The sequence below is a fragment of the Nodularia harveyana UHCC-0300 genome, from assembly GCF_034931085.1.
Taxonomy (GTDB): Bacteria; Cyanobacteriota; Cyanobacteriia; order Cyanobacteriales; family Nostocaceae; genus Nodularia; species Nodularia harveyana.
This window is the reverse complement of the sequence record NZ_JAYGHG010000001.1, coordinates 1-115,343: the sequence shown is the minus strand read 5'-3', so window position 1 is coordinate 115,343 and position 115,343 is coordinate 1. Positions and strand designations below refer to the sequence as shown.

At 40.3% G+C, this 115,343-nt stretch carries 103 protein-coding genes, 1 tRNA gene and 1 pseudogene (1 of these 105 running past the window's edge); 56 read left to right on the top strand and 49 right to left on the bottom strand.

Going from position 1 to position 115,343, the window contains the following annotated elements:
* On the bottom strand, positions 1 to 325 hold the 5' portion of the coding sequence (locus VB620_RS00525) for a hypothetical protein (RefSeq protein WP_323194167.1). The gene continues 311 nt to the left of window position 1, outside the view; the window shows 325 of its 636 coding nt (coding positions 1-325); the start codon lies at positions 323 to 325; the stop codon falls past the left edge of the window.
* Positions 326 to 589: 264 nt separating this feature from the next.
* Between VB620_RS00525 and VB620_RS00520 the strand changes: the two genes are divergently transcribed.
* Positions 590 to 1,531 carry an N-acetylmuramoyl-L-alanine amidase gene (locus VB620_RS00520; RefSeq protein ID WP_323194166.1) on the top strand — a complete coding sequence of 314 codons (942 nt, stop codon included), beginning with the start codon at positions 590 to 592 and terminating at the stop codon, positions 1,529 to 1,531.
* 53 nt (positions 1,532 to 1,584) lie between these two features.
* Positions 1,585 to 1,770 (top strand): hypothetical protein, encoded by a 186-nt coding sequence (locus VB620_RS00515; RefSeq protein WP_323194165.1) that lies wholly within the window; start codon positions 1,585 to 1,587, stop codon positions 1,768 to 1,770.
* Here VB620_RS00515 and VB620_RS00510 read toward each other — a convergent pair.
* The 4 genes from VB620_RS00510 to VB620_RS00495 form a co-directional block, all read right to left on the bottom strand.
* Positions 1,739 to 2,704, bottom strand: a complete 966-nt coding sequence (locus tag VB620_RS00510) for a CHAD domain-containing protein (RefSeq protein WP_323194164.1) — start codon at positions 2,702 to 2,704, stop codon at positions 1,739 to 1,741. The two genes, VB620_RS00515 and VB620_RS00510, sit on opposite strands and share 32 nt — an antisense overlap.
* Before the next feature lie 653 nt (positions 2,705 to 3,357).
* Positions 3,358 to 3,630 carry a hypothetical protein gene (locus VB620_RS00505; RefSeq protein ID WP_323194380.1) on the bottom strand — a complete coding sequence of 91 codons (273 nt, stop codon included), beginning with the start codon at positions 3,628 to 3,630 and terminating at the stop codon, positions 3,358 to 3,360.
* Positions 3,631 to 3,963: 333 nt separating this feature from the next.
* Positions 3,964 to 4,428 (bottom strand): hypothetical protein, encoded by a 465-nt coding sequence (locus VB620_RS00500; protein ID WP_323194163.1) that lies wholly within the window; start codon positions 4,426 to 4,428, stop codon positions 3,964 to 3,966.
* 128 nt (positions 4,429 to 4,556) lie between these two features.
* Positions 4,557 to 4,796, bottom strand: a complete 240-nt coding sequence (locus VB620_RS00495; protein ID WP_323194162.1) for a phospholipase D-like domain-containing protein — start codon at positions 4,794 to 4,796, stop codon at positions 4,557 to 4,559.
* 264 nt (positions 4,797 to 5,060) lie between these two features.
* Between VB620_RS00495 and VB620_RS00490 the strand changes: the two genes are divergently transcribed.
* Both VB620_RS00490 and argJ read left to right on the top strand, forming a co-directional pair.
* Entirely contained in the window at positions 5,061 to 5,801 is a 741-nt protein-coding gene (locus VB620_RS00490) for a dienelactone hydrolase family protein (RefSeq protein WP_323194161.1), read from the top strand.
* A 300-nt stretch (positions 5,802 to 6,101) separates the two neighbouring features.
* Entirely contained in the window at positions 6,102 to 7,379 is a 1,278-nt protein-coding gene (gene argJ, locus VB620_RS00485) for a bifunctional ornithine acetyltransferase/N-acetylglutamate synthase (RefSeq protein ID WP_323194160.1), read from the top strand.
* Positions 7,380 to 7,537: 158 nt separating this feature from the next.
* Here argJ and VB620_RS00480 read toward each other — a convergent pair whose 3' ends face one another.
* Positions 7,538 to 8,857, bottom strand: a complete 1,320-nt coding sequence (locus VB620_RS00480; RefSeq protein WP_323194159.1) for a proton extrusion protein PcxA — start codon at positions 8,855 to 8,857, stop codon at positions 7,538 to 7,540.
* Between the two features lie 87 nt (positions 8,858 to 8,944).
* On the opposite strand from VB620_RS00480, the gene VB620_RS00475 reads away from it, so the two are divergent.
* The gene (locus VB620_RS00475) at positions 8,945 to 11,098 is read left to right on the top strand and encodes a recombinase family protein (RefSeq protein ID WP_323194158.1); all 2,154 of its coding nucleotides are present in this window, start codon (positions 8,945 to 8,947) and stop codon (positions 11,096 to 11,098) included.
* A 119-nt stretch (positions 11,099 to 11,217) separates the two neighbouring features.
* Entirely contained in the window at positions 11,218 to 11,886 is a 669-nt protein-coding gene (gene msrA / locus VB620_RS00470; protein ID WP_323194157.1) for a peptide-methionine (S)-S-oxide reductase MsrA, read from the top strand.
* 285 nt (positions 11,887 to 12,171) lie between these two features.
* On the opposite strand, the gene VB620_RS00465 is transcribed toward msrA, so the two are convergent.
* The 3 genes from VB620_RS00465 to VB620_RS00455 all read right to left on the bottom strand — a co-directional run bounded on the left by VB620_RS00465 (position 12,172) and on the right by VB620_RS00455 (position 14,536).
* Positions 12,172 to 12,792 carry a 4Fe-4S single cluster domain-containing protein gene (locus VB620_RS00465; RefSeq protein WP_323194156.1) on the bottom strand — a complete coding sequence of 207 codons (621 nt, stop codon included), beginning with the start codon at positions 12,790 to 12,792 and terminating at the stop codon, positions 12,172 to 12,174.
* Between the two features lie 144 nt (positions 12,793 to 12,936).
* Complete coding sequence (locus VB620_RS00460) at positions 12,937 to 13,392, bottom strand: cupin domain-containing protein (protein ID WP_323194155.1); 456 nt, start codon at positions 13,390 to 13,392, stop codon at positions 12,937 to 12,939.
* 361 nt (positions 13,393 to 13,753) lie between these two features.
* Complete coding sequence (locus VB620_RS00455; protein ID WP_323194154.1) at positions 13,754 to 14,536, bottom strand: cysteine hydrolase family protein; 783 nt, start codon at positions 14,534 to 14,536, stop codon at positions 13,754 to 13,756.
* A gap of 206 nt (positions 14,537 to 14,742) precedes the next feature.
* Between VB620_RS00455 and VB620_RS00450 the strand changes: the two genes are divergently transcribed.
* Positions 14,743 to 16,140 (top strand): amidohydrolase, encoded by a 1,398-nt coding sequence (locus VB620_RS00450; RefSeq protein WP_323194153.1) that lies wholly within the window; start codon positions 14,743 to 14,745, stop codon positions 16,138 to 16,140.
* 39 nt (positions 16,141 to 16,179) lie between these two features.
* On the opposite strand, the gene VB620_RS00445 is transcribed toward VB620_RS00450, so the two are convergent.
* Entirely contained in the window at positions 16,180 to 16,629 is a 450-nt protein-coding gene (locus VB620_RS00445; RefSeq protein ID WP_323194152.1) for a hypothetical protein, read from the bottom strand.
* Positions 16,630 to 16,801: 172 nt separating this feature from the next.
* Here VB620_RS00445 and VB620_RS00440 point away from each other — a divergent pair, with 172 nt between their 5' ends.
* Positions 16,802 to 18,835: a glycoside hydrolase family 10 protein gene (locus tag VB620_RS00440; RefSeq protein ID WP_323194151.1), complete on the top strand. Its 2,034-nt coding sequence runs from the start codon at positions 16,802 to 16,804 to the stop codon at positions 18,833 to 18,835.
* Here VB620_RS00440 and glsA read toward each other — a convergent pair.
* Positions 18,832 to 19,812 carry a glutaminase A gene (gene glsA / locus VB620_RS00435; RefSeq protein ID WP_323194150.1) on the bottom strand — a complete coding sequence of 327 codons (981 nt, stop codon included), beginning with the start codon at positions 19,810 to 19,812 and terminating at the stop codon, positions 18,832 to 18,834. The two genes, VB620_RS00440 and glsA, sit on opposite strands and share 4 nt — an antisense overlap.
* Before the next feature lie 798 nt (positions 19,813 to 20,610).
* Between glsA and VB620_RS00430 the strand changes: the two genes are divergently transcribed.
* The 5 genes from VB620_RS00430 to purM all read left to right on the top strand — a co-directional run bounded on the left by VB620_RS00430 (position 20,611) and on the right by purM (position 26,063).
* Positions 20,611 to 21,726 carry a septal ring lytic transglycosylase RlpA family protein gene (locus tag VB620_RS00430; RefSeq protein WP_323194379.1) on the top strand — a complete coding sequence of 372 codons (1,116 nt, stop codon included), beginning with the start codon at positions 20,611 to 20,613 and terminating at the stop codon, positions 21,724 to 21,726.
* Positions 21,727 to 21,933: 207 nt separating this feature from the next.
* Positions 21,934 to 23,538, top strand: a complete 1,605-nt coding sequence (locus VB620_RS00425) for a bifunctional pantoate--beta-alanine ligase/(d)CMP kinase (protein ID WP_323194149.1) — start codon at positions 21,934 to 21,936, stop codon at positions 23,536 to 23,538.
* A 325-nt stretch (positions 23,539 to 23,863) separates the two neighbouring features.
* A complete protein-coding gene (sodB, locus tag VB620_RS00420; RefSeq protein ID WP_323194148.1) occupies positions 23,864 to 24,466 on the top strand; it encodes a superoxide dismutase [Fe] in 603 nt (200 codons plus the stop codon).
* A 295-nt stretch (positions 24,467 to 24,761) separates the two neighbouring features.
* On the top strand, positions 24,762 to 24,968 hold the full coding sequence (locus VB620_RS00415) for a hypothetical protein (RefSeq protein WP_323194147.1): 207 nt from the start codon (positions 24,762 to 24,764) through the stop codon (positions 24,966 to 24,968).
* A gap of 66 nt (positions 24,969 to 25,034) precedes the next feature.
* The gene (gene purM / locus VB620_RS00410; RefSeq protein WP_323194146.1) at positions 25,035 to 26,063 is read left to right on the top strand and encodes a phosphoribosylformylglycinamidine cyclo-ligase; all 1,029 of its coding nucleotides are present in this window, start codon (positions 25,035 to 25,037) and stop codon (positions 26,061 to 26,063) included.
* A 201-nt stretch (positions 26,064 to 26,264) separates the two neighbouring features.
* Here purM and VB620_RS00405 read toward each other — a convergent pair whose 3' ends face one another.
* A complete protein-coding gene (locus VB620_RS00405) occupies positions 26,265 to 26,435 on the bottom strand; it encodes a hypothetical protein (protein ID WP_323194145.1) in 171 nt (56 codons plus the stop codon).
* Positions 26,436 to 26,447: 12 nt separating this feature from the next.
* Here VB620_RS00405 and VB620_RS00400 point away from each other — a divergent pair, with 12 nt between their 5' ends.
* Positions 26,448 to 27,131 (top strand): PHP domain-containing protein, encoded by a 684-nt coding sequence (locus tag VB620_RS00400; protein WP_323194144.1) that lies wholly within the window; start codon positions 26,448 to 26,450, stop codon positions 27,129 to 27,131.
* A gap of 183 nt (positions 27,132 to 27,314) precedes the next feature.
* On the top strand, positions 27,315 to 28,178 hold the full coding sequence (locus tag VB620_RS00395) for a DUF5895 domain-containing protein (RefSeq protein ID WP_323194143.1): 864 nt from the start codon (positions 27,315 to 27,317) through the stop codon (positions 28,176 to 28,178).
* Here VB620_RS00395 and VB620_RS00390 read toward each other — a convergent pair.
* The 6 genes from VB620_RS00390 to VB620_RS00365 form a co-directional block, all read right to left on the bottom strand.
* Positions 28,175 to 28,348, bottom strand: a complete 174-nt coding sequence (locus VB620_RS00390; protein ID WP_323194142.1) for a hypothetical protein — start codon at positions 28,346 to 28,348, stop codon at positions 28,175 to 28,177. The genes VB620_RS00395 and VB620_RS00390 overlap by 4 nt on opposite strands.
* Positions 28,349 to 28,350: 2 nt before the next feature.
* Complete coding sequence (gene mltA, locus VB620_RS00385) at positions 28,351 to 29,838, bottom strand: murein transglycosylase A (RefSeq protein WP_407674174.1); 1,488 nt, start codon at positions 29,836 to 29,838, stop codon at positions 28,351 to 28,353.
* 307 nt (positions 29,839 to 30,145) lie between these two features.
* Positions 30,146 to 30,400: a hypothetical protein gene (locus VB620_RS00380; protein ID WP_323194140.1), complete on the bottom strand. Its 255-nt coding sequence runs from the start codon at positions 30,398 to 30,400 to the stop codon at positions 30,146 to 30,148.
* A 202-nt stretch (positions 30,401 to 30,602) separates the two neighbouring features.
* On the bottom strand, positions 30,603 to 30,782 hold the full coding sequence (locus tag VB620_RS00375; RefSeq protein ID WP_323194139.1) for a hypothetical protein: 180 nt from the start codon (positions 30,780 to 30,782) through the stop codon (positions 30,603 to 30,605).
* Positions 30,783 to 31,241: 459 nt separating this feature from the next.
* A complete protein-coding gene (locus VB620_RS00370; protein WP_323194138.1) occupies positions 31,242 to 32,954 on the bottom strand; it encodes a diflavin flavoprotein in 1,713 nt (570 codons plus the stop codon).
* 106 nt (positions 32,955 to 33,060) lie between these two features.
* Positions 33,061 to 34,779 carry a diflavin flavoprotein gene (locus VB620_RS00365; RefSeq protein ID WP_323194137.1) on the bottom strand — a complete coding sequence of 573 codons (1,719 nt, stop codon included), beginning with the start codon at positions 34,777 to 34,779 and terminating at the stop codon, positions 33,061 to 33,063.
* Positions 34,780 to 35,382: 603 nt separating this feature from the next.
* Between VB620_RS00365 and cobA the strand changes: the two genes are divergently transcribed.
* The 8 genes from cobA to VB620_RS00325 all read left to right on the top strand — a co-directional run bounded on the left by cobA (position 35,383) and on the right by VB620_RS00325 (position 48,607).
* Positions 35,383 to 36,966, top strand: coding sequence for a uroporphyrinogen-III C-methyltransferase (gene cobA / locus VB620_RS00360; protein ID WP_323194136.1), 1,584 nt, complete (start codon positions 35,383 to 35,385; stop codon positions 36,964 to 36,966).
* On the top strand, positions 36,959 to 37,549 hold the full coding sequence (gene coaE, locus VB620_RS00355; RefSeq protein WP_323194135.1) for a dephospho-CoA kinase: 591 nt from the start codon (positions 36,959 to 36,961) through the stop codon (positions 37,547 to 37,549). The genes cobA and coaE overlap by 8 nt, the downstream gene beginning before the upstream one ends.
* A gap of 185 nt (positions 37,550 to 37,734) precedes the next feature.
* Positions 37,735 to 38,247 (top strand): universal stress protein, encoded by a 513-nt coding sequence (locus tag VB620_RS00350; RefSeq protein WP_323194134.1) that lies wholly within the window; start codon positions 37,735 to 37,737, stop codon positions 38,245 to 38,247.
* 820 nt (positions 38,248 to 39,067) lie between these two features.
* A complete protein-coding gene (locus VB620_RS00345; protein ID WP_323194133.1) occupies positions 39,068 to 40,291 on the top strand; it encodes a response regulator in 1,224 nt (407 codons plus the stop codon).
* A gap of 274 nt (positions 40,292 to 40,565) precedes the next feature.
* Positions 40,566 to 40,928 (top strand): response regulator transcription factor, encoded by a 363-nt coding sequence (locus VB620_RS00340; RefSeq protein WP_323194132.1) that lies wholly within the window; start codon positions 40,566 to 40,568, stop codon positions 40,926 to 40,928.
* Positions 40,929 to 40,987: 59 nt separating this feature from the next.
* A complete protein-coding gene (locus VB620_RS00335) occupies positions 40,988 to 41,461 on the top strand; it encodes a chemotaxis protein CheW (protein WP_323194131.1) in 474 nt (157 codons plus the stop codon).
* Positions 41,462 to 41,508: 47 nt separating this feature from the next.
* Positions 41,509 to 44,823, top strand: a complete 3,315-nt coding sequence (locus VB620_RS00330) for a GAF domain-containing protein (RefSeq protein ID WP_323194130.1) — start codon at positions 41,509 to 41,511, stop codon at positions 44,821 to 44,823.
* A gap of 238 nt (positions 44,824 to 45,061) precedes the next feature.
* Positions 45,062 to 48,607 carry a hybrid sensor histidine kinase/response regulator gene (locus tag VB620_RS00325; protein WP_323194129.1) on the top strand — a complete coding sequence of 1,182 codons (3,546 nt, stop codon included), beginning with the start codon at positions 45,062 to 45,064 and terminating at the stop codon, positions 48,605 to 48,607.
* Positions 48,608 to 48,661: 54 nt separating this feature from the next.
* Here the strand turns inward: VB620_RS00325 and VB620_RS00320 are convergent, their stop codons facing one another.
* The 5 genes from VB620_RS00320 to VB620_RS00300 all read right to left on the bottom strand — a co-directional run bounded on the left by VB620_RS00320 (position 48,662) and on the right by VB620_RS00300 (position 55,231).
* Positions 48,662 to 50,740 (bottom strand): sensor histidine kinase, encoded by a 2,079-nt coding sequence (locus VB620_RS00320; protein ID WP_323194128.1) that lies wholly within the window; start codon positions 50,738 to 50,740, stop codon positions 48,662 to 48,664.
* 20 nt (positions 50,741 to 50,760) lie between these two features.
* Entirely contained in the window at positions 50,761 to 52,017 is a 1,257-nt protein-coding gene (urtA, locus tag VB620_RS00315; protein WP_323194127.1) for an urea ABC transporter substrate-binding protein, read from the bottom strand.
* A gap of 57 nt (positions 52,018 to 52,074) precedes the next feature.
* The gene (locus tag VB620_RS00310; RefSeq protein WP_323194378.1) at positions 52,075 to 52,914 is read right to left on the bottom strand and encodes an ABC transporter permease; all 840 of its coding nucleotides are present in this window, start codon (positions 52,912 to 52,914) and stop codon (positions 52,075 to 52,077) included.
* Between the two features lie 99 nt (positions 52,915 to 53,013).
* Positions 53,014 to 54,096 carry a polyamine ABC transporter substrate-binding protein gene (locus VB620_RS00305; RefSeq protein ID WP_323194126.1) on the bottom strand — a complete coding sequence of 361 codons (1,083 nt, stop codon included), beginning with the start codon at positions 54,094 to 54,096 and terminating at the stop codon, positions 53,014 to 53,016.
* A 4-nt stretch (positions 54,097 to 54,100) separates the two neighbouring features.
* Complete coding sequence (locus tag VB620_RS00300) at positions 54,101 to 55,231, bottom strand: ABC transporter ATP-binding protein (RefSeq protein WP_323194125.1); 1,131 nt, start codon at positions 55,229 to 55,231, stop codon at positions 54,101 to 54,103.
* A 176-nt stretch (positions 55,232 to 55,407) separates the two neighbouring features.
* Between VB620_RS00300 and mrdA the strand changes: the two genes are divergently transcribed.
* Positions 55,408 to 57,216, top strand: coding sequence for a penicillin-binding protein 2 (gene mrdA / locus VB620_RS00295; protein ID WP_323194124.1), 1,809 nt, complete (start codon positions 55,408 to 55,410; stop codon positions 57,214 to 57,216).
* A 176-nt stretch (positions 57,217 to 57,392) separates the two neighbouring features.
* Here the strand turns inward: mrdA and VB620_RS00290 are convergent, their stop codons facing one another.
* The 10 genes from VB620_RS00290 to VB620_RS00245 all read right to left on the bottom strand — a co-directional run bounded on the left by VB620_RS00290 (position 57,393) and on the right by VB620_RS00245 (position 66,038).
* Entirely contained in the window at positions 57,393 to 58,796 is a 1,404-nt protein-coding gene (locus tag VB620_RS00290) for an HlyD family efflux transporter periplasmic adaptor subunit (protein WP_323194123.1), read from the bottom strand.
* 26 nt (positions 58,797 to 58,822) lie between these two features.
* The gene (locus tag VB620_RS00285) at positions 58,823 to 60,973 is read right to left on the bottom strand and encodes a peptidase domain-containing ABC transporter (protein ID WP_323194122.1); all 2,151 of its coding nucleotides are present in this window, start codon (positions 60,971 to 60,973) and stop codon (positions 58,823 to 58,825) included.
* 557 nt (positions 60,974 to 61,530) lie between these two features.
* Positions 61,531 to 61,830, bottom strand: coding sequence for a CTB family bacteriocin (locus VB620_RS00280; RefSeq protein WP_323194121.1), 300 nt, complete (start codon positions 61,828 to 61,830; stop codon positions 61,531 to 61,533).
* A 284-nt stretch (positions 61,831 to 62,114) separates the two neighbouring features.
* On the bottom strand, positions 62,115 to 62,387 hold the full coding sequence (locus VB620_RS00275; protein WP_323194120.1) for a CTB family bacteriocin: 273 nt from the start codon (positions 62,385 to 62,387) through the stop codon (positions 62,115 to 62,117).
* 57 nt (positions 62,388 to 62,444) lie between these two features.
* Positions 62,445 to 62,714 (bottom strand): CTB family bacteriocin, encoded by a 270-nt coding sequence (locus tag VB620_RS00270; protein ID WP_323194119.1) that lies wholly within the window; start codon positions 62,712 to 62,714, stop codon positions 62,445 to 62,447.
* Between the two features lie 28 nt (positions 62,715 to 62,742).
* A complete protein-coding gene (locus tag VB620_RS00265; RefSeq protein ID WP_323194118.1) occupies positions 62,743 to 62,997 on the bottom strand; it encodes a CTB family bacteriocin in 255 nt (84 codons plus the stop codon).
* A 100-nt stretch (positions 62,998 to 63,097) separates the two neighbouring features.
* Positions 63,098 to 63,337: a CTB family bacteriocin gene (locus VB620_RS00260; protein WP_323194117.1), complete on the bottom strand. Its 240-nt coding sequence runs from the start codon at positions 63,335 to 63,337 to the stop codon at positions 63,098 to 63,100.
* Positions 63,338 to 63,615: 278 nt separating this feature from the next.
* The gene (locus VB620_RS00255; RefSeq protein WP_323194116.1) at positions 63,616 to 64,020 is read right to left on the bottom strand and encodes an ExbD/TolR family protein; all 405 of its coding nucleotides are present in this window, start codon (positions 64,018 to 64,020) and stop codon (positions 63,616 to 63,618) included.
* Complete coding sequence (locus VB620_RS00250; RefSeq protein WP_323194115.1) at positions 64,004 to 64,657, bottom strand: MotA/TolQ/ExbB proton channel family protein; 654 nt, start codon at positions 64,655 to 64,657, stop codon at positions 64,004 to 64,006. Before VB620_RS00250 ends, VB620_RS00255 begins: the two co-directional genes overlap by 17 nt.
* Before the next feature lie 568 nt (positions 64,658 to 65,225).
* Positions 65,226 to 66,038, bottom strand: coding sequence for a M15 family metallopeptidase (locus tag VB620_RS00245; protein WP_323194114.1), 813 nt, complete (start codon positions 66,036 to 66,038; stop codon positions 65,226 to 65,228).
* A gap of 98 nt (positions 66,039 to 66,136) precedes the next feature.
* Between VB620_RS00245 and VB620_RS00240 the strand changes: the two genes are divergently transcribed.
* Positions 66,137 to 67,054, top strand: a complete 918-nt coding sequence (locus VB620_RS00240; RefSeq protein WP_323194113.1) for an AEC family transporter — start codon at positions 66,137 to 66,139, stop codon at positions 67,052 to 67,054.
* 35 nt (positions 67,055 to 67,089) lie between these two features.
* Here the strand turns inward: VB620_RS00240 and VB620_RS00235 are convergent, their stop codons facing one another.
* The gene (locus VB620_RS00235) at positions 67,090 to 67,950 is read right to left on the bottom strand and encodes a hypothetical protein (protein WP_323194112.1); all 861 of its coding nucleotides are present in this window, start codon (positions 67,948 to 67,950) and stop codon (positions 67,090 to 67,092) included.
* A gap of 428 nt (positions 67,951 to 68,378) precedes the next feature.
* Here VB620_RS00235 and chrA point away from each other — a divergent pair, with 428 nt between their 5' ends.
* A complete protein-coding gene (gene chrA / locus VB620_RS00230) occupies positions 68,379 to 69,614 on the top strand; it encodes a chromate efflux transporter (RefSeq protein WP_323194111.1) in 1,236 nt (411 codons plus the stop codon).
* 45 nt (positions 69,615 to 69,659) lie between these two features.
* On the opposite strand, the gene VB620_RS00225 is transcribed toward chrA, so the two are convergent.
* Positions 69,660 to 70,154 (bottom strand): phosphoribosyltransferase, encoded by a 495-nt coding sequence (locus VB620_RS00225; RefSeq protein ID WP_323194110.1) that lies wholly within the window; start codon positions 70,152 to 70,154, stop codon positions 69,660 to 69,662.
* Between the two features lie 55 nt (positions 70,155 to 70,209).
* Here VB620_RS00225 and VB620_RS00220 point away from each other — a divergent pair, with 55 nt between their 5' ends.
* From VB620_RS00220 to VB620_RS00205, 4 genes are all read left to right on the top strand, one after another.
* Positions 70,210 to 71,664, top strand: a complete 1,455-nt coding sequence (locus tag VB620_RS00220; protein WP_323194109.1) for an MFS transporter — start codon at positions 70,210 to 70,212, stop codon at positions 71,662 to 71,664.
* 184 nt (positions 71,665 to 71,848) lie between these two features.
* Positions 71,849 to 72,226, top strand: coding sequence for a hypothetical protein (locus VB620_RS00215; protein ID WP_323194108.1), 378 nt, complete (start codon positions 71,849 to 71,851; stop codon positions 72,224 to 72,226).
* Positions 72,227 to 72,417: 191 nt separating this feature from the next.
* Positions 72,418 to 72,924, top strand: coding sequence for a hypothetical protein (locus VB620_RS00210; protein WP_323194107.1), 507 nt, complete (start codon positions 72,418 to 72,420; stop codon positions 72,922 to 72,924).
* 130 nt (positions 72,925 to 73,054) lie between these two features.
* Positions 73,055 to 73,834, top strand: a complete 780-nt coding sequence (locus VB620_RS00205) for a photosystem II S4 domain protein (protein ID WP_323194106.1) — start codon at positions 73,055 to 73,057, stop codon at positions 73,832 to 73,834.
* 41 nt (positions 73,835 to 73,875) lie between these two features.
* On the opposite strand, the gene VB620_RS00200 is transcribed toward VB620_RS00205, so the two are convergent.
* Complete coding sequence (locus VB620_RS00200; RefSeq protein ID WP_323194105.1) at positions 73,876 to 74,163, bottom strand: sll1863 family stress response protein; 288 nt, start codon at positions 74,161 to 74,163, stop codon at positions 73,876 to 73,878.
* 206 nt (positions 74,164 to 74,369) lie between these two features.
* Here VB620_RS00200 and VB620_RS00195 point away from each other — a divergent pair, with 206 nt between their 5' ends.
* The 10 genes from VB620_RS00195 (at position 74,370) to VB620_RS00150 (ending at position 82,981) form a co-directional block, all read left to right on the top strand.
* Entirely contained in the window at positions 74,370 to 75,497 is a 1,128-nt protein-coding gene (locus VB620_RS00195) for a saccharopine dehydrogenase family protein (protein WP_323194104.1), read from the top strand.
* Between the two features lie 24 nt (positions 75,498 to 75,521).
* Positions 75,522 to 75,878, top strand: a complete 357-nt coding sequence (locus VB620_RS00190) for a hypothetical protein (protein ID WP_323194103.1) — start codon at positions 75,522 to 75,524, stop codon at positions 75,876 to 75,878.
* 184 nt (positions 75,879 to 76,062) lie between these two features.
* Positions 76,063 to 76,326, top strand: coding sequence for a TIGR02450 family Trp-rich protein (locus VB620_RS00185; protein WP_323194377.1), 264 nt, complete (start codon positions 76,063 to 76,065; stop codon positions 76,324 to 76,326).
* Between the two features lie 517 nt (positions 76,327 to 76,843).
* Positions 76,844 to 77,710, top strand: a complete 867-nt coding sequence (gene bchL / locus VB620_RS00180) for a ferredoxin:protochlorophyllide reductase (ATP-dependent) iron-sulfur ATP-binding protein (RefSeq protein WP_323194102.1) — start codon at positions 76,844 to 76,846, stop codon at positions 77,708 to 77,710.
* Positions 77,711 to 77,739: 29 nt separating this feature from the next.
* Positions 77,740 to 78,477, top strand: a complete 738-nt coding sequence (locus VB620_RS00175) for a DUF5331 domain-containing protein (RefSeq protein ID WP_323194101.1) — start codon at positions 77,740 to 77,742, stop codon at positions 78,475 to 78,477.
* A 139-nt stretch (positions 78,478 to 78,616) separates the two neighbouring features.
* The gene (locus VB620_RS00170) at positions 78,617 to 80,026 is read left to right on the top strand and encodes a ferredoxin:protochlorophyllide reductase (ATP-dependent) subunit N (protein ID WP_323194100.1); all 1,410 of its coding nucleotides are present in this window, start codon (positions 78,617 to 78,619) and stop codon (positions 80,024 to 80,026) included.
* Positions 80,027 to 80,169: 143 nt separating this feature from the next.
* Positions 80,170 to 80,433, top strand: coding sequence for a hypothetical protein (locus VB620_RS00165; RefSeq protein ID WP_323194099.1), 264 nt, complete (start codon positions 80,170 to 80,172; stop codon positions 80,431 to 80,433).
* Between the two features lie 90 nt (positions 80,434 to 80,523).
* Positions 80,524 to 82,194, top strand: coding sequence for a DNA methyltransferase (locus tag VB620_RS00160; protein ID WP_323194098.1), 1,671 nt, complete (start codon positions 80,524 to 80,526; stop codon positions 82,192 to 82,194).
* 185 nt (positions 82,195 to 82,379) lie between these two features.
* Positions 82,380 to 82,601 (top strand): hypothetical protein, encoded by a 222-nt coding sequence (locus tag VB620_RS00155; RefSeq protein WP_323194097.1) that lies wholly within the window; start codon positions 82,380 to 82,382, stop codon positions 82,599 to 82,601.
* On the top strand, positions 82,598 to 82,981 hold the full coding sequence (locus VB620_RS00150; RefSeq protein ID WP_323194096.1) for a type II toxin-antitoxin system VapC family toxin: 384 nt from the start codon (positions 82,598 to 82,600) through the stop codon (positions 82,979 to 82,981). The genes VB620_RS00155 and VB620_RS00150 overlap by 4 nt, the downstream gene beginning before the upstream one ends.
* Before the next feature lie 172 nt (positions 82,982 to 83,153).
* Here VB620_RS00150 and VB620_RS00145 read toward each other — a convergent pair whose 3' ends face one another.
* Entirely contained in the window at positions 83,154 to 84,203 is a 1,050-nt protein-coding gene (locus VB620_RS00145; protein ID WP_323194095.1) for an anti-sigma factor antagonist, read from the bottom strand.
* Positions 84,204 to 84,411: 208 nt separating this feature from the next.
* Between VB620_RS00145 and VB620_RS00140 the strand changes: the two genes are divergently transcribed.
* A complete protein-coding gene (locus VB620_RS00140) occupies positions 84,412 to 85,209 on the top strand; it encodes a 7-carboxy-7-deazaguanine synthase QueE (protein ID WP_323194094.1) in 798 nt (265 codons plus the stop codon).
* A 292-nt stretch (positions 85,210 to 85,501) separates the two neighbouring features.
* On the opposite strand, the gene VB620_RS00135 is transcribed toward VB620_RS00140, so the two are convergent.
* Positions 85,502 to 86,146: a DUF3318 domain-containing protein gene (locus tag VB620_RS00135; RefSeq protein ID WP_323194093.1), complete on the bottom strand. Its 645-nt coding sequence runs from the start codon at positions 86,144 to 86,146 to the stop codon at positions 85,502 to 85,504.
* 45 nt (positions 86,147 to 86,191) lie between these two features.
* On the opposite strand from VB620_RS00135, the gene VB620_RS00130 reads away from it, so the two are divergent.
* The 8 genes from VB620_RS00130 (at position 86,192) to VB620_RS00095 (ending at position 93,896) form a co-directional block, all read left to right on the top strand.
* Positions 86,192 to 86,380 carry a hypothetical protein gene (locus tag VB620_RS00130; RefSeq protein ID WP_323194092.1) on the top strand — a complete coding sequence of 63 codons (189 nt, stop codon included), beginning with the start codon at positions 86,192 to 86,194 and terminating at the stop codon, positions 86,378 to 86,380.
* Between the two features lie 538 nt (positions 86,381 to 86,918).
* Positions 86,919 to 88,190: a WcaI family glycosyltransferase gene (locus tag VB620_RS00125; RefSeq protein ID WP_323194091.1), complete on the top strand. Its 1,272-nt coding sequence runs from the start codon at positions 86,919 to 86,921 to the stop codon at positions 88,188 to 88,190.
* Between the two features lie 598 nt (positions 88,191 to 88,788).
* Positions 88,789 to 89,250 (top strand): ribosome silencing factor, encoded by a 462-nt coding sequence (rsfS, locus tag VB620_RS00120; RefSeq protein ID WP_323194090.1) that lies wholly within the window; start codon positions 88,789 to 88,791, stop codon positions 89,248 to 89,250.
* On the top strand, positions 89,247 to 89,747 hold the full coding sequence (locus VB620_RS00115) for a CGLD27 family protein (protein ID WP_323194089.1): 501 nt from the start codon (positions 89,247 to 89,249) through the stop codon (positions 89,745 to 89,747). The genes rsfS and VB620_RS00115 overlap by 4 nt, the downstream gene beginning before the upstream one ends.
* A 153-nt stretch (positions 89,748 to 89,900) precedes the next feature.
* Positions 89,901 to 90,854, top strand: a complete 954-nt coding sequence (locus VB620_RS00110; RefSeq protein WP_323194088.1) for an asparaginase — start codon at positions 89,901 to 89,903, stop codon at positions 90,852 to 90,854.
* 48 nt (positions 90,855 to 90,902) lie between these two features.
* A tRNA-Met gene (locus tag VB620_RS00105) sits at positions 90,903 to 90,979 on the top strand.
* A gap of 223 nt (positions 90,980 to 91,202) precedes the next feature.
* Entirely contained in the window at positions 91,203 to 92,642 is a 1,440-nt protein-coding gene (locus tag VB620_RS00100) for a YcjF family protein (protein ID WP_323194087.1), read from the top strand.
* Between the two features lie 108 nt (positions 92,643 to 92,750).
* Entirely contained in the window at positions 92,751 to 93,896 is a 1,146-nt protein-coding gene (locus VB620_RS00095) for a DNA cytosine methyltransferase (protein ID WP_323194086.1), read from the top strand.
* 53 nt (positions 93,897 to 93,949) lie between these two features.
* Here the strand turns inward: VB620_RS00095 and VB620_RS00090 are convergent, their stop codons facing one another.
* The 4 genes from VB620_RS00090 to VB620_RS00075 all read right to left on the bottom strand — a co-directional run bounded on the left by VB620_RS00090 (position 93,950) and on the right by VB620_RS00075 (position 98,603).
* Positions 93,950 to 96,019, bottom strand: a complete 2,070-nt coding sequence (locus VB620_RS00090; RefSeq protein WP_323194085.1) for a hypothetical protein — start codon at positions 96,017 to 96,019, stop codon at positions 93,950 to 93,952.
* Between the two features lie 160 nt (positions 96,020 to 96,179).
* The gene (locus VB620_RS00085) at positions 96,180 to 97,346 is read right to left on the bottom strand and encodes a 5'-methylthioadenosine/S-adenosylhomocysteine nucleosidase family protein (protein WP_323194084.1); all 1,167 of its coding nucleotides are present in this window, start codon (positions 97,344 to 97,346) and stop codon (positions 96,180 to 96,182) included.
* A gap of 3 nt (positions 97,347 to 97,349) precedes the next feature.
* Positions 97,350 to 97,829, bottom strand: coding sequence for a hypothetical protein (locus tag VB620_RS00080; RefSeq protein WP_323194083.1), 480 nt, complete (start codon positions 97,827 to 97,829; stop codon positions 97,350 to 97,352).
* Positions 97,830 to 97,943: 114 nt separating this feature from the next.
* On the bottom strand, positions 97,944 to 98,603 hold the full coding sequence (locus tag VB620_RS00075) for an EcsC family protein (protein WP_323194082.1): 660 nt from the start codon (positions 98,601 to 98,603) through the stop codon (positions 97,944 to 97,946).
* A 421-nt stretch (positions 98,604 to 99,024) separates the two neighbouring features.
* Here VB620_RS00075 and deoC point away from each other — a divergent pair, with 421 nt between their 5' ends.
* From deoC to VB620_RS00045, 6 genes are all read left to right on the top strand, one after another.
* A complete protein-coding gene (deoC, locus tag VB620_RS00070; protein WP_323194081.1) occupies positions 99,025 to 99,702 on the top strand; it encodes a deoxyribose-phosphate aldolase in 678 nt (225 codons plus the stop codon).
* Between the two features lie 66 nt (positions 99,703 to 99,768).
* A complete protein-coding gene (gene recO / locus VB620_RS00065; protein ID WP_323194080.1) occupies positions 99,769 to 100,653 on the top strand; it encodes a DNA repair protein RecO in 885 nt (294 codons plus the stop codon).
* On the top strand, positions 100,640 to 102,235 hold the full coding sequence (locus tag VB620_RS00060; RefSeq protein WP_323194376.1) for an MFS transporter: 1,596 nt from the start codon (positions 100,640 to 100,642) through the stop codon (positions 102,233 to 102,235). The genes recO and VB620_RS00060 overlap by 14 nt, the downstream gene beginning before the upstream one ends.
* A gap of 387 nt (positions 102,236 to 102,622) precedes the next feature.
* Positions 102,623 to 103,768, top strand: a complete 1,146-nt coding sequence (locus VB620_RS00055) for a glycosyltransferase family 4 protein (RefSeq protein WP_323194079.1) — start codon at positions 102,623 to 102,625, stop codon at positions 103,766 to 103,768.
* 289 nt (positions 103,769 to 104,057) lie between these two features.
* Positions 104,058 to 105,026, top strand: a complete 969-nt coding sequence (locus VB620_RS00050) for an orange carotenoid protein N-terminal domain-containing protein (protein WP_323194078.1) — start codon at positions 104,058 to 104,060, stop codon at positions 105,024 to 105,026.
* Between the two features lie 260 nt (positions 105,027 to 105,286).
* Positions 105,287 to 105,886 carry a hypothetical protein gene (locus VB620_RS00045; protein ID WP_323194077.1) on the top strand — a complete coding sequence of 200 codons (600 nt, stop codon included), beginning with the start codon at positions 105,287 to 105,289 and terminating at the stop codon, positions 105,884 to 105,886.
* Between the two features lie 7 nt (positions 105,887 to 105,893).
* Here VB620_RS00045 and VB620_RS00040 read toward each other — a convergent pair whose 3' ends face one another.
* Positions 105,894 to 106,592 (bottom strand): peptidase, encoded by a 699-nt coding sequence (locus VB620_RS00040; RefSeq protein WP_323194076.1) that lies wholly within the window; start codon positions 106,590 to 106,592, stop codon positions 105,894 to 105,896.
* 4 nt (positions 106,593 to 106,596) lie between these two features.
* Positions 106,597 to 107,826 carry an RNA-guided endonuclease InsQ/TnpB family protein gene (locus VB620_RS00035; protein ID WP_323194075.1) on the bottom strand — a complete coding sequence of 410 codons (1,230 nt, stop codon included), beginning with the start codon at positions 107,824 to 107,826 and terminating at the stop codon, positions 106,597 to 106,599.
* A gap of 62 nt (positions 107,827 to 107,888) precedes the next feature.
* Between VB620_RS00035 and VB620_RS00030 the strand changes: the two genes are divergently transcribed.
* The gene (locus VB620_RS00030; protein WP_323194074.1) at positions 107,889 to 108,092 is read left to right on the top strand and encodes a hypothetical protein; all 204 of its coding nucleotides are present in this window, start codon (positions 107,889 to 107,891) and stop codon (positions 108,090 to 108,092) included.
* A 171-nt stretch (positions 108,093 to 108,263) separates the two neighbouring features.
* Here VB620_RS00030 and secG read toward each other — a convergent pair whose 3' ends face one another.
* The 5 genes and pseudogenes from secG to VB620_RS00005 all read right to left on the bottom strand — a co-directional run.
* On the bottom strand, positions 108,264 to 108,494 hold the full coding sequence (gene secG / locus VB620_RS00025) for a preprotein translocase subunit SecG (RefSeq protein ID WP_323194073.1): 231 nt from the start codon (positions 108,492 to 108,494) through the stop codon (positions 108,264 to 108,266).
* Positions 108,495 to 108,574: 80 nt separating this feature from the next.
* Positions 108,575 to 110,173, bottom strand: coding sequence for a 2,3-bisphosphoglycerate-independent phosphoglycerate mutase (gene gpmI, locus VB620_RS00020; RefSeq protein ID WP_323194072.1), 1,599 nt, complete (start codon positions 110,171 to 110,173; stop codon positions 108,575 to 108,577).
* Between the two features lie 159 nt (positions 110,174 to 110,332).
* The gene (locus tag VB620_RS00015) at positions 110,333 to 112,027 is read right to left on the bottom strand and encodes an ABC-F family ATP-binding cassette domain-containing protein (protein WP_323194071.1); all 1,695 of its coding nucleotides are present in this window, start codon (positions 112,025 to 112,027) and stop codon (positions 110,333 to 110,335) included.
* 167 nt (positions 112,028 to 112,194) lie between these two features.
* Positions 112,195 to 112,992, bottom strand: coding sequence for an Rpn family recombination-promoting nuclease/putative transposase (locus VB620_RS00010; RefSeq protein WP_323194070.1), 798 nt, complete (start codon positions 112,990 to 112,992; stop codon positions 112,195 to 112,197).
* A 121-nt stretch (positions 112,993 to 113,113) separates the two neighbouring features.
* A pseudogene (locus tag VB620_RS00005) lies at positions 113,114 to 115,177 on the bottom strand (class I SAM-dependent DNA methyltransferase); the annotation flags it as partial.
* Between the last annotated feature and the right edge of the window lie 166 nt (positions 115,178 to 115,343).

Below are 115,343 nucleotides of genomic sequence, written 5' to 3'. Positions count from 1 at the left end.
GACAAGAAGAAAGAGCATTTACCGCACTAATTTCAGTTTGCTGACTAATTTTTACCACACAAGTAGATAACTCTCTCGGACGCAATGCTTTCGCACATCCTTGTGATACCGCTTGTTCAGTTATGTCTAAATTCAATAGTTGCGCGGTACAGACTCGGTAATCATTAGCGTAAGAGGCAGTCACAGCCATACTTGGAGCCACCATCGCTAACCATCCAGCCATAGTCAAAACTGGTGTTGTCAGCCGCACAGTTTTACTCTTAAATATTTTCACAGCTAAACTGCCTTGTTGCTTCCCTACTTTACTCAAGTTTTTTTTGCTCATCGCCTTTCTCCAAACACCCAAGGTTATGCTAACTCAACTGTACGGTAACTCTTCTAGAAACCAGGAAATTTAGCTAAATCCAGCAGAAACCTCACCCTTGACATTGCTGATTATAAACTTGATAGGTGATATTTGATCACAGAGAATATGTTTATCACGGTTCCTGGAATAGTCATAAATCTTATTTTCTATTCAGAACCTGATAAATGGCCTGGTGCAGCCATAGAACATCGTAATTTATAAGTATAAGTTGAGGCTGAACAAATGAAATTTGGCATTGATATCGGGCATAATTCCCCTCCAGACATAGGCGGTGTGGGCATCAAATTTGAGGATGCTTTAAACATAGATGTAGGTAACAGAGTTATCTCCAAGTTACGGGCTTTAGGACATGAAGTCATACCATGTCAGCCAGAAAGTTCTACTTCTGTAACTGATTCACTATTTCAAAGAATCAATACAGCGAATACTAACAAAGTGGATATTTTTGTCTCCATACATTTTAACTCTTTGAATGGTCAAGCTAATGGTACAGAAGTATTTGCAGCCAGTGATGCTGGGAGAAAAATTGCTCAACTAGTATTAAATGAAATTGTCAGCTTAGGATTTTTTAATCGTGGAGTTAAAAGTGGTTCTCATTTGTATGTGCTGAGAAATACTAGAATGCCTGCGATTCACTTGGAATGCTGCTTCATCGATTCACCGCGAGATATGAATATCTTTGAACCGGAAGCAATGGCTAATGCGATTGTTAAAGGCTTGACCAGTCAAGTCCCTAGCACTCCTGTTAATCCCGTCCCAGATGAAGAGTTGAACACAGATACGACAGTCATTAGACTGCAAAAGTCCTTCAATAAATTAAAAATCAACGATATTAATCGAAAGTCTTTAGTAGAAGATAACCTGATAGGGGCGGCTACAAGGTCTGCAACCGTACATTTTCAGAATATTGTGGGACTAGCACCAACTGGAATTGCAGACACAAATACCTGGGATGCAATTAATCTGATTTTAGCTAAACGTATACTCAGACCTAACCATGCTGGTGGTACAGTTGTGAGATACATACAATACCGTGTAGGTACTAGTGTTGATGGTATATGTGGTCCCCTGACCGGAACAGTTATTAGGGCATATCAAAGGGCTAATGATTTACTGGCTGATGGTATTGTCGGTCCGATGACTTGGCAAAAATTAATTAGTTAGTTGGACTAGTCATTTCACGGCTGAAAGCCCCTAAATTTCGTCGGGGCTAGCCGTTGAGGAATTTATTAGCCGGAAAAGGTGTTTTGTTGCGCCAGACGAATATTGTGGGTTTTCTGACTGGCTTAGGTTCGGCAGAAAATATCCGTGTTGTGCAGATTCCTCAAAGTACTGTTTATGTATTATCTCTTGAGTCTCCAATTAGCTTATTTACTCGTCGCTACAATTGGGCTGGGGGTTGAGTATTGTTAAATGAAAATTGTGTCGGTGTTCAGGTTGGAAATAGAGTTCTTGCACAGGTTGCCATTGCTGCCACAATTGATAACGATTTTCTTTTAGTAAGGTCGCTAGTGTGGGCAAATTAGTATCAATTTCTGACTTGAATACATCCGCAAGCCATTCACTCATAACTACACTATCTTGGATATTTCCTAAGATGTCTTGAATGTTTTTCATTTCCGTAATATAAGCGGCATAATATTCACTATATAATTCACTGAATAACTCCATTTGATAACGGACACGTTTCGCTTGTTTTCTTAAGTTATGAATGATTTCTCCTTGGTTTTTCAATTCTGTTTCTAGGTTTTCTGGTTCCCAGTCTGGGCAAATTTTTACTTCTGAATCTGTAATATTAGTACCTACTAGCCAACCAGGGTGTAGTAAAAAACTACTGACTTCAGGTAAGAGTAAATTTGGGATGACTTGTTGAATTGAGAGAGATGCTAAAGGATGATAGATGGGTTTTTCTAACCAATCTACTAATGCTTTTTTGAGAGCTTTATAAGTTTCACTTTGTAATGTTGTCTGGGTCTGAGACAATGCTTTTATACGTTGTTTATCTAAAGTATTGAAAGCTGTTTGCAGAAGTTTTTGTTCTGTGGGTGGTAAATGTGGTTGATAATCGGTTTCTAAGGTGTCTTTGAGTACATCTATGTCTCTAAGTTTACCAAGTTTACGAGCGATTTTAGCAATTTTTTTCTGACTGGCTGACTGGGGTAAATTCAGTAATAAATCAAATCTACTGATCGCAGTGCGGAGGCGACGCATACCGACACGCATTTGATGTAATGCTTCTGGGTGTTCATCTTTCTTGACTGCTTTTTCCCACTTTAAGGTTTTTTTGACGTGTTGTTCAATTGCGTGATAAGCATATTTATTGAGAGTTTTTATCATAATTTTTTACCAATGTCATACTGAAAAAGTAAATGTGAGTTTATCGAATTTATACTAGCATTAGTCAAAAAAACTGATGCTTTAGGGATGTTTACTATTGAATAATATTTGTATCGAGGATAAATAAAGGGTATCACTCCTCATGGCAAAAATGTTATGATATGTTATATATATGCACCCTGATGATCTGGAGAGTTACAAATTTGGCTCTCCAGATTTTTTGTTGGACTGATATAGCAATGGCCAAGGATCTAATAAATAAAGGTGCGCTGCTGTCCTGGAAGTCTCAGGTTTTTAAGTATCAGCAGCAAGTGAGGGAAAGTCAGCTACCAGAGCAGGTGAGTTTATTTGACTTTCCTCATCTACTGAAGTACAAGAACCCCACCCCCAACCCCCTCCCCGCAAGCGAGGAGAGGGCTATGATATACCTCATGTGATTAAGAAAGGCTATATTTGACCTTCCACCAAAGCGTTATGACCCAGATAGGATTGATTTGTGGCCGTCGCTCTCGTTCTGGAGGATGTCTACTGATAGCCCAGGTGATGCGTGTTTCTATTTTATGACTCGGCTGCTGATTTGATTTTCTACGTGGGGGAAACTGGCCGCAGTAACAAGCGTTGGAATATCACAACTCTTTCTACGTTAATGTAAGCTACAGAATTTTCGAGCCGATGATACCAATAAATACAGCAAGACCTAGCGCTCTGCGAAAATAATTAACGCCTTGAAATAATTCCATCCACGCCCAAGTAAATAAGGAACCATTTGCTAGGACATCTAATACTGTATTAATTTTGCCACTTGTAAAAACCAGTGTAAGTAAACTAGCTACTATCCACAGAATAAGCGGTGGGTTTGGCATCTGAGCTAAAACAATTTCGCCATTGCGATCGCGGAAGGTTTTATCGACTAATGTATTTTCCATCATTTTTAATTGCAATTCTTTAATATATTGAAACATTCAGGTGAATCTCTTTTCCAGCACCTAATTACTGAGATTAGAGCCATAAATTATATTCATATATGAGTATATTCAACTGAATAGACCAATATATCTATTATGGTATGAATGCAATTGAAATCTCCTCACCTTTTTCTTCTATCTTTAGATAGAGGATTACCTAAACAGGTAGATTTATCCTTAGCTTATTTCTGATTTTTTTGGTTGAGTCCCCTCGTAACGGTGACATAAGCCCAAATACCTTGCTGTTTTTTAAGTAAAACATGATCTATCGCATAATTTCCTCTAAGAATCTAATCATCGTGGTTTAGGTACGCCCAAAGCAGCGCGAATTTCCAAGTCTATTTTGTCGGTAGGCAAATAAGCAACGTGCAGAATAGATTCCCAATTCCCGTATTGATAATTAGTTGGTTTGCATTGACTAAATATTTTTTTCATAAAGCTTAAATCTGAGGCTGAAATAGGAATTTTTACGTCACTACCACCAGACATTTCTCCTATAATTTTGCCATCTACCTTGACATCTAATGCGCCAACTAGCTCACAGATTTCGGTAGTCATAATATTAAAACAATATCCTGAATTGCATTGGTTTAAATTTTCAAATATTTGTTTGAGTTGACCTTTTACTTGTGCTACAGACTGTATGGAATCTACTAACTTTTGTCCTTCTGTTTGTTGACCTAACACTTGCTTTGGTAAACTTAAAAACAATACTGTGCTAATTGCTAAGGCTGTCATCTGTAATAATACGGTTTTCATTGTTTTACCTTTTACTAATGTGAATGTGGTTTGGTAATTTCCTTTCAGAATACGCGATGGCGAAACTCCGTGCCGAAGGCGATCGCCTAACTGCGGTTTCTCATTTGGTGCGATCGCCAACTCATCCCCTAAGAATCCCGGATTAAGTCAATGCGATCGCTCTTTGCTGGTCTAATGGTGGGGTCACGTCCCAGGAGTAAATGAAAGTCGGTGAGTTGGTTCATGGCAGCTTCTAATCTTACCCATGCCTCAATACGGAAGAAGCCAGTAGCGATGTCAAGGGTAAGCTGTCTTTCATCCTTAATGATTGTTTTAAGGACGGCTTGTAGGATGTGGGTTCGGTTGTCTATGTAGTCTGGTAGGGGCATTAATATATTTTTTGTGTAATTGTTAATTTTTTAACTAAGCAGATTTGTTAGGTACACTATTCACCCATTTTAATAAGTGCAAATACTCTGGAGATTCTTTATATTAATGCAAGTAAGGGAAAGATTACAGCTGATTGAAAATAAGGAGTTTCCACAGTAGGCGATCGCCTTTATACAATTCCAGAGAAGAAAAAAGGATAAATTAGCTATTCCCTGGCTTAATTTCAACTAATCGCCCAGCAAGCATGACACGGAGAATAAAAAGTGCAAATTACTAAGCGCAATATCGAGTTAAGAGTAGATGATAGTTTAATGCGCGTTTATGTAGCGGCTCCCAAAGCACCCGGAGTTTACCCAGGTATTATATTTTATAGTGATATTTATCAGTTAGGTAGCCCCATCATTCGTCTAGCTAACTACTTAGCAGGATACGGTTATGTGGTAGCAGCGCCAGAAATTTTTCATCGCATAGAGCCAGTTGGTTCGGTAATTGAGCCTGATGATTTGGGGCGGATGCGGGGTAATGATGATGCTCGGCGCACGAAAATCATTGATTATGATGCGGATTGCCTTGCAGTCATGGAATTCCTCAAAAAAGAAAGTGCAGTTTCTCCTGAGAAAATAGGCACTCTCGGCTTTTGTATTGGTGGACATTTAGCTTTCCGAGCCGCCTTTCAAAATGAAATTAAAGCTGCTGTCTGCTGCTACCCTACGGGGATTCCTAGTGGAAAGTTGGGTCAAGGAATAGCTGATACTATCCATCGCGTGAGAGAAATCAACGGCGAGATGCTATTGGTCTTCGGTACTCAAGATCCTCATATCCCAGAGCATGACCGTCAAACTTTAATTAAAGCTCTAGAGAATGCTAATGTCCCTCACCAAGTTTTCTTGTATGAAGCCGAACATACTTTTATGCGAGACGACGGTTATCGCTACGATTCAGCTGCGACTACTTCTGCTTGGTCTGAAATTGTCACTTTTTTAGACCGCATATTTGCAAACTGAAAAACGGCGTTGCTGAATTGAGATATGAATTAGTGTCACGCATCAGCGAAGCGAAGCACGAAGTGCGTTAGGCGCAAAGCCGCAAAGGTAGGAAGAAAATAAAGGTGATTTTGGCATTTCATACTTTGATTCAGCAACGCGGAAAAAATACTAGGGGTATTTTATGCGATCGCCGCCACAAATTCTGAGAGTTAGCCTGAATATCTTGCAAGTAAACCCGTTTACTGAGGAAATAAGATAATGAGTCAAGACTTGGTATAATCGCCAGTCAAGCAGCTAACAGTTGTGGGGAAAAGAAAAATGGCAGATTGGCAAGAGATTAGTGGTGGTGTGACAGCGCCAAGAGGCTATCAGGCGGCGGGAATTACGGCTGGGTTGAAGCCTTCGGGATTACCTGATTTAGCTTTGATATGCTCAGATGTAGAGGCGATCGCAGCTGGTGTATTTACCACTAGCCAAGTAAAAGCCGCCTGTGTAGATTATTGTCGTCAACGGTTGCAAGCGAAACATAGCGCCCGTGCAATTCTCTGTAATGCTGGTCAAGCTAACGCCTCTACAGGAATCCAAGGTGTGCATGATGCTGAAGAAAGCGCCGAAATATTAGCGCGGGAATTAAAGATTTCCCCGGAATCAATTTTGCTCGCTTCCACTGGCGTAATTGGTCAACGGATGAGGATGGATGCCTTACGCAGTGGGATTCCCCAGGTAGTAGCGGCACTTTCCCCGACGGGTTCAGATGCAGCATCCGGGGCAATTATTACTACAGACTTAGTGACCAAATCCATTGCTTTAGAAACAACTATAGGCGATCGCCCCGTCCGCATTGGTGGAATTGCTAAAGGTTCCGGGATGATTCATCCCAATATGGCGACTATGTTGGCATTTGTCACCTGTGATGCGGCGGTTTCATCTCAGTTATGGCAACAAATGTTAACTAGGGCTGCTGATCAAAGTTTTAATGCTATTACCGTAGATGGTGATACCAGCACTAACGACAGCTTAATCGCCTTGGCTAATGGTCAATCTCGCACCCCAGCAATTACCGAAATGGGTCCAGAAGCCGAGAAATTAGAGGCCATGTTAACAGCAGTATGTCAGCATTTGGCTAAGGCGATCGCCCGTGACGGTGAAGGTGCAACCTGCTTAATTGAAGTACAAGTCACTGGCGCTTATGACCAAGTTTCCGCCCGTCAAATCGCTAAAACCATTGCCGGGTCATCTCTAGTTAAATCTGCCATTTTTGGACGCGACCCCAACTGGGGACGTATCGCCGCCGCCGCAGGGCGTGCAGGTGTAAACTTTGAACAGGACAACCTGCAAATAAAATTAGGCAATTTCTTATTATTAGAAAATGGTCAACCAGTACCATTTGATCGTGCAGCAGCCAGTGCATATTTAAAACAAACTGCGGCTGATTCTTCTTTACCTCAAATCAACAAGACCACTGCGCCAGGTCAACGAGTCGATAATCCTGTGATTATTGCCGTTAATGTTGGTAATGGTCATGGTTCTGGTAAAGCCTGGGGTTGTGATTTGAGTTATGACTATGTGAAAATTAACGCGGAATATACTACTTAAAGAATATCGAACCACAGAGGCGCAGAGAACACAGAGAAAATATCAAGTTAGGGAATATCTGTAGTTGGTAAAGTTGGTGCTGGGAAGACGAATTTAGCAGGTCAAATTTCCCAGCATCTTTCCATTTTAATTACGAATTACGAATTACGAATTACGAACTATTCATTCATATTCCGATAGGTTGCAACTGCGGAAGGTGATATACGGTTTAAATAACGGAAAATCCAATATTTAAAGATAGTATCTAAAATCACGGGAAAGGTGGCAATAAATAAGAAGATAAAATCTCTATTAGCTGGTAAACCCCAATGACGTGATATACCTTCTAAAACTACTTCCCAGCCGTGTGGAGAGTGAAAACCAACAAATACATCAGTAAACAAAATAATTATAAATGCCTTAGCGCTGTCACTCAGACCATAGATAACATGATCAATAAAGTCTTTTAGCACTGCAATAGAAGATTTGCTAATCATCAATAAATAAACAAAGGCAAAAACTGAGAAAATATCGGAAAAAACATTTTTCAGAGCATTAACACTTTGACGACGAAATTGTTCAGCAATTTCACGAGCTTTATCCTCTATCTGGATTTCCATCTCTTCCGCAGATAGTTGTGGAGCGCTACCAATTAGATTTTTAAATTTAATTTTTTCCTCAAATCTATGCAGTTCTGATAATGCTTCCTCTTCCATTTCAAAGTTGAGAAAGATTTCGGTTGTTTCAGGCTTTCTAAGATGGTTGATTACCGGACCGACTATTAATACCTTTGATATTTGATGCGTTAACAACGGTACTATAATTAATAGTAAAATAAATCTAATAGATATTATCGTTCTTTTTTGGGTCTGACGAAAGTTCTGAACAACATCTTCTTCAGCATTAGGATCTAATTCTACTTGCAGACGACCAATAGTACTTAAAAGTGACCTGGGTATTATCCCTATTGTATCAGCTTTACCGCGCTGTTTTTTCTTTGGTTCTTGGTTTTTATTTAATATTTTTTGTGGTGATGTTTCAGAGGTAGGTGCATCAACTTTCACAATTTGGGCTTGATTTCCTACAGTGGGGAAAATTATCTCTGTTTCCAAGTTATTATATTTAGATATAACTTGATCAATGAAATTTAATTTCTCTAAAATTAAGGCAGAAGTAGGATATTCTATTCCTGTTTTCTGAGATGCTTTTTGATGAGATTCATTAGAAAATAAACGACTGGCTCGAAATTCTGTGAGTCGCATCTGGACAATTTTTAATTGTCGCTTTAACTCTGATTCAAAATAATCCATTACACTGTTGCTGTACATGGATGAGTTGATATCTATTTTATTACCATTGAAATGCTCTTCTTCTATTGATTTAATCTCTAATGCGGCTTTATAAGCTAAATCTAATGACCGTTCTGGGGTGAGTAAGTACCATCTATAAGTAGATAATAAAAAAGGGTAAATTTTTTGGCTGAAAATCGGTATTCTCATTGTCAGTAACTATTTAAAATTGATTGGTGATGATGAAAATTAAGTTAACGCAGGAAGTATATTACCAAATCGACAAGGGGAGGATTTGTGATTTCTCATTCTATTTGGATTGTTGGCTCTAGTCGTAGCGGTAAAACGACTCGTTTGATAGAAAATTTTGGTGATTGGTTGCAAAGTGACAATCATATTGTTGAATCATTTTATACTAAAAATCTAGAGAAGCCAAAGGGTGAGGGGATACAAATAGTCTCTCATCTCCAAAAAACAGCGCCGGGAGTTTTAGTTTTAGCTGCCAATAGTGAAAATCGCCGGGAATTGGCTGATAAAATTGTGACAGCAACTGAAGGCAAATATCCAGTTCGGACCAAGACGGTGCTGGGTTTTTTTCAAGATGAAGTTATTTTATTTTGGCCTTTATTGGTCAATTCGTTAAATCTCAAGGCACAATTTCCCCTAAGATTGCGGCCGGAAACTGAACAGGAATTAGCAACGAAACTATGGCATTCTCGATTAGATACAGCCAGTTTTCGCCGTGGGGGAGTGAATGAGTCTCGTTTGGTACGTCGCATTCTGGATGTGTTGCAATTGGCTGTTTACAGTGGTACACGCTGTGAGGATATCGCCCAGATTTTGGCTACAGGCTGGGAAGAAAATAGCATAGATTTAGAGCCGGAGTTTGTGGCATCTTTGTTACTAGAGTGGCGGGAGTGGTGTTTAGAAAGGGGGTTGCTTACTTATGGGATTATTACTGAAATTTATACTCAGAAGTTATTAAGCGATCGCCATTATCAACAGCAGTTAATCCAACGCTATCAAGCCGTACTTGCAGATGATGTTGATGATTATCCAGCCGTAGCACGTCAGCTATTTGATTTTCTCTTAGATCAAGGTGCAGTGGGGGCTTTCAGCTATAACCCTGATGGTGCAGTGCGTCTAGGTTTGGGAGCCGATCCTCAATATATGGAGGGTTTAGCAGAGCGTTGTCAAATTGAGACATTAACAACATCACCCTCACCAGGTCTAGCAGAGCAACTTTTCACGCCTATGGTGGAGTTAGTTACAGAATCAATGATGTTGTCGAGTTTACCAGACTCAGTACAGTTAATTCAAACCACCTCCCGCGCCCAATTATTACGGGAAACAGCAGAGGAAATTAGTCAAGCCGTCACATCAGGACAAGTACAACCAGAAGATATAGTAATTATTGCACCGGGTTTAGATGCGATCGCCCGTTACACCTTAATAGAAATTCTCCATAAGCAAAACATCCCCGTCGAATCACTCCAAGACCAAACCCCCTTAATTAGTTCCCCAGTAATTCGAGCATTACTCACCATGCTCACACTAGTCTATCCCGGCTTAGGTCGCCTCGTAGATCGAGAAGCCGTAGCAGAGATGTTAGTTATCTTTAGTAGAAATCCCCACTCCCCAACTTGCACTGAGCGTAGCCGAAGTGTCCCCACTCCCATCGACCCAGTACGCGCCGGATTAATCGCAGACTACTGTTTTATACCTCATCCCCACCATCCCCACTTACTACCAGTTTCAGCATTCCAGCGCTGGGATCGCATCGGTCATGCAGCCAGCACAGCTTATGGTCAAATTTTACAGTGGTTAGAAAAACAGCGCACTCCAGCAGCAGAGAAATTAATTCCCAGTCCAACTTCATTGTTATATCAGGCAATTCAGGACTTTTGTTGTCAAAATTCCCATCTTCCCTACGACCAAATGGCAGTATTGCGAGAATTACTGGAAACCGCCCAGCATTATTGGGAAATTGACACTCGTTTACAACAAACCTCCCCACACACAGCAACAGAACTTAGTACAACAGTAGGCGAATTTATCCAATTATTGCGACGGGGGACAATCACCGCCAACCCTTACCCCTTGCGTCCCATCAGCACAGATAGAAAAGCCATCACCCTAGCAACTATTTTTCAATATCGCGCTAGTAGAAGATTTCACCCTTGGCATTTCTGGTTAGATGCTGGTTCCCCTCTCTGGGCGAAAGGTGGTGCAGCCACATTATTTGCAGCCCCCTTATTCTTACGAGACAGACTAGGGGAACCTTGGACAGCAGCAGATGAAAATTTACTAGAAGAAGCCAGACTAAAGCGGATTTTGGCAGATTTACTCGCTCGTGTCGGTGAAAAAGTGTATTTATGTCACAGCGACTTAGCCGTAAATGGTCAAGAACAATTAGGTAGACTATTACCTTTAGTACATACCTTTGTCTAGAAACAGAGGCGCAGTCCCCAGCTATAAATCAATTATTTTCAGAACACCCCAATCTGTACTAGATTCTTTAGAATATTAAGTAACGTAAACAAATTTAAGAGAAATCAGAGTTAAAACCTATGGGACTATTTGGATTTGGTAAAAAGCTGGCTATCCCCACTCCTGAAGAAGCCTTACCAGGAAGAGCAAAATCAATGCCAGTACCTAACGAACACCACGTCAATCAAAATCCTTTAAAAGCGCCTTTTCCCGCAGGAATGGAGACAGCAGTATTTGGCTTAGGCTGCTTTTGGGGAGCAGAACGCAAATTTTGGCAACTTCCAGGAGTATACACAACTGCCGTCGGTTATGCGGCGGGTTTTACTCCCAACCCCACTTATGAAGAAGTATGTAGTGGCATGACTGGTCATAATGAAGTTGTTTTGGTAGTCTTTGACCCCAAAGTAATTAGTTACTCTCAAATACTCAAAGTTTTTTGGGAAAGCCATAACCCCACCCAAGGAATGCGCCAAGGTAACGATGCGGGTACGCAATACCGTTCAGGAATTTATGTTTATTCCCCAGAACAAAAGCAACTAGCAGAAGCATCACGAGACGCTTATCAGGAACCTCTGAGTAAAGCAGGTTATGGCAAAATTACCACAGAAATTTTAGATGCGCCGGAATTTTACTACGCAGAAGCCTATCATCAACAATATCTCGCTAAAAACCCCAATGGTTATTGTGGCTTAGGCGGAACAAAAGTGGCTTGTCCCATCGGTGTTGTAGAATCTCAAGTGACTAATTGAGTAATTGATAATTCGTAATTCGTAATTCGTAGTTGCAGCCAGTAGAAGCTTGTATTGTATATTTGGGTTGGGCTTGTACACCCTTAATTACGAATTACGAACTAGTCATTATTTACTCAAGTGGAAGCTTGTATCCCATACTTGAGTATGGTTTGTACATTCTTAATTACGAATTTGGACTTACGCAAGAACTCTCTCAAACCCTCTTTACTTCGTGTCCTTTGTGTCCTTTGTGGTTCGTTTTTTCATAATTTTGCGTAAGTCCTACGAATTACGAATTACGAATTATTTACTCAAACCACCTTGATAACCAGTTACAATTCTGCTACCATCCTTGAGAATATGAATTTCTATTTGGTCGCTAGCCCAAGTCATTTGGTTTGCTAAATCTGGGTTAAAAACATTAACTCCTTGATTGCTAGAAGAAACCAAAGAGGTGGGAGAATTAATTGCTAAAGACTCCACAAAAGGTCCATCAATTAAGATGTCGAGTTCTGCTAATAATGCCGCCGCATCTGGAGGAGCAGATTCAGACTGTAGTTGCTGGAGGGTGAACCCAGTAAAAGACATGACATTTAATCCCGCAGCTTTGAGCTTGCGAGCCAGTGCAGCTAGGGCTGTGGCTTGCCAAAAGGGTTCTCCACCAGAAAAGGTGACACCTGTATTTTGAGGTTTGCTGAGGATATTTTCAGCCAAAGTATCAACTGAAATTAGTTGATTAATCTCAAATGACCAGGACTCAGGATTAAAGCAACCAGCGCATTCACGGGGACAACCTTGTAACCAGACAACAGCGCGACAACCAGGGCCATTAACTTCTGACTCATCCACGTAACCCATGATGTTCAAATATCCGGGAGGAATTTCTGTAAGTGGTGATGATGGTTCTGTTGGCTGAGTTTCCATCTGTTTCCTCTGTTTGCATAGTAAATCAATTGTCACTAGATGCTGCTGGATGCGCTGCTATTGATTTGACTGAATATAATAAGATTCTCAGAATAATTGAACGCAGATGAAGACGGATAAAAAGGGATAAATTACAAGATTTTTTTAACAAGGCATTAAGGAAGTTGTTCTTCCTAATACTGCTAAATCTTCTGCATCTAATTCTACAGGAATCCCACTGCGAATTAATTCCGAAAAGTCTTCGTTGGGAACCATGATAGTTAAAGTGTATAGGCGAGTGTTACCTGTATTTTTAATTAAATGAGTACCAGTTGGTGGTACTAATAAACTATCCCCGGCTTTAATTTGAACACTCTTACCATCACACATAGCTATGGCTTCCCCTTTGAGGACGAAAAACATTTCCACCGCCCATTGATGTCGATTTGGTGGTGTTTGTCCACCGACATCAAAAATTTCGATGCAGCAAGTTAAAGAAGTATTAGCATTTATGGAGTCAAATATAATCGCTAGACGATTAGAATCATCTGGACCGATGCGATATGTTTGATACTCTTTGGGAGATTTGATAATCGGAATTACACATCTCGTCGCGTCCATTTATTCCTCCCTTGAAAATTAATTACTGTAAATAGTCTCTAATTAACATAGGACTTACGCAAGAACTCTCTTAAACCCTCTTCACTTCGTGTCCTTTGTGTCCTTTGTGGTTCGTTTTTTCATAATTTTGCGTAAGTCCTATAACACTCATCTAATTTCTTCCTTTGTGTACTTTGCGTACTTTGCGGTTAATTACTCATGACTAAATCTCGGTACAGAAAATATAGCAACAGCCAAGGAGGTTAGGACAGAAATAGATAATGAAACCCTTACAATTAAAGAGTTTCCTGTTCCCTGTTCCCTGTTATTAATATGAATTAACCACCGATAGAAGAGAATAAACGGAGATTTAAAAAAAAAACTACGAAACGGTATGCTCAGGAAGCACTTTTAAAATCTCTTGTGAGTCAGTGACAAAACCGAAACATTGCTTAACGTTGTATAGTGTGGCTTGCCAACAATAGTCGGGAGATGTGGTAGCTGTGCAGTCTTTGACTAAAATGCAGTCGTATCCTAAGAAATTGGCATCACATAAGGTAGTCATGACACATTGATCAGCATTCACACCTCCAAATAATATTGTGGTTGTTCCTAAGTTCCGCAAAATACTGTCTAAAGGCGTATCCCAAAACCCACTCATGCGGTATTTATCTACATAGATATCTTCTGGTAGCTGTTGCAGTTCATCTACCACCGCCGCCGCCCAACTACCCGCCATGAGGACTTTAGCACCGTTGCTGGGCAAAGGATCGCCTAATCCTACGCCTTCTCCTGTGGGGTTGTAGACGTGGAGTACAGCCGCACTAATATTTAATAGGTCGGGACGATTTCCCCAGTTAAGCCAAATTACTGGTACGCTGAGTCGCCGCAGTTCTGGGAGTAATTTATTTAACGGTGCGATGGGTTGACTTGCTGGTGTGACATCTACGCCGATATGTGCTAACCAACCATCGGGATGACAAAAATCGTTTTGCATATCAATGATGATGATGGCGGTTTTGGCTAGGTCGAGGCGCAGAGTTTTGGTTTCTGTGGGTAGAGTAATGGTTTGCGGGGTTTTTGGTGGACGGGTGATATCTGCGATCGCCTGATTCACATTCCACGCATTTGCTGCAATTCCTAATCTCCGTAATGGTGGATTCATAAATGACAATATCTAATACAGTTCTTAAATTTGTAACTTGAATTTATCCTGTGACTTCGATTACTTAATTAAGGTTAAATAAATTTAATTTTACTCCCTCGATGGCTGGGGATTGTAAAATCTGCAAAAAACGCTACATTTCTTCTGGATATTATTATTAAAGCTAAAGTTAAAGAATAGTTGTATTACTCAGTTTGAGGTTGGTCGTGAATTTCACTATTAAAAATGTTTTGATTGCCACCGATGACGATTATACTACCGTGGATGTGCAGGTGGTAGATGGTAAAATAGCGACGATCGCCCCGGATTTAGATGTCATTGGCGCTGCTGTTGATGGTCGCAATAATTTATTACTACCTGGTTTCGTGAACGCCCACACCCACTCATCAGAAATGTGGCAACGGGGTGTGATGTCAATGTTACCTTTAGAATTATGGTTAGCGGAATTATATGATTTTGCGCCTCTAGATTTAGAAAAAGTTTATCTCAGTGCTTTGGGAACAGCTGTAGAAACTTTACTTTCCGGTGGGACTAGTGTTGTCGATCATTTAGTGTTAATTCCGGGACAAGAATTAGAAACCATCGCCACTGCGGTACGTGCTTATCAAGAAGTGGGGATTCGAGCGTTTATTGCGCCGCTAATTCAAGATGAACCCCTGATAGCCAGTATACCTGCGGGAAACTCAGTCCCAAATAATGAGACTTATTTTCGCTCCACTGGGGCTACATTGGAGATGATTGCAGAAGCGGTGAAACAATATCATCGTCCTGAAGAGGGTGTGAGTGTTTTAGTTGCACCCACGGGGATACAATTGTGTAGTGATGCGTTATTTTTAGGATGTATTGAATTAAGCGATCGCCACAATCTTTGTCGTCACTCCCATTTACTAGAAACCAAAGCCCAAGAAAAACTCGCCCAGGAAAAGTATGGTTGTACTGCTGTTGAACATCTACAACGTATTGGATATTTAGGCGATCGCACATCCTTAGCGCATTGTGTCTGGTTAAATGAAACTGATATCAAAATTCTTGCCCAAACTCAAAGTACAGTCGTCCATAACCCCTTGAGTAACCTCCGTTTAGGCAGTGGTATCGCCCCAATTTTAAAATATATTCAAGCAGGAGTAAACGTCACATTTGGTTGTGATGGCGCTTCCAGCAACGATTCCCAAGACCTACTAGAAGCCATCAAAATTGGTTCCATCCTACACAACATTACCGACTCAGAATATCAAAACTGGATCACACCGAGAAAATCCCTAGAAATGGCATCATTGGGAGGTGCAAAAGGGCTAAATATCGCCGACCAAATCGGTTCCCTCAGCGTAGGTAAACAAGCCGACTTAGTAATGTATGATTTAACCAAACTCTCATTACTACCCCGCACAGATCCCATAGGCTTATTAGTATTAGGTCGTCCCGTAAACGTCGTTGATAGTGCTTGGGTAAACGGGAAAGGAATTATCAGTAGCGGTCAGATTAATACCATTAACATCGATAATTTAAAACAAGAACTATTTAACCGTAGCCAGTGGGAAAACAAACGCAAATCTCCAGGTGTCGCCCAAATAGAAACTCATTATCGCCAAATCATGGATTTATAAAAAAGACAGAAAACACCTCCATTTACCTTTAGAATATACCTAACGCCTCACATACCCCAAACGCCAATATTTTTCTTCTCGTAACTGATTTAACTTCCCTTGAGCAATTAATTTCAAAGCAATACGAGTATTTAATAAACCCTTGAGAATTAAGTGAGGCTGATCAACATCAGATGAAACTATTTTCGTATCCTGAAATTGTCCGCAGTAAGTGGGAGTTCCAGGAATTGAAACAGTGAATAAAGCATCACTGCTGTATCCAGTGGGAATAGCAAATATACCGTAAACATTATGTGGACCACGCCAAGGTGCTACTACCAACTTTTGAGGATGAGTATAGTATTTTTGAGCTTGTGGTGGATAAAATCCCGATTTCTCACACTGGACAATCGGCTTTCGTTCTGAGAGATAAGTAGAAATATCCGCAAATCCCAGAACGCTGAATAAACTCAGTAATAATAACAAAATGAAAAGTCTGATTTTTCGCACTGTTCAAATAGATAAGTTGCAGAAAAAAATTAACTCATACTTCTATCCTACACAGACAAGAATATGAGGATAAAAATTGTTTGAATTTGGACAATATCACAGACGCGATCGCATTTTAGTTGCTAAATTAACAAAGAATATCAGTATAAAATCAAGCTAGTTAAAATCCATCATGGTATCTACACCGATTCGTTTCCCAGATATACAGAATCATTGGGCTAGGCCATTCATTGAAGCGTTAACAGAACGTAGCATTTTAAATGGTTATCCGAATGGGACTTTTCGACCAGATAACTCAGTGACTCGCGCTGAATTTGCCGCTATACTAACCGCAGTATTTGCATCATCCCGGATTCCTAAACGCCAATATGTTCCGTTTATTGATGTCCCTGATAATCACTGGGCTATAAGTGGGATTATAAAAAGTTACGAAGCCGGATTTTTTAGCGGGTATCCCGATGGAAGCTTTCGCCCCAATGACAGAATTTTCCGCAGTGATGTTTTAGTAGCGATTGTCAATGGCTTGGAAATGGCGGCTAATATCCAACCGGATTTACTGGATAGATTACCCCAAATTTATCAAGATGCAGCCAATATTCCTGGGTATGCGAGAAATCAAGTAGCGATCGCTACTGCAAAAAACTTAGTAGCTAGTTATCCCAGCACCAAAATACTTAACCCCAGAGTAGCTGCAACCCGTGCAGATGTGGTAGTCATGGTCTATCAGGCGATGGTGTATTTACGGTCGAGAGATAAAATCTCCTCTAACTATATCGTAGTTCCGCCAAATGTTGTCCCTACCCCTCCCATAGAGAACATTTACCATGAACGAGAGTTTCGCGGTGCTTGGGTAACAACAGTATGGAACGGTGATTGGCCTTCCCAAGCTGGACTTTCCACAGCACAACAGAAAGCAGAATTTATCGAAATTGTTACCCGACTACAAGCCCTGAATTTTAACGCCCTGATTTTGCAAGTGCGACCAGAGGGTGATGCTTTATATGCTTCCCAGTTTGAACCTTGGAGTGCTTGGTTGACCGGAACTCAAGGTATAGCACCAAATCCATATTATGATCCTTTAGAGTTTGCGATCGCCGAATGTCACAAACGCAATATAGAACTTCATGCTTGGTTCAACCCCTACCGCGCCAAAAGTAGCCTCACAGCTAGACCTAACACCAGTTCTCACATCGCTGTTACCAACCCCGAAGTAGTTTACCAATGGGGTAATCAACTATGGATGGACCCAGGCAGTAAAATCATCCAAGATAGACTCTACAACGTCATTATCGATGTTGTGCGCCGCTATGATATAGACGCAGTTCATCTAGATGATTATTTTTATCCCTATCCCATCCAGGGTCAAACCTTCCCCGACGACCAAACCTATGCAGCATCTCAAGCAAATGGTGGTCAAATCAGCTTAGGTGACTGGCGACGGAACAATGTGACTCAAATGGTAGTACGTATATCCGAAGGAATTAAAGCCACAAAGCCCCACGTTAAATTTGGTATTAGTCCCTTTGGGATTTACCGACCCGGACAACCACCAGGAATCAATGGCTTAGATGCTTATAATCAGTTGTATGCTGATGCCAAAAGATGGTTACAAGGAGGTATGGTAGATTATTTAGCCCCCCAACTGTATTGGCGCATCGACCAAGCTGCACAAAGTTATCCCGTATTGCTGAAATGGTGGACAGAAATTAATACTAACCAGCGACATATATATGTAGGCAACAATATTAGTCTCCTCGATGGCAAAGCTTGGAAAAATGAAGAAATTCAGCAACAAGTCGCCATTACGCGCAACCTAACCACTAATAGGGTGCGATTATCACAGGGTAATATCTTCTACAGCATGAGTTCCATAACTCAAAATCGTCAGGGAATTGCAGACAGTTTCCGAAATTCTCTTTATTCTACCCCCGCCCTAGTACCAACCATGTCATGGCAGAATGGAACAGCACTCACACCACCCCAAAAACTACAAGTTAACAATCGCCGTCTCAGTTGGGAACCTGGGATTAATCAGCCTGTTCGGTCTTGGACACTTTATCGAGAGTATGGTGACTATTGGACAATCCAGCGCATATTATCGGCTGGAACAACCTTCGCCACAGTTTCAGAAGCTGGAAACTATGGAGTGTGTGCAGTTGATAGGTTAGGGAATGAGAGTGTTGGTGTAGTAATTAGAGTGCTTTAACATTTCAACCCGTCCCCTGAACATTCAAATAAATGTAAACCCAAGCGCCGGGAGAGTTCCTCACACACCTTAACTCCCCGGACACTATTACCACGCACATCTAACAAAGGCGAAAAAACTCCAATCCCCATTTTGTGAGGTACAACCGCCATAATTCCGCCACAAACACCACTTTTAGCCGGAAACCCAACCTTGTAAGCCCATTCCCCAGCAAAGTTATACATCCCGCAGGTGTTTATCACGCTGAGAATATCTTTAATGTAACTACTATCTAGGGCTTGTTCGCTTGTAATCGGGTTAATTCCTTTATTAGCAAGGGTAGCCGCCATCACAGCTAAATCTTGGCAATTCACCATCACAGAACACTGCTGAAAGTAAAGATCCAAAACTTCTTCAATATTTGGGTCAATCATGCCAAAATTCAGCATCAGATGTGCAATGGCGCGGTTGCGATGTCCCGTACTCCGTTCAGATGTAAACACAGAGATATCAACTAGTGCATCCCGTCCGGTGTATTTGCGAAACATTTCCAGCACTCGGTTTAAGCGTTCTGTGGGACCATTACCTTTAATTAAACTGGTAGTAGCGATCGCACCTGCATTTACCATAGGGTTATAAGGTCGCTTCGACTGTTCATCCAGAATAATCGCGTTAAATGCATCTCCTGTAGGTTCAACCCCAACCCTAGTCAACACATAATCCCGTCCATGATCTTCTAAAGCCAACCCATAAGCAAACACTTTAGAAATTGACTGAATCGTAAATTGTTGTTGATAATCCCCTACTTGGTAAATTTGTCCATCCACAGTCACAATACAAATGCTGAATAACTCCGGATTCACCTTCGCCAGTTCTGGAATATAGTTTGCTAGTGTTCCCTCTTTCAATGACTTGTATTCAGAATACAAATCCTTAAGAACAGCTAAAAATGGCGGTGAGACAATTTCTAAATCTTCTAGATTTCCTTGATTTGCCATAAAGTTGATAGTTTACTCTCAATAATCATATTTAAGTCAATATAGCAAGCGAAAATATATGTAACTTTTGTTACTTGCTTTTTTCTTTACTCATGCCAATAAAGCTTTTTTAATTATCTCATCATTGATTTTAATTTATAAAAAAATAATTTTTAGTTACCAAAGCAAGTGCAAATCATAAGTATAATTGTTTAGTGTAAAAGACAACTAAAATACTTTTGTAGCTTAATATTTAAGTTTATTTACGTATGCTCAATCCGGTGATATAACTGACAGCTAAAAAATATTTACCAGCCTATTGAACATCAATAATATCTGTAAGTCTTCATACACATGATTTGTACGAAGAGATAAAAAAATTTTCCACTCAATATAATCAAGCATTATTATAGAGGATTGACTGCCATATACAGAATTATTATCAGCACGATTAGCTAAAATTATATGTTGTTTAAACTACATTTTAAAATCACGAGTCTTACTGTCAATTAAAAATCATCAAAATATCAAGATTTCATATTAAAAATTTGATTAACTGCAAAAAACGTTACATAGTCAAAATCCGCATTGAAGAACGGTTCTAACCGAAAATGATCCAGAGAAATTCCCTTAACTGATTTATATCTACGCTAAAACCCTGATCCCCAAGCTCAAAGGTTCATGTTAATGTGTTGCAGTTAATAAACGCAAAGTCACAGCAAGACAAGTTTAACTTAGGAGGAATAAGTGATTTCAAACGACACAAAATTCCCGGAATTAACAAACTCTTGCTACATAGTTGCTTTAAAAATCGGACGCATGAATCAAAGATATTTGTGGACTATTGTTGCCCTGTTTCTGACTACTGTGGGTACGCCTTCAGTCGGTCACACTCAAAGTACTACGGCAAAGGAACCTACTCCAGTTACTCCCCAATCATCAGGTGATGATGCCGTTAAAGTAGGAGAGTTTTTGCGGTTAGGCGTAGCAGAAACCCAAACCCCAGCAGGGAATGTGATCACAAACATTCATTCTCACGACATTGGAGGTCGTAAAGCAGCAACTCTGTTTATCAAAGATATACCAGTTCTCACCTTTTTGAGTTCTCAGCCATTAGAAAGTGGTGATACCAAAGTTGGTGTAATTGGAGATAATAAAGAACAACAGTCCCACACCCTAATTGCAGATAACTCAGCTAAGTTAAACAGTGTAGGGAATTTGACGAATGGGAAAAACCCAAAAAAAGCCCTTCATGATGACCCAGTTTATCGAGCTAGTTTAATAGCAGCCAGTATTAACCAGATAGTCCGCAACAGTGAAGACGCGGAAAAAATTACCGTCAGTTGGAAGGGTGAGGGCAAATCTACAGCCAATCAAGCCCAGAACAAAAATACCTCTGTCCAACCACAGCCAAAAGAACGGTATACGATCAAAATTAATGACCAAGAATTGGTGGAAATCAATCAAAAAACCATACTAGCAGGAACCACCAAAAATCTGGCAGAAGATGCATTGCAAGCCACCAATCGCTTACGGAGACTGATTGGTAATGCCTCTCCCATCAATGAAATTACTGGCTTACCAGAACCCGCTACAATTTCTCTGCCACAGCCAGCACAGCAAATTGCTAACAAAAGACGAGGTATTCTCCAAGGTATAGCTTCCTTTTACGGACGCGGCTTCGCTGGTAGACCCACTGCTACAGGGGAAAGATTTAATCCAGAAGCCATGACTGCTGCCCATCGTACCTTACCTTTTGGCACAAGGGTTCGGGTCACCAACACCCGCAATGGTCGTTCCGTTGTGGTACGAATCAATGACCGAGGGCCATTCATTCGTGGTCGCATTATCGATGTGTCTACTGGTGCGGCTCGTAGTTTAGGTATGATCAGAAGTGGTGTAGCACCAGTGAAGGTGGAAGTGATCGGGCGATAACCCTTGAGAGTATAACAATGGGGACAAAGAGGACAAGGCACATTCTTCACCGCCCAGTCCCCTGTCCCCTACTCTTCGGGATGTTACGCATTAAGCGCCGCTATTTCTTAGGCTTTATGATTACGCTTCGAACAAGCCCATTTCCCATTCTCCTCTTTGAGATATAAACTAACGAGGAAGAGGGTTAGAAAGAACTAGGGGTATTTTGTGCGCCTGCTGACAACAGTTGTGGCTTTACGCTGCTATTTAACTCAACGCTGTTTAGAACATCAGCTGAGGGTTTCAGAAGATTTGGGATTAGATGATACCACTAGCTGGTACCAGACGGCTATCGGTTTGGTTCCTACTATGGGAGGATTACATCAAGGTCATCTTAGTCTGATCAAAAGAGCTAGGCAGGAAAATTCTACGGTGATTGTCAGTATTTTCGTCAATCCGTTGCAATTTGGTCCTCATGAGGATTATGAACTTTATCCCCGTAGTTTAGCGCTAGACCAAGAACTCTGTATGGAAGCAGGGGTAGATGCGATTTTTGCTCCTACTCCGGAGGAAATGGGTGTTTCTCAGAAAAGTCTACAAGATTCTCAAGTTACACAAGTCACGCCTCCATCTGCTATGATGTTAGGTTTGTGTGGTCGCTCCCGGATAGGTCATTTTCAGGGTGTGGCAACGATTGTCACCAAGCTTTTGAATTTGGTAAAACCTGAGCGAGCCTATTTTGGACAAAAAGATGGTCAACAACTGGCTATTATTAGACGGCTGGTGGGTGATTTGAATTTGTCCGTGGAGATTGTTGCTTGTCCAACGGTGCGGGAAGCGTCGGGTTTGGCGTTAAGTTCTCGTAACCAATATTTGACTGCACAAGAAAAAGAGCAAGCAGCAATTTTATATCAAGGTTTGCGGGCTAGTTTAGCAGCATTCAAGGCAGGTGTTCGTGATTGCAGCGAGCTGATAGCCGTAGTACAGAGAGAACTAGCGAAGGTTAGTCCTTTAATTGTGGAATATATTGAATTGGTTAAACCGAATACGTTAATGGCTTTAGAAACAGTTGAGGAGGAAGGAATGCTGGCGATCGCAGCTCATCTAGGTGCGACACGTTTGATTGATAATATCATTTTGAGCGATCGTCAACCCATCATCGCCATCGATGGCCCCGCAGGTGCCGGCAAATCTACAGTGGCTCGTCAAGTAGCTAATCAGTTAGGTCTAGTGTATCTAGATACAGGTGCTATGTATCGCGCTGTGACTTGGTTGGTGCTAGAAAAAGGTATTGCTGTTACTGATGAATGTGCGATCTCTGAATTACTCAGTCAGTGTGATATTGAACTTACCCCCAGCCAGGATCTAAAATCTCCCGTCAGAGTTTGGGTTAATGGTACTGATATCACCCAAGAAATTCGCACCATTGAAGTCACCTCTCAAGTATCCGTCATTGCCGCCCAAAGCGCTGTCCGTCAAGCACTCGTTAAACAACAGCAAAACTGGGGTAAAAAAGGTGGCTTAGTCGCCGAAGGTCGAGACATTGGCACTCATGTCTTCCCCGATGCCGAACTTAAGGTATTCTTAACCGCCTCAGTCGATGAACGCGCCCATCGTCGTCAGCAAGACTTTCAAAAACAGGGTCAGCCCGCAGTAGATTTAGAGCAACTCAAACGCGATATTTCCCAACGTGACTTAAAAGACAGCACTCGTAAAGTTTCCCCTTTACAAAAAGCAGCAGATGCAGTAGAGATTCAATCTGATGGTCTGAACATATCTGAAGTCACAGCACAAATTGTTCAACACTACCAACAACGCTTATCTCAACTCTAGTCAGACGGATTGGGGACTGGGGACTGGGTATTAGAAAGTAACAATCTTTCCCCCCTGCACCCTGCACCCTGCCCCCCTGCCTCTTCTTTCCCCCCTGCACCCTGCCCCCTGCCCCCCTGCCTCTTCTTCCCACACCTTCTGCAATTACCACAAAACTCCTGAAATACCACAGTATTTTGTCGGAATCCTCCTTTTGGTAGTAGAATGACACTGTTAAGTTTTATATCCTGTGACACTAGGAGATAAAACGCATACAGATAAAATCTGTCGTTTCCTAAGTTGTAACCACAGCTTTAACCTGGAAAACAAGAGAGGATTTCACAAAATGGCATTTACACAGCCCCCCTTACCATTCGACATGAACGCTCTAGAAGCGTATGGCATGAAAGGCGAAACCTTCGAGTATCACTATGGCAAGCATCATGCATCCTATGTGACTAACTTGAACAAACTCACCGACGGTACAGAACTGGCTGACAAGTCCCTCGAAGAAGTTATCCAAATAGCCTTTAAAGACTCCTCCAAAGCCGGAATTTTTAATAACGCCGCTCAAGTTTGGAACCACAGCTTTTTCTGGAATTGCTTAAAGCCCGCAGGTGGTGGCGCACCCACAGGTGACTTAGCAGCCAAAATTAATCAAGACTTTGGTAGCTTCGATAAATTCAAAGAAGAATTTTCTAATGCAGCTGCAACTCAATTTGGCAGTGGCTGGGCTTGGTTAGTTGATGATGGTGGTACTCTCAAGGTCATGAAAACACCTAATGCAGAGAATCCCTTAGCACATGGTAAAAAGGCACTTCTCACCTTAGACGTTTGGGAACACGCCTACTACATCGACCATAAAAATGCTCGTCCTGCTTTCATCAAAAACTTCTTAGATAAGTTAGTGAATTGGGACTTTGTGGCAGAAAATTACGCTAAAGCCTAAGATTTCAGTTTCTACTGACTTGAATACGGGCTAATTGCCAAACATTAAAAGCAGTAAAAATCAGTTAATTTAAGAATACTGCCAGCAGTCACGACTACTATCGTGGCTGTTTTTGCTTAGATACTCCTGATGGTAGGCAGCTAAGTTATGCCACACCAAAGAAACGTTATTATATAGTAACTGCCCAGGAGATTAGGACAGAAACAGATAATTAAATCCTCACAATTAGCGAGTTTCAATCCTGTTCCCTGCTATAACTCAAAGAGCATTGCTATATCTGAAAAAGCTCAAAAATATGGATAGTAACGAACTCGCACAATATCTGGAATCCACAAATAGCATTGCTAAACCTTGGCTATTGGTACAACTACGCCTGAAGAAATTACAAGAAAGCCGGGATGATATTTCAGAAGATGCTTACGCTAATCAGTTAGCAGATATCCACGAAGACTTGATGAATTTAGGTGAATGGTGGCGTGGTCTAGAAGAACAAGTTTTTTAACTCCTTGACTATGGACTATGAACTATGAACTAATGACTAATGATTAATGACTAATGACTAAATATTATGGATTATCGGGATGCTGGGGTTGATGTTGAGGCGGGTAGAGCCTTTGTAGACCAAATTCGCAATTTAGTTCACAGCACCTTTAGACCAGAAGTAATTGGTGGACTAGGTGGTTTTGGTGGTTGCTTCCAACTACCAGGGGGTTTTAAAGAACCAGTATTGGTTTCGGGAACAGATGGTGTGGGAACAAAGCTGAAAATTGCCCAGGTTCTCAACCGTCATGATACGGTGGGCATTGATTTAGTGGCTATGTGTGTTAATGATGTGCTGACATCCGGTGCAGAACCACTGTTTTTTTTAGATTATGTGGCTACAGGTAAGTTAGAACCACAGCAGCTAACTGAAGTGGTAGCGGGTATAGCTGATGGCTGTAAGCAGGCCGGTTGCGCTTTATTGGGTGGAGAAACCGCAGAAATGCCTGGTTTTTACCAAGTGGGTGAGTATGATTTGGCTGGATTTTGTGTGGGAATTGTGGAAAAAAGCCAGATGTTGGATACTTCTCAGGTAGAAATTGGCGATGTGGCGATCGCACTTCCTAGTACTGGTGTTCACAGCAACGGTTTAAGTTTAGTCCGAAAAATTGTGGACGCAAGCGGATTGGCTTGGGATGAACGCCCATCGTTATTAGGTGGTGAAACCATCGCCGAGGCTTTCCTGAAACCTACACAAATTTATGTCAAGCCCGTTTTGGCGGCGCGTCAAGCTGGGTTAGAAATTCACGGTATGGCGCATATTACAGGTGGAGGTTTACCGGAGAATTTACCCAGATGCTTAGGTAAAAATCAAAGCATTCAAATTGATCCCCAGAGTTGGACTATTCCCTCTATATTCCAGTGGTTAGCTACAGCCGGCTCGGTGAGTGCCAAGGATATGTATAATACCTTCAATATGGGAATTGGGTTTGTGCTATTAGTACCACCCCATAAAGTAGAACAGACAATGGCATTTTTTACATCACAGGATATTTCATCTGTGGCTATTGGGGAAGTGATTACAGGTTCTGGGACATTAGTCGGTTTATCTTCATAGGATCAGCACTGAAACCCCATCTCTTTGTGGGTGGGGGTTTGATAGGTTTGTTTTCTGAGTTTTCTCAGGATTTAAATATATAGTGACCTCCAAGGACGTTAGGACATAAACTGATCATAAAAGTTAGACACTGAAAGGCTTTTACCCCACTCCCTACTCCCCAGCTATATGCGGCACAATTTTTCCATCACTTGATATCTGTCATTGGAAATACTCATGTCCATCACCATTGAGATTTGCTAAGGTAGTCTTAACATATTGCAAAAATTGGCTATTAAAGTTAAGAAAATCACTACGGTCACTTTCCAGTGCTGGAGTCTTTTTCAGTTCTGAGTGTGGCGTGTTGGTGTATGGGGAATCCAGTATTTTCATTGATAAAAAGTTATGGTTGTAAATTTTGCTCGGACATCTACTTCCGCAGACATTTTAAGGCAAGTTTTCCAGAGGGTTGATGCCCAAAGTTGTCCTAAGTTATTTAATTTTCATATGCACACTGTCCACTCAGATGGCAAGTTGCAACCTAGTATATTGATGGAACAGGCGATCGCCATCGGCCTCCAAGGATTGGCTATTACAGACCACCATAATATTGGTGGGTATCAAGCAGCACAAGATTGGTTAGTAAAATATCGGCAAAATACCAGTAATAATACTCCTTCCTTGTGGAGTGGAGTAGAAATTAATGCCAAACTTTTGGATGTTGAAGTGCATATTTTGGGTTACGCCTTTGAGCCACAACATCCCAGCATGAAGCCCTATTTACAAAAAAAACCCACTACAGGTAAAGACTACCAAGCAAAGAACGTTATAGCTGCCATAGGTCAAGCCGGGGGATTGTCAGTTTTAGCTCATCCAGCTCGTTACAAGCGATCGCTTTTTGACTTAATTCCAGCAGCAGCCGAACGGGGAATTGATGGTGTCGAAGCTTTCTATGCTTACAATAACCCCAAACCTTGGACACCAAGTAAAGTAGAAACACAACAGGTACAACAGTTAGCTGGAGAATATCAACTATTTAATACCTGTGGCACTGATACCCACGGTTTAAGTCTCCTACAACGCTTGTGATATTTTCCCACACTGAACTCCAGATCCTATGGGGTATCATAGCTGCCCCAAATACCCTCAAAAAGATAAACTTGTGGAGGGAGACATCAAGCCCAAGCTCAGGAAATCTCCCATCAACATACACTGTAGAAATGGCCGTCAGTGTAGGAAATGTCGCAAAAACACTTTTAATAGTCTAAAACGATGCAAGCATCTGCTAATTTCGACTTTGAGGACGATAAATTTAACGCTCCTCCTTCTCAAATCATCCCTTGGTGTCAGATGATTAATCCTCGGTATGGTACCGATGGTATCCAGCCCCACGGTTTAGCGATTAAATTAGATAATGCTTCAGCTGTAGGCTTTCAGCCTGATGAAAATTGGCAACGGGTAGAGCATGAATTTAGCTCTGAAGTAGAAACAGTTTTTATTAGCAAGACTCCAAAGTTAGTTATAGTCCGCCGTGGTCCCTTATCTGTGAAAGACCGGGAAACGGGTAACAAACTTGGTACTCTTAAAGAAAATTACGATGCTTTTTTAGCAGATAAGCTTAAATTTAAAACCTTTACGCGCCACCTCATTTACTTAGTCGGAGAAAATAAAAAGTTTCTCCACGACTCTCCATTACAATTAACTCTGAGCGGTGTAGCCGGAGCCAGTTTCAGCAAAACCTACTGCGAATTTCAACAAGGAAGAGTCATCGGTGGATTCGTCGCTGAACTAGAAAAAGCTTATGCTGTATATCGCCAGCAACCCGTATCACCAAAAGGCCCTCTATTTCACGCTCATGGAATTTTCTCCCCAATCATTGAATGTGAAGAAAGAGGCATAGAACCAAACATTGTCATGGTAGCTTCAACTGTGGACTACAAGCATCCCACCTTTGATACATTAACTGATTACCTAATTGCTTCAGATTCTCTGGAGTCAGCGATGATCTGCAAGACTTTTGAAGAACACAAAGAGTTTGGAAAGGAATCTATCAAAATAGAAGCACCCAAAATGGCTCCGGTTGGTGTTTCTAGTTCTTATATTTATGCAGATGAAGATGATTATCCACCTTACTAGGGAGTAGGGATTGGGTATTGGGGATTGGGTATTGGGGATTGGGTATTGGGTATTGGGTATTGGGTATTGGGTATTTGAGAATCTTTAGCCTTACCTCTTATTCCCACACCTCCCACACTCCCCACACTCCCCACACTCCCCACACTCCCCACACTCCCCACACTTCCCACACTTAATTTTTCAAGAGTAAGTAATATAGTGTCCCATTACCACCTGTAACACCTGCGCGATCGCCTGCGACTTTACCTGAACCCATGAAATAATCAACCCTTCCCGGTCCTTTGATGGCGCTACCTGTATCCTGGTCGAGAACAAAGCGGCTGACAGTGCGATATTCTAGCTGACCATTGCTGGTGACGTAAGGAAATGAGGTATGAACCAATGCTAGTGCGCCCGGAGGCATGAGGGATTTATCTGTAGCTATAGAACGCTCGGCTGTGACTGGGACATTTATACTCCCAGTGGCTGGTCTCCCGGCTTTTTCTTGGAAGAAAACAAACCTTTCCCAGCGCGGGAGATAATTATTCATTTCCTGGGGCTGGGTCTGGAAAAAGTTAATGATACCGGGCATATTTAATTGATTGGCAGCTAACTTGCCATCTTTCGATAGTTGTCCACCGATACTAGTCCAGGGGTAATCTGTACCACCGGCAAATCCCACAGAGGTTTTTGTGCCATCAGTTAACTCAATTTGGGCAGAACCTTGGATCTGTATCATGTATGCGTCGAAGCGATCGCGGAACCAGAGCATTTCTAAACCGCGTAACTTGCTTCTGTCCCCTAGTAAACCGTCTGCACCTTCCAAATCAAGCCGTTTAGGGTGAGGTTTAGCCCATTTATCTAAATCCGGTGGTCGTCGATAGATGGGATACTTATATTCTTCAGTCCTGATCCGGCTAGCAGTATAAATAGGCTCGTAATAAGCAGTAAATTTAACAGTACCCTTGCCATCATTACCCACAGACTTGTAGAAGGTAAACTCTTCACGGACAGCAGCTTGCAGTTCGGCTGGAGATGTGGAATTGACAACTAGTTGGCGAAACCGAATCAAACTCCGACGCACGCGATCATGAGTAATTTCCCTGATGGGATACTTTTGATAGATAGCGATCGCACTATTTTTTTGTAAGTAACTTAAACTATGGTCAATAGCAGTCAACAAAGCCTGGCGATCGCCAGATTGACCCATTTGCTCCCAAAGTTGCTCATCCCAACCCAAGCAACCGTGACTGGGAGTACAGTTATTCCCCAGATTCATCGGTTGAAGGGGTGCTGAAGGCTGTACTTGCGAAGGTCTAGGTGGGAATGCTGGTGGAACAGGTGTTTGGACTGGTGGTGAAACTTGTCGATTGATTGGTGGTGGAACTTGTATTCGGACTGGTGTTTGGACTGGTGGTGGAACTGGTCGATTGATTGGCGGTGGAACTGGTCGATAAATTGGTGGTGGAACTGGTTCATTTACTCGTATTCGGACTGGTGGTAAAACTTGTCGATTGATTGGTACAGGGATGACCACCTGAGCCATAGATGGTTGGACTCGTGTGTTAACTTGTCGATAAATTGATACAGGGATGACAACATCAGCCATAGCCGACGACGCATTATGACTCAACGCCATTCCCAAACTCAACGAAACCAAAGCAAGGCTTTTTTTCATAATCTTATTCAATATCTCAGCTACTTACGTAGTTACCTTTAAAGGTTGATTGTTTAAATTTACAATTGGAACAAACATAACCATCCGATTCTTGAAACTCCCTAATTGCAAGGGTTTCATTATCTGTTTCTGCCCTAACCTCCTTAAAGGCTGCTATAAATCTTCCCCTGAATAGATTCAGGGGATTCTCAGTCATAGCGTTATGCACTTGCATTGGGTATGGGGTTCTTGTATCTCACTTAACCAAGAACCGCTATCAGGATGTGTGGAGGATGATAAAGATCCTCGCCTTTAGACCGGGGTTAGTGACTTAGTTGAATCTTTCAACACTAGAACTAAATACTGGTTCTACCCGAATTGCCACAATTCGATTCGGACGTACTACTAAGTATTCCTGATCAATATTCTTGATGGGTACGTTAATCAATTCATTAGAATCAAACTTTGGCATCAGCGAACTGCTATACCATTTTTGAAAATCTGGAAACGTAGGAAAACGTACTTCTTCGCGGTGACCACCTTCTAGTAAGATGTGTACTGCAAACTCATTTGGTGTTCTCGGCATTACATCGAATCATTTAAAACATACCCCATTCATTGTTAACCAGTTAACCCCAGATGAAAAGGGTAGGCATACGTAGCCAAAAAAATACCTTGGCATAATTGACCAGTCCTTAACCCATTTCTCTTCGCTTTTGACTCTAGACGGCCTTGACTTTTTCCAGTTCCCTAAAAATTTAGTGAACTGTTTTCACCTCGATGAGAAATTAGTACTGTTGAGGCCCCTTAGCATCACATTCTTTCTTCAAGCACCGTTCCAGAAGACCCACACGCCAGCTATGAGCAAAACGACGAGGATTCAATTCTAATTTAGAATCGCGGCTGAATAACGGTTGATTCAGATACTGCCAAACAGGAAATTTAATCTTGTTATTTTGTGCGGACATAGGAGGAACAAATTAGTATAAAAGCTTGGGGGCAGAGTAGTTGGCAAGTTGTGTGAGAATAGCCAGATACTGACTTCCTAATTTAAGATGACACGATATGTATTCACTTGTCCTGGTGGCAATTGCGGAATTTTACCTAACTATTTCTGTCATATTTGCTAGACTCAACATAACTATCAAAGTTCCTAATGAAAAAGACCATTTCAGGGTAAAAATTTGTATTTATTAGAGTTTACAAAGAATTTTTTTGAGTTAAATTAGATCGATTCGGCAAATGTTTAGGTACAGATAGGAACAGCTAAGGACGTTAGAAGATAAACTGATCATAAAAGTTAGACGGTAAAAGGCTTCCAGTCCTTAATTATATAAAAAGACTCCCACCTCATGAAACTATGGAAGGAGTCTTTCCATAAAGATTAATAGTTGAGGGTTAATTGCTCAAATTAAGCTATTAATCATTTAATAATGAGTACCTGTTTTACGATGGTTGATGGCAGTAACAGCATCAGGTTTGATTAATTTGCCGTTGTCAACAGTGGCATAAATGACCCAGTGATCTCCACATTCCATCCGTTCGTTGACTGAGCATTCAATATAAGCTATGGCATCTGTGAGAATTGTACAGCCATTATCTGCAACTGTGGTGTTAAAGTTGCTAAATCTCTCTTCTCCAGGGGTAAAGTTTTTGCGGAAATGTTTAGTGTATTCTAAATGATTGCCTTCTTCCAGGATATTTAAGGCAAATTTACTCCCAGGATACATTAGGGATTCTATGGCTCGCTCCTTGGCGATCGCCACCGTTAGACCTGGAGGATTAAAGGTAGCTTGAGATACCCAAGAGCCTAACATCCCCGTAGACACATCACCTTGTTTAGCGGAGATGACACAAACTGAACCCACAATCCTACCCACAGCTTGTTCCATAGGCGTAGCGGATTGTTGTGGTAAACGCACTTTTGTAGCTTTTTTCAAGGTCTGAGCAAAATCTGTCCCCACTTCTTCACAGAATTTCAGGGTGACATCATCGGGTTTAAACTTAACTTTGAGAGTATCAAATCCAAAGCGATAACCAGCATCTCGCAGTTTACCCTCAATTAAATCAAAGGCTTCTCCACTCCAACCGTAGGAACCAAAAACCCCTGCGAGTTTGCTGCTATCACCAACTGTTAGCACGATCCCCAAAGCAGTATGAATGGGAGTGGGTGCATGACCGCCAATAGTGGGAGAACCAATCACAAAACCATCACACTGTTGTATAGCAGCGCGGATTTCATCAGGAGTAGCAAATTCGCAGTTGATTGATTGCACTGCGGCTCCACCTTTAGTTAATCCCAAAGCCATCGCTTGGGCTAAAATCGCTGTATTGCCATAGGCTGAGGCATAGAGTAAAGCTACAGATATTTCCCGATCTTTGAGAGCATTGCTCCATTCTGCGTAGGCTTTGGTCAGTTCTATTAAGCCAGTACGTACCAATGGCCCATGACCCGGCGCATACATTCTCACCTGAAAATCTGATATTTTCTCCAAACCTGCTTCTACGTGTTGAGCTTGGGGAGCCATCAGACAGTTGTAGTAATAACGCTGGTCTTCTTTTAATGGTTCGGGATGATCATCAAAGACCTCATCCCCACAAACATGAGAGCCGAAGAGCTTATCTGTGTAGAGAATTTGGGTTTGCTGGTCGTAGGTACAAAGTCCATCCGGCCAACGGGGACTGGGAATAGGCAAGAATTTAAAAACGTGACCTTTACCTAAATCTAGGGTTTCTTTCCCCCGCATGACTAAAATTTCTAATGCGTTATTTGGGAAAGCATTACGCAAGTTAGTTGCAGCAGGGAGAGAGCAAACAAAAGTTACCTGTGGTGCTATTTCTAGAAGTGCTTTGAGAGTTGGGACGCGGTTGGGACTAAAGTGACCCAAAATCACATAATCCAACTTTTTCAAGTTGATGGTTTGCTGTAATGACTGGAGATAAATTTCTGTGTAGGTTTCACCAGGTGGGTCAATAATTGCGGTTTTATCGCCTTCAATTACATAACAATTGGAGGTAGTACCTTTTTCTCGTGCGTATTCAATCTCAAACCGTAGGCGTGACCAACTACGCGCTCTAATCAATGTTGTGTTTGTGGCGATCGCAAGAACTTGTACGTCACGGGGTTTGGAATTGTTCATAGATTTTTAGTTAAGAAGTGTGGAAAAAACATGGAAAATTAAATCAGTAACCAGTGAACATTACGCAGGTTGATAACTGTTCACTGATCACTGTTCACTGAATTTATTAGTAGTAGTTACCTACTTTGCGATGGCGAACTGCTGTCACTGCATCGGCTTTGGAAACGCGACCTTCTTGAACGGTGCAGTATAGTAACCAGTGATCGCTGCATTCCATGCTTTTTTGGACTTCACATTCCATGTATGCTAGAGCATCGCTGAGAATGGGAGAACCGTTTTTGGCGGTTTGGGTTTTGACTCCAGCAAATCTGTCAGCACCGGGGAGGAGGCGCTTGAGAAATTGCTTTTTCAGTTCTTGATAATTTCCTTCTTCGAGGACGTTGAGAACGAAGCGATCGCCAATTTGCATTAAGGAATCAATGGCGCGGTCTTTGGCGACAGCAATGGTAAATCCTAATGGTTGTAAGCTGGCTTGGGCGACCCAGGAGGCTAACATGGCACTTTTGACATGAGCTTTTTGGGTGGTGACTATATATAGTCCGTTGCTAATCCGCCCCAAGGCTTTTTCCATGTTGACATCAAGGGATTTGATCTGCTTGATGTTGCGTTCCCGCATGAGCAATTGTCCCAAGTCGATCCCGGCTTCTTGACACATTTGGAATGTGTTACCTGTGGGAGCTTCTTTAATCCGAATGGCGGGGAAGGCTTCTTTTACACCCAAGTCGATAAATTTCCGCCGCAGGGTATCAATGGGTTCGTCGTCACCGCCGTAACATTCAAATAAGCCTACTAGTTGCTTGTTTTTGGCTACGGATAGTAAGGAACTGATTCCCGCTTGGGCTGGAAGAGCATCAGATGGGGGCATTCCGATGATCAGTCCACTGGCTCTCCCGGCTAGTTCTTGGATTTCCTGGGGTTCGGCTGTGCTGATATCAAGGACTTCTACTCCGACTCCGGTTTTTTGGATACCTTCGGCGATCGCTAAACCGAGTTGATCGCTATATCCGTATTCGGAAACATAAAATAAACCAACGGTGGTTTCGGTTTTGGTTTGTCTTTGGCTCCAACTTTGGTAGCACTCGGTTAATATGTCTAAGTGATGGTAAAGTATTGGACCATGACCGTTGGCAATCATGTTAATTTTGCCCAGTTCCCCCATTCTCTTCATGGCGCTCAGTAGTGAACGAGCGTTGGGACCCATGAGACAGTCATAGTAAAATCTAAAGTCGGCTTCAATCGCTTCTAAGTCTTCGTCAAAGGTGCGATCGTCACAGAAGTGCATCCCAAAAGCATCACAGGTGAATAGGGTTTTGGTTTTGCGGTCGAAGCTGAAGATGGTATCTGGCCAGTGCAGGTTGGGCGCACTCACAAATTCCATTTCGTGTCCTTTGCCAATGTTAATGCGATCGCCACTTTTCACAATCCGTTTGGAAAATGGCTCGTGTACTAAACCTTCTAAAAACTGAAGGGCAATTTTTGAGGCTAAAACCGTGGCTCTGGGTGCTAATTGTAATACGTCTTCTACTAAGCCGCTATGGTCTGGTTCTGTGTGGCTAACGATTATGTAATCAATGGTTTTGGGGTTAACAAGTCCTTTGAGTGTATCTAAATATAGTTGACGAAACTTCTGGTGGGAAGTATCAATCAAAATTGTCTGCTCGCCCCTAATTAGATATGAATTGTATGTTGTACCGTTTTGCAGTCCAAATTCAATATCAAAGCGATCTCGATCCCAATCAAGAGAGCGAATCGCGGTCGTATTAGGGGCAATTTCTACAGTCTGTATACTTAATCGGTGCTGTAAGTTTTCTGCGACCGCTACCATTATTCGTCTCCGAGCGCAAATTTTTAGTATTCTTTTTCTGCACTCATTTTCTCTCAGTTTGATATTTGAAGTTGTAATGAAGATGCTATTTCTTTAAATCAATCTTGTATTAATTATTGCGGTTTTTTAGTATTCTTTGTAACTCAAAATATATCTGATAATTTATAGTAGGGAATAGGGAGTAGGGAATAGGTAATAGGTTTTAAAATTATTTAGGATTTACGCACAAGTGATGGAATAACGAACCACAGAGACGCAGAGTACACAGAGAAATAAGGGTTTGAGAGATATTTTGCGTAAGTCCTGTTATTAATTGTCAGGGTTTACTTATCTATTTTTGTTCCCATCTCTTTGGCGGTTGATATAATATTTTGAGGTAGAATTTTTAATCCTCAATAACATTATACATATCTAGTTTATTTGACAATAATTTCGTAATGAAAACCATAGAATAGCTATTTTTAACGCAGAGTTACGCTGAGGGGTGCAAAGTCTGGATTTACAGGTTTAACGCAGAGGTTTTGTAGTAAAATATCCATGTGTACTAAGCATTTATACAAGCTCAGTGACCACCTTCTCTGCCGTAGTGACATAGTTGTAATCATGACTGAACAAAAGGGCAAAGTTTATCTAGTCGGTGCTGGCCCTGGAAATGTGGCATATCTGACGGTGAAGGCTTACAATCTCTTGACCAAGGCTCAGGTATTAATCTACGATGCTTTAGTAGATGACCAATTGTTACAGTGCATATCTCCTGAGTGTCTGCGTCTAGATGTGGGTAAGCGTGGTGGTCAACCTAGTACGCCACAAGGGGACATTAATCAGTTACTTGTGTATTACTGTTTGCTAGGAAAACAAGTGGTACGATTAAAGTCCGGTGATCCATTTATTTTTGGGCGCTGTACTGAAGAAATTCAAGCTCTGCAAGCATATAGTTGTGATTTTGAGGTGGTTCCAGGTATCTCTTCGGCTCTGGTGGCTCCTTTAATGGCTGGGATTCCTTTGACTGATCCTGTTCTCAGTCGTTGTTTTGCTGTGTTTACAGCCCATGAACCATCTCTTTTAAATTGGGATGCTTTATCTCGGTTGGAAACTTTAGTGATTTTGATGGGTGGGCGGAATCTTGCAGAGATTATACAGCAATTACTCAGGCATGGGCGATCGCCAACTACTGCTATTGCCATTATCCGTTGGGCTGGTACTCCTGAGCAACAAATTTGGATCGGTCAATTAAATAATATTTTGGCACAAACTAGAGGCGTTTCTCTCTCTCCAGTGGTAATCGTAATTGGGGAAGTGGTGAGACTATGTAATTACTTAAAACCTGAGACAATATCTTCACAGGATTCAGTTTCTCAATATCAAACCATGTTCAGCGACTTCTCTAAATCTGGCTATCTTCCCCTCGCAGGTAAAACTATCCTGGTGACACGCGCTGCTACACAATCAAGTCAATTTGGCGATCGCCTCACCGCATTGGGTGCTAATGTAATTTCTATGCCGACGTTGGAAATTGTTCCCCCTTCTAGTTGGCTAGCTTTGGATCAAGCGATCGCTAATTTAACTGATTTTCACTGGCTAATTCTCACTTCTAGCAATGGGGTAGATTACTTTTTTTCCAGATTAATCGCCCAAGGTCAAGATGTCCGCGCTTTAGCAGAGATAAAAATTGCAGTTGTTGGAGAAAAAACCGCCAAAAGTCTCCAGCAACACGGTATTAAAGCCGATTTTATTCCCCCGAATTTTGTCGCTGATTCTCTAGTAGCTCATTTCCCCGAACCACTACAAGGTAAAAAGCTGTTATTTCCCAGAGTAGAAAGTGGTGGACGGGATGTTTTAGTGCAGGAATTAACTACTCAAGGTGCTGTGGTTGTAGAAGTAGCTGCATATCAATCTCGTTGTCCCCATACTATATCAGCATCAGCCAAATTAGCTCTGCAAAATCGCACTGTGGATATTATTACTTTTGCTAGTTCTAAAACTGTCAAGTTTTTCTGTCAGCTAACACAACAAGTATTTTCCTCCAACTCAGATATAGATATTTTAGAGAATATTTGTATTGCTTCTATTGGTCCCCAAACCTCAAAAAGTTGCGTAGATTTATTGGGGCGCGTGAATGTAGAAGCTGAGGAATATACTTTAGATGGCTTAACTCAAGCCTTGATTAAATGGGTTAGTCATGGATAAACGTCTTATCGGCTTAACTGGGGGAATTGCTACAGGTAAAACCACCGTCGCCAATTATTTGGCTAGTGCTTATCATCTCCCCATTTTGGATGCAGATATCTATGCTAGGGATGCTGTAGCTATAGGTTCGCCCATTCTCAATACTATCGCGCAGCGTTATGGTGAGGATATTCTACTTGCAGATGGTAGTCTGAATCGGGAAAAACTAGGGACAATTATCTTTGCTCATCCCGATGAACGCCACTGGCTAGAAGCTTTGATTCATCCTGACGTATTGTATCGGTTTCGGGAGGCGATCGCCACATCATCCGCACCCACATTAATTTTAGTTATCCCTCTGCTATTTGAAGCCCAAATGACCGATTTAGGCACAGAAATTTGGGTAGTACGCTGTTCGGAATCACAACAACTGCAAAGATTAATCCAACGCAATCATTTAACACCAGAACAAGCCCAAGCACGCATTCATAGCCAGTTATCTCTCGAAACAAAAGCCGCCCGCGCCACTGTAGTTTTAGATAACTCCTCTACCCCAGAATCTCTACTCAAACAGGTAGATGATGCTTTTACAATGAATATGTAGATTGATAATGCCTATGTACCCCAAGTCTACCTATTCCTTGGGAACGTTACGCGAATGTAGACTAACATAAAATTAAAGTTTAAAACTCACCTGCGTGGATTTAAGCTAAGTAGTTCCGCGATGTCTCATCACTAACAATAGGTATAAATCTAGACTTTACAAACATCCTCTCAGGAATATTAAATATGTATCAGAAAATTTTAGTAGCCATAGACAAATCAGAAATAGGTGAGTCTGTCTTTGAACAAGGTGTATTTTTAGCAAAAGCTGCTGATGCTCAAATGATGATATTACACGTATTGTCTCCATTGGAAGACCCCTATATCAGCCCAGTATTTACACAACCAGATATCATGTATCCATCTGTAGCAGCCACACCTATGGGTAGTTATATGGAAGACTGGGAAAAACTCAAAAAAGAGCGCAGAGATTGGTTACAATCCTTGACAGAAACAGCAATTAATGCTGGTGTCAAAACTGAGTTTACCCAAAATCTTGGTGATGCTGGGAGGCTAATTTGTGAAGTAGCGAGTAATTGGCCGGCTGATTTAATTCTCGCTGGTCGTCGTGGTCGTACCGGCTTAAGTGAATTTTTCCTTGGTAGTGTCAGCAATTATGTTTTGCACCATGCTCCTTGCTCAATGTTGATAGTACAAGGAAATATTCCTAAAAACACAGAAATTTCTGCTGAAAACTAGCTGCTTCTCTTTGTGACTATTCAAAATTGCCGAATCCTGGGATCTTACACTGGGATTCTTTTATCTGTTACTAAACTTGATAGTTATATGTAAATTTTGATGAAATTTACCACCATCCTCAGCCTGGAACTTATAACTTTAATTAGAATCTGTATTAGTAACAAACTTTATTAACTTGCTATGTCTACACCTTGATTATTCATGGCTTACGCAAATAGAGAGTAGACAGTAGGAAAATGTTTTAGTGGTACTGGTCTTTATTGCTATTGCACCTTTTTTTACGTTTAATTGGCTATTTTAATTAACATCCGGATATCTACTATGTACATTAATGAGAATTATTAATCATAGGACTTACGCATAATCTACATTTTCTTGGCGCTCTTGGCGGTATGCGCTACGCGAAGGATAAATCAATATTTTTGGCAATTGTTGCCTAAGTCCTGTAATCACTAAGTCATTAAGGATTGTAAAAATAATCGTACTTTTACAAGTTTTTATAACTTTTTACATCTATAAATCAGTCCTGAAATAAATACCTATAGATTCATATTTCAAGAAAATAAGATCAGAATTTATACGGATATATTATTGAACATAAATGATTAAAATAAAATAAAGGCTCACAAAATCTTAATCACACTTAAAAAATTAGACATAGAGCAAGACAAAAGCATATCATGCCCCCAGTAGACTTATATTGTCTTCATACTTTTGCTTATCTTGCCCATCTTACTTAAATAGCATCTTGATTACTTAATAACTGCTGTATAGCTATTCTGAATATTTCAATACTTAATTCAAATTAAAGGAAAAAACTATGACCGATAACGAAGTAATGATATCAAATAATATACTTGATGAATTTAAGAATTGTACAGAACTGCAATACAATGGTTATTTAAATATAAAAAGTCATAAAGGAAACCAATGGACTTTTTATTATCGTCTAGGAAGAATAGTTTGGGGAACAGGTGGAACTCACCCTTTTCGGCGCTGGCGGCGAAATATGGCGCAATATTGTCCTCAAATTGATATCGATAAGTTAAATTTACGCCGAGAAGACATAGAACTGAATTACTGGGATTATCGCATCCTGGAAATTTTGTACAAAAGAAAAAAAATTAACCGCGAACAGATTCATGCTTTTGTAGAAAACACCATAGCAGAATTATTGTTTGATTTAGCTCAACAAACAAACTTTATTTCTGCAAGTTGTTCTCGCCACCAAGACGTTGTTTTAGAAACACCAATGAGTTTCACCAGTGCAAACGTCTCCATGAAACAAATGGAAGCAACCTGGAAAGTTTGGTCGGAAGCTGGTTTGGCTAGTTTTTCTCCAGACTTAGCACCAGTGCTGCGGAAACCAGAACAACTCCGCCAGAATGTCAGTGAAGCTGTCTACAAAAACTTTGTTAGTTTAATTAACGGTAAATATACCCTACGAGATTTAGCAGCCAAAATGAAGCAGGGTATTGTTCCTGTTACCCGTTCACTGCTGCCTTATATTCTCAAAGGTATTATTGAACTGGTGGAATTACCTGATTTGCCCTTATCAATTGCAAAAGTTAAAAGCAACCCTACTTCTCAGCAAGCACAAAAATCAACTGCACCATTAGTAGCTTGTATAGATGATAGTCCCCAGGTTTGTAAGATCCTAGAGGAAATTATGACCTCACATGGACTGAGATTTATAAAAATTGAAGATGCTATCCAAGCTTTACCAACTCTGATTCAAAATAAGCCAGACTTAATTTTTTTAGATTTAGTTATGCCCATCGCTAATGGTTATGAAATCTGTGCTCAGTTGCGCCGAATTTCAGCCTTTGCCGATACACCTGTGATTATTTTAACAGGTAATGATGGTCTTTTAGATCGAGTCCGAGCTAAAGTTGTCGGGGCTACAGATTTCATGACTAAGCCTGTAGCCTCAGATAAGGTGATGAACGTAGTGCGTAAATATTTGCCGGTCAAGGTGACAAAACTACCGCAAACCAAACCACAAACCAATCAAAATCTATCTTATTTAAAGGTTTCTCATTAAAGTCTGGTATTGATGATATTTGATAAAAATTACCTTGTGAAAATTCGTTGATGATTTGGGCTAAGTTCTTGAGAAATAATCTCTGATGATAACGGAAATATTCAAATTAGAAGCGTTTTATGCAATGTAAATTTTATCAAACATAGTACTTTCCCTGATCCAAATAGCGAGATGATCAATGAAGATTGAGTTAAGTTCCCACTGGGTATTTGTCTAAGTTAAACGAATACTTGTGGTCTTTTCCCAGTCGAGAACCAATTTAAAGGTAATTGTCATGAATACTGTTTTAGTCGTTGAAGATGGTTTGACTGATCGAGAAATGATCAGTCGTTACTTACAGCAAGCTGGTTACAATGTAGTTAGTGCTACTAGTAGTGAAGAAGTTCAGGGCAAAATAGATAGTAATAAGCCAGATGTAATATTTCTGGATGTGATTTTACCCGGTAAAAGCGGATTTGAAATTTGCCGAGAATTGAAAAATAACCCCAACACTAGCAAAATACCTATAGTTTTTTGCTCAACTAAAAATACTGATGTCGATAAAATGTGGGGAAATATGCTAGGTGCTGAAGCTTATCTTGCTAAACCTATAAATCAAGAGGAATTAGTTGTTACTCTGAAAAAATTACTGAAGTGAAACTGTTCTATTTGAAAGATTGACTGAAGCTGATCATCTATATCAAAGGACTAATAACTTTGGAAAACAAACAAAAATTTTTAAGTTTGAATCTGGGTACAAAGGATACAGCAGTCATTTCTTTAGAAAAAATCACAGAGGTTTTTCAAGTCTCATTGGCAGATATCTGTAATGTTCCCCAAATGCCAAATTGTGTTTTGGGTATCTATAACTGGCGTGGTGAGATGCTGTGGTTAGTAGATTTAGAGGAAATGCTTGGTTATCCACCGATTTTACAAGGCACAAATTCCCTCCTTCATCTGATGGCGATTGTTTTAGAAAGGGAAGGTAAATATTTAGGTTTATTGGTGCGGTCTTTGATGGATATTGAATGGCTAGATACCAATGAAATTAAACCTATATCTGCGGAATTATTCTATCCAGCTATGTCACCCTTTTTAAAGGGGTACTTTATTAATAGTGCTGAGGAGATGATCTTAAGTTTGGATGCGACAGCAATTATTCAATCTCCTATGTGGGCTATGAATAATTAATTCTATTTGCCTACGGACTAGTAATAATAATTTTTGAGGTGCTTGAAATGACTATTTCCTACCAAAATAGCTACGAAGACGAGTCAACAATTCCTGTAGAAGAGTTAGAGAATCAAAATGGTGGTAGTAATATAGCGGATATTACTAATGATGCCATGTTTGAACTGAATGCAATTTCCCAAGAGTTTAAAAATTGGCGGCGACAGTTTCAAGATATTACAAATAGAATGCGTCAATCCTTAGATATGGAAACGCTGCTACAAGTGACTGTAACACAACTGAGGTCTAAAATTAGTTGCGATCGCGCCTTGGTTTATCAGTTTACAAATCTGGAATCTGGCACAGTTTTATCAGAGTCTAGAACCAGAGGTTGGACACCGACTATTAATGAAAATCTTCCTGGTATTCTCTTTGGTTTGTATACTAGTGCAGATTATTTAGACCCTGTCGCTATTAACGATATTAATCAGGTACAGTTGACACCTTATCAAAAGCAACTGTTAGAAAAATTTCAAATTAAATCTAGTTTAACTGTCCCGATTTTAATTCAAGGTAAAGTCTGGGGTTTATTAGCAATTAATAATTGTGCTATAGACCGCCAATGGCAAGAAACCGAAACTACTCTGCTAGCTCAAATTAGCGCAGAACTAACCTACCGTTTGCAAAGCTTTGAATACCAAAAAGAATTAGAACAGCAAGCCTTAGCTAAAAAATCCGTAGCTAAAGTTATTGGTAAGATTCTGCGGATATCAAACTTGGATCAGATTTTTAGCACCACAACTCAGGAAATTCGTCAATTATTACGGTGCGATCGCGTCGGTGTTTACCGTTTTGAACCTGACTGGAGTGGTAAATTTATCTCTGAATCAGTGGGTGAGAATTGGATAAAAATGGTGACACCAGATTTTAAAATGGTCTGGGAAGATTCACACCTACAAGAAACCAAAGGCGGACGTTATGCCAAGGGTGAAAGCTTTGCAGTCAATGACATCTATCAAATGGGTCATGCTCAATGTCACATTGATATTTTAGAGCAGTTTGACATGAAGGCATATATAATTGTGCCGATTTTTGCCGGGGAACAATTGTGGGGTTTGTTAGGAGCTTATCAAAATTCCGGCCCTCGTGAATGGCAATCGTCGCAAGTCAGCTTTTTAACTCAGGTAGGGTTGCAACTGGGTGTAGCCATTACCCAAGGTGAATATCTCCAACAAGTACAAATCAAATCTGAGCAATTAGTCCAAATCGCCGCCCAAGAAAAAGCGCTGACCAAGACAATTAACCGGATTCGCCAAGCTTTAGATGTCGAAAGTTTCTTCAAAACCACCACCCAAGAAGTGCGCCAATCATTACGGTGCGATCGCGTCGCCGTTTATCGTTTCAGTGAAGATTGGGGTGGTAAATTTATCGCCGAATCAGTGGGTAACAATTGGGTCAAACTAGTAGGGCCTGATATCAAAACCGTCTTAGATGACACCTACCTACAAGAAACCAAAGGCGGTCGTTATAGCAAAGGTGAAAACTTTGTGGTTAATGACACTTATACAATCGGTCTTGCACCTTGTCACATTGAAATATTAGAGCAGTTTGAAGCCAAAGCTTATATTATTGTTCCCATCTTCTTTGATGATAAATTATGGGGCTTATTGGGAGCTTATCAAAACTCCGGAACTCGTGAATGGCAACCCTGGGAAGTTAACTTTTTAACCCAAATTGCCCTACAATTTAGCCTCGCCAAATCACAAATAGATTATCTGGCAGAAGTGCAGGTAAAATCAGAGAAATTAGCTCAAATCGCCGAACAAGAAAAAGCTGTTACTAAGATAGTAAACCGCATTCGCCAAAGCTTAGATGTAGATGAAATTTTCAAAACAGCCACTCAAGAAGTCAGGCAATTACTAAGATGCGATCGCGTCGCCGTTTACCGTTTCAATGAAGATTGGGGTGGTGAATTTATCGCCGAATCAGTAGCTCAAAATTGGGTGAAACTAGTAGGTGTTGATATCAAAACCGTTTGGGATGACACCAACCTCCAAGAAACCCAGGGAGGAAGATACGCCAAAGGTGAAAGCCTAGTAATCAACGATATCTATAAAGCAGATCATTCTTCTTGCCACATTGAGATCTTAGAGCAATTTGAAATTAAAGCTTATATCATAGTTCCCATCTTCTCTGGGGACAAACTCTGGGGCTTATTCGCCGCTTATCAAAATTCCGGAACTCGTGATTGGGAAGAAACCCAAGCCACCTTATTAGCACGCATTGGCGACCAGCTAGGGTTAGCATTACAACAAACAGAATATCTGCAAAAACTACAAGCCCAATCATCAAAACTAGCAGAAGCCGCCGGAAGAGAAAAAGCCGCCAAAGAACTACTGCAACAACGCTCTATTCAACTCTTGACAGCCCTGAGACCAGCCCTGGATGGAGACTTAACAGTCCGCGCCCCCATTACCGAAGACGAACTAGGGACAATTGCCGATGCCTATAACAATACATTGCAAGCATTGCGACAAATTGTTATTCAAGTCCAAAGCACTTCTCAACAAGTAGCCCAAACTTCCATTACTAGTGATAATTCCCTAGCGAAACTCACAAATCTCGCCAAACAACAATCCGAAGAAATTACCACAGCCCTCAACGATATCCAACAGATGGTAGAGTCTACCCAAGCAGTGGTAACTAACGCTGATTTGGTGCAGTTAGCCTTGCACAAAGCTAACCAAACTGTAGAATCTGGTGATGCAGCCATGAACCAGACAGTGCAAGCCATCCAAGGGATTCGGGAAACCGTCGCCCAAACCAGTAAAAAAATTAAACGTCTCAGTGAGTCTTCCCAAAAAATCTCCAAAGTAGTCAACTTAATCGGCAATTTCGCCACCCAGACAAACGTACTCGCCTTGAATGCAGCTATTGAAGCCACTCGTGCTGGTGAATATGGTAAAGGCTTCGCAGTTGTAGCCGATGAAGTTCGTTCCCTCTCTCGCCAATCAGCCGCCGCAACCATTGAAATTGAAAAATTAGTCGAGGAAATTCAAGCAGAAACCGGAGAAGTAGCAGTAGCGATGGAAACAGGGATTCAGCAGGTAGTAGAAGGAACAAACTTTGTCGGTGAAACTCGGCAAAATTTAAACGCCATTGTCTCCGCAACTGCCGAAATCAGCCAACTAATTGAGCGGATTACCGCCGCCACCCAAAAACAAATGGGTCAATCTGTCACAGTCACAGCATCCATGCAAGATGTGGCAGAAATTGCTCATAAGACTTTTACAGAATCTCAAGAAATTGCTACTGTCTTGCAAGATTTATCAGGAATGGCGCAAGATTTATTAGCAACTGCTAGTAAATTTAAAGTCAAATAAGTAGGGAGTAGGGAGTAGGGAATAGGGAGTAGGTAATGACAAGTTATGGAATTCGCTCTTATCAAGATTTGAAAGTTTGGCAAGAAAGCATGAATTTGGCTGAAGCTTGCTATGAGCTAACAAGGAATAGGGAAGCATAACATTTCCCAATCCCAAACTCCCACTCCCAATACCACTCCCCACTCCCCACTCCCCACTCCCCACTCCCCAATCCCCAATCCCTAATCCCTAAACTATTATGATTACAGATGCCGAAATTCGTGAACAAGGCTATATGTATTTTCTGGAAGAAGCACCAGATTTATTACATACTATTCAACAAGAACTATTTACCTTATCAGAAGATTTTAGTATTGCCAAAGTTCATAAATTAATGCGGGCTAGTCATACCCTCAAAGGTGGTGCTGCCAACGTAGGGCTAGAAGTCATTAAGATGATTTCTCATTCTTTAGAAGATGTGTTTAAAGCTTTTTACAGTCCAGATGTGGTACTTGATACTGAACTGGAAACACTGTTGATGCAAGCTTATGAATGCCTCAGTCTAGCCCTGAATAGACAACTAACAAATAGTCCTATTGATAATGAAGAACTGCTGCAAAGATCCGCATTAGTTTTTGCGAAATTACAAGAAAAACTCGGTGATGCTTATGGGGATGAAACGCATATTCCTACTTCTGAAGAATTGGGTTTTGATATTGTTAAATCTATCTTTGAATCCGGTGTCAATCAGCGTTTAGAAAGTTTAGCTGAAACTATTAAGAATCCTCCTGATGACCCAGAATTTATCGAGTTTTTAACTTCTCAAGCTGAGGTATTTTTGGGGTTGGCAGAATCATTGAACTTACCTGGTTTGGAAGAAATTTCTCAAACAATTATCACAGCCCTAGAAGCTAATCCCCAGGAAGTATCTCATATTGCGTTACTAGCTCTTATCGATTTACAACAGGCTCAAAAAGATGTGCTAGCAGGCGATCGCACTTGTGGCGGCGCACCTTCCCCAGAATGGCAAAAACTCACAACTGTCATTCAAGATCAGTTATTCCCATCTACTGAAAACTTTCTCAACAACTGTGAGGAATTTTATGATTTTTTAACAGCATCTAGCAATACTAAAAATGAGCAAATTAAACCCACAACAGCCAAGTTATATTTAAAAGTCATATACCATATTTTTGGCTGGTTCAATCATCAGCAGCAAATACCTAAAGAACAACTAGAGTTATCTTTGCTGATTCCCAAATCAGAGGCAGAAAACCAAATAGATTACATTACTAATTGGTTAAATGAATTTTTGAATTTTGTCGAAGATGAAGAAGATAGCTATAGCCTTTGTCTTTATCGCCACGGTGTAATTTTAATCATTCTGCTAGCAGTTACTAAATTTCAATATATATCTGATAAATCTGACAGCTATCACCTGTTAACGCACAGTTTACAAACTCAAATTCGGGAATTAGCCCAAGAATATAAAAACTATCCTCCTGTTAATAGTCAAGAAAAAAATTGGCTCGACAGTTTTAAATTACGACAGTTACTAGTCTTTCAAGAAATTTCTCCTACTGACTCACATATAAATAATGATTTAGTAGAAGAAATATGGGGAGGAGAAGCTGATGCAAAGATTACTAATGAGGAAGTGGATAAATCATTAGCTGTCAGTGAAGAGGTGGTTACAGATATTGTCGAAACAGACATTACACCTATTGCTGATGCACCTATACAAACTCAAGCGGAAATACCAGATAAATTTGAACCTCCAGAAACTAAAAATTATCGCAAACCGACATTCATTCGTGTAGATGTTGATAGACTACAACGGCTGAATTATCTCGCAGGGGAATTACTAATTTTTCAAAAACGCCGGACACTTCATGATGAAAAGATTGGGGAAATGTTGCAGCAATTATTGCAGCAATTTAGCAGACATCAAGAGACTTTACATCAGTTGAGGGATTTACCTTTACAGATGCAAAATTTTACATCCGCCTCTACACAGAATTTTGCCTCTGTGAAATTTGACTCTCTAGAAATGGATATATATTCCGACTTTCATCTGTCTTTGCATGAAGCGATGGAAGAAACTATGCAATTACAAGAAACTACTGAATCTTTGGAATTACTTCTGAAAGATGCTAGTCAAATTAGTGACCAAAAACAGAATTTAGCTTTTAGTATTGTCGATAATTTAGTAGAAGCGCGGTTATCACCTCTGGGGACTGTGTTTAATCGCTTACCTCAAATGGTGAAACAATTGGCGACTGTCTATCATAAGCTGGTAGAATTGCGGCTAACTGGTACAGATGTGCTGGTTGATAAGGCAATTGCTGAAAAGCTTTATGAACCATTGCTGCACTTAGTGCGTAATGCTTTTGATCACGGTATTGAATCTCCTGAAGTTCGCCAAGCAGGTGGTAAACCAGAACAAGGAACTATCGAAATTTGCGCCTATCATCAGGGTAGTCAAACGGTGATTGAAGTCCGAGATGATGGTAAGGGATTAAATTTTGAGCGTATTCGCCAGAAGGCTGTTGACCTTGGTTTTATAGGTGATGATGATCCTAGAGGCTATTCTTCTCACTCGGAACCATCGTTGTTAGATTTGATGTTTTTTCCGGGATTATCTACTGCTGACCAGGTGAATGAGGTTTCTGGACGCGGTATGGGTTTGGATATTGTGCGTTCTCAGTTAGAAGCACTCAATGGTTCTATTTCAGTGCAATCTTCGCCTCATCAAGGTACAACTTTTATCCTCAAAATACCTTTTTCTATGACTACTGATACCTTAATGTTAGTCCAGGCGGGAGGGGTTGTTTATGCCCTACTGTTGGATAGTATTGCTAAAATATTGATTCCTTCTACTCAGCAAGTCAAGGAGTTTGAAGGTAAACGAGTTTTACATTGGAATACTGATGATGATGACAATATGGTCAACTTGCATCGCTTGTCTGACTTGATTGACTATCACGGTTCTTTATCTCATGGTAGTAGTCTAAGAAACCATGCTGCTATTACCAATGAACTGGGAGTGATGAAAAATCCTGTACTCCTACTCAAGCGAAATCAAGGTGTTGTTGGTTTAGAAGTTGACCAAATCATTGGTGAACAAGAATTGGTGATTAGACCTTTAGGAAGTGCGATCGCACCGCCGAAATATGTTTATGGTTGTAGTAGTTTAGCCAACGGAAATCTGATATTAGTCATTGATGGGACTCTACTGCTAGAGTTTCAGGCTAGACCAATTAAATTAGACGTACCAGCATTACCAATATCTGACCATTCACAGCTACCAGCGTTGTCAGGGTCTATTACCCCCACCATACCTTTATTGAGTGCCTCTGCACCAGCACAACTCACTCAGTCTCTCAAGCCAAATCACAAAACTGCAAAGGTAATTTTAGTGGTGGATGATGCTATTAGTCTGAGACGCACTCTTTCTCTGACTTTAGAAAAGTATGGATATCAAGTTATACAAGCACAAAATGGTGCAGAAGCTTTAGAACAGTTGCAATGTCATCCAGAGATTGAGGTGATTCTCTCAGATTTAGAAATGCCGCGCATGAATGGTTTTGAATTGTTAAGTCATCTTCGTCAAAACCCCAGTTACGTTAATATCCCCATTGTCGTGTTGACTTCCCGCAGTGCCGAAAAACACCGTCAGCTTGCTACGGAACTGGGTGCAAATGCTTACTTTACTAAGCCTTATTTAGAGCATGAATTGATTTCTACTCTCAATGATTTGAACGGTGAAGCAGTGTCTGATTCTACTTCTTTTGTAGAAGTATGAAAATTTGCTAGTGAGTAACAAGATACCCTACCGTTCTGAGAAGTTGGGTGTCTTTCATACTTGATATAAAGGAAATGAAATTAAAAATTCTGTGCCATTTCCAGGGGAAGAAATACACTGTATTTTTCCTTGATGTTTTTCGGTGATAATTTTATAGCTAATAGATAAACCTAAACCTGTACCTTTCCCTATAGGCTTGGTAGTAAAAAAAGGGTCAAATAATTTATTTTGCAAGTTTTCAGGAATACCCATACCATTATCAGCAATACTAATAATTACTTGATTATCCCTAGAAAGTTCAGTACGAATCGAAATTTGCGGTTCTCTCGCCAAATTATGGCTGATTATAGCTTCTTCTAAAGCATCAATCCCATTTACCAAAATATTCATAAATACCTGATTAAGTTGTCCCACATAACAACCTACTAATGGTAAATTACCATATACTTTAATTACGGAAATTTCTGGACGTTCAGAGTTAGCTTTCAAACGATTTGCTAAAATCATTAGCGTACTATCAATACCTTCATGGATATTTACCGCTTTGATTTCTGCTTCATCCAATCTGGAAAAATTGCGTAAAGATAAGACAATCTCTTTGATTCTTTTAGCTCCTATTTCTATGGAAGCTAGTAACTTAGGGAAGTCTTTAGCTACAAAATCTAGTGCAATGTCTTCTGCTATTTCTTGAACTTCTCTAACTGGCTCAGGATAAGATTTTTGATAAACTTGTATTATTTTTAATAAAACTTGAATATATTCTTTGGCAGGTTCAATATTACCATAAATAAAGCTAACTGGATTGTTAATTTCGTGTGCTATACCCGCCACTAATTGACCTAAACTAGACATTTTTTCGCTCTGGATTAGTTGATTAGCTAATTGTTGAGCTTTATATTCTAATTCTGCTAAAATCGCGGCTAATTTTTCATTAGTATCAGCCAATTCTATTTCACGCAATTTGATAGTTTCAAAAGATTTCTCCAAACTTTCGGCCATATAGTTAAATGATTGTGCCAATTGACCAATTTCATCATTGTTAATTACTTTTGCTTGTTGATAAAAGTTTCCTTTCGTCAATTCTTTGACGACTTGAGTAAGTTCTATAACTGGTTTAGAAATTGTTTTAGCAACTAAAATCGCGGCAAGTATGACAAAAACAAATGTAATTATAATTAAAATAATAGTAATCTTTTGTAATGTTTTTAAAGTGGCAAAAGCTTCTGCTGTATCGATTTTGACTAGCAGACCGCTATTTAAGGAAGGTAAATACCTCCAAGCCGCGATAGTTTCTTGACCTCGATAATCAGTGGTAATACCAAAGCCTTTAATCCCCTGAGAGGCCTGATTAAGTGGGTGTGATTTCTGCTGTTTAATATTAATGGTTCTGTTAAAAGCAGCATTACTATCATGGCGTGTGGGTGAGTTAAAAACTATGGTTTGATCAATTTTTGAAACTACAATAGTTTCACCAGTTTTACCCAAGCCAATGTAATTATTAACAACTTTATTAAACTCTTGATTATTCAGTTTTAATACTAATACACCAATAATTATGTTATTCTTAAAGATGGGAGCGGCAATAAAAGCAACGGGTTCTTTAGTATTTAAATGATAACCAAAATTAGATATTTCAACTTGCATTAATGTTTTGGCTCTCTCAAAAACTTTAGCAAGTTCTGAATTTTTGTAATCTCCTGTATGAAAATTTTCCCCAAGTTCTTGACCAAGTTTGACTGAAAAAATAGCATCTCCAGGCTGAGATATGAAAATAATATCGGAATAACCAAATATTTCTAAATAATTGGTAATAAAAGTTCTATACTCTCTATCTAATTTTTTAGATTCTGGTGAATTAAGTCCAAATTTTTCAAATACCTGTTGATATTTTTCAGCAGCATCAATTATATGAGGAATTTGTGTAATAGCTTTGGCATTATTTTTGCGTTGATTAATATAGTTTTCCAACCATTTTACTTTGCTATTTGCTGTAGCAATCAGGTTATTTTCAACCTCTTTTTTCTGCGAACTACTGGCGATATAATAATTTAAGCAAGTAATCGTTGTCAGAGGTAACAAGGCAATTATTAAAAACCATAATATTAATTTATTGACTATTTTGGTATTGTTCAAATATCCACTCCAAATTTATCTTAACCAGGGTTTGCCCAATTATTGTTCCAGCCTTGATAAAGAGATTTGAGAAAAGTTTCCCATTCAGCCTGAGAACGGGAAAGGGGATAAGGTTGGGGGCGAATTGGTTTATCTGAGTTCCAGACAATTTCAAATTGTCCGTCTAATTTAATTTTGCCAATGCGCACTGTCTTCCAGGTATGTTGATTATCAGGGTCTATATATACAATGCCTTCTGGGGCGTGAAAACTTTGGTCTTTGATATTTTCTCGAATAGCATTGACATCATCTATACCTGCATCTTTAATTGCTTGCGCCCAGAGATGAACTCCAAAATATGCAGCTTCAATGGGGTCGGAGGTGACTCGTCCTTTACCATATTTTTGCTGAAACTTTTTGGTAAAATCATGATTATTGGGGTGATCAATACTCTGAAAATAATTCCAGACTGCATAGTTACCTACTATGTCTGTAATCAAGAAATTACGTAGTTCTTCTTCGGCAATACTAAAGGAAATAGTGGGAATTTTATCGGCAGTAATTCCAGCATTTTTTAAGGCTTGGAAGAAGTAAATATTACTGTCGCCATTAATAGTGTTTAAGATAATATCTGGTTGAGTCTCTACAATTTTTTGGATGACTCCTGCAACATCTCTGCTACCTAAAAGTATATATTCTTCTCCGATAATTTGACCTTGTAATGCTGTAACCTGGTCTTTAATAATGGCGTTGGCTGTGCGGGGAAAAATATAGTCAGAGCCTACTAAAAAAAATCTTTTTCCTAAATTATCAAAGGACCACTTAACGGCGGGAATGATTTGTTGATTAGGTGCAGCACCTGTGTAGACTATATTGGGTGAGCTTTCTAGTCCTTCGTACTGGACTGGATAAATAAGTAAATGATTATATTTATTAAATACAGGACTGACTGTTTTCCGACTAGCAGAAGTCCAGCAGCCAAAGACGGTAACGACTTTTTCTTGTACAATTAGTTGTTCGGCTTTTTCAGCGAAGGTTTGCCAATTAGATTCGCCATCAACGACAATTGGCTGAATTTTTCTACCCAGAACACCACCTTGAGCATTTATTTCTGCAATAGCTAGTAAGGTGGCATCAACCACAGACCTTTCACTAATGGCCATTGTGCCAGTTAGAGAATGGAGAATTCCGACTTTAATCGGTTTTCTGCCAAGTGAAATTTGAGTATGAATGAAAAAAAATATGATTATGCTTAATCCAAAAGCTAATAATAAAAGAACATTTTTTTTATTGTTCATTGTTATCAATAGCCAATCTCAGTTTTTGATGTGCTTATATATTATTCAATTCCAGTGTTAGCTATTTTCATTAACTTCACCAAACTTAATTAACAGGGCGATCGCTATACTTACACCAAAAATTAATGTCATACTTAAGGCTGAACCAAAGCCCCAATTTTGAGTAGCTCCGAGGAACTGATTGTATACTAGTCGCGCTACTGTCATACTAGAAGTTCCACCCAATAATTCTGGTTCAATAAAATCCCCTAAGGCGGTGATAAAAACCAACATTGTCCCAGCAATAATTCCTGGTAAAACTTGCGGTATGGTGACTTTGACAAAAGTTTGTAGGGAATTTGCACCTAAATCGGCAGAGGCTTCTAATAATCGTTTGTCTAGTTTTTCTAGGGAAGCATAAAGGATTAATACCATATAGGGTAATAAGCTATAACTCATGCCAATTAATACGGCTGGTTCTTGGTAGAGTAAATCTATGGTGGGTAAGCCTAAAGTGCTGAGAATAGTATTTAGTAAGCCAGTGGGACGTAAAATTGTCATCCAGGCGTAAGAACGCAGGACAGAGGATGTCCATAAAGGGAGGACAAAGCCTAATAGTAGCAAGTTTCGCCAGCGCTGGGGTGACATTTGTGCAATCCAATAGGCGACGGGAAAGCCGAGAATTAGGCAGATGATTGTGGTACTCATTGCTAGTCGTAGCGATCGCCAGATGACTTTCAGGTATAACGGGTCTAGTATCCGCAAATAGTTATCTATGCCACTGGGATTAACGATTTCCCCTGGTCTAATATTGGGAACCAGGCTTAATTGGAAAATTAGCAGTGTGGGTAGAACTAATAATAATAGTAACCAAAGTCCAGATGGGGCGAGAAATATTAAAGGTTGCAGCCAATTCATTGGGTTTCTATTAGGTGTTTTGGCTTTGGCAATATTCCCAGATAATTTGATTTCAGGAGGACGATTTTTAGTAGACACAATAATGATGGGGATAAAATATTAGCTAATAGTTAATTCAGTCCAGTAACGCTCATAAACATCTTCAAAATCACCCAAGGGTTGAATACGTTCGCAATTTTTGAGGATATATTCTGGGGGAAACCAGCTAGGATTATTTTGGATATTTTTGGGTAATTGTTCAAACCCAGCACTATTGGGAGTCGCCAGGCTGAGACGTTCACTGATACTAGCGGCTACTTCTGGTTGTAACATAAAGTTAATCCAGGCATAAGCACCATCTAAATTAGGTGATGTGTTGGGAATGACAATGGTATCAGTCCATAGTGACGAACCACTGCGGGGAATTATATATTTAAATCGGGGATTTTCCTGGGTAATACGGATAGCATCTGCGGAGTAACACATGGCTAGGGTTAGATCTCCGGCTAACAGTTGGTTTTGCCAAGCGTCAGTGTCAAAAGAGGCGATCGCAGGTTTCAATTCCACTAACTTTTGATAAGCTTCTTTGAGTTGGTTTTCGTCTTGGGAGTTGTATGAGTAACCCAACATTCGCAACACTGCACCCATGACTTCCCGGACATCATTTAACAAGGTGATCCGCCGATTTAATTGTTCTCGGTTTTGCCACAGATATTCCCAGTCTTCGGGTGGATCAGAGAGTTCGGCAGAATCGTAAATAAAACCGGTGGTTCCCCAATTAAAGGGGATGCTATGCCGATTGTTGGGGTCATAACTGGGATTTTGAAATTCTGGAAATAAATTTTTTAACCCAGTCAGGCGGTCATGATTAATTTCGGTTAATAAACCGTCTTCTACCATCTTCTGCACCATATAGTCAGATGGATAGATCACACTATAGGTACTACCACCACCAGCTGTAATTTTAGCCAGCATGACTTCATTGGAGTCATAAATATTGACCAACACTTTTAGCCCGGTTTGGGTGGTAAATGTTTCCAATAATTGTTTATCGTAATATTGTGTCCAAGTGAAAATATCTAGTTGATCGCTGCGGGGAGAGATGTTACTAGATTTGACATTACCCAATTTCCAGCCACAACTAGCTAGGGACAAACTGGAAAGTGCGGCGATCGCTTGTAAAAATTGCCTTCTGTTCTTCATGTCACTACTGATTAATCGCTACACAGTCACTTTCTCCCCACCAAGCATAAATCGTTGTGTGACTGTCTGGTAAGTTCCCCAGGGTGTTGGGTTGCAAAACGTTAATACTCACACCGTTAGCTAATTCCACTACATAATTAACGTGAGTGCCTAAATACATGACATTTCCCAGTCGCCCTTCAAAGCAGTTAGTCATGTCATGGGGGCGATACAGTGAAAGTTGAATTTTTTCCGGACGCACACTCACCACGACCGCTTGAGATAATTGAGATGGGGTATCTACACAACGACTGACAACTATTTTTAACCCAGTTTTTGTGGCAATTTCTAGGGATGAAGATTCGATATGAGTGATTTCACCTGCAAATAAATTGGTATCACCAATAAAATCAGCGACAAAGGATGTTTGGGGATGTTCATAAATTTGTCGAGGAGTACCGACTTGCTCAATTTTGCCTTGATTCATCACAGCGATGCGATCGCTCAAAGACATAGCCTCTTCCTGATCATGTGTCACCATAATGAAAGTCAGTCCTAAGTTTTTATGTAAACTCGCCAACTCCAACTGCATTTCTTTCCGCAGTTTTAGATCTAAAGCCCCTAAAGGTTCATCCAGCAATAACACAGTGGGACGATTGACTAAAGCCCTAGCTAAAGCCACCCGTTGCTGTTGACCACCAGAAAGTTGACCGGGAAAGCGCGATCGCAAGCTTGCCATTTTTACCAGCCCTAAAGCTTCTTCAACTCTAGTTTCCAGTTCCGATTTACGGAGTTTTTTTTGCAGTCGTAGTCCAAAAGCAATGTTATCCCAAACATTCAGATGATTAAACAACGCATAGCTTTGAAAAACCGTATTTACAGGTCGGCGATAAGGCGGAACGTCAGACATTGGCTGACCCTGAATCAACACCTTACCCGCATCAGTCATTTCAAACCCAGCTATTAACCGGAGGATAGTTGTCTTACCACAACCAGAAGGGCCTAAAATACTGAAGAATTCGCCCTGTTTGACATCTAAATCTACTCCATGTACCGCCGGTTCTTTGTTGAAAAACTTGAACACATGACGCAGTTCAACATCCAGTGGCTGAGACGTTGTGATTTGATTCTGATTTTCCGTAACTGTTTGAGCCATAATCTTAAGTAGAATGCTCTGATATTAGGTGATTTTCTCAGTTAATTTAGTCTATTAAAACTGATAATTCCGTACTTTGGGATTGGAGAATCTATAGATTATGTAGTATAAAAGATTATTGAAACTTCAGCATAATCTTATACATATTTGTCTAGTTTAGAAAACTTATTTATCTTATGTCCTTCTGGCAACCATCCCCACTGAGGGTAAACAAAAACACACGTACAGTTGGGCGAAATTTTCAGCCCATCTTTTTAATTGTATTTACCTTGCTGATGACCACCACAATCGGCGTGCGGTTAGCATACTTACAAATTATCACCGGAGCCGCATATCGTTCCCAGGCGGAGTCTAACCGGGTGCGGACAATTGCCAAACAACCAGAGAGGGGTAATATTTTTGATCGCAATGGCAAACTTTTAGCTAGTAACCGTTCCCCTCGTTCTGTATATCTCTGGCCCATGACCCATACCCAGCCTGGGTGGTCGGTTATAGTTTCACGTCTAGAGAAAATTCTCGATATCCCCAAAGCGGAAATAGAAAACACATTAGAAGAAGCGGGCCCCAACTCTTCTTCATTAATTCTCATCGCGCGTGACTTGAGTGAAGCCCAAGTTACTGCCATCAAAGAGTATGAAAATGAACTCAAAAATGTAGAAGTTCGGACTTCAGCCATACGCTATTACCCCGAAGGTAAAGTATTAGCCCATGTCCTCGGCTATACGCGAGAATTAACTCCCGAACAGTTAAAAGAGAAGCGAGAGTTAGGCTATCGATTAGGAGATGTCATTGGTCAGATGGGGTCTGAAAGGGCTTATGAAAATCTGCTGCGGGGTGAATGGGGTGGTCAGCAACTTGAAGTAAATGGCTCAGGTCAGTTTATTCGGGTATTGGAAGATAAACAGGCCAAACCCGGTAATGATCTAAATTTAACTATAGATTTAAATCTGCAAAAGGCCGCAGATAAAGCTTTGGGGAAGTACAACGGTGCTATTGTGGCACTTGACCCCAATAATGGCGCAGTCTTAGCGATGGTATCTCGCCCCACCTTTGACCCCAATATCTTCTCTAAACGAAAACTGACTCAGCAAGATTGGCAATCTGTACAAGGTGCAAACGGTCCTTTAGTTAATCGCGCTCTCAGTGCCTTTCCTCCCGCCAGTACATTCAAAATTGTGACTACAGCAGCTGCGCTGGAATCAGGTAAATTTTCTCCCAACACAGTTCTACAAACCTACGGTTATTTAACTATTAGTGGTCGTAGATTTGGTGAGTGGAACCACGCCGGCTTTGGTCCTTTAGGTTTTGTGGGTGCAATGCAGTGGAGTAGTGATACTTTCTTTTATCAAGTTGCTAGGTCAGTGGGCGGCCCGACTTTGATTGAATGGACTCGTAAATTTGGATTTGGTAAGAAAACCGGCTTTGAGTTTACCACGGAAGAAGCCAGGGGTTTAGTACCGGATGACCAATGGAAACGCCAGACTCAAAAGATGCCTTGGACTATTGGCGACACCATTAATATGTCAATTGGTCAAGGTTCTTTATTAGCTACTCCTTTACAAGTTGCGGTCATGTTTGCTGTTCCAGCTAATGGTGGTTACCGAGTCCAACCGCATTTGCTTAAAGATAATGAAGAAGCGAGAAGTTGGCGAGAATCTATCAACATGAAGCCTTCCACTTTGAAAATTTTGCGTGATGGACTCAGGAAGGTGATAACTCAAGGCACTGGAAAAGTTTTAAATAAGCCTACACTTCCACCCGTAGCTGGTAAAACAGGAACGGCTGAAGCATGGCAGAATGGCGTGAAAAAAAATCATGCTTGGATTGGTGCTTATGCCCCGGCCGATAAACCAGAAATTGTGATTGTCGCTTTTACTGAACATTCTGGCGGCGGCGGTGGTAGTCTTGCTGGCCCGATACTTTTAGAAATTATGGAAGATTACTTTCAAAGAAAATATCCTGGTAAGTATCAGAAAGCCAAATAAATGGGGACTGGGAAGAAGCCAGGGGAGATAAATTCGACTTGTAGCCAAATTATTCTCCGATGCTCCTTTTTCTGGGAACTGGGGTTTTACTTTCGCTTAACTTTACCAAGGAATGATGGAAGTTATCGCCCTTTTTTCAATATTCTTGAGTTTCTTTTGCAGTGAGAAAAATCGCTTTATATATCACTCATCAATCTCGCTCTTCTCAGGATAAATTGCATAGCTGTTTCCTCTTTGGAGATAATGTCAGCTTTGGTATTCATCCCTGATTGGATGCGACATTGGCGATCGCCATTTCCAAATGTCATACTTTCTGGCTGTACTGTGGCTTCAAAGTAACTTCCTGGTAGAGCTGTAGCCGCTACTGCACCGGTGTTGCTTGTAGCTGTCATCACATCTGGAGATACCTGACTGACCACAGCTTTCAGAGTGCCATAATCAGGATATGGACAAGCATCAACCCGTAATATTACCTCTTGACCAGCTTCAACTTTTTGAATATCTCCGGTGGGAATCATCGCTTTAATTACCAGAGGTGCGTTTTGGGGAACAATTTCCGCCACAGCTTCGCTAGCCCGCACCACTTGACCGGGGTTGCGTAAATTCAGCTTGAGAATAATACCATCGCTAGTAGCACGAATAATATTACCTTGCTGCAAATTCACTACTTGTTGCAGTTCTTGGCGTAATTGGTAGAGTTGATTTTGCATATCAACCCGCCGTTGAATCAAAGCTTGTTTTTCTTTATTTAAGGTGGCGATGGTTGCTTCACCCCTAGCAGTTTCTTGACCAATGCGGATTTGAGCAATTTCTACTACCGCCTGAGAAGGATTCAGGGCTGCTTGGGCTAAGTTTACTTTACTTTCAGAAATGTTTACGGCTTCTTTGGCTGCGACTAGGTTCGATTCCGCCTGCTTTACCAACAGAACTTGATCATTATATACATTGCGACTCACTACACCATTTTCTGACAATTCCTGGTAGCTATCGCGTTTTTCTCCCGCGCTTTCCAACATAGCACGAGCCATTTCTAAATCTGCTTGTGTTTTTCGCAATTCCGCTTCCGCTACTTTCAATTCGTTCTTAGTAGCAATTTCCCGGTCTTGGTAGTCTCTTTGATTACGTAGTAAATCAGTTTGGGCTGCATTAACTGTCTGCTGGATCAGTCTTTGTTCTGCCAGCACTTGATTATCTAAAGACTCAATTTGCGCATTAATTTGAATTAGTTGTAAACTATTTTGTTGAATACTTCCTTGCAATTGTCTCTGTCTAATTTGCAGTTCCTGAGAATCAAGAATAGCAATGATATCGCCTTCTTTGACAACCTGATTTTCTTGAACTAGGATTTGTTCAATAGTCCCTTCTTTCGGTGGTTGTACAACCCGAACTTCTCCCGCAGGACGAACAGTGGCCACTGTTTTCACCGTGACATTATATTTCACCAATGAAGAAACTGCGATCGCCGAAACCACTGTTCCCATCAGCGCCACTCCAGCCAAGGAAGTCCAAATACTAACAGGAGGCAGAAAATCCTCAGTTTTGATTGCGGGTAGGACTTTTTCGTTATGAGTATATAGCATATTTTTTAAGAAAAATTAGGACTGAATTAATCAATGAACAAATCTAAATGTTCTCCTGGTGTTTCCTGAAAATCTTTTAAATTTCCTTCCTGCTTTAACTTACCATTTTCCAACATCACAACCCAATCAGCCCGACTAATTACTTTTGGACGATGAGTAATTAAAATTGTAGTTTTTCCCCGACGATGGCGAAATAACTGTTCTAAAACTTGTGCTTCACTCACAGGGTCAAGTCCACCTGTAGATTCATCTAAAATCAGAATAGGTGGATCTGTAATTATTGCTCTCGCTATTGCTAACCTTTGGCGCTGTCCCCCAGAAATATTCGCCCCAAACTCACCTAAAATAGTTTGATATTTTGCAGGTAGTTTCACAATAAATTCATCAGCTTCGGCAATTTTACAGGCTTTAACAATCTGCTCAAAAGAAGCATGGGGCGCTCCTAGTCTAAAGTTTTCTACTATAGAACGACTCCAAAAGTGAGCATCTTGAGGAACCAATATTACCTGTTCCCTCAGACAATCTAGAGACAGGTCTTGAAGATTAAATAATCCTATCTGAATATTACCAGAATTTATCGGGTACAACCCCGCTATTAGTTTGGCTATGGTACTTTTACCACAACCAGATTTGCCAATTATAGCAGTAACCTTACCACCAGGAATCGTCAAGGAAAAATTTTCTAACAGTTCAAGTCTACCAGCATAGTGAAAATTCACATTACTGCAAACAATATCTGTATCACCGGGAATCATCGCAAAAGGCTTTTTCCCATCATTTTCATTTTCCGGAGTCGCGTCTATCACTTCCGTCAAACGTTCCGTAGCAGTTTTCACTATTGTGAATTGTTGTACAAAACCAATCACCATCGCAATTAACCCTACGAAATTTGCGTTCATCGCATTGAATGCAAATAACTGTCCAATGCTGAGATTCTCAGCCGGATTAATCACCAAATAGCCACCGAACCAGAGTAAAATCACACTGCCAATACTAGAAACAAAACCGGAAAAACTACCATTAATAATTCCAATCTGCATTGTCCGGAATGCTAAGTTACTCAAAACCCCAAATTCACCTTGCAATTCATCCTTAAATTGTTGTCCTGACCCGGTAGTTTTGAGGGTAAGAGCGCCTTTAAATGTTTCTACTAACAGTCCTTGAGCTTCTGCATTTTTAACTAAAAATTCTCGGTTCTTTTGCTGTAAAGTCGGGAGAAAAACGATGGTAGATAAGGTCATGAATACAGCAATAATTACCGCTACTATCGTCAATTTCCAGCTATAGAAAATCATCAAGCCCAGAGAAATCAACGCAATAAAAAAGCGGCTGGGTAAGCTAACAACCACCTGAGATATTAATTGATTAATCTGCTCAATATCCCGCAGCCTACTGACAATTTCTCCACTGCGCCGGGCTTCGTAATAAGCAAGGGGTAATTGCAAAATTTGTCGCCCAAAATCCAGCACTAACCCTAATTTCAGGCGTTGGGCAAAGTGAGCGATTAAGTTAGACTGTACATAAGACAAGCTAGTAGAAATAATATTCATTACTACTACAGCCATAACTACTGTAGTCAGTAAACTCGTATCACCCCTCACTAGCACATCATCAGTGAGGATTTGCAATAAAAAGGGAGAAGCCAAAGACAGTAACCCCAACATCAAGTTGAGAGGTAAAGCTTGGGCGAGTATTGTGCGATAAATCCAAACCCGTTTGAAGAACCGAAAAAATCCCCCTACTTCATCATCTTTTTGAGCAAAAAAGCGGATAGGATCTGGTTCTAGCAGCAACATTAACCAGTCTGTCCAACCCTGTACTAAATCTTGGCTAGACAGATAACGCATTCCTACAGCTGGGTCAGCAATCAGATATTTTTTGCCTTTTTTACCGTATAAAATTACCCAGTGATTTCCTTTCCAGTGAATAATTGCCGGTAAAGGAGCTTCATCCAAACGCTTCAGTAATTCTGGTGAGGTAGTCACAGGTTTAGCAGTAAAACCCAGTGTTTCTGCACCCCGCCGCAGCCCTAACAAAGTTGTGCCAAATTGTCCAGTTCCTACCACTTCTCGGACATGGCTGAGGGTAAAATTGCGCCCGTAATATTTAGAAATTGCTGCTATACAAGCTGCACCACAGTCTTCTTCACTATGCTGTCGAACAAATTGGTATTTCATGTGCAAGTAATAATGAAATTCCCCTAGAAACAGCTACCCGATTTCGCTTCAGATAATTCTATGAATAATATCAAATTATTAATCAATACCCATAATAAAATTTATGTTACTAAATTCAGTTCAATAATGAAACATAATATGAGAAATCACTACTTACCTGGGGTTTAATGGCTAGGGCGTGTGTACAAAGTCTAGAAACCCAACCTATATTTACTATCTCCTACCCAGTAGAATTCGGTTTCCTCCCTGCTCGTGGGGAAGGCTAGGGTACTTTTTATGTTTATATTAAATTGCAGAAATGTTGAATTAAAATTCTTAATCGCATATGAAAAATGGCCAGCTATTATTTGGGGGTCTATCAAGACCAGATAATTATTGCTAATTATACGACCCAAAAATAAATAGTTGACCACTTCTCAAAATTCACATGGAAAATTTAGTAAATGACTCTCAAGCTATAACTTTTACTTGCTATCTACTTATGAAATACTTATATAGATATTTCAGTTGATGTCAGTTAAAAGCTGAAAAAAGCTCTGGAATCAAATTTTCTGTGTCTATGGATTTACAGGTCCTGGGGTAGGTCCTGGGTTTGGGTTTGGGTTTGGGTTTGGAATGGGGGGAATAGGTGGTACTTGACCAGTACCATTTAAGTAATTCAAGGTCAAACCAGTTGTGAAGATTGTAACCGAAGAATTTTGACCGCCTGCTGTACTACCGCCAAAGCCAGATGTAGCACCTGTAATGGAATTAGTTTGTTGAGCGAAAAATGTAGTCAATGTTGCATTTAGATCAAGACCACCAGTTATGGTTTCTTGCTCTGCAACAGATACTTCTGTAAATAATTTGTCAGACATTGTGTTTATTTTTTGTTGTTAGGAATGTTACTAAAAAGCCTCTTCCCTATCAGGTTTACCTAACTCTGTAGGAAGACTCAGGAAAGACTGAGCTATATTTGGTAGAGGGAAACTATATAAAACTAAGCTGCTGAAATTTAAAGTAAATTCACCAGCTAATATTTTTCTTAATCAAAGGATACCTCGGTAAACAATTGATGAGAAATAGTTTCACCTCTTGGTTTCAAAAAAATTTACCAGAGTTGGAGATGTTTGTCTCCACAAACTCTGGTGAAATTCATCAACTACATGGTCATACCGCCGAAGAATGAAGAGAATAGAGCAGCTAGGTCAAAATTTGCAGGTAGGTCTAGACCGTTAGCAGTTCCACCTGATGTATTAACGTCTACAACAGCATTTTCGCCAATTGCGTTGCTACCATCTGGAGTGGATGTAGAAGTAGTTCCTGAAGCTGTTTGTAGTCCTAAGAAAGTGGTACCACTAAAGTTCAAGCTGAATCCACCAGCTACGGTTTCTTGTTGGTTTGCGGATACTTCGTTAAATAATGCGTTGGTCATGGTTTTTATCTCTATGGTGTTAACAAAAATTACTTAAGTCAGTAGTATTTCTTACTACTAACCTCCGGGGAGATTAGGGGAAAAAGAATCAAACTCATTCTCAGTTAGATTCAAGCCAGCAAAGACGATCCCACCTGTCTGAACTGTTACGTTGTTAGTTCCGCTCTGTGTGGAGCTAGTACCATCTGGGTTAGTGGTAGTAGTTGTGGTGGTTATGCTATTAGCACCAGAAAAACCAGTTTCCCCGAAGTTAACGGTGAACCCACCAGCAACCATTTCTTGCTGCTCTGAGGAGACTTCGATGAATAGTTGGTTGGATGTTGTCATTTCTTGTAGTTAGGAATACTGTTTTCGGTTAGAAACCGAAAAGACTGGCGAAAGTGAAGGTGTCAGGTAGATCGAATCCGTTGGCGGTGAAGCCTTCTGTAGTAACTACTACGTTGCCAGTTACGCTGTCTGTGCTGCTACCACCATTTGGGATAGAGGTAGTTGTAGTTGAAGTGTTTTCTTCAGTACCAGAAAAACCAGTTTGGCCAAAGTTGATGGTGAATCCACCAACTACGGTTTCTTGTTGTTCTGAGGAGATTTCGGTAAAAAGTTGGTTCAACATGATGGTAATTTAAATGAATCAATGAGTATGGTTGCTAGTGCAAAATTTTACCTGAGTTGGTCGTCTTTTTCGCCAATCAACCCAGGGAGAGATCACTAAATTATGAATCGAAGAAGCCGGTAGGTAGGTTGAAACCGTTAAAGGTTTGGCCGAAGGTGATAACTTGTACGTTTCCAGTGGTGCTGGTTGTGCTGCTACCACCATTAGGGTCAGAAGTTGTGCTGGTTGAAGTGTTTTCTTGAGAACCTTGGAAATTGGTAGAACCAAAGTTGAAGGTAAATCCACCAACTACGGTTTCTTGTTGCTCTGAGGAGATTTCGGTAAACAATGAGTTCAACATGATTGTGACCTTTACGGTAATTAGGAATGCTCACCACAATTTGTAGTCTTTTTGACTAATTAGATTGTGGTTCGATATTATAATAACCGCCTCGATTGCAGAAGTCAACCAATATTTTTAACAATGTTAGTTGCCTGAAACTACATAAACAGATTACAGTTTTCGGTAATCAACAGCAAAAGATACTAAATATAGTTGGGGGCAAAACTACGATAAACATTCCACTGCTGTGTTTTATGAGCTAGCAGAATCAGCCAAAATATTGGTTTAATGTGTGTTTAGGGTTTCTGGGTAGAGATGGCTAATTTCGCTCCTTTTACCTGACGTACCTGATCCATAATGGCGACTACTTGACCATGACCGACTTTTTCATCAGCATTTATAATGACTAAGGATTCTGAGTTGGAACCAATTATAGTACGTAATTGCTCTGCTAAGGAATCCACTGTACTTGGTTGACGATTAACACTCAGTATTCCTTTTGCATCTAGGGTGACGGTAATTCTGGTGGGAATTTGCTGTGCTGTAGCGGTGCTTGCTTGAGGTAAATTGACTGGTAACCCTTCCGACCTGGTTAAAAACAGGGTTGACATGATAAAAAAGGTGAGAATGGCAAATATCACGTCAATCATTGGTAGGATATTTATCTGTGCTGGTAAATCTGGTTCATCTTGTAGGCGCATAGTTTTTCTCTCCTCGTTCGTAACGTCGGCGGTAAAGTAGTTCTAATTGTCCGCCATATTCTTGAATAAGGGCTATTTGACGGATATATAAACCCCGGAAAGAGTTGGCAAATAATAGTGTAAATATAGCGACTACTAATCCTGTGGCGGTGGAAACTAGGGCTTCACTAATACCTGCGGTGACACCTGCGGTTTTTGTACCTCCCACGTCACCTATATCTAAGGATGCAAAGGAAGCTATTAATCCTAATACTGTCCCCAGTAGTCCTAATAGTGGTGCTAAACCGATAATTGTCTCAAATATGTTTTGGAAGCGTTTGAGTAGGGGTATCTCTGCTTGGGCTTCACTTTCTAGTGCTAAACGAAATTCTTCGGGGTTCGGTTCTTCTAATTCCAGAGGTGAAAGAAAGATGCGCGCTAAAGGCAAATCTGCATTCTTCCGCAATTTATCCATTGCACCAACTACGTTATCTAGGCGATAGAGATTTAAGACTTCTCTAATGACACGGCTTTGGCGGTTATTTATTCTGACCCAAAACCGGATACGTTCAATAATCAGGGCTACTGCTAGTACTGAAAATCCAAATAGTGGCCACATGACGATACCGCCAGCCGTAAACAGATTATTAATTCCCATTGAATGCCTCGTCACAGATCGATGAGTAGAATCTTGTAGTAAATTGAGAGTATTTGTCAAGAGTGTATCAAGGGTTATTAAAAATAACTGGCAGTTCTATCAGTTTTTTACACAGACTCAACGAGGTGAACAGGTTCTTATAGGAAAATTCAAAGGTAAAAGTTGAAATGCTTGGATTGAGCTAGCAAGTTATTTTTTTGACTGGTAGATGTGATATGCTTGGCGATCGCCTATTTATCGGTGCGAATGTCTGAATTGTGTTGCCTAAACCGTCTCTGGATGTGTCTCTTTTTCCAGCTATAATTATTTATACCTGTGGGAATTATATTTATATTAGATTCAAGGGCTAATTTCGTTATCTGCCCAACTGTTGGCAGACTCCGCCGAATGCATTCCGGGGTATTTACGGTTCACAACTTGTAAATACGCGGTTTTTCATCGGTATTAATAGTATATTCCATAAGTTTAAGTAATCCACGAGATTTTTCGCAACTTCTCTCATGGATACTTGTGTATAGAAGCTCATCGCTATGATCTGACAGTCCTATAGATGCGATGGTAATTTAGATTATGGTTGTGTGGTGTTGAGATTTTTGGCTTTGTAGAATAATTCTAGGCTATGGCGATCGCCCACAAAACGCCAGTGCCAAGGTTCATAACTCACACCTTGAGAATTATTTTTAGGAAAGGATAGTTCAAAGCCAAACCGGGCTGCATTTCCTTCTAACCACTGGAAAGCTTTGGTATTTTCAAAATTCGTTTGCAGATTAGTGGCTGGTACTGCACCATCACCGATATCCACGGCGTAGCCTGTGTGATGTTCACTATGTCCAGGAGGCGCACTGACAATTGCTCTCTCGGCTGGGGTTTGATTGCGTTTAGCACCGACACCAAAAAATAATTGTTCCTGCTGTTCTATGGAACGAAAACCCGAAATTGGCACTAAAATTACACCATCACTTCGGGCGGCTTCGCTCATAGATTGATACCTGGCGGCGGCGGCTGTTCGTAATCTAATTCGCCCATCGGCGGTAATTGATAATAGTTCCGATTCTGGGGCTTCTGGGTATGTCAAATGACCCAAGAGGCTATCGATATTATTTTCTTGAGTATTGACAGAATTACTCGGTTGTGTTGTGGGAGTTGTGTTGTTAGATGTAGTTTGAGGGTCAACTCTGTTTCTGGGTAAGATGACAAGGAACCAAAAACTAGCAATTAAACCCAGTAAGATTACGCCTCCAACTCCTGTGAATAGTAAAATTAGAGTCGGCGAAAATCCTTTCGGTGGCACTTCAGGGCTATCCCGTAAAGCTTCTGGAATATCTTCACTAGAGTTACCTGATAAGTTATGCGGTTGTCCAGAGAACCGGTCTTTATTCAAGGATCAACTCCTGCTTTTATGCAATATCCATCCAAGATTGTAGACTGGACAGTGATTATTTGCGGTAGTATTCACATCTATTCTTCCTGGACACAATCTTGGCTAACCTCCTAGAACTATACGTCAAACTGGTGGGATTAGTCCTAATGGGCTTTATTCTGGGACGTAAACTACCTAACTCAGTTCCTAACCGTGTGGGTCAAGGACTATTTTGGGTAGGAGTACCAATCAGTATTGTGGCTTTTTTACGTCAAGCTGATTTATCAGGACAGATTTGGATTGCGCCGGCGATCGCCTATTTAGCTATTTCACTGGGAGCGTTTTTGGCTTGGTGCGGAATGAGAGGACAAGCCTATTTCACTCACACTACTTACCAAAAGTCAACTCAAGGTAGCTTGTTTTTGGCAGCAATGATAGGTAACACAGGTTATTTGGGTTTTCCCATTAGCCTGGCATTAGCAGGGCCAGAATACTTTGCCTGGGCTTTATTCTACGATATGTTGGGAACACTATTCGGGGCTTACGGTTTAGGAATAGTTTTGGCATCTCATTTCGGGGGAAATATCCGGAATTATGGGCAAATTACTAAATCTCTTTTAATTAATCCAGCCCTGTGGAGTTTCGCCTTTGGCTTGCTGTTTCGTCAAGTTACACTCCCCACTGTCTGGGAATCTACCTTAGAAACATTAGCTTGGATTGTGGTGGCTTTAACTCTAGTATTAATTGGGATGCGACTTTCGGGGCTAACTTCCTGGCACAAGCTACCACCAGCAGGAATTAGCTTAACAATTAAAATGTTAATTGTTCCCTTAGTTATCGGCAGTTTACTACCACTTTTGGGGGTGACTGGCGAACCTGCACTGGTAATTGTATTACAAATGTCTATGCCGCCAGCATTTGCCACACTGGTAATTGCGGAGACTTTTAATCTTGACCGCGACTTGGCTGTTACCTCCTTAGCGATGGGGTGTATGGTATTACTAGTTACTCTCCCCCTGTGGCTTTGGCTGTTTTGAATAAAGCGCTGTTCCCCACCCTATTAATTCTGATGTTATTGGTCAACAGCCGAAGGATAAACACCGTCAGCAACTATCACAGGTTGATTGCTATACTCAACTTCTAGCTGTCTCTGCACATTTAAATCCCAAGTGAGGTCATAATCTCGCTCTAGTTCAGCAACGACAAACGGACGCAGCACACCTGTCACAACTATACTTTCTTGATCACTGATACTCGGTTGCGGATCGGTACGTAGCACTAGTAACTTTTCTCCACCCAGTAATTGGTCTTCATTCAAGGTAAATGAAAGTTGATTTTTCGTATCTGCTACTTCACCTGCTACCGCCAGAGTTTTACCATAGTATGTTGTGGGGTTGGAAATGATATCCCCTGGTTGTGGTGCTAATGCCATTGACTGGGCAATAATTACAGGCTGGTTTTCGTATTCACTATATAAGTCTGACTGCAAGTTTAACTTGTAATCTCTATTAATTTCTGCCAGTACAAATTGGCGAACCTCTCCTGTCGCTTGAATTTCTATATCCTGCCCATCAGGGAGAGTAAAAGGTTCCCCTGTAGCATTAACAACTAGGATGTTGTCGCCACTGAATAATTTCTGATCCGTGACTGTAAAGCTGGTGGGACTTACTAAGCGGATCGGTTTACTTCTAATGGTTACGGTTTGACCGATCAGCTGATTGGTCATATCTGAAACTTCTTCAGTGACAACATTGTCTGGTGATTCCGGAGCAACTGCTTCTCGAAACCCATTATTACAACCAGAAAGCAGCAAAGTCCCCAGCGCTAAAGCTGTAATACCTTTGGACTTCCACCGTTTTGGTATCAAACTATTATTACCATTGGCAAAGCTGACACAACGGCTGAAGTGATTTGTGTTCAGTCTATTCAACATAAAAAAAGCTCCTCATACTTGTTGTTCGTTCTCTGGAATCAGAGAGGCAATATCTGCTCATCACTGGTAAATTTATTTATATCGGTGAATTATCTAGTAAATAAACTAGGAGCATAAATTGCATACGAATCTTACAGACTTAGCTATATTACCAACTCAATTTTTTCTTTTCTTCCATCATTTGGATCATTTATTTTTTCTAACTTCTGAAAGATAAATAATAAATTCAAATAATATATGAGATGATCATCGAACCTTACTTATGTTCTTGAGGACTTACGCAAAAACCCTCTCAAATCCTAATTCCTCTGTGTCCTCTGCGTCTCTGTGGTTAGTTATTCCGTGATTTGTGCGTAAGTCCTATTACTTTTAAATTTTGAGTTTTTAAATTCACTTTTGATCCTGCATATCTTCACAAAGAGGTAGAGATGAATCAGCAAAGTAATCATGACTCTGTGGAAACACAGCTTAGTTTATCTACCCGATTGCTAGAACTTGCTCAACTTTTTCTCAAGTTGGGATTGATTGGCTTTGGTGGTCCTCAAGCTCACATTGCCATGATTAATGATGAAACTGTCGTGCGGCGAGGCTGGTTTAGTCAAGAAGATTTTTTGGCAGGAGTGGCGGTGTGCGAGATGTTACCGGGTCCTGCTTCTACCCAGATGGGAATTTATACGGGGTATTTGCGGGCGGGACATTTGGGGGCTTTAGTGGCTGGTATTTGTTTTATTTTGCCGGCTTTTGTGATCATGCTGGCTCTGTCTTGGGCATATTTTCGGTTTCAGGGTATACCGCAGATTAAAGATTTGTTTTTGGGGATTACCCCGGTGGTAATTGCAATTATCTTTGGCTTTTGCTGGAAGTTAGCGAAACGGGCAATTACTGATGTTCCAGGTGTGGCGATCGCCATCTCTGTTTTACTTGTGACTTCACTATTAAAAATCAATGTGCTATGGCAATTTATCGTAGCGGGTATAGTTGGGTTAATCCTCTACAGTCCATCAAATCGCACCAGTGCTTGGCTTCCCTTCTTACCAATGATGCAGGTGTTGCCGAAAACACTAGCAACTGTCACTACTGATACTTTGGCGCTGTCTAGTTTTTGGGGAATAGAACGGATTAATGAGTATTATTTAACCTTAACCTTGTTCTTTCTCAAAGTCGGTAGTTTTATCTTCGGCGGTGGATTAGTAATTATCCCCTTGTTGGAATTGGAAGTAGTCAATCAATTTCATTGGTTAACCCGCAGCGAATTTCTTGATGGTGTTGCACTTGGTGAATTTACTCCCGGTCCTGTGGTAATTACGGCTGCTTTTGTCGGTTATAAGGTAGCTGGGGCGTTGGGGGCGTTAATTTCTGCCGTGGCCATTTTTACCCCATCATTTTTATTCATTATGGGGGCTGCACCGCTTTTAGTTCGCATTCGTAAAAACCCCTGGATTCGCAGCTTCTTGAAGGGGGTAACTCCGGCGGTTCTGGGTGCGATCGCAGCTGCGGCCATTCCCCTCGCACAAACTGCTATTTTTCAAGATACCTTGGAGCGCTCCATCTTAGCCCTAATTATCTGCGTTGTCGCTTTAATAGCCCTGATTCGCTTCAAACGTCCCACATGGCAATTAGTCCCGGCTGGTGCAGTTATCGGCTTAATTGCTGGCAGTTTTTAACAGTTATCAGTTATCAGTTATCAGTTATCAGTTATCAGTTATCAGCTACAATTCTGCGGGATTCATCTTTTCATAGTGTTCAAAGGGTTGATGAATCCAGGGGTTATCCGGGAGATAATCGACATAATAATCAGGTTTAATTGTAGAACAGGCTTTGTACCAGAGTACAGCTGTGCGAATTTCCTTAACGGCGTAATTACTATTTTGCTGAAGCCAAGGTATACTCTGCTCTAGTGTGACTCCAGAATCTACCAAATCATCAACTAGGAGAACCTGAGAACCTAATTTTTCAGTCGTCATTGTTAAGTGGCGAGCCAAGGTTAAATTCCCTCTTTCTTGCTGACCACTGCCACCATAAGAAGATGTAGCTAAAATTGCCAGAGGCTGTTTATATATCCGGGAAATAATATCTCCCACCCGCATTCCCCCTCTAGCAAGACAGACAATCTGGTTGAACTTCCAGCCTGATTGATATATCTGGGCTGCTAAACGTTCAATTTTTTGATGATAATCTGACCAAGAAATGTAAAGGTTTGCCATAAAAAAGCTACTTTTTAATTAATAGTTAATTTAAATCCCAAATTTTAATTTTAGTATGAGCATAAACAATTCTGTTGATGATTATGCCCCCATTAATCCAGAAAATCCTAAATTGGATTTGAAAACCAAATTGGCTTATGGTGCGGGAGATTTAGGACCCGCAATTACTGGTAATATTTCCATATTTTTTCTGCTGGTTTTCTTTACCAATGTGGCTGGGATTCCGGCGGGATTAGCTGGTAGCATTTTAATGATTGGTAAAATTTGGGATGCCATCAACGATCCGATTATTGGTGTGTTGTCAGATAGAACTAAATCTCGTCGCTGGGGTCGTCGTTTACCTTGGATGCTCTACGGAGCAATTCCTTTTGGGATAATCTTTTTCTTGCAGTGGATTGTACCGCGTTTTAGTGCCGACCAGAGTAGTAATATTTGGCCATTGTTTTGGTATTATGTGGTGATTGGGTTACTATCTCAGGTGTTTTTCACCGTTGTGAGTTTGCCTTATGCAGCCATGACACCAGAGCTAACTCAAAATTATGATGAACGTACTACCCTGAATAGTTTTCGCTTCGCTTTTTCTATTGGTGGCAGTATTTTATCGTTGATTTTAGCGCAAATTATTTTTTCTACTGACCGCAATGAGCAAGAACAATATCTGCTATTAGCGGGGATTTGTGCAGTAATTTCCGTTTTAGCATTATATATATGTATTTTCGGCGTGCGCGATCGCGTCTTGGCTTTTGAAACCAAACGTCACCAACTCGAACAACCAAAATCTATACCCTTCTCAGAACAAATAAAAGTAGTCTTTAGCAATCGACCTTTTCTATTTGTCATTGGTATATATCTTTTTTCTTGGCTAGGAGTACAGGTAACAGCCACCACCATTCCTTATTTTGTAATCAACTGTATGGGTTTGACTAATTCAGATGTCCCCACCGTGATGATTGCAGTCCAAGGAACAGCCTTACTCATGTTATTTATTTGGAGTGCTTTAAGTAAGAAAATTGGTAAAAAAGTAGTTTATTTCCTGGGAATGAGTTCATGGATTATCGCCGCCGGCGGACTATTTTTTTTACAGCCTAGTCAGATACCGTTGATGTATTTTATGGCTGTAATGGCTGGTGTTGGTGTGTCCACAGCTTATCTCGTTCCTTGGTCGCTGATTCCAGATGTCATTGACTTAGATGAATTTAACACCGGACAACGCCGAGAAGGGATTTTTTATGGCTTCATGGTTTTACTGCAAAAATTAGGTTTAGCTCTGGGAATCTTTTTAGTAGGAAACGCTTTACAATCCGCCGGATTTCAACCAACCATAGCCGGACAACCTCTACCCATACAACCAGACTCAGCACTAGTAGCCATCCGCATCGCCGTCGGTCCATTACCTACAGTGTTCTTAATTTGTGGTGTATTTCTCACCTATTTTTACCCAATTACCCGTGAGATGCACGCCGAAATTATGATGAAACTGAAAGCACGTCAGGAAAATAGCGGCGCTTGAACTATGGGAGAAATCTTCATCATTAAAAATCCAGGACTTACGCAAAAACTCTCTGAAATCCTGATTCCTCTGTGTCCTCTGCGTCTCTGTGGTTAGTTATTCCGTAATTTCTGCGTAAGTCCTAAAATCATTAAAATTGCACTACCATAGCTGAATATTGCAAGATTTGGATTCTAAAAACCCTATGACTACAGTTACATCCCAGGAAATAGCCTTCTTTCGTTCTCAATTAGCAGAAGACTCAAAAGCTATGGAAGCGCTAGACTTAATTGAAGATTGTGATGGCGATTTAGAAGATGCAGCCATGACTCTGGCTATTCGCGCCGGACAAGAACCAGGAATGACTAATTCTGAGTGGTTAGATGCTATGGCGAGAAAATGGCGCGCGGTGGTTTGTGAACCAGAATATCGAGAAGACTTACTCGGTAACTCACTATTGAGAATCATGGAACGTCTCCAAACTACGCCGACATTTCCTCAAATTTTGGCAACTCCAGTTCTGATATATATTCTCAAACAAGGCATAAATGATTTTTGTGAACCACTGGACTCACTTCAATGATCTCTACTCCCAGATAATGGGATAATAGAAATATCCTCAATAAAATCTGACATTTGTATTACCACAGCAGTTACCGTTGTTTCTTCTACCCTGTCTAGTTCTCAATCTCTGAACTTAGGTACAAGATAAATTCCTACAGCACTGATACGCTGTTAATTAAGAACTTTTATCAGACAATTATTATTTAATCAATGAATTACGTTGTTGCCGTATTACCAGACCGCATTCAAGCCGAAGCCGCTTATTTAGCTCTAGAAGCAGAGGGGATTACAAGCACTATCCTCGGTCGCGGTTATAAAACTGCTGATGAGTTTGGTTTGGTTGATCCTAAAGAACAAGCTAAAAAGCAAGCAAAGCTGATGTCATATTGGCTGATACCATTTGGCTTTTTTGCAGGTGCTACTTTCAGCCTGATTACTGGTTTAAATACCTTTGGTTGGGCGGGGGAAATTGGGAATCACATTGTGGCTGGACTTCTGGGCGCTGGTAGTGGTGGAATGGGTAGTGTATTTGTCGGTGGTGGTGTGGGCTTAATCCTGGGCGGTGGTGATGCTTTAACCTACCGCAATCGTTTAGATATGGGTAAATATATAGTTGTGGTTCAGGTTTCTGAAGCTATTAGTCGGCAAGTAACCCGGATCTTACGTAAATTTGAACCAGAAAATATTCAAGGTTATGCTGATACATCTAACACGTAGTAATTAACATAGGACTTACGCAAGAACTCTCTGAAACCCTCTTAACTTTGTGTCCTTTGTGTCCTTTGTGGTTTGTTCTTTCATAATTTTCCGTAAGTCCTGTAACAATTGAAAATTTATAATTTAAATAATGTTACCAAGAGAAGAACTTTTAAAGGGTGTCGAAAATCGAGATAGTGTCGCTCGTGTGATTGATCAGGCAGAAAAAGCGATTAAAACTTGGGAAGTTGTGTTCACTGATTTTTTGTCTCCGCCGGAATTGGCAGAAATTCACCGGGTATTCAGTCGGTTAACAGATGTGCAGTTAGTGTCCTGGGGCGGCTATCCCCAAGCAGAACGCCAACGTATGGCGATCGCACGTTCGGAACTTCCTCTAGATCCATCTCAAGTTGACCTCGTAGCTTTAGAAATTGCCGGAAATTTCTTATTTGATACCGCCACTCACCGCGACTTTTTAGGCGCAATGCTGGGGACAGGAATCGTCAGAGAAAAGACCGGAGACATTATTATTCTCGGAGAACGGGGAGCGCAAGCAATTGTCACCCCAGAGTTAGCAGAATTTTTACAAATAAGTCTGCAACAGGTGCGTTCAGTCCCAGTGAAAACTCAACCCATTGATATCAATGAGTTAAAAGTTAGGGAACCGAAGAAAAAGGAATTAACCACAGTGGAAGCTTCTTTGCGCTTAGATGCGATCGCCTCGGCTGGTTTTGGGATGTCCCGCAGCAAAATGGTTAGCTTTATCGAGGGTGGTGATGTCCGCGTTAACTGGAAAGACATTAATCAAGCCAGTTCGCAGGTAAAATCCGGCGACTTAATCGCTATTCGCGGTAAAGGACGTTTAGAAGTAGGAGAAATTGCCATTACTAAAAAAGAACGTTACCGAGTTCAATTAACCAGATATATCTAAACCATCCTCACTGTGATTAATCTCCATTTCTCAGATTGACATTATTTAAACTTAGAAGCAGCATCCTCTACAGCACTACTTAATTCATCCCAGGCACTTTTTAGCCCAGTTTGCATACTCCCCCAAGCCTCGTCACTGGAAGATTTTAAATCTTTGAGCTTCTGCTGCATAGCATTACGCTTGGTTTTCAAATCCTCAATTTGCTGATTCAAGCCAGCCTTAGCATCTGTACCTGCTTTTTCTGCTTTCACTTGCAGATCGTCAATCTTAACGCCTAATTCCCTAAATTTCGCTTCCATTGAATCCTGATAAGCCTTTTTATCTTCCATTTTTATCTCCGTACTATATATAAAAGTTGTTACCTCCCACGAATATATCAGCTTAATTAAAATTTTCCCTAAATATTATATAAATTTAAGCATATTCACTTACAAATATCTGCTTTACACTTTTTTGGGCAATTTATACTAATAACCGATGACACAAATGACAAAAAGCTGCTCAAATAGAAATTAATATTACCTATACTGGAGTCATGACAGACCGCGTTTTGATACTTGGCGGAAGAGGGCGGATCGGTAGCAGTGTTGCGGCGGATTTAGTCAACCATACCCAGGCAGAAATTACAATTACTGGACGTTCACCAGAGACGAGAAGGAGTGTTAACTTGTCTTTGGGTAAGAAAGTTAATTTTTTGGTATTGGACTTGGCAGAAGTTGATAAATTGAGACAGGCGATCGTTAACTCTAACTTAGTTATCCATTGTGCCGGGCCATTTCACCACCGAGATCCTCATGTTCTGCAAATTTGCATTGAACAAGGTGTCAACTATATAGATGTTAGTGACCATCGTTCCTACACTAACAAAGCCTTAAAATATCATCAACAAGCCGTAGCTGCGGGAGTTACCGCAATCATTAATACTGGGATTTTTCCCGGAATTTCTAACAGCATGGTACGTCAATGTGTCGAGCAATTTGATCAACCAGAAAAAATACATTTAAGTTATTTAGTATCTGGTTCTGGCGGTGCAGGAATTACAGTCATGCGGACAACTTTTTTAGGATTACAATATCCTTTTAGCGCTTGGATAGATGGAAAATGGCAAAATATATCACCTTATAGTCAACGAGAAATCGTCGATTTTCCCCCTCCTTATGGCAGCAGTGGCGTTTACTGGTTTGATATGCCAGAAACATTTACAATGCCCCAAAGCTTCCCATCAATTAAAACTGTAGTTACCAAGTTTGGTTCTATTCCCGACTTTTATAACCACCTGACTTGGATCACCGCACATATATTTCCTAAGTGGTTAATCCAGCGTCGCTACATGGTTGAATTTCTATCGCGTGTCAGTTATTTAATGACAGATTTCACTAATAATTTTAGTGGCATTGGCGTAGCAGTGCGTTCAGAAGTTACAGGTAAAAAAAATGGAGAAACATCTGTTTACTGTTCTACATTAGTACATGAAAATACAGCCATAGCTGCTGGTTGTGGTGCAGGTAGCATTGCCCAATTACTGTTAGAGGGTAAACTGAAAAAACCAGGTGTCTCAACAGTAGAAGTAGCAGTAACCACGGATTTATTTATGCAAGCTATGCACAAAAGAGGAATTAATATAAATCACGGCAATTTTTCAGCGCCTATAGAAATTATCTAGAAACAACCATAGTGGATACTAAAAATGACTGACTTTGATGACGAAGATTTATTTCCAGTAAAGCGCGTTAGCCAAATGACAGAAGGTGAAAAGTTAGAGCGCTTTAAAGAATGTTTTGACAGCAGTAGTCGTGCATTGTTGCAACAATGCTTATTTCGGATCATCGACAATGAAGATGGTAGAGGCACATTAGAGATTCTTTGCCCTAATGAAATTATTAGACAACGTTTATACCGAAAAAAGCGCAAAATTACCAACAGTATTAATACTTGCTGGCATCATATCCGATGGTTCTCATTATGTATTGAGGAAGATGATAAAATATCTTGTTATAAATATACCCGGAATGGCGATTTAGTCACGGCTGAAACTAATTCGTAATTCGTAATTCGTAATTCGTAATTCGTAATTCGTAATTCGTAATTCGTAATTCGTAATTCGTAATTCGTAATTCGTAATTCGTAATTGAGACGATCCGATTTTATCTAAATTTCCAGGTTGATTGGGCAATAAGGAGAAACTAATGCCCCATGTCCCGTATTCTATGCCTCATTTACTATATTCCATGCCTAAAAAACAAAAATTTCCTCACCTAGTTGGTTCTAAGTGGACAACACATAAAAAAATAGATGGCTGGCGGCATTTTCAAGTGGTTAACCGCAAAAATCAGAGTAAGTGGGTTTATGCTGAAATGGTTGCTGCTTGTGATCCTAGTGTTCGTTTTTGGTTAAATGCTAAATTGTTACAAGATAACTCTCAGTGGCAAGCTGGCTGGCAATCACTCCAGGAAATTTCAGCACCAGAAACTGAAATATCAGGCAATTTCTGAAAATTAATAATTTATTACAAACAAATTATCAAAGGCTGAAAAAGATAACTGAGATAGTATTACTACTCACTGGCATTTGCCGATATACCTGCTGAGGTCATTTCGATGATTATTTTCAGGATCGCATAGTGCATCTATCTCTTCAACCTTCAAACTTACTCATTTGAGTGGTTTTTAGTCTGCCTTCAGGTAGTTTAAATGGATGAAAACTATATACAAAAGTACATATAGAATATTTTGTGTTTTGTAACTTATTTATAAAAAAAGGATAATAAGTTTTAAAAAAGTTAATTTTTTGAGTATTCTAGGGTATTTAGTTGGAAAATGAATCCTTTAAATCTTTCATAATCCTTAAGAAAGCTAATAAATGCGTTTTTTATATTTAAAACCCCTTTCTTTTCTGTGTAATTTCGACAATAATGACAATCACATAGCTCACACATCGCCATCTGCGGCTAGGCGAAGGCAATAGCTTGAGCCACGAGTTTGACAACAAATGATTTAGAGGCAAACAACAGTGAAACTAGCAGTTTACGGAAAAGGTGGTATTGGTAAATCCACAACTAGCTGTAATATATCCGTCGCCCTAGCCAAACGCGGCAAAAAAGTTCTGCAAATTGGTTGTGACCCCAAACACGACAGCACCTTTACGCTCACAGGGTTTCTAATTCCCACAATTATCGATACCCTCCAAGAAAAGGACTACCACTATGAAGATGTTTGGCCAGAAGATGTAATTTATAAAGGCTATGGTGGTGTAGATTGCGTAGAAGCAGGTGGTCCACCGGCTGGTGCAGGATGTGGCGGTTACGTGGTTGGGGAAACAGTAAAATTACTGAAAGAACTCAACGCTTTTGATGAGTATGATGTAATTCTGTTTGATGTGCTAGGTGACGTTGTCTGTGGTGGTTTTGCCGCTCCACTCAACTATGCAGATTACTGTATGATTGTGACTGACAATGGCTTTGATGCCTTGTTTGCTGCCAATCGAATTGCGGCTTCAGTTAGGGAAAAAGCCCGCACCCATCCCCTACGTTTGGCTGGTTTAATTGGCAACCGGACTTCTAAGCGGGATTTGATTGAGAAATATGTAGAATCCGTAGCTATGCCAATTTTAGAGGTTTTACCTTTAATTGAAGATATCCGTGTTTCCCGCGTCAAGGGTAAAACTTTATTTGAAATGGCAGAACATGAACCTTCTCTGAACTACGTTTGCGATTACTACCTCAGCATCGCTGACCAAATTTTGGCGCGTCCAGAAGGTGTTGTGCCTAATGACTATCCAGATCGGGAATTGTTCTCTTTGTTGTCTGATTTTTATTTAAATCCGGGTAAACACGAGGTTCCTAATTCCGAAGAAGCACTAGACTTGATGATCGTATAACATCATCTATATTTAGGGTGAGGAGAAATATGGCTTTCTTTAATAGCTTTACAGATTCAATCAGACAGAAGTGGTTACAATTCTTTCAGGCAAACCGTGAATGGATTATCCTGCACATGAAAGCGGAGTCTGTTTACACTCCTGATGGCGGTAAGCGACCATCTTCATACCTCATCCTTGGCGTGATTAATGCTCTAGAACCAAAACTGGCACAGTTAATGATGCCGTTTTCCAGACTTAATCCTGATGCTGATACTTTGATTGAAGTGCTAGATTTGCATTTTGACCCAGACATTGCTCTCGGTAATCGTTTTATTCCCCCTGTAGAATCAGAAGAGCCAGAAGAAATTCATCAATATGAGTCAGAAGTGACTGCGGATGAAAACATGGAGGATGAAACTCTGGCACTTTCCTATGAAAATGGCTTTGAGATGGATTCTGAACCCCAAACTATAGGATTCGACGAATCCCAATCTAGCGATAAGCAACTGGCTGATGAGTTCAGTGAAGGACTCGGCGGGGAAGCGGATGATTTTGGCGAGATTTCTTTTGATGCTCCTACATCGGCAGAAAATTTGGATGACCAAATGCTGGATGATTTGAATACATCGGACGAAGGCGCTTTTAAAGATGTATTGTCAGATGTCTGGGGTGAGGAAACAGCATTGCACAATAACAATGAAGAAAATAACGATTTATTAGGGGAAGAACTGCCGTCAGGAGTTTTTGATGAATCAGAAATTGCTCGTCTGTTCCCCAACACTTAATTATTACCGTTCCTGTTGAATATAGGGACTGCTAATTGGTTGTATGTGCCAGAAAGCAAGGTATGCAGGGGTAAGGATTATCTCCCCCTCATGCCTAACCTATATTTATCTGCTATTAAATATCAAGGGGAAAAAAATTATGACTATCGCTCAACAACCAGAAGCTTTAAACTTTGAGTGTGAAACTGGGAATTACCATACCTTCTGCCCTATCAGCTGTGTGGCGTGGTTGTACCAAAAAATCGAAGATAGCTTCTTTTTGGTAATTGGTACTAAGACTTGTGGGTATTTCCTGCAAAATGCGATGGGGGTAATGATTTTTGCTGAACCTCGCTATGCAATGGCAGAGTTGGAAGAGGGGGATATTTCGGCACAGCTGAATGATTATGAGGAGTTAAAGCGGTTGTGTTTGCAAATTAAGCGCGATCGCAATCCTAGTGTAATTGTTTGGATTGGTACTTGCACTACAGAAATTATTAAAACTGACTTGGAAGGTTTAGCACCGAAGCTAGAATCAGATATTGGTATACCTATTGTTGTTGCCCGTGCAAATGGTCTAGATTACGCCTTTACCCAGGGAGAAGACACTGTTTTGGCGGCAATGGCTCATCGTTGTCCTACCCATGCGCCGGCGGCGGAAACGGAAACGGAAAAGGGCGATCGCAACGCCATCCAAAAGCTGCTAAACTTCGGTAAAAAGAAAGAAGAAGTTATCCAAGATGAATCTGAGTATGTAGATCATCCACCCCTGGTTCTCTTCGGTTCTCTTCCTGATCCTGTAGTGACTCAGTTAACTTTAGAACTGAAGAAACAAGGAATTAGAGTTTCCGGCTGGCTACCTGCAAAACGCTTTACTGAACTGCCAGTAATTGAAGAAGGGTATTATGTCGCTGGTGTCAATCCATTCCTCAGTCGTACCGCGTCTACTTTAATGCGTCGCCGCAAGTGTAAACTAATTGGCGCACCTTTCCCCATTGGCCCTGATGGTACTCGCGCCTGGGTAGAGAAGATTTGCTCTGTGTTTGGTATTACTCCGAAGGGTTTGGATGAGCGTGAAGCCCAAATTTGGGAAAGCGTGGAAGATTACGTCAAACTGATTCGCGGTAAGTCTGTATTCTTCATGGGTGATAACTTGCTGGAAATCTCCCAAGCGCGGTTTTTGGTACGCTGTGGGATGACAGTGCAAGAAATCGGTATTCCCTACATGGATAAGCGCTATCAAGCTGCGGAGTTAGCGCTGTTAGAAAAGACTTGTCACGAAATGGGTGTACCCTTGCCCAGAATTGTGGAGAAGCCGGATAATTACAATCAATTGCAACGGATTTATGAATCAAAGCCAGATTTGGTAATTACTGGTATGGCTCATGCTAATCCTTTGGAAGCTAGAGGGATTAATACTAAGTGGTCGGTGGAGTTCACCTTTGCTCAAATTCACGGTTTTACTAATACCCGTGACATTCTGGAGTTGGTGACTCGTCCGTTACGTCGGAATAATAATTTGCAAGATATGGGTTGGGATAAGTTGGTGAAGGAAGAAGCGAAGATTTAGGTTTTAATCAACACCATATTATGCTGAGGCGAACAAATGTTCGCCTTTTTTTATCTTAGTAGGTGTAGTTCGTTGTTGCGATCGCTTTAATTCCAGGTAACTATGTTTTAGAATTATAATACAACCGATTACATAAAACAGAAATGATATCTATCAACCTAGATCGAGAAACAGAAATCTATCTAGCAGAAATTATTACTCAACAGAATACTACCTCTGAAGAACTGCTAAAACAACTCATTTATCAACATTGGCAAACTATAAAACCTCGTCAAACCCTCGCTCAAAGACGAGGAAAACATCCAGAAAACCTATTACAAGATGCTGATCCTGATTTATCATTACGAGAAAATCGTAAAAATATCGTTGCAGAGCATATCCAAAATCGTTCTCAGAAATATAACTGATCAACGACTATCCTCTCCAAATTATTTTTTTCCAGTACGTAGTAAGTCCTAGATTTAATCCATTTTTAATTAACAAATGTTACAGAATATATGAAACGTCTTTACTATGGTGATAACTTACAAGTTCTCAGAGATCACATTCCTGATGAATCTATTGATTTAATTTATCTTGATCCGCCATTTAACTCTAAATCTAATTATAATATCTTATTTAAGAATACCACTGGTGAACGTTCAGAAGCTCAAATTACAGCTTTTGAAGATACTTGGACATGGAGTATTGAATCTGAGAGATTTTTAGACCAAATTAAACATAAAAAAGGAGAATTATATCAATTATTAGATTTATTAGTGAGGACTCTGGGGAAAAATTCCTTATCAGCTTATTTGGTAATGATGGCGATTAGATTAATAGAGTTACATCGAGTTCTCAAATCTACAGGTAGTTTATATTTACATTGCGATACTACAGCCAGTCATTATCTAAAAATGATTTTAGATTTGATTTTCGATGCTAGAAATTATCGTAACCAGATTACTTGGAAACGAACGAGCAGCCATAGTGATGCTAAAAAGTATGCAAGAGTTACAGATATCATTTTCTACTATGTAAAATCTAATCAATTTACATGGAATCCTCTGCGTTTGGGTTATTCTGATAAATATATTAATCAATACTACTGTAATATTGACAGCAACGGCAGAAGATTTCAATTTGATAATTTAACAAACCCAAAAACTAGTAGAGGTTATTTTTATAAACTTTTAGATTGCGATCCTCCTGATAACGGTTGGAGAATGCCTGAATCTCGCGCTCAACAATGGCTGAGTGAAGGACGGATAGCTATACCACCAACGGGCAAAACACCACGTTATAAACGTTATTTAGATGAGGTCGCTGGTAAAGGAATCTCTGATATTTGGGATGATATACCGCCAGTAAACTCTCAAGCTAAAGAAGCTTTAGGATATCCTACACAAAAACCACAATCATTGCTTGAACGTATCATTAAAGTGAGTAGTAATAAAGATGATATTGTACTTGATCCTTTTTGTGGATGTGGTACAGCAATACACGCATCTGAAAAATTAGGGAGAAATTGGATAGGAATTGATATTACTCATTTAGCCATTGCACTCATAGAAAAACGATTAAGAGACGCTTTTCCTAGCAAATTTATTGAGGATGAAAATAAAACTCAAAAATTAGTTCCAGGGATTGAATTTGAAGTAGAAGGTACACCTAGAGATTTAGCCGCAGCAGAAGATTTATTTCTACGTGACCCCTATCAATTTGAATGGTGGGCTTGTTCTTTGGTTAATGCTCAACCATATAAAGATAAAAAGAAAGGTGCAGATGGTGGTATAGACGGATTGATTTTTTTTGAAGATGTAATTGATATCAAAAAATTAACAGCAGTAAAAAAAATTATTGTTAGCGTTAAAGGAGGTAAAAATATTAACGCCTCTATGATTAGAGATTTACGAGGAACAATGGCAACAAATAAAGCAGAAATTGGATTATTTGTTACTCTCACTCCTCCCACGAAACCCATGATTAAGGAAGCAGCATTATCTGGTTTTTATAAAGCTGGAAATGGTAGAAATTACGCAAAAATTCAAATTTTAACTATTGAAGAATTATTAAATGGCGAAAAAAGACCAGAATTTTTTGATTTGAAACAGGGTGAATCGACTTTTAAGAAAGCACAAAGGGAAAATCAGGATCTAGCAGAACAGGGTGAATTGTTTGAGATGTAGGTAGGGTTGAGGAAGCAAACTCAACAATCATACGCTACTGTTTGTCTTCCTCTGTGTTCTCTACGCCTCTGTGGTATGCGCTACGCGCACGCTACGCGAACGTTAAAAAGAGCGATCGCCTAAAGACCAGATCAATCAGATATAGTTAAATTAAAGAAAAAATCAAAATTAAGAGTAATTATGCTATGGAACAATTAATAGTTCGAGTGGCTGATAAGGAAAAAGCGGAAATGCTATTGAAGATTCTTTCTAGTTTAGATTTTGTTAACTCTATAGAAGTAATGGAAGATAACGCGAATATATCTGAAGATGAGCAAGATTTTTTTTCTTTAGCAGGACTGTGGGAAAATAGAAATGTTACTACTGAGTCCATTCGTCAAGAAGCATGGCGAAAAGATGTTAAATGATTTTATGTGATACAAATATTCTCATAGAGTTTTATAAGAATAACTCTAGGGTTATCTATGAGCTTCGTCGTATTGGGATAAATCAATTAGCTGTGAGTGCCATTACTCAAGCCGAATTATATTATGGTGCTATTAATAAGCTCGAATTGGGGAAAATTAAGAAACATTTAGAATTACTTCATATTCTCTCTGTTGATGTCAGGGTATCTGTTCAATTTATTGAATTGATGGAAACATACTCTCTAAGTCATAAACTGAGTATCCCCGATGCTTTAATTGCTTCAACTGCATTGGTTCATAAGATTGATTTATATACTTTGAATCTTAAAGATGTTCGCTTTATCGAAGGTTTGAATTTACATGAGCTTCCCATGAATTAGGGTGATGGTTTTTTCTTCTTAGCTTATTGTTAGTAAAGAGCGATCGCCTAAACACCAGATCAATCAGATATAGTTAAATTAAAGCAATACCCAAACTTATAAAAAGCTTGGGCATAACCAAAGAGAAAATTATATGGCAGTTTACTAACCAATGAAAAATTAAACTAATCAACTAAACAGCACCACTATTTTTATGAAATAGAACGGCTACAGTTTTACAAATTAATTTCAAATCGTATAATAAACTCCAATTTTTTTGATACTCTAAATCTAAACGAATTACATCTTCAAAACTACTTACCTTCGAGCGTCCATTGACTTGCCATTCTCCACTCATTCCTGGTTTAACGTCTAAGCGTTGCCATTCTGGAACTTCATAGCGCTCGACTTCATCAGGTGTTGGTGGTCTAGTACCCACTAGGCTCATATCTCCTTTGAGGACGTTCCAAAATTGTGGTAATTCATCGAAACTGGTACGGCGTAAAAACCTTCCTACCCGCGTGACTCTGGGATCTTTTTCGTTTTTGAAGAATGCACCTTGGACTTGATTTTTAACTAGGCATTTTTTCGCTTCCGCATCTATACACATGGAACGAAATTTCCAGATTCTAAACTGTTTTCCCATCCAACCACAGCGAATTTGACCAAAGAAGATCGGACCAGGATCATCTATTTGGATAGCCACTACTATGGGAATGAATAAAAATGCTGTAATTACTAAACCCACTAGTGCGCCAATAATATCTATAACCCTTTTCATCCAAGATGCTACAGAGGGATGAGTGGTGGGTGGTGGCTCTACTTTGCGAGAATTACTTTTATGGGTATTTGTGTGTTTTTCAGTTTCTCTGAGCAACCTGGGATTGCTAGACTCAATGAGGAAAACTTCATCTAATCCTGTGAGGTTTAACACTGCCATGACTTGAGGAGTAACACTCCGCAAAGTCAAAGTAATACCTTTTCTTTGGGCATTTTTTAAATTACTCACCAAAGCCCCTAAACCACTACTATCCATAAAAGTAGTTTGATGAAAATCAATAATAATTTGCTTGGGAGGTATATTTTCTTGAGTTAAATCTTGGCAGGTTTGCTTAAAGCTTACTGCCTCAAGCACGCTTAACCGCGCTGGAACCTGCACTATTACAGTTTCTTGGAAGGAAGTAACGGGAAAGTCTTCCTGTGTGGGTTGGCTAGTCATGAAGCTTTGCACTTTCGTTGCCATGTAAATTTAAACTGCCAAAAATTATTTTATCCTGGGAATTTACTTAACCTCTTACTGGGGTGACAGTTCATAGGTAGGCATAAACACTAATAGTTACTGAGTCAGGATATTAGCCAAGATTGCCCGCAAAGATTCACAATAGAATCAGAAGTGAATAAAACATCTCATCTCTTGTGCCGATACACCGCGATCGCGTTGCTAATATTCCATGACTGTGAAAACTACCGTTCAACCTACAGCACGTCTCATAGAGGTCTTTTCTGCTATTCAAGGGGAAGGACTGAATGTCGGGACACGTCAAATTTTTCTTCGTTTTGCTTTATGTGATTTGCGCTGCCACTTTTGCGATAGCGCTCACACTTGGAATGCACCCGCTACTTGTCGGATAGAGCGATCGCCTGGATTGCGCGACTTTGAAATCCACTCTAACCCTGTCCCACTACCCATGTTACTCCAATGGGTGGAAAGGCAAAACCTACCTTGTCTACACGATAGCATTAGCTTAACTGGAGGCGAACCCCTTCTTCATGCAGCTTTCTTAAAGGAATTTCTGCCCCAGGTGCGATCGCTTACCAAATTGCCCATATATCTCGAATCTGGAGGACATCGCCCAGAACAGTTAGCGATGATTTTACCCTACCTAGACTCTGTGGGCATGGATTTAAAACTGCCTAGTGTGAGCGGCGAAAGTCTCTGGCAAGAACATACAAAATTTTTACAATTATGCGCCGATTCACATCTCAATACGTTTGTCAAGATAATTATTGCTGAAAATACAAATCCAGCCGAGTTAGAACATTCTGCCGCAATGGTGGCAGATATCAGCCCAGATATCCCCGTATTTTTACAACCTGTAACACCTTTACCAGCCTCTGCACAACTTACGGAAATGCCTGTACTCGCACCTACTCCAGAAAAAGTCTTGACTTGGCAAGCTCTGATGAAGCAGTTTATACCACAAGTCCGGGTCATACCTCAAACGCATAAAATGTTAGATCAAATGTAATCATCAAGACTTTGACCTGTGATTAACCCACTTTGAATTCCGGAGTCCGAAACTGATACGGTATTTACATGATGTCAGCAAGACGTTGGATTTCCGGATTAAGCCTATTTTTATTCTTTTAGAGCAACTAGCTAGGAATTACAAGACTTTGTTCCACCCGCACAGGTTCCAGAACCAACATTATTGAGATGAAGCGCTTTCTCGCTCAAGCAGTAATCTCAAGTTGTTAAAAATTAATCAAACAAATATTATTTGGGGTTGGGAACTACCCAACCCAGCTAATAACTGCATTCTACAGTCCAGCTTCATCTGTAGTGCGAGATTTAGTTTTAGCTTTGTTAGCGCTGCGTTTGAGAGCAGAAAGTCGTGCTTCATAGCGAGACCGTTGGCGCTTGCTAGCTGTACTATCAATCATTGTTTTTAACGCACTACCGAGACTTTTGTAGGCGTTGGGGAGACTATAACCAAACCGCGTTGCTAAAGCTATGGCTTTCTCGTCAGCAACTAGTAATTCTCTAATTTGCTTTTCGCCATTATTCTTTTGATACACTCGCCAACCAGACACACCAGATAGCGCTAAAGCTAATACCAGCAATAATCCATCCTGTACCCATAATTCGCCCACAGCACCACCTAAACCAATAGCTAATGCTGCCATTTCCCAACCATCTTTGGGAATCGTATCATTTTGAATACGAGCCACTTCATGCCAAAATAAGAGATTACGCTGATCCATAGCCAGAGCATCCCATTTCACTAAGTCAATTTGAATTTCTACTTGGTCTTTACCAATTTCTTCGCAACGGATCATCGGTGGATTAACCTCGGTCGTACCTTCAACCGTGACCCAGCTCTGTAATTCTGGCGGTAGTAGACCTTTTAACCGCCGGAGTTCACTCATTTCTGCCTTGGCAAAGGAGGTTGCGTAGGATGTCATAAAATCCAGCCCTAGAAAACTTCAGTATATAGTGAGGGTATCACTTTGGAGTATAGCTATTTCGGTGATGATTCGCCTCACGAGTGGGTCAAAGTTCCTGTTACCGCCAATTATGATACTTCCATGCCGATGGCTATCTGTGGAGCGATCGCCCTACAATTGTTTGATATGATTCCTATTGTTTACCAAATCTTCATAGGTTTGTGCTATCTATACCAAAATTTAGGAAAATAAACTATGAATATCCACCGGCAGACTTTAACATCGGATTTTATTATACTTCTTTTCAAGTAGTAAATTGATGCCAACTTTAACTAAGTATCTACGTATATACTTAATATAGTAAAATTTATCTATAAAACCTCAAATTTATGGAACAACATTCTTATTAAAACAGTCATTATCACCATCCTTTTAGATGTTCAAAATACCAGCAGAAATCAGCCTAAGACTCTACTTGATATTTTGAGAGTCTTCAGAATTTTCTATTAATTATTGCTGAAAATGTATTCGGCACATCATTGGCAAGTATAATACTTAGGCAAAATCATAGACCATACATTCTATACAACGTTAATAGTGACAAAAGGTACATTAACCTTTGTACTTAATTGGCTGATGCAAAATTTACTAAATCTTCAATAAAAACCCCTGTTATTAAAGAAGCTCTGAAGAGAGAATTAAATATAGCAGCATTAAAGTGAGAAGTAGCGATTTTACTCAAAATATGCTCATGAACCACAAAAACCAGGAGACTTATAAATAATTTTGTATGCGGATTTTAATCTACTCCTACAACTACTATCCAGAACCAATTGGTATAGCTCCACTGATGACAGAACTAGCGGAGGGACTTGCCAAGCGTGGGCATGAAGTCCGCGTCATCACTGCTATGCCTAACTATCCAGAACGTCAAATTTATGAGGGTTACCGGGGTAAGTGGTATTTAAATGAATACAAAAATAATGTTCAAATCCAACGCAGTTATATCTGGATTCGCCCCCAGCCCAATCTGTTAGATCGAGTGTTGTTAGATGCTAGCTTTGTGGTTACTAGCTTTTTACCTGCTCTGTTTGGCTGGCGACCGGATGTAATTCTTTCCACTTCCCCATCACTACCTGTTTGTGTCCCTGCTGCCCTTTTAGGATGGTTACGCGCCTGTCCGGTGGTGTTAAATCTTCAAGATATCTTACCCGAAGCTGCGATTCATGTCGGGCTACTCAAAAATAAATTCCTGATCAAAATCTTTGGTGCATTAGAAAAGTTTGCTTATCACACAGCCTCAAAAATTAGCGTGATTACTGATGGATTTGTCGAAAATTTGATTTCTAAGGGGGTAGCACCTGAGAAAATTGAGCAAATTCCCAACTGGGTTGATGTGAACTTTATCCGCCCTTCGTCCCTCAAAAATAATCCTTTTCGGTCGGCACATAATCTGAATGGTAAATTTGTCGCCCTATATTCTGGTAATATTGGTCTGACACAGGGTTTAGAAACTGTGATTCAAGCCGCTTCTCAGTTACGCCACATTCAAGATATCGTCTTTGTCATTGTCGGCGAATCTAAAGGATTGCAGCGATTGCAAAAGTATTGTTTGGAGTGCGGTGCTGATAATGTCTTACTCCTTCCGCTTCAACCCCGTAAAAAATTACCACAAATGTTAGCAGCTGCGGATGTTGGCTTGGTAGTGCAGAAGCAGAATGTGGTTTCTTTTAATATGCCATCCAAAATTCAATTATTATTAGCTAGTGGTCGGGCATTGGTGGCCTCTGTACCGGAGAATGGTACAGCAGCAAAAGCTGTCAAGCAAAGTTGTGGGGGTGTTATTGTCCCTCCAGAAGACTCTAAAGCTTTAGCAACAGCTATTTTAGACTTGTATAATAATCCCGCCAAGGTTAAAGATTTAGGTGTTCACAGTCGTCAGTATGCTACGGAGCAATATGCCTTTGAGCAAGCTTTAAATCAGTATGAAGATTTATTTGATGCAGCGATCGCTAACAGTCAAAAACTTGAGTCTCGAATTGTGAGAAAGCAGGAAGTTTGACAGTTGACACGGACATGGAGGGATGATAAGACCACTTGTGGCGTGTTCCAGCGAAGTGTCAAGGAATCCTCGCTTCTTTAGGACGAGGAGGTATGTCAATGATGGCAAATATGTCTCTGGCTGATTTTGAGAAATAGTGAGGACATTCTTTTACGACTCCAACTGCTTCCTATACCCCTGGCGCTATCTCCATCAGAGGTGCTGATACTGCTAAACTGGGTTAGTCTGGCACAGGCTCATCCAAATTAGAACTTATATATAAATTTTTATTGATTTTTTGTGGGCATAGCTGCTATGGACTGACCGAGAATTTTAGATTTTAGATTAAAACAATTTGGTACAAGCACCGTTATAAATATTGAGAGTGGGGCAGATTGGCTAGAGGTAGATGAATACCGGAAATCTGAGCTAGAAAGAGATTGCTGAACTTGTCTGAAAACAAGATATTCCAGCCATTAGTTTTCCTTCAACCCCATAGACACTCGTTTTTTTGTTAATATTCAAACAAACCAACACATACACTTGCTAGGCAATTTTTTGTTTGTAAGTTGGTGATTGGAGGAAATTGTAACACAAGGGATAAAACACCTGAGGTTTAATGTCTGATTATTTCCAAGGAAATTTCCCATTACAGTCTGTCTCGGAGATCAAGAGTACACTCGGAGGACTAAAAGCCCAAACCAAAGAGGTGAGTGATAATCTGGCTGGGACAGTGGCCGCAGCAGCTTCAGACCGGAAAGCCGATGAGATATTAGTGCTAAAGGTAGCAGATGTATCTTATCTGGCAGATTACTTTGTGATCATGACCGGTTACTCTAGGGTACAAGTGAGGGCGATCGCCGAAACAATTGAAGCACAGGTAGAAACTGATTGGCAACGACGACCCCTGCAAACAGAAGGAAAAGCCGATAGTAGTTGGGTACTGCTAGATTACGGCGAAGTGATTGTACACATCATGATGCCAACAGAGAGAGAATTTTATAATTTAGAAGCATTCTGGTCTCACGCAGAACGAATCTCCCTGGCAAATTCTGATGAGGGTGGGGGTAAGCAAAAATGATTAGGCCTTCGGTTTCTCATTGTCCAGTTCCTACAGACCAACAACCCCTGAATGAATACGAACAGTTAAAAACATCCTGGCTATTTTGTGACTCCATCTTGAATTGGCAAGACTACATCATCAAAATGGCTTGGATTTGGAGTTTATCGTGGCTGGTAGCGGGTCCAGTAGCAGCAGCGAGTTTCCCCCCACACAAGCAACTTGTCCACTTTATTCTCTGTGGCGCAGCAGGCGCGAGTTTAGGGCTGGTTTTGGTACTAGTACGGTTGTTATTGGGCTGGCTCTATATACGCGATCGCCTGTACAACACCACCGTATTTTATGAAGAGTCAGGTTGGTATGATGGCCAAACATGGATGAAACCGCAGGAAGTCATCATGCGCGATCGCCTAATTGTGACTTATGAAATCAAACCCATTCTCCAGCGCTTACAATTTACCTCTGCTGGCTTGGCGGGAATGTTTCTTATTGGTACTATAATTTGGCAATTGTCATAAATCCGCGTTGGTGTTTAGTAATTCACAACTAATCACCAATCAATACCGCTATCTCGAAAATCATGCGTATTTTCGGCTTTATGGCGGTGATGCACGGTGGTTATATTGCTGCCGTGCTGTACTAATTTAAAAAAAGGTAATAAATTTTAACCCATGACAATGGGAAAACGAACTCAAGCCAAACCCTTAGAAGTCCGGCTACTGCGGGAAGGAATTACTGAATCACGGCATATCGTCGAGGCTGTTGTCTGCGACGAACGGGGACGGGTTCTATCCGTTGCCGGTAACTCTGAAACTGCGGCATTTGTGCGTTCAGCACTCAAACCATTTCAGGCACTTGCAGTCACCACAACCGGTACACTGGAACGCTATAACCTCAGCGATCGTGATTTAGCAATTATTACTAGTTCCCACAAAAGCACCATCCCACAAGTAAGACAAGTATTTAATATTCTGTGGCGGGCCGACCTTGACCCGACAGCACTCCAATGTCCGATTCCTGAAGGGAAAAAAAGCGCCCTGGAATATAATTGCTCTGGTAAACACGCCGGAATGTTAGCTGTTTGTCAACAACGACATTGGCCTTTAAATAACTACCTCGAACGCAAGCACCCATTGCAGCAGTTAATTTTAGGCAAAGTCGCAGAATTGTTGCGAATGCCAGCCGCAGAATTTCTCAGCGCTCACGACGACTGTGGCGCACCCACCTATCTCATGCAAATCAGTCAAATGGCATCTTTGTATGCTCTCTTAGCCTCTAGTAGCAACGTTGATATGGAGCGCATTGTTCGTGCCATGACTCATCATGCTGCAATGGTCGCAGGAGTGGGCGAATTTGATACCGAACTCATGCGTTTAGCTCCAGGAGAACTAGTAAGTAAATCTGGTGCCGAAGGCGTGCAATGTATTGGCCGACTGGGTGAAGGTATGGGATTGACCATTAAAGTCATGGATGGAGCCAAACGAGCCAAATATGCTGTCGCCATTCACTTACTGCAACAGATGGGTTGGATTAGTCCCAGCGCCGCCGAAAGCCTCTCAGAGAAATTTATGACCTTGGGAAAATACAAGCGTTTAGAAGTAATTGGAGAATTATCACTTTTATAGTTGCCAAACTTGAGACTTTGTGGTTATACTATAGAAGTCAAGAGGCGACGCGGGATAGAGCAGTCTGGTAGCTCGTCGGGCTCATAACCCGAAGGTCAGTGGTTCAAATCCACTTCCCGCCACCAAATAAAATATAAAACAAAACCTTGTAAGCTATATAGTTTGCGGGGTTTTGTTTTATGCTGATGATCAGCTATGAACAAATTGACACGAAACTCAAAAAGCTTGGGAGTTAATTTTGGCTACGGCTATAGATGAAGAAAAGTATTTCTGTTCACCTGTAGAAGATGGAAAGGTAGAATTTTGATCTATTCTGAAAGAGAAACTTGACGAAAAGCGCGGAGAATCATGGTTGTGAAGTTGCAGCGACCGATTTTGGTAGGAGGATTGGGACTATCCTTTTCCCTGTGGATATTACAAAGCTGGCATGATTCCATAGTGCAGCTGAGTGAGTTTGGTTTATTTAGTGCCTTGGCTGTGGGTGGTGGTTTGTGGTTATTCCAGAAAAATCGCCCAAAAGCTAGTTTAGAGTCGCTAGATGGTATTGTTGTAGATCGGTCAATGGTAGAAAGTGCGATCGCTACAACACAAACCATAATTAACCAACTGGCAATAGAAGCAGAACACCATATAGCCTTAGAGACATTACGCTCAGAAGTAGCTCAATTGCTGCCCGAATTAGACAGACAAGAAATTCAAGTGGCTGTGACTGGCGGTAAATCTGTAGGTAAAAGCACTTTAATTCCAGTGCTGGAGTCTAGCAGTTGGCAAGAAACACAGCCAAAAGTCAGTTTTTGGGAAACACCACCTTTGTTTCAAGAAGTCGGCGAAAATTTCGATAAAGCTGTTTTAGCCCAAGTACAAAAATCTGATTTGGTCTTGTTCCTCATCAACGGTGACTTGACAGACTCGGAATTTCAAAGCCTACAGCAGTTAAAAGTAGCAAATCAGCCGGCTATTTTAGTTTTCAACAAACAAGACCAGTATTTAGCCGATGAACGTGCTAGTGTTTTGCTGTCATTAAAACAGCGAATACCAGACAATGTAGTTGCAACGGCGGCTTCTCCCATTCCCATCAAAGTCCGGAAGCATGAAGCTGATGGTAACTTCCAAGAATGGATGGAACAACCAGCCCCAGAAACCCAGCAGTTAACACAACAATTGAGTGAAATTGTCGCAGATAAAGGACAACAACTCGTGTGGACAACTGCTTTGAGAAAATCCAAGTTGTTGAAAGCTGAAGCGAAAAACTGGCTAAATCAAACTAGGTGCGATCGCGCCACCCCAATTATTGAACAATATCAATGGATAACTGCGGCTGCGGCCTTTGCTAACCCAGTACCAGCCCTAGATATTCTCGCCACTGCGGCCATTAATGCTCAAATGGTCATAGATTTAGGTAATATCTATCAGCAGAAGTTTTCTTGGGAACAGGCGCAAACTTTAGCCGGAACAATGGGAGGTTTAATGCTGAAACTGGGTTTAGTAGAACTTTCCACAAAAGCTGTCAGCATCGTTCTCAAAAGTAACGCCATCACCTTTGTGGCTGGTGGTGTAGTCCAAGGCGTAAGCGCAGCTTATCTAACCAGAGTAGCCGGCTTAAGTTTAATTGAATATTTTGCACAGCAGGAAGTAGCCCTAGATTCAGGAACCGCTTTGAACTTAGATAAATTGCGGCAAACTTTGCAAAACGTCTTTCAGCGAAATCAGCAAATGGGTTTTTTGCCAGAGTTTGTTCAGCAAGGCGTGAAGCGTTTATCACCACAATCACAACCTGAAACTGTATGATAACTTCGCGCAAAGTCGTCAAGACGCATAATATAAACTTTGCGCCTTTGCGCCTTTGCGTGAGAATAATCTTTAAAAATCTAAGAAAATATATTCAGTTTTAAATAAATGAGTATTTCTTCTTGTATTTTTTCCTTTTTTTCTGGCTCAGGTTTCCTAGATTTAGGCTTTGAAAGCACAGGTTTTAATATTGTCTACGTGAATGAAATATTTAAACCATTCATGAAAGCATATCGCTATTCACGGGAAATCCTGAAACTCCCACAGCCAGAATATGGATATCACGAAGGGGAAGCCGCAGACGTAAGCAAACTGATTACAGGGACAGAAGCTCAACGCCTATATGAATTAGTCAAAGACTGCCGCAAGTCTGATCATATAATTGGTTTTATTGGTGGTCCCCCATGTCCTGACTTTTCTGTGGGGGGAAAAAATAAAGGAAAATTAGGAGATAATGGTAAGCTTTCGGCTGACTACGTAGAATTAATTTGTCGAAATTTGCCAGATTTTTTTCTATTTGAAAATGTCAAAGGTTTATGGCGGACGACAAAACACAGGTTATTTTTTGAGTCTCTCAAGCAGCAGTTAATTCAAGCAGGATATATATTAACAGAGCGGTTAATTAATACTATTGAATACGGTGTACCCCAGAATAGAGAAAGAATTATTCTTATTGGTTTTCGAGATAATTTGATTAAAAACATTGGAATTAATCACTTCATAGCTGAATTACATTTTAATTGGCAAAAGCAAATTTTATATCCTCAAGAAAAGGTTTTTAATTATCCTTGGCAAAAGTGCGAAACATTCAAAGAAAATTCTATAACATCTTGTCCTGAAGGTATACCGGAAAAACTAACCGTTGAATATTGGTTTAGACAAAATGATGTTTTGCTTCATCCCAATGCTCAACATTATTTTAAACCTAGAGCAGGTATTGTCAAATTTGCGGCTGTTGATGAAGGAGATGTTTCTAAGAAGTCTTTTAAACGTCTGCATAGATGGCGTTATTCTCCGACGGCTTGCTATGGTAATAATGAGGTACATTTACATCCCTACCAAGTCCGACGCATTTCTGTAGCAGAAGCTTTGGCTATTCAATCTTTACCTGCAAATTTTGTCCTTCCAGAAGATATGTCATTGACTAATATGTTTAAGACTATTGGTAATGGTGTACCCTATTTAGCATCAAAAGCATTAGCTCAAACTATTCTCGATTTCTTAATAACTAAGAATTGGCATTCTCTAGCATGACATTAACCTGGTGCTGAAGGGGTTCAATGAGCAGTGAAGCATAAAGTTACATATTAAACCTCAAACCCATACTTTTCTTTTAAAAGATTTATTAATTTTTCATCGGGCTTTTCTCCATAACATGAACCAACGACTTTACCATAATCTTCTAAATCAATATTTTGAGTCGATTCAAGTGCATTCATAAATTCCTTTTCTTTACTAGGTTCTATGTAAAGGAAATAATATGCCCATCTACCAGTACTATCCTTAGCTTTGAGCTTATGAATGCAGTTACCTTGTCGAGCTAAAAATCTATCTTGATTGCTATTAGAAGAATTATGTCTAATTTGGTTGGAATTGTTAGCATTCCATTCTTTTGCTCTAGATAAAGCATCATTTACTGCATCACGTACTTGCTTTTTCTGATGATTTTTTAGAGATTTTAAAACCTCTATCCCTTGAGAATTTGCAATACCTGCCAGTGCATAGGCATAAGCATTAATCTGGGATTGTTCACTGATGCTATGAATAAGTCTGTATTGAAGTTCTTTTAAATTACCTATCCCCATTAATGCTAGAAAACATCTTCCAGGTAAATCATATTTTTTAGTGTCTTTTTCAAATGGTTCTTGAGCTTCTTCTCCAAGTTGAGATATCACCTTGAAATTATCAATAAAAGCTAAATAAACTAATGCTTCGTCACGTTCTTTAAAAACAGCCATATCGTCATGAAAAATTTTTAGAAGTGGCTCTATCATTTCTTCTACAAAACATCCTAATCTTCCCAGGGCAATAGCAACAGAGCGTTTTCCTTCGATAGGCAAATCAGAACCTATTAAATATTTCAGCACTACAATATCTTGGGGACGATTAAGAGGCATCATGACTGGTAGCTGTTTTTGAGGCTTAACGCCATCTGCCACAATTGCCCATTCATATATCCAGTTTGCTTGAGCAAATACAGCCTTTTCGTAATTATAATTACATTTACTCAAGATTAAAACTGCCCAACCTCTGGCAACAACGTCTTGTTTATTATTTGTAGCAAATCCCCGCAGAATATCTAGTTCTTTTTCGGTAAAACGATAAACTGTATAATTGCTACTATTTTCACATGATGCTGTTAACCATCTTAAAGCCCAGAGCGCAGTAGTTGAAACTGCATTGTTATCTGTTACATTCTCACTAATAATTTTAAGCAGAATTTTAATTGTCAAACTTAACAGTTCTTGTGGCAAAAAATCTATTTCTATGAGGTTATTGTTTAGATGTGGAAGAAAAAACTCGTTAACCAATTTAAGCCCTGCTTTAACACGATCTTCAACTAATCTAGCATTAGTCAACTTTTCTAGAAGAGGATTTAACTTTTGATTAGAATTTCTAGCATTGAGGACTTCGATGTCATTCAGAGTATACATAAAAAGACATCCAATTGTAGTGCGATGTCTATCATAAGCTGAGATATAGCTTTGTATCAATCTATCTTGACATATTTTCGCAAAATAGGAAGAACGCAGTAATTTCTCAAAAGCTTTGTCGATCCTGGTAATTGGTTTACTGGTGCGACCATCATTTTCGTTGAGAGTTTTTATTGCATTATCAATAATAAATTCAACTGTTTTCTCTTCAAGCTCATTTTCTGTTGCTTCTTCAGCTAAGTATTCTAATGCAAATAGAGCTAATGCACGAGATTGCTCCTTTGATTTATCGAGCCGTAATAGCCTATTTATTACATAATCAGTCGAAACGGTTCTTGAATCTTCTGTTTGAGTAGATGTTTGCCTTAGTTTAGTAAGTGATAAAATGACCAATTCTTTCCATTGAAAATCCACAACAGGCTCAGTTATGCGGCTTGCAACAAAATATTCAATAGTTTCATCTTGGATTGGAATATGTTGAATTTTTTGACTTAATTCACTCCAAATTATTGAATTTTCTTGTTGATTTTGATTTTTTAATAATTCTATTTTTTGATAATTTTCCTTTATTTCTTGTTCACATTTCTGAATTTCCTTTTCGCACTCAAATTTTTTGCCTGGACTATCAGTAGTAGCTTTTTCGATTCCAAAATAGTGCTTTCTTCTTTGTAATTCACTTATAATGCTCTCTAGATTTTTTATTTCCTCTTGTTGATAATCCATTGAAATACTCCGTTTTTATTTGAATACTACAGATAACGTGTTTTTTCCATTTTGAATACTGTACGACCTAAAAGCGTAATTTCTGTAACTTCCTTTCGAGGGTTGTCTTTAATGTCGTGATTCTTTCGTACCTCAAGTTTTATTTCAGTTGCTTGAGGCTCTATAACTTTGGGACTGGTATCGATTGAAGTAAAGCAATTGTATAAGCTGCTGCAACTGCTGCTGCATAAGAGTGCCAATCATCATTCTTATTTGAATCACAATAGTCACAAATTCCACGCACAACTAAATAACCAATTTCATAATTCCAAGTTGTGTCAGCAATTCCCGAACTTTCCATTTCAACAGCTTTAACTCCAAACTTATCTCGAAGTTGATTTCGTTTGACTGGATTTTTTAAAAGTTTGTTAGCTGAAGCAATAGGAGCAAAGAAAACTCTTGGTTCACCATCTTTGCGTTTAGAATCTTGGGGATGTTGAATTACAATACTGGGATTAGTTGAATCGCTGAGGATATCTTTGTCAATTGAAGGACATTGCTCATCTTCTGAAAGTGCTTTATCAATAAATTTTAACCAGGGTTTATCTCCTAACCTCTCACCCACTTGTAGAAGTCTTACTTGCTCTATTAATGAAGCACTAGGAGGTCGAGGGGAATGTCTATGGACAGTTTCCGTAATTGTTTCTTTATCAAAATCGTATTGAATAACACCTTCTCCATTAGAAATAACTATATCTCCAAGGCGAACATGGTGATCTGGTTTTTCTGGATAAGGAATTCCTCCTGCGATTCCTACCATAATAACCGCTTCAAGATCAGGAAAGTGATTGAGTAGTAATGATGCACGAATTGCTGCCACATTATTTCCCATTGATGCTAGGCACAAAACAATAGTATGTTTTCCTCCCTCTTCTGTAAAAACATCTCCTAGATGATATGAGCGACCTCCATTTCTTCCAGGAAAATAAACCTTCTCAAGATTTTTAAGTAATTTTATTACTGCTGCATATTCTTCTGGCAAAGCTGTAACAATTCCAATTTTTGGTTTTCTTTCACTCTTATCAAGAGTAGATAACGATGAGCCAGAAAATTGAGTAGTATTTAGTTGGTTTTTTATTAGGTGATACTCCTGCTTAATAGACTCTATTTCTGTGTTTATTCTCTGAATTTCTTCATTACATCTTTGAATTTCTTTTTGGTATTCAAGTCTTTTCCCTAAACCATCAATACTAATTATTTCGATTTCAAAAGCGTATTTTCTTTCTTGCCAGCTACTTTTGGCTTTTTCTAGGTCTTCTAAGACTTGCTTTTGATATTCTGCTGACATTGCCTATCTCCGAACTATTCTTTTAATTTTCTCCCAAGCTTTGTACATCAATCCCTCTGTCTCCATCTCTAGTTCGTAAGATGCGATCGCAGGAATTAACGGCAAAACTAACTTCAACTTGGCTGAAGCTGCTTTATCTTGTTTTTCTAATTTGTCTCGAATTTCTTGCAGTAGAGAAATTAATTCTGAAGGATAGGTAGTAGGATATATCTGTTCAATAGATACAACCGCTTTTTCTACCTTAACCAGTTGGATTTCAGCTTCCTCATCAGATATAATAATTGCTTCTTGTGGGTAAAGTTCCCAGTATTCTGTTTCGTATTTACGAATAGCAGGGAGAATCTCTCGTTTAATACGCTGCTTTATTTCAAAATTCGCAGGTTTACTACCATTAATAATTAACTCTTTTTCAAACTCCCCCAGCTTTTCGTAGAGTAAGTCCAAAATATCTTTTAAGTCATTTAGTCTATCGTAATCGCTCATAGTTTATTTTTAATTGATATAAATGCTGTGTTTCGGTAGTAATAGTCATGCGAAGCAAGGGTTGCAGCCTTAGCGTAAGTTTCTACACGGATGCTCATTTGACCCCTAAGACAATTAATTATCTCTCTCCAAAGATAAATTTTGAGGCTTTTTACCAATAAATGTTTCTCTGGCAATGTTCCCAACTCTTTGAGTTGCTACCCCATCAACAGACGCTCCAATAACACCACCAACAATAGGAACTACACGGCCTAAAACAATCGCACCTTTTTCACTAAATTTAGTGATGAGTTTAAACCCAACTCTTTTGTTGATTTCTCCTATCGTCTTTTTAGAAATACTGTTGATGACTGAAGTTGTTAATTTTTTACCAACTACTATTCCTGACTGTTTGAAAATATCTTTGGCAGAATTTCCAGCCAAACACGCATAAATTAAAGTTTTAACCTTATCGTCGTTAAGATCGTATCCACCCATGTAGGCGATAGCTGCAATCATTCTGATATGAACATACATTACACTGGCGAGATTAGCAGGTACAGCAACAGGTAACGTTATCAGACCACCCAAACCAGTAAGAAAGCCCGATGTTCCAGCTTTGACAATTTGCAATTTGATTAGAGCATTGACATTATCTTCTAAATAACCCCCTCTATTAAGATAGTTTTCAGCCATTTTTGATGCAGAATCAAAACCAGGTATTCCATTAATCGCTCTTTGATAGAGCCATTCAAAAGTCTTCTCAATAGTCGATTGATTTAATTCTTCAGTCATTGTTTACGAAATTTCCCATTTGAGTTTTCTGTCAACCATTCTGTATTATTAAATATTTTGTTATTTTTCCTAATCACGCTAGGAGGAGAATTTTGTCAGACAAAGATGCTTACAAATTAGATTTCACTTTCATAACCTGACAACTGTCTAATGTCAAGTTTAATACTTGGGAATGGGGTTTTAATAAAATAGACCAAACTCACTCCCAGCCTTCTTAGTAAGGAGAGGGGAGAATTGGACTTGCATCTAGGGCGGGGTGTTTAATTGATTTTCCTGAAAGATACTTAGGGCTTGGCTGGGAAAACTAGGTCAGCAGGTTATTTTCAGGTTCAACCCAGAAGATATGTGTTTTAATATATATATTAAGAAATGTCTTAATTTTTTATAAACTTTAATAATCAATATACTGGCAAAACATCCAATGGCAGCAGACTATCCTGATATTGATATTGCGCCATTTATCGATCATTCTCTGCTGATGCCAACGGCTACTCCAGAGCAGGTTGAGCAATGGTGTGAAGAAGCAGACAGATTTAACTTTGCGGCGGTTTGTCTTCACCCGTCCTATGTGAAGCAAGCAGCAGAACTCCTCCACGGCAAAAAACCCAAAGTTTGTACTGTTATTGGCTTTCCTATGGGGGCGACAACTTCAGCAGTGAAGCTCTATGAGGCTCAGGAAGCTGCGGAAAATGGCGCGACTGAGCTAGATGTAGTAATTAATTTGGGTTGGTTGAAGGCGGGCAAAACTGAAGCAGTTCACCGGGAAATTGCGGAAATCTGCGAGGAAACGGGGCAAACCATCAAGGTGATTCTGGAAACTAATCTGTTGACTGATAGGGAAAAAAAACTGGCTGCGGAAATATCTATGGAAGCCGGGGCGGGATTCTTAAAAACTAGTACGGGTTGGAATGGTGGTGGGACTGTGGCGGATGTGCGGCTATTGAAGGAAATCACCAAAGAAACCGTGGGAATTAAAGCTTCTGGGGGTATTCGCACCTACAATGAAGCTATAGAGCTGATCCTAGCTGGCGCTACTAGATTAGGTACGTCTCGTAGTCTGGATTTGCTCCGCCAGCGCGATAACCTGGATAAAGAATAGTCATAATTTTTATGTCTTTTGTCATGGGTTGTTTGTCCTCAAAGAATAGCCAATGACTAATGAGTAATGAGTAGAACCTATAAAGCCACTGGTATTAATCTCAAAGCCCAAGTCCTGGGAGAATCCGATAGAATAGTCACTATTTTGACGAAAGAATTCGGTTTGATTCAAGCAGTTGCACCAGGGGCGCGTAAGCAAAACTCTAGCCTGGGTGCTAGAACTGGTATGTTTGTGGTGAATGAATTACTGATTGCTAAAGGGCGATCGCTCGATAAAATCATACAAGCACAAACTGTCAAAAATTACCCAGGTCTGGCTCAAAATTTGGGGAAGCTGGCGGCTGGTCAGTATTTAGCCGAAATAGTCCTGTGTCAGGCTTTGAGTGAACAACCCCAAGAGGAACTTTACCAGTTACTCAATGAATATCTTGATCAATTGGAAGCATTACCCAGTCAAGATGCTGCTATTTATGCTCACTTAGCTCATGGAGTGTTTCACTTGTTTGCTCTGGCAGGTTTGTCACCTCAAGTACAAGCTTGTTGCTTAACTCACAACTCCTTAAAGCCGAACTTTACAGACCCTAACTGGCGTGTGGGATTTAGTGTGACTGCTGGTGGTACAGTCTGTTTAGAGGCTTGGGAAAATTTGCGAAAACAAAGAGATGAGCCAGGTCTATCTCCATCAGCAGATCACCCAAACTTAGATTACAAAACAGTTTTTCACCGAGAAGAAATACCAGTAATTTCTTGTCACTTGGATGCTACAGAATTAGCTATGCTCCAATATCTCTCACAACCAGAGATAATGCGAATGGAGGCCGCCAAAAATTATAGCTGGTTATCTGTTGAGCAGATTTTGCGCCAATATGCTCAATATCATTTAGGTCGCCCTATTCGCTCTGCTACCTTGATTGACTCTTATTTTGCCGCTAACCATGATGCAACCGTCTGATTTGGATAGAAAAATCCTGCCTTTGTCACCAAACCACACCAAAAAACAAAATCGGGTATCAGATCCTACAGCCAATAATCACTTGAGTGCTGTTTCTAAGTCTACAAATAGCCAAGAACAGCCAACACCAGATGTTACTCCCAATGTTCAAGAGCAGACACCAGAAATTAGTACAACTAATGTTCCCAAAGCATCCATAGCTGAGATAAATGATCATGGTGGGAGTTTGTCAACTACTTCCGAAACAGAACCAAGAGAATTAAATGGCTCTGGTGCTGGTGATGAAATAACACTAGAAAATGGAGAACAGCAAGGGTTTTTACCTGTATTAAAAAATCCTAATTTTTTGGCTCTTTGGGGTGGTCAACTTTTCTGCCAGATAGCAGATAAAGTATATTTAGTGCTGATGATTGGCTTAATTAATACTCAGTTTCAGGCCAGTAATCAAAGTATTAGCGGTTGGGTATCGGCTTTAATGATTGCTTTTACGATTCCGGCTGTACTGTTTGGTTCTGTGGCTGGTGTATTTGTGGATCGGTGGTCGAAAAAGACTGTATTGGTAACAACTAATGCCTGGCGTGGTATCCTCGTTTTGTCAATTCCTTTTTTACTGTGGTTAACTGATGATTGGCAACCCATTGGGATGTTACCTGTGGGTTTTGGGATAATTTTAGGTGTGACTTTTTTGGTTTCTACACTGACTCAGTTTTTTGCTCCAGCAGAACAAACGGCTATTCCTTTGGTGGTGGAGGAACAGCATTTACTTTCAGCTAATTCTCTCTATACGACAACCATGATGGCTTCGGTGATTGTGGGTTTTGCTATTGGGGAACCACTGTTAGCGATCGCTGATACACTGTGGCTACAAATTGGCGGTAGTGATGGATTCGGAAAGGAACTGTTGGTAGGTGGTAGTTATGCGATCGCTGGATTCATTTTGATGCTGTTGAAAACTAAAGAAAAACCCCACCACCCGGACACAGAATTTCCTCACGTTTTCTCTGATTTACGCGATGGTTTGTCTTACCTTAAAGCTAATTCTCTTGTCCGCAATGCTTTACTACAACTGACTATTTTATTTTCTGTTTTCGCAGCTTTAACTGTTTTAGCTGTGCGGATGGCAGAAATAATCCCTAACTTAAAAGCCTCCCAATTTGGCTTTTTACTAGCATTTGGTGGTATTGGTATGGCCGTTGGGGCGACAATTATCGGTCATTTTGGTCAACGCTTCTCCTACTCCCAACTCAGTCTCTGCGGTTGCTTAGGTATGTCAGTGACTCTAATTGGTTTATCAGTATTTGCTACACAACTAGGAATTATTCTACTGTTAGTAGGCCTGTTGGGTGTGTTTGGCTCGCTAGTTGGTATCCCGATGCAAACCACTATTCAAACAGAAACCCCTCCAGATATGCGTGGTAAGGTGTTTGGTCTGCAAAATAATGTGATTAATATCGCCTTGACTTTACCTCTAGCATTAGCCGGAGTAGCTGAAACATTGATAGGATTACCAGCAGTTTTTCTGGTATTAGCTGTAACTGTTTTCTTCGGAGGTTTATTAACTTGGCATAACTCTCATACCTAGTGATTACTCCATAATATATAATTCCAGATATTAGAAGTCACAGAGAGTTACTAAAAAAGTCTACTCTCATGCTAAAATAAGGCCAAAATCCATTATGGACTGGCTAGCTATCAATGAGATTCACTAACACGAACTTTATTATTAATAAATAGTTATTAACAAAATATCTGACCAGTCTAATTATCTGTTTTCATCTCTGGTCAATTAACTTTTTACCATCAGACGATACTTGTAATATTTAGGTGCAAAAGCTCTAAATCCACTGATTTAATAGTAATCTAGCTTGACTAGTTGATTTGAGTATTGTGGATTTTTATTCAGCTTTAAAAGCCAAGCAACTAAAAAAAATGATAATTCAAACCCGCTTTTCTGAATAGCGAATAAAGAATGCATATAGCCTGGATTGGAAAAAAATCACCCTTTTGTGGGAATGTCACCTACAGTCGAGAAGTTACAAATGCCTTGCATCGGAAACACCAAGTTAGTTTTCTACACTTTGCTCAAGAAGCATCAGAATCTGACAATTGGGAGAATTTTCAAGAAGTATCCCTACCTTTTCTTTATAAGTCCCAGGTTTACACAATTCCCACTTTGAAAGCGACGAAGGTATTAACAGATTCGCTACGGGAAATCAAACCGGATATAGTCCATGCTTCTCTGAGTTTATCGCCCTTGGACTTTATGCTCCCAGAGATATGCGAGCAATTAAAGTTACCTCTGATTGCGACTTTTCACACAGCATTTGCAGGTAAAGGGGCAAAATTCATCTCGGGAACACAGATGTTAGCTTATCAACTTTACGCGCCTTGTTTAGCGAACTATGACCGCGTGATTGTGTTTTCCCAAATTCAGCGCGAGTTATTAGCCAGTCTGGGTGTGAAGGAAAAGAAAATTGTCGTGATTCCTAATGGGGTTGATACTACGAAGTTTTCTCCAGGAGACTCGAAAATTAAAGAGGAGTTCAAGGCGGAACGTTTGTTTGTTTATCAAGGTCGCATAGCACCAGAAAAAAATGTGGAATCGCTGCTGCGGGCTTGGAAGCAATCACAAATGAGGTCTGGTAGCAAGTTGTTGATTGTGGGTGATGGTTCTTTGAAGTCTTCTTTGGAACCATTTTATGGTTCAGAATCTGGGGTGATTTGGTTGGGATTTGTAGCAGAAGAACAGCGACGTATCGATATTTTACGCGGTGCGGATGTATTTATTTTGCCTTCATTGGTGGAGGGGTTGTCTCTGTCTCTCTTAGAAGCAATGGCTTGTGGAATAGCTTGTTTAGCTACGGACGTGGGTGCAGATGGAGAGGTTTTAGAGGCAGGAGCGGGTGTAGTTTTAAAGACTAAGACTGTGCGATCGCAATTAAGAACCCTCTTACCCCTATTCCAAGACCATCCTGAGTTAACTGCTTTACTGGGGCTGAAAGCTAGACAGCGTGTTTTAGACCGCTATACCCTCAGTAAAAATATTATTCAGTTAGAAGAATTATATAAGGAAGTTTTAGCACAGTGGCCAGTAACTCTCAGTCCTAAAGTGTGAAATATTACCCTCCTGAGTGCAGTTTTTAGTGCTTATTCGTAAGTGCTTAATTTACCATGCTTAGGAAAAATATCCTGGAAATAGATTCCTGATTCATGAGGTTGTAGGCCGAGAAGGAGCGGGGGAAAGTCTTTGTGTTTACCAATTCCCAGCCTCTAATTTCTAGAATGCTGTATTAGAGGTTACTTTTACAGAAGTATGTCAAGTTTTTATCAAATAACTTTACAAAATGTAAGATTTATTTTACAATTCACTACATACTGAACAAACCTCATAACTAATTTTGAATATGGCTTTAACTATCCAGTCCGCTCAAAATATATTCTCTAATACTCAGGTTCCTAGCCCGATTCCCGCTACCATCGCCCTGTTTGATCAACTGAGTGTTGATGACCAATTGGCATATCTTTGGTACGCCTACACTGAAATGGGTAAGACAATTACACCCGCAGCACCTGGAGCCGCACGCTTGCAACTAGCAGAAAGTTTGCTCACCCAAATTAAGAAAATGCCCCAAGAAGAGCAAACACAAGTAATGCGTGATCTTGCTAATCGTGCTGATGCTCCCATTAGCCGTTCTTATGGTTTCTTCAGTGTTAATACCAAACTAGCTTTTTGGTACGAGTTGGGAGAATTGATGAAGCAGGGTGTGGTTACTCCCATCCCTAGTGGTTATCAAATGTCTCCTGGTGTGCAAGTAGTACTAGAAGCAACCAAGAAACTTGATCCAGGTCAGCAAATTACAGTGCTACGGAATACTGTAGTAAATATGGGCTTTGATACCTCTGATTTGGGGCCAAGTAGCTATCCTAAAGCCGTTGAGGAACCTGCATTTGCTCGTACTGCCCCATCTATCTCTTCAGTCAAAATTGATGGTGTGACAGAGCCTGCTGTACTGAGCTATATTGAAGCGATGAATGCGGACAACTTTGATAAAGCTATTAGTCTGTTTACTCCCGAAGGTGCGCTACAACCACCATTCCAAAAACCAATTGTTGGACATAAGGCGATCGCCAAATATATGCGCGAAGAAGCCCAAGGACTGAACATGATGCCAAAACAAGGTATCTGCGAAGATCAGCCTGATGGTTCTAAGCAACTTAAAATTACAGGTGTTGTTCAAACTCCCTGGTTCGGTGTAACTGTGGGGATGAATATTGCTTGGCGGTTCTTAATTAATCCCGAAGGCAAAATTTTCTTCGTAGCCATTGATATGTTGGCTTCTCCCGAAGAATTGCTAAATCTGCGTCGCGTTTAAATTTAACAGGCGATCGCACTCTTAGACATCGATAAAATTTAAATCCGCTTTTTTCAAAACAATTGTAGGGACGTTCTAGAGAATGTCTCTACTTTTTTTGTTGAGAATACCTAATCTTAGTATTTAAAAAAAAATTAATATTTACTCATCCCCGTGCCAAAACAGGAAAAACATCAAACAAATTAAAAGTGATATTTATGCTTATAAAAAGGGAATATTGAAGTTATAAGTTTATTTTCTTGAATCTTACCCTCATTGATATGACGAAACCAAATATTTCGGGAGATGAGAAGCAAAAATTTAAAAAATCTCGTTGGCCTCTATGGCTACCTTATCCTAGCTGTTGGCTAAAATCATTCGTTTTGACACTATTTCTCCGAGTGATTATATTTGTAGCTGAGATTTTAGTAAAAGTAGGCTACAATTTTGCTAATTTTACACGTAGTCCAGAAATTCTAGCTATATTCATCATAATAACCCTTCTCTCTCCAATTCCAGTTATTGCTTTTACCCATCACTTTATGCATTTAATTTTCAGTCGTTTTATTCCGGAAATTCAAGCACCAGAAATAGGTATGGTCAAAGGATTAATCCCCAAATTAATGAGTTGGTGGGAAGGAATATATGCTTGGCTTGTAATTACTTTATCTACGCTGATAAGTTTTTTAGTTTTGACTATTGTTTTACCTTTATTTCAACTTAGTTATGCAACGGCTGTTGAAAGCTACACACTATTTCAACAGACAATAATAGTAATATTTGGTTTTATGTGGTTAATTCAAGGAGCGCTCATTTACCAAATTGACTACTTAGTTAGACATCGTTTAATATCTGTGTATTCCAGAAAAGAAAAAATATAATTTTTTCTTATTTATCTAACAACCATCCCAAACTCGTCGGCTGTTCATAAACCCGCTTCAGAGTATTTACATCTCTGGGAGAAATAGGTGGCGGGTTGCGGACTTGGGAAAAGTATAAAGCATCCGTTGTTAAATCACTATGTCCCCAAATTCCTAAAGCGTGACCTAATTCATGGCGGGCTGCTGCTTCTAGAAATATACCTGTTTGGCTAGGACTCAATAAGATAGTGAAACGGTGGGATAAAATATTATTCTTGGTATATAACTCATAACTAGCTTGTGCAGAACGCGCACGGGGAAATTTATCACCACGGGAAAATTGCAGAGGTGGCGATTTTCGGAAAATATTAATATCAGCCATATCCGGCTGTTCCACCACAACTAAGGGCAAATACGCACTCCATTCTTCCACAGTTTGTAAGACAGTGCTAAACCATACTTGAGCTTGGTTATTACTCTCTTTTTGTGATTTTTCTATATATACTTTAATCGGAAATTGCGACCAGACTAAATAACCTACCTGTGTTTTTTCCACCTGGGAAAAGTAATCACCACTATTTGTCTGATCTTGCCATTGCGCTAGTGTGGGTGGTAGGGGATGAGGCGATGGTAAAATAGGGGTGCTTTGTACTACAGCATTAGAGGACAAGCTAGTAAAAATAATTAGCAGCCCTACGCCCATGAATAAGGACAGAACTGGTGACATACTCCTACACTGACTGAGTAAAGTACAGTGTAGGCTTCTCAGCGACTCCGGCTATTGCTTGGGACGTTAACTGAGCTTTAAGAACGGAATGCCCTACCGCTCTATTTTTGATGTTTATCGCTGCATTATGGTCACGGTCTAGACTGCATCCACAATGGGGACAGTCATGCCAGCGTTCATGCAGTTTTTTAGGAACTTTCACACCACAATTACAACAATCTTGACTTGTGCCGGACGCTTTGACTGGGATAACCAACAAACCAGCATTTACGGCTTTATTTGTCAGTATCGACAGAAAGCTTGACCATCCAGCATCAAGTACAGACTTAGCCAATCGAGTCTGTGCAAGCCCTTTTACATTCAAATCCTCAACAGCAACAACATCATATTTTGTTAATAAGTTGCTGGCAGTTTTGAAATGAAAATCTTTACGTCTGTCAGCAACTTTTTTATATTGCCGGCCCAGTTGTTTTACTGCTTTTAGTCTTCTGTTACTACCTTTTTTGCGACGGGAAACACGTTTTTGAATAACTCTTAAACGTTTTTGAGATTTACGGTAGTGTTGAGGTATATCAATGGTTTCGCCTTCAGAAGTTGTCAAAAACTCTTTTAAACCAACATCAATCCCAGTTATGGAATCTGGGTTAAAATCAGGCTTAATCGTTGGGACTGTCGCATCTTCCAGACTGAGAGTTAAATAGTAACCGTCAGCTTTTTTAGTGACTGAAGCAGTTTTGATTTTAAAACCATCAGGGACAGAACGATGCAAAATAATTTTTACCTTACCAAACATCGGAAGTTTAATTAAATTACCTTGCAAACATCCATCTTTTATTTGTGGATAAGTAAAAGTTCTATAACGACTCCGAGGCTTAAATCTGGGTCTACCACTACGTTTTCCGTTACTATCACCACTTAAGAAACGGTCAAAAGTTACCTTGACTCGCTTAACCATATCCTGCAAAACTTGTGAGTATATTTCACCGTAATGGGAATGGGTTTTCTTTAGCTTAGGTAGTGTTTTCTTTTGACTGTAGTAATTAGGATTATCCCGTAATTCTAGAAGATGACAAACAAGAGGACAAGCGTTGATAGGACAACGATTTTGCTCATACCAGTTAAACCTGTCAGCCAACAGATAATTGTATTGAGCGCATAGCATAGACAGCCATCGGTCTATCTCAATGGCTTGTTGCTTTGTTGGCCGCAGCTTATATTGGTATGCTGTTCTCACTTGTTTTCCCTCAACCACTATGGCTATGATAGTATAAAAGTGACAACAATGGGTAGACAAAAATGAAAACTACTAGATTAAATGTCAGAATGTCGGAGCGCAGATTAAATAAACTTCGTTCTTATGCCGTAATCAAAGATAAGACAGTTACACAGATAGTAGAAGACTGGGTTGACAGATTACCAAATACACTTGTGTTGAGCGAAGTCGAAACAGAGATTGTTAAAAACGACTCTGACCCCCTTCCTGTCAATCCTGCGGATTGAATTGGTCAGAGGTCACGGTTTTTAACCGCCTTACATCTCACCACTGAACAGAGTACCGTTTCAGTAAGAGGCTTGGGGCGGAAAAGCTAATAATCGTGGGATATTAAAATTTTGCTTGATATTAGGTTTGGGGTATGAAATTTCACTTCCCATTATCCTATTCCCAGACGTTTATCGAGACAGCCAACCGGCACTTAAAACCACTGTTAAACTCATAAATATAACTGTGAGCGCCCAGGTGATTCGGTTTAAGGTATCCTCTGCGCTTTTGGTGCTGCTGAATAATTGGGTTTGTCCACCAATGGCAATTCCATCACCTTTGGGGCTATGTAGGAGTACTAAAATAATTACACCTAAAGCAGAAAGCGCCCAAACAATTTGCACAATATTAGTAGCTGTCATAGTTAAGAATCTCTCTCATAACAAATTTTAAATTCAGACCAGAAGTTAGGAGTGAGAAAACTTTTCACTCCTAAGCTTGTTTACATACCAGCTTCTACAGGGGTACGAGTGGTTTGCACATCATATCCGGCTGGTGTCAATAGCGATCGCCCAGTCATTTCTGACGGTTGCGGCAGCTGTAAAATCTCTAGAATTGTGGGTGCAATGTCTGCTAGCTTACCATCGCTTCGCAGGTGAACATTTGTACCATGTCCAGGGATTTTCACAGTTTCTCCTTCTACTAAGATAAAAGGTACTGGGTTAGTAGTGTGAGCTGTCCAGGGATTACCTTCTTCATCTAGCATATACTCAGCGTTACCGTGATCAGCAGTAATAAGTGCTGTACCTCCGGCTTTACTGATGCTGGTGAGTAAGCGACCTAAACAGTGATCCACTGCTTGAATAGCTGTAACAGTGGCTTCTATTTGACCAGTATGCCCTACCATGTCTGGGTTAGCATAGTTAATCACTACTAAAGAGTAAACACCCTTTTTAATCGCGGCGATCGCCACATCAGTGACTGCTTCTGCCGACATCGTTGGGGCTTTGTCGTAAGTTGCTACCATTGGACTACTTACCAGTTCGCGGTCTTCCCCAGCAAAAGGTTCCTCTAGTCCCCCATTAAAGAAATAGGTGACATGGGCATATTTTTCAGTTTCCGCAGTCCGAAACTGCTGCATCCCATGATTAGCCACCACCTCACCTAAAATATTACTCAAATTTTGCGGTTCAAAAGCTACAGCCACTGGTAGGTCTGAATCGTATTGAGTAAAAGTAGCAAAGGACAACGGCTGAATTTGTTGTCTTTCAAAGCCAGTAAATTTGGAACTGACAAAAGCCTGGGTCAACTGTCTGGCGCGGTCTGGGCGGAAGTTGAAGAAGATCACACCGTCCCCTGCTTCTATTGCGCCAGGGGCAATCCGGACTGGATTGATAAACTCATCCTTCACACCCTCAGCGTAAGATGCTGACAAGATTTCCTCAGCCTGACGACCATCAACCGTAGTATCTTGAGTCATCACGTTGTATGCACGTTGTACCCGATCCCAACGGTTATCCCGATCCATAGCGTAGTAACGACCACTTAGGGAGACTATGCGTCCAATTCCCTTCTGGTCTATCTGATCCTGCAATAGCTTGATGGCTTTAATCCCCTCCGTAGGGGCTGTATCACGACCGTCGGTGATGGCGTGGATACAAACTTGTGAAAGTTCGTGTTTCTTGGCTAAATCTAGTAGTCCGAAGAGATGGCTGAGATGAGAGTGTACCCCTCCCTCAGAACAAAGACCCACTAGATGTAACTTGCCATTTCCAGAACTAACTTTCTGGCAAATTTTGACAAGTGCTGGATTATTGAGAATAGAACCATCTTCCACCGCATCCGAGATGCGTACCAATTCTTGAGGTACTACTCTTCCAGCGCCAATATTCAAATGACCTACTTCCGAGTTGCCCATCTGACCTTCTGGCAACCCTACGGCTTTTCCTGATGTGCTAATGAGGGTGTGCGGGTAAGCTGTCCATAAGCTTTCCATAATGGGAGTTTGAGCAGCGACAATTGCGTTTCCTCGCTGTTCCTCACAGTGTCCCCACCCGTCTAAAATGACTAGCACCACAGGAGCAACAGGTGCTTTGGTCATAGTAAAATTGCCCTTTACTTTTTGTAATATCCGAATAATACCACTGCTAATCACCAGTGCAAGTGAATTTCTACCTATTAATTAGGGGAATTTTATTTCTATTGACTAAAAAAGTCATTAGTTAGTAGTAGCCTTTAACGGCCACTACTGGGCAGTTAATCATTTACTTTTTCCCGAAGATTTAGCGGCTTTAGCAGCTTTTTTAGCAGCTTTTTCGGCAGCTATGGCAGCTAATTTAGCTTGTTCCTTTTCTTCGGCAATTTTATCCAGGTAGTAATGGTAATCTCCTAAGTACACACGGAATTCACCGTCGCGGATTTCGACAATTTTGTTAGCTACTTGGGAGATAAAATAGCGGTCGTGGGAAACTACAATGGCTGTAGCATCATAGTTCTTTAAGGATTCTTCCAACATTTCTTTAGCTGGAATATCTAGGTGGTTGGTCGGCTCATCTAAAATCAGGAGATTGGCTGGACGTAATAGCATCTTCGCCAATGCTAAACGTGCTTTTTCTCCTCCACTTAATGCCCCTACTGGCTTAAATACTGTCTCGCCTGAGAACAAAAATCTTCCTAACAGTCTGCGGACTTCTTCGTTTGTCCAGTCGGGAACTTCATCATGGATGGTTTCCATGACTGTTTTCTTTAAGTCCAAGGCTTCGGCTTGATTCTGCTCAAAGTAGCCGGGAATGACATTATGATCGCCTAATTTAACAATGCCTTCTGTGGGTGGTTCCATACCCATGATTACCCGTAGGAGAGTAGATTTACCCGCACCGTTGGGGCCAAGAAAGGCAATGCGATCGCCTCTTTCTATTAAGAGGTTGCTGGCTAAAAATAAGATTTTATCATCATAAACATGAGTTAAATCTTTAATTTCCACTACTTCCCGTCCACTGCGGGGTGCGGGAGGAAAGCGGAAGTGCAGGGTTTTCACACCCGCAATAGGTGCATCAATGCGCTCAACTTTTTCTAGTTGTTTTTCCCGGCTTTTCGCCTGGGTACTGCGAGTTGCACTGGCGCGAAATCTGTCAACGAATGTTTGCTGTTTCTCTAGTTCCTTCTGTTGGCGTTCGTAGGCGCTGAGTTGTGCTAGTTGATTTTCGGCTTTTTGTTCTAGGTATGCTGAATAGTTACCCAGGTAGGTGGTAGAAACACCACGTTCTGTTTCCACAATGTGAGTGCAGAGGCGGTCTAGGAACTCCCGGTCATGGGAGACGATTACCATTGGTGTATTCAGATTTTTCAGGTAATTCTCTAGCCACTCAATGGTTTCTAAATCTAAATGGTTTGTCGGTTCGTCCAGTAGTAAGAGGTCGGGTTTTTGCAGGAGAATTTTACCTAAACTCATCCGCATTTGCCAACCCCCGGAGAAAGCACTCACGAGGCGATCGCCATCTTCAGCATCAAACCCCATCTCTGGTAAAATTTTCCCGATGCGTGCATCTAAGTTATAGCCATCCAGGGCTTCAAACTGACGCTGTAAGCGATCTAGTTTATCAATTAGTTTATCCAGTTCTTCTGGGGTCGCCGTTTCCATATCGCGCTGTACTTGCGCCAGAGACATTTGTACTCTATTGGCTTCTTCAAAGACGATCCAAAATTCTTCTCTGACTGTGCGACCGGGATCTACTTCAAACTCTTGGTTGAGGTAGGCTATGTGCAAACTGGAGGGACGAACGATTTCGCCGGCGGTGGGTTCTATTTCCCCAGTGATAATTTTTAGCTGGGTGGATTTTCCCGCACCATTGACACCGACTAAGCCAATGCGATCGCCAGGTTTGACTTCCCAGTTGATATCTTTGAGAACCTCGCCTGTGGGATAAATTTTACTGATATGTTCTAATCGCAGCATCAAGTTTCTCTCAGCTAGGGTATGGGTAGTTAAGGACGAAGTGCTAACACCGTCTTCAATATTAACAATAATTAACTCAAGTTTATGCTTTTTTGCACTCTCTGAGAATGGGGAGGTTTAAACGCAGAGGTTCGCTAAGGTTAACGCAAAGATTCGCTGAGGTTTTATTAGTCGTTATCAGGTTTTTGTGTAGCCTGTCTGACATCTTCTACACTCAGTTCTAAAGCTGCGGCTATTTGCTCTACAGTTAATCCTGCGGCTAACATTGGTGGAACTGCTTTTAATTTGCCTTTGCGTTCGCCTTCTTCCTCACCTTCTTGAAAGGCTTCCTGATAAAATCTGGTTTGCTTTAACTCACTTAATCCAAACATGGCTTCTATGTCCTCCCTGCTCATTTGGGGTAATTTGTAAACCAAGATTGTCTCTATTAATTGTAATAACTGTTGTTGTCGCTGCGAGTTAATTTCTTGTTTGGTTCTGCGGATTAACTCTTTACCTTGTGCGATAGCCTGATCTTCGTTAGCAATGATTAATTTAATAGTAGCAATGCCAATGGGTAGCGACGTAGATTCACCTAATTCATCCAGATAAATCCGCCTAACTCGCTCACTTGTGAAGAACTCTTGGTAATGTTTAATACTACTTATATCTATACTCCTCGTTGGGTATAGCACCACCGCACTCCAGTCATTTTGGGGTTGATTTTGCCGGAGGTACAAACATACTTCCGCAAACAGTCGTGAGTAAATTTCACCATCCGCTTGAAATTGCACTTCCACAAAATAAATTGGGTTTTCTACTGTTTGTATAGGTAGAAAAACACCATCAAGTCGGAAGGACGTTTGTTTAACTTCAACTGAGGAAAATTGATACTTATTAGCTTCTTCAGGAGAATTACCAATGAGTTCAAAAAAGATGCTAGGGATTTCTTGAAATAGGCGATAAAAGATGCTGTCTGTTTTCATAAAGATGGAATTTTAAACGCAGAGGTTCGCTAAGGTTAACGCAAAGGTTCGCTGAGGTTAGAGAAAGCTGACATTCTTACCTTTGCGCCTTTGCGCCTTTGCGTGACACTCCTCTTCTATTTTAATTTGGTGACCAAGGACCAATGACGATTTCACCTTGTTTTTCTTTCTCGGCTAATTCTAAATTTAAGGTCAGCAGTTTTTCTAAAATATCATCTTTGATTTTAAAAATATATGCTTGCATTACTAATTTATCTAACTGTTCATGTAGTTGATAAAGTTGGCTGCTGGGTTCGTTAAAGAATTTATTATATAGTGTCGTGATTCCCCATTGTTTCAACTCCATTTGCTGAGTCCGATATTGATGGATTTCTTCAGCTTTACTGCGGATTTTATTGACTAATTTAGCATCAGGGTTTTGGGGAAAGGGGAATGTTTCAAAGCAGCTATTGTGAGTGTAACGAGTATCACCCTTTAAAGTTGAACTTTGAGCTTTTACCCAAACGCGATGTACTTCAGATGTGAGGATACCCAAAATATAAAAATCATCTGATGCCATAACAATATTTAAATCACCAGGGAGCCAATTTAAAGGTGCTGGAATAAATATAGCCCATTTTGAAACTCTGGGTACAGTGAAGTAAAAAGATAGAGATGAAATTGCTATTCTCATTTCGGAACGATGACGCAAGAATTTCCACCAATATTGTCTTGCTTTAGCATCTCTATTATTATCTCTCTGTGGTTTCACAGTTTTTTTAATGTATTCAAATGGTAATTTATAATCACTAGCATCCTCAATGCTCATATCATTAAAATCAATAATCCATCTTTCTGGTTTTCCCAGAGGATTTTTAGCTAAATTCGCACCCATTGAAAACAGTTTTAAAACCTCTTTATTTTTACCACTAGCTTTTATCCATTCCTCTACTTGTTCTTTGGTTACAATAAAACCCTCACCTACAGGAATCACACCCTGAAAGCATTTATTGAGGTTTGCTTTTAAACGCACAGCTTGAGAAACATCAATACTAGATTTCAGTGCAGAATTTATTTGTGAAACTATCTGATTATCTAAATAATATTTTTCCGGTTTATCCCTACACCAATTCACAATACTCACATGAACCTTAGCTTCACCCGACCAAGGTTGTGTCGAAACAGCCTCATGAATATAACCATGATTTTGAGTAATATAATCTAAAGCTGCAACCCTGCTTTTACCTTGACTAATAGAGTTAGTCGCAACTAAACCGACTCTACCTTTTTCATCAATATTTTCATGAGCTAACCGAAACCAATAAGCACAAAAATCTACTGAATCTTTCACATCAGAAAAGCGTTTAAAAACTTTATCTATATATTCATCACCTAACGCTGTTCTAATATGTTTCCCACCTAAAAATGGCGGATTACCAATAATTGCATTAGCCTTTGGCCATTCACTAAATAAAGCATCCTGACGAACAATATTTTTATCCAAAGAATCCAAAGGTAAGGGAGGCTCAGTTAATTGTAAATTATCAATTGCAATCTTCCGCGCAATCATCAATGTAACCCTCGCCAATTCCACCGCAAAGGGATTCGTATCCATCCCATAAAATTGCAGAGGAGTCACCAAACCAATCAGCATTTGCTTATCTTTTGATTTTCGACGCAGTTGTAACTTCTTTAATAGATCATTTTCAATTCTTTTCAGTTCCTGATACGCCATATAGAGAAAATTACCAGAACCACAAGCCGGGTCAAGAACGCGATAACTTTGTAATTCTAATTGCAGTTGAGAGAGTTGTTTAATAGAATTAGCTCCATCAATTCTATCTTCCCAATAACGGCTAATAGTCGGGCGGACAATTTTCATAATATCCGCTTCCGAGGTGTAATGAATACCCTTCGCGTGACGCTCTTTTTTATCTACCGTCCCTTCAAATATATTGCCAAAAATAGGCGGACGTACCTGACTCCAATTCTCCTTAGCTGAGACATCTAAAAAATTCAATTCTTCCCTAGTCAATTCAATCGCTTGAATGTGGGAAAATAAGCCGCCATTAAAATAATCTACACCTTGATAACGTCCGGCTGGCGTTTTTCCTGGTTGATTCATTTCCCGAAATAAACCACCCAAAACATCATAAGAACTTGCGCCACTCATGCAGTCCTGAACACAGGAAATAAACATATCACGGGTTGACACTCCTCAGCCTAAAGGCGAGAGGATTCTTCATTCATAGACCCAACTTGCTCATACAGGATTTCTCCAGTATGAGTAGAGGTCGAATCTCCTGAAGCGTTCACCTCGACTACGCTCGGTGAGCGAAGCCGAACCGAAGTTCCCGTATGCCCTACGGTAC

Coding starts and splice junctions, on each gene's coding strand:
- VB620_RS00235 (WP_323194112.1), bottom strand. CDS start 67,950: ATGTTGAATAGACTGAACACAAATCACTTCAGCCGTTGTGTCAGCTTT.
- VB620_RS00030 (WP_323194074.1), top strand. CDS start 107,889: ATGAAAACTACTAGATTAAATGTCAGAATGTCGGAGCGCAGATTAAAT.
- VB620_RS00340 (WP_323194132.1), top strand. CDS start 40,566: ATGAATACTGTTTTAGTCGTTGAAGATGGTTTGACTGATCGAGAAATG.
- VB620_RS00095 (WP_323194086.1), top strand. CDS start 92,751: ATGAGTATTTCTTCTTGTATTTTTTCCTTTTTTTCTGGCTCAGGTTTC.
- VB620_RS00040 (WP_323194076.1), bottom strand. CDS start 106,592: ATGTCACCAGTTCTGTCCTTATTCATGGGCGTAGGGCTGCTAATTATT.
- VB620_RS00510 (WP_323194164.1), bottom strand. CDS start 2,704: ATGATAAAAACTCTCAATAAATATGCTTATCACGCAATTGAACAACAC.
- VB620_RS00455 (WP_323194154.1), bottom strand. CDS start 14,536: ATGAATCCACCATTACGGAGATTAGGAATTGCAGCAAATGCGTGGAAT.
- VB620_RS00290 (WP_323194123.1), bottom strand. CDS start 58,796: ATGCTATATACTCATAACGAAAAAGTCCTACCCGCAATCAAAACTGAG.
- VB620_RS00370 (WP_323194138.1), bottom strand. CDS start 32,954: ATGAACAATTCCAAACCCCGTGACGTACAAGTTCTTGCGATCGCCACA.
- VB620_RS00060 (WP_323194376.1), top strand. CDS start 100,640: ATGCAACCGTCTGATTTGGATAGAAAAATCCTGCCTTTGTCACCAAAC.
- VB620_RS00495 (WP_323194162.1), bottom strand. CDS start 4,796: ATGCCCCTACCAGACTACATAGACAACCGAACCCACATCCTACAAGCC.
- VB620_RS00460 (WP_323194155.1), bottom strand. CDS start 13,392: ATGGACGCGACGAGATGTGTAATTCCGATTATCAAATCTCCCAAAGAG.
- VB620_RS00110 (WP_323194088.1), top strand. CDS start 89,901: ATGACAATGGGAAAACGAACTCAAGCCAAACCCTTAGAAGTCCGGCTA.
- VB620_RS00190 (WP_323194103.1), top strand. CDS start 75,522: ATGACTGACTTTGATGACGAAGATTTATTTCCAGTAAAGCGCGTTAGC.
- VB620_RS00260 (WP_323194117.1), bottom strand. CDS start 63,337: ATGTTGAACTCATTGTTTACCGAAATCTCCTCAGAGCAACAAGAAACC.
- VB620_RS00170 (WP_323194100.1), top strand. CDS start 78,617: ATGACTATCGCTCAACAACCAGAAGCTTTAAACTTTGAGTGTGAAACT.
- VB620_RS00380 (WP_323194140.1), bottom strand. CDS start 30,400: ATGCCGAGAACACCAAATGAGTTTGCAGTACACATCTTACTAGAAGGT.
- VB620_RS00310 (WP_323194378.1), bottom strand. CDS start 52,914: ATGAATTGGCTGCAACCTTTAATATTTCTCGCCCCATCTGGACTTTGG.
- VB620_RS00115 (WP_323194089.1), top strand. CDS start 89,247: ATGATTAGGCCTTCGGTTTCTCATTGTCCAGTTCCTACAGACCAACAA.
- VB620_RS00045 (WP_323194077.1), top strand. CDS start 105,287: ATGACGAAACCAAATATTTCGGGAGATGAGAAGCAAAAATTTAAAAAA.
- VB620_RS00140 (WP_323194094.1), top strand. CDS start 84,412: ATGACTGTGAAAACTACCGTTCAACCTACAGCACGTCTCATAGAGGTC.
- VB620_RS00150 (WP_323194096.1), top strand. CDS start 82,598: ATGATTTTATGTGATACAAATATTCTCATAGAGTTTTATAAGAATAAC.
- VB620_RS00465 (WP_323194156.1), bottom strand. CDS start 12,792: ATGGAAACTCAGCCAACAGAACCATCATCACCACTTACAGAAATTCCT.
- rsfS (WP_323194090.1), top strand. CDS start 88,789: ATGTCTGATTATTTCCAAGGAAATTTCCCATTACAGTCTGTCTCGGAG.
- VB620_RS00500 (WP_323194163.1), bottom strand. CDS start 4,428: ATGAAAACCGTATTATTACAGATGACAGCCTTAGCAATTAGCACAGTA.
- VB620_RS00195 (WP_323194104.1), top strand. CDS start 74,370: ATGACAGACCGCGTTTTGATACTTGGCGGAAGAGGGCGGATCGGTAGC.
- cobA (WP_323194136.1), top strand. CDS start 35,383: ATGACTGAACAAAAGGGCAAAGTTTATCTAGTCGGTGCTGGCCCTGGA.
- msrA (WP_323194157.1), top strand. CDS start 11,218: ATGGGACTATTTGGATTTGGTAAAAAGCTGGCTATCCCCACTCCTGAA.
- VB620_RS00200 (WP_323194105.1), bottom strand. CDS start 74,163: ATGGAAGATAAAAAGGCTTATCAGGATTCAATGGAAGCGAAATTTAGG.
- VB620_RS00325 (WP_323194129.1), top strand. CDS start 45,062: ATGATTACAGATGCCGAAATTCGTGAACAAGGCTATATGTATTTTCTG.
- VB620_RS00080 (WP_323194083.1), bottom strand. CDS start 97,829: ATGAGCGATTACGATAGACTAAATGACTTAAAAGATATTTTGGACTTA.
- mrdA (WP_323194124.1), top strand. CDS start 55,408: ATGTCCTTCTGGCAACCATCCCCACTGAGGGTAAACAAAAACACACGT.
- VB620_RS00505 (WP_323194380.1), bottom strand. CDS start 3,630: ATGGAAAATACATTAGTCGATAAAACCTTCCGCGATCGCAATGGCGAA.
- VB620_RS00175 (WP_323194101.1), top strand. CDS start 77,740: ATGGCTTTCTTTAATAGCTTTACAGATTCAATCAGACAGAAGTGGTTA.
- VB620_RS00255 (WP_323194116.1), bottom strand. CDS start 64,020: ATGCGCCTACAAGATGAACCAGATTTACCAGCACAGATAAATATCCTA.
- VB620_RS00145 (WP_323194095.1), bottom strand. CDS start 84,203: ATGGCAACGAAAGTGCAAAGCTTCATGACTAGCCAACCCACACAGGAA.
- VB620_RS00345 (WP_323194133.1), top strand. CDS start 39,068: ATGACCGATAACGAAGTAATGATATCAAATAATATACTTGATGAATTT.
- VB620_RS00155 (WP_323194097.1), top strand. CDS start 82,380: ATGGAACAATTAATAGTTCGAGTGGCTGATAAGGAAAAAGCGGAAATG.
- sodB (WP_323194148.1), top strand. CDS start 23,864: ATGGCATTTACACAGCCCCCCTTACCATTCGACATGAACGCTCTAGAA.
- VB620_RS00270 (WP_323194119.1), bottom strand. CDS start 62,714: ATGACAACATCCAACCAACTATTCATCGAAGTCTCCTCAGAGCAGCAA.
- VB620_RS00125 (WP_323194091.1), top strand. CDS start 86,919: ATGCGGATTTTAATCTACTCCTACAACTACTATCCAGAACCAATTGGT.
- VB620_RS00275 (WP_323194120.1), bottom strand. CDS start 62,387: ATGACCAACGCATTATTTAACGAAGTATCCGCAAACCAACAAGAAACC.
- VB620_RS00400 (WP_323194144.1), top strand. CDS start 26,448: ATGGTTGTAAATTTTGCTCGGACATCTACTTCCGCAGACATTTTAAGG.
- VB620_RS00480 (WP_323194159.1), bottom strand. CDS start 8,857: ATGAGAATACCGATTTTCAGCCAAAAAATTTACCCTTTTTTATTATCT.
- VB620_RS00220 (WP_323194109.1), top strand. CDS start 70,210: ATGAGCATAAACAATTCTGTTGATGATTATGCCCCCATTAATCCAGAA.
- VB620_RS00210 (WP_323194107.1), top strand. CDS start 72,418: ATGAATTACGTTGTTGCCGTATTACCAGACCGCATTCAAGCCGAAGCC.
- purM (WP_323194146.1), top strand. CDS start 25,035: ATGGATTATCGGGATGCTGGGGTTGATGTTGAGGCGGGTAGAGCCTTT.
- VB620_RS00265 (WP_323194118.1), bottom strand. CDS start 62,997: ATGTTGAACCAACTTTTTACCGAAATCTCCTCAGAACAACAAGAAACC.
- secG (WP_323194073.1), bottom strand. CDS start 108,494: ATGACAGCTACTAATATTGTGCAAATTGTTTGGGCGCTTTCTGCTTTA.
- VB620_RS00085 (WP_323194084.1), bottom strand. CDS start 97,346: ATGTCAGCAGAATATCAAAAGCAAGTCTTAGAAGACCTAGAAAAAGCC.
- VB620_RS00165 (WP_323194099.1), top strand. CDS start 80,170: ATGATATCTATCAACCTAGATCGAGAAACAGAAATCTATCTAGCAGAA.
- VB620_RS00405 (WP_323194145.1), bottom strand. CDS start 26,435: ATGAAAATACTGGATTCCCCATACACCAACACGCCACACTCAGAACTG.
- VB620_RS00050 (WP_323194078.1), top strand. CDS start 104,058: ATGGCTTTAACTATCCAGTCCGCTCAAAATATATTCTCTAATACTCAG.
- VB620_RS00225 (WP_323194110.1), bottom strand. CDS start 70,154: ATGGCAAACCTTTACATTTCTTGGTCAGATTATCATCAAAAAATTGAA.
- VB620_RS00075 (WP_323194082.1), bottom strand. CDS start 98,603: ATGACTGAAGAATTAAATCAATCGACTATTGAGAAGACTTTTGAATGG.
- VB620_RS00440 (WP_323194151.1), top strand. CDS start 16,802: ATGGTATCTACACCGATTCGTTTCCCAGATATACAGAATCATTGGGCT.
- VB620_RS00250 (WP_323194115.1), bottom strand. CDS start 64,657: ATGGGAATTAATAATCTGTTTACGGCTGGCGGTATCGTCATGTGGCCA.
- recO (WP_323194080.1), top strand. CDS start 99,769: ATGAGTAGAACCTATAAAGCCACTGGTATTAATCTCAAAGCCCAAGTC.
- VB620_RS00365 (WP_323194137.1), bottom strand. CDS start 34,779: ATGGTAGCGGTCGCAGAAAACTTACAGCACCGATTAAGTATACAGACT.
- VB620_RS00520 (WP_323194166.1), top strand. CDS start 590: ATGAAATTTGGCATTGATATCGGGCATAATTCCCCTCCAGACATAGGC.
- urtA (WP_323194127.1), bottom strand. CDS start 52,017: ATGAACAATAAAAAAAATGTTCTTTTATTATTAGCTTTTGGATTAAGC.
- VB620_RS00375 (WP_323194139.1), bottom strand. CDS start 30,782: ATGTCCGCACAAAATAACAAGATTAAATTTCCTGTTTGGCAGTATCTG.
- VB620_RS00135 (WP_323194093.1), bottom strand. CDS start 86,146: ATGACATCCTACGCAACCTCCTTTGCCAAGGCAGAAATGAGTGAACTC.
- VB620_RS00280 (WP_323194121.1), bottom strand. CDS start 61,830: ATGTCTGACAAATTATTTACAGAAGTATCTGTTGCAGAGCAAGAAACC.
- VB620_RS00305 (WP_323194126.1), bottom strand. CDS start 54,096: ATGAAGAACAGAAGGCAATTTTTACAAGCGATCGCCGCACTTTCCAGT.
- VB620_RS00100 (WP_323194087.1), top strand. CDS start 91,203: ATGGTTGTGAAGTTGCAGCGACCGATTTTGGTAGGAGGATTGGGACTA.
- VB620_RS00015 (WP_323194071.1), bottom strand. CDS start 112,027: ATGCTGCGATTAGAACATATCAGTAAAATTTATCCCACAGGCGAGGTT.
- VB620_RS00205 (WP_323194106.1), top strand. CDS start 73,055: ATGTTACCAAGAGAAGAACTTTTAAAGGGTGTCGAAAATCGAGATAGT.
- VB620_RS00350 (WP_323194134.1), top strand. CDS start 37,735: ATGTATCAGAAAATTTTAGTAGCCATAGACAAATCAGAAATAGGTGAG.
- chrA (WP_323194111.1), top strand. CDS start 68,379: ATGAATCAGCAAAGTAATCATGACTCTGTGGAAACACAGCTTAGTTTA.
- VB620_RS00160 (WP_323194098.1), top strand. CDS start 80,524: ATGAAACGTCTTTACTATGGTGATAACTTACAAGTTCTCAGAGATCAC.
- argJ (WP_323194160.1), top strand. CDS start 6,102: ATGGCAGATTGGCAAGAGATTAGTGGTGGTGTGACAGCGCCAAGAGGC.
- VB620_RS00090 (WP_323194085.1), bottom strand. CDS start 96,019: ATGGATTATCAACAAGAGGAAATAAAAAATCTAGAGAGCATTATAAGT.
- VB620_RS00430 (WP_323194379.1), top strand. CDS start 20,611: ATGAATCAAAGATATTTGTGGACTATTGTTGCCCTGTTTCTGACTACT.
- deoC (WP_323194081.1), top strand. CDS start 99,025: ATGGCAGCAGACTATCCTGATATTGATATTGCGCCATTTATCGATCAT.
- VB620_RS00330 (WP_323194130.1), top strand. CDS start 41,509: ATGACTATTTCCTACCAAAATAGCTACGAAGACGAGTCAACAATTCCT.
- VB620_RS00300 (WP_323194125.1), bottom strand. CDS start 55,231: ATGGCTCAAACAGTTACGGAAAATCAGAATCAAATCACAACGTCTCAG.
- gpmI (WP_323194072.1), bottom strand. CDS start 110,173: ATGACCAAAGCACCTGTTGCTCCTGTGGTGCTAGTCATTTTAGACGGG.
- VB620_RS00285 (WP_323194122.1), bottom strand. CDS start 60,973: ATGAAATACCAATTTGTTCGACAGCATAGTGAAGAAGACTGTGGTGCA.
- VB620_RS00185 (WP_323194377.1), top strand. CDS start 76,063: ATGCCTAAAAAACAAAAATTTCCTCACCTAGTTGGTTCTAAGTGGACA.
- VB620_RS00010 (WP_323194070.1), bottom strand. CDS start 112,992: ATGAAAACAGACAGCATCTTTTATCGCCTATTTCAAGAAATCCCTAGC.
- VB620_RS00395 (WP_323194143.1), top strand. CDS start 27,315: ATGCAAGCATCTGCTAATTTCGACTTTGAGGACGATAAATTTAACGCT.
- VB620_RS00415 (WP_323194147.1), top strand. CDS start 24,762: ATGGATAGTAACGAACTCGCACAATATCTGGAATCCACAAATAGCATT.
- glsA (WP_323194150.1), bottom strand. CDS start 19,812: ATGGCAAATCAAGGAAATCTAGAAGATTTAGAAATTGTCTCACCGCCA.
- coaE (WP_323194135.1), top strand. CDS start 36,959: ATGGATAAACGTCTTATCGGCTTAACTGGGGGAATTGCTACAGGTAAA.
- VB620_RS00055 (WP_323194079.1), top strand. CDS start 102,623: ATGCATATAGCCTGGATTGGAAAAAAATCACCCTTTTGTGGGAATGTC.
- VB620_RS00215 (WP_323194108.1), top strand. CDS start 71,849: ATGACTACAGTTACATCCCAGGAAATAGCCTTCTTTCGTTCTCAATTA.